At 72.6% G+C, this 113,409-nt stretch carries 97 protein-coding genes, 3 pseudogenes and 1 riboswitch (1 of these 101 only partly in view); of the genes and pseudogenes, 48 read left to right on the top strand and 52 right to left on the bottom strand.

Annotation, left to right across the window (positions count from 1 at the left end; all coding sequences use genetic code 11):
* The 5 genes from IE124_RS29790 to IE124_RS29770 form a co-directional block, all read right to left on the bottom strand.
* On the bottom strand, positions 1-442 hold the 5' end (the start) of the coding sequence (locus tag IE124_RS29790; RefSeq protein ID WP_229832992.1) for a carbon-nitrogen hydrolase family protein. It extends 707 nt beyond the left edge of the window; only the first 442 of its 1,149 coding nucleotides appear in the window; it begins with the start codon at positions 440-442; the stop codon falls past the left edge of the window.
* A gap of 13 nt (positions 443-455) precedes the next feature.
* Positions 456-2,849, bottom strand: a complete 2,394-nt coding sequence (locus tag IE124_RS29785) for a bifunctional salicylyl-CoA 5-hydroxylase/oxidoreductase (protein ID WP_189512270.1) — start codon at positions 2,847-2,849, stop codon at positions 456-458.
* 97 nt (positions 2,850-2,946) lie between these two features.
* Positions 2,947-3,441 (bottom strand): acyl-CoA thioesterase, encoded by a 495-nt coding sequence (locus IE124_RS29780; RefSeq protein ID WP_189512267.1) that lies wholly within the window; start codon positions 3,439-3,441, stop codon positions 2,947-2,949.
* 212 nt (positions 3,442-3,653) lie between these two features.
* Positions 3,654-5,282 carry a benzoate-CoA ligase family protein gene (locus tag IE124_RS29775; protein ID WP_189512265.1) on the bottom strand — a complete coding sequence of 543 codons (1,629 nt, stop codon included), beginning with the start codon at positions 5,280-5,282 and terminating at the stop codon, positions 3,654-3,656.
* A 104-nt stretch (positions 5,283-5,386) separates the two neighbouring features.
* Positions 5,387-5,914, bottom strand: a complete 528-nt coding sequence (locus IE124_RS29770) for an ATP-binding protein (RefSeq protein ID WP_189512262.1) — start codon at positions 5,912-5,914, stop codon at positions 5,387-5,389.
* 215 nt (positions 5,915-6,129) lie between these two features.
* Here IE124_RS29770 and IE124_RS29765 point away from each other — a divergent pair, with 215 nt between their 5' ends.
* Together IE124_RS29765 and IE124_RS29760 are read left to right on the top strand one after the other, a co-directional pair.
* The gene (locus IE124_RS29765) at positions 6,130-7,110 is read left to right on the top strand and encodes an alpha/beta hydrolase (RefSeq protein WP_229832990.1); all 981 of its coding nucleotides are present in this window, start codon (positions 6,130-6,132) and stop codon (positions 7,108-7,110) included.
* A 220-nt stretch (positions 7,111-7,330) separates the two neighbouring features.
* Positions 7,331-8,071 (top strand): phosphatase PAP2 family protein, encoded by a 741-nt coding sequence (locus IE124_RS29760; RefSeq protein WP_189512260.1) that lies wholly within the window; start codon positions 7,331-7,333, stop codon positions 8,069-8,071.
* A 71-nt stretch (positions 8,072-8,142) separates the two neighbouring features.
* Here IE124_RS29760 and IE124_RS29755 read toward each other — a convergent pair whose 3' ends face one another.
* From IE124_RS29755 to IE124_RS29745, 3 genes are all read right to left on the bottom strand, one after another.
* The gene (locus IE124_RS29755; protein ID WP_189512258.1) at positions 8,143-9,150 is read right to left on the bottom strand and encodes a LacI family DNA-binding transcriptional regulator; all 1,008 of its coding nucleotides are present in this window, start codon (positions 9,148-9,150) and stop codon (positions 8,143-8,145) included.
* 550 nt (positions 9,151-9,700) lie between these two features.
* The gene (locus tag IE124_RS29750) at positions 9,701-11,272 is read right to left on the bottom strand and encodes a carboxylesterase/lipase family protein (RefSeq protein WP_189512256.1); all 1,572 of its coding nucleotides are present in this window, start codon (positions 11,270-11,272) and stop codon (positions 9,701-9,703) included.
* A 291-nt stretch (positions 11,273-11,563) separates the two neighbouring features.
* Positions 11,564-12,172: a phosphatase PAP2 family protein gene (locus IE124_RS29745; RefSeq protein WP_189512254.1), complete on the bottom strand. Its 609-nt coding sequence runs from the start codon at positions 12,170-12,172 to the stop codon at positions 11,564-11,566.
* 619 nt (positions 12,173-12,791) lie between these two features.
* Between IE124_RS29745 and IE124_RS29740 the strand changes: the two genes are divergently transcribed.
* The 4 genes and pseudogenes from IE124_RS29740 to IE124_RS29725 all read left to right on the top strand — a co-directional run.
* Complete coding sequence (locus IE124_RS29740) at positions 12,792-14,039, top strand: MFS transporter (RefSeq protein ID WP_189512252.1); 1,248 nt, start codon at positions 12,792-12,794, stop codon at positions 14,037-14,039.
* 188 nt (positions 14,040-14,227) lie between these two features.
* Positions 14,228-15,133: a 5'/3'-nucleotidase SurE gene (surE, locus tag IE124_RS29735; RefSeq protein WP_189512250.1), complete on the top strand. Its 906-nt coding sequence runs from the start codon at positions 14,228-14,230 to the stop codon at positions 15,131-15,133.
* A gap of 217 nt (positions 15,134-15,350) precedes the next feature.
* Complete coding sequence (locus tag IE124_RS29730; protein ID WP_189512242.1) at positions 15,351-17,039, top strand: carboxylesterase/lipase family protein; 1,689 nt, start codon at positions 15,351-15,353, stop codon at positions 17,037-17,039.
* Positions 17,001-17,194: riboswitch (cobalamin riboswitch) on the top strand. It overlaps the preceding gene by 39 nt.
* A gap of 149 nt (positions 17,195-17,343) precedes the next feature.
* Positions 17,344-17,673, top strand: a pseudogene (locus tag IE124_RS29725) (acyl-CoA thioesterase); the annotation flags it as partial.
* An 87-nt stretch (positions 17,674-17,760) separates the two neighbouring features.
* On the opposite strand, the gene IE124_RS29720 reads toward IE124_RS29725, so the two are convergent.
* Positions 17,761-18,042: a hypothetical protein gene (locus tag IE124_RS29720; RefSeq protein ID WP_150264320.1), complete on the bottom strand. Its 282-nt coding sequence runs from the start codon at positions 18,040-18,042 to the stop codon at positions 17,761-17,763.
* Between the two features lie 250 nt (positions 18,043-18,292).
* Between IE124_RS29720 and IE124_RS29715 the strand changes: the two genes are divergently transcribed.
* The gene (locus tag IE124_RS29715; RefSeq protein ID WP_189512240.1) at positions 18,293-19,267 is read left to right on the top strand and encodes an acetylxylan esterase; all 975 of its coding nucleotides are present in this window, start codon (positions 18,293-18,295) and stop codon (positions 19,265-19,267) included.
* A 177-nt stretch (positions 19,268-19,444) separates the two neighbouring features.
* Here IE124_RS29715 and IE124_RS29710 read toward each other — a convergent pair whose 3' ends face one another.
* On the bottom strand, positions 19,445-20,635 hold the full coding sequence (locus IE124_RS29710) for a cytochrome P450 (protein ID WP_189512238.1): 1,191 nt from the start codon (positions 20,633-20,635) through the stop codon (positions 19,445-19,447).
* Between the two features lie 276 nt (positions 20,636-20,911).
* On the opposite strand from IE124_RS29710, the gene IE124_RS29705 reads away from it, so the two are divergent.
* Positions 20,912-22,099, top strand: a complete 1,188-nt coding sequence (locus IE124_RS29705) for a cytochrome P450 family protein (protein ID WP_229832988.1) — start codon at positions 20,912-20,914, stop codon at positions 22,097-22,099.
* A gap of 29 nt (positions 22,100-22,128) precedes the next feature.
* Here the strand turns inward: IE124_RS29705 and opcA are convergent, their stop codons facing one another.
* Together opcA and IE124_RS29695 are read right to left on the bottom strand one after the other, a co-directional pair.
* Entirely contained in the window at positions 22,129-23,064 is a 936-nt protein-coding gene (gene opcA / locus IE124_RS29700; RefSeq protein WP_189512234.1) for a glucose-6-phosphate dehydrogenase assembly protein OpcA, read from the bottom strand.
* Between the two features lie 32 nt (positions 23,065-23,096).
* Positions 23,097-23,651: a DoxX family membrane protein gene (locus tag IE124_RS29695; protein WP_189512232.1), complete on the bottom strand. Its 555-nt coding sequence runs from the start codon at positions 23,649-23,651 to the stop codon at positions 23,097-23,099.
* Between the two features lie 251 nt (positions 23,652-23,902).
* On the opposite strand from IE124_RS29695, the gene IE124_RS29690 reads away from it, so the two are divergent.
* The 3 genes from IE124_RS29690 to IE124_RS29680 all read left to right on the top strand — a co-directional run bounded on the left by IE124_RS29690 (position 23,903) and on the right by IE124_RS29680 (position 26,623).
* Positions 23,903-25,282 carry a dipeptidase gene (locus IE124_RS29690; RefSeq protein ID WP_189512230.1) on the top strand — a complete coding sequence of 460 codons (1,380 nt, stop codon included), beginning with the start codon at positions 23,903-23,905 and terminating at the stop codon, positions 25,280-25,282.
* A 57-nt stretch (positions 25,283-25,339) separates the two neighbouring features.
* On the top strand, positions 25,340-25,942 hold the full coding sequence (locus IE124_RS29685) for an HdeD family acid-resistance protein (protein WP_189512228.1): 603 nt from the start codon (positions 25,340-25,342) through the stop codon (positions 25,940-25,942).
* A gap of 258 nt (positions 25,943-26,200) precedes the next feature.
* Positions 26,201-26,623 carry a DUF350 domain-containing protein gene (locus IE124_RS29680; RefSeq protein ID WP_055640239.1) on the top strand — a complete coding sequence of 141 codons (423 nt, stop codon included), beginning with the start codon at positions 26,201-26,203 and terminating at the stop codon, positions 26,621-26,623.
* 85 nt (positions 26,624-26,708) lie between these two features.
* On the opposite strand, the gene IE124_RS29675 is transcribed toward IE124_RS29680, so the two are convergent.
* Positions 26,709-27,737: a S66 family peptidase gene (locus tag IE124_RS29675; RefSeq protein ID WP_189512226.1), complete on the bottom strand. Its 1,029-nt coding sequence runs from the start codon at positions 27,735-27,737 to the stop codon at positions 26,709-26,711.
* Between the two features lie 286 nt (positions 27,738-28,023).
* Here IE124_RS29675 and IE124_RS29670 point away from each other — a divergent pair, with 286 nt between their 5' ends.
* The gene (locus IE124_RS29670; RefSeq protein ID WP_189512224.1) at positions 28,024-28,524 is read left to right on the top strand and encodes an acyl-CoA thioester hydrolase/BAAT C-terminal domain-containing protein; all 501 of its coding nucleotides are present in this window, start codon (positions 28,024-28,026) and stop codon (positions 28,522-28,524) included.
* Here the strand turns inward: IE124_RS29670 and IE124_RS29665 are convergent.
* Positions 28,442-28,918, bottom strand: coding sequence for a hypothetical protein (locus tag IE124_RS29665; protein WP_189512222.1), 477 nt, complete (start codon positions 28,916-28,918; stop codon positions 28,442-28,444). The genes IE124_RS29670 and IE124_RS29665 overlap by 83 nt on opposite strands.
* Before the next feature lie 522 nt (positions 28,919-29,440).
* Between IE124_RS29665 and IE124_RS29660 the strand changes: the two are divergent.
* Both IE124_RS29660 and IE124_RS35580 read left to right on the top strand, forming a co-directional pair.
* Positions 29,441-30,334: pseudogene (locus tag IE124_RS29660) on the top strand (SPFH domain-containing protein); the annotation flags it as partial.
* An 8-nt stretch (positions 30,335-30,342) separates the two neighbouring features.
* The gene (locus IE124_RS35580) at positions 30,343-31,434 is read left to right on the top strand and encodes a M23 family metallopeptidase (RefSeq protein WP_306432441.1); all 1,092 of its coding nucleotides are present in this window, start codon (positions 30,343-30,345) and stop codon (positions 31,432-31,434) included.
* A gap of 25 nt (positions 31,435-31,459) precedes the next feature.
* Here IE124_RS35580 and IE124_RS29650 read toward each other — a convergent pair whose 3' ends face one another.
* The 3 genes from IE124_RS29650 to IE124_RS29640 all read right to left on the bottom strand — a co-directional run bounded on the left by IE124_RS29650 (position 31,460) and on the right by IE124_RS29640 (position 34,734).
* Entirely contained in the window at positions 31,460-32,332 is an 873-nt protein-coding gene (locus IE124_RS29650) for an alpha/beta fold hydrolase (protein WP_189512216.1), read from the bottom strand.
* A gap of 172 nt (positions 32,333-32,504) precedes the next feature.
* Positions 32,505-33,191 carry an ABC transporter ATP-binding protein gene (locus tag IE124_RS29645; RefSeq protein WP_189512214.1) on the bottom strand — a complete coding sequence of 229 codons (687 nt, stop codon included), beginning with the start codon at positions 33,189-33,191 and terminating at the stop codon, positions 32,505-32,507.
* A 40-nt stretch (positions 33,192-33,231) separates the two neighbouring features.
* Complete coding sequence (locus IE124_RS29640; protein ID WP_189512213.1) at positions 33,232-34,734, bottom strand: ABC transporter permease; 1,503 nt, start codon at positions 34,732-34,734, stop codon at positions 33,232-33,234.
* 319 nt (positions 34,735-35,053) lie between these two features.
* Between IE124_RS29640 and IE124_RS29635 the strand changes: the two genes are divergently transcribed.
* Positions 35,054-35,824, top strand: coding sequence for an MBL fold metallo-hydrolase (locus IE124_RS29635; RefSeq protein ID WP_370468840.1), 771 nt, complete (start codon positions 35,054-35,056; stop codon positions 35,822-35,824).
* 125 nt (positions 35,825-35,949) lie between these two features.
* On the opposite strand, the gene IE124_RS29630 is transcribed toward IE124_RS29635, so the two are convergent.
* Entirely contained in the window at positions 35,950-37,167 is a 1,218-nt protein-coding gene (locus tag IE124_RS29630; RefSeq protein WP_189512209.1) for an ROK family transcriptional regulator, read from the bottom strand.
* A 79-nt stretch (positions 37,168-37,246) separates the two neighbouring features.
* Between IE124_RS29630 and IE124_RS29625 the strand changes: the two genes are divergently transcribed.
* Positions 37,247-37,816, top strand: a complete 570-nt coding sequence (locus IE124_RS29625; RefSeq protein WP_189512207.1) for a winged helix-turn-helix transcriptional regulator — start codon at positions 37,247-37,249, stop codon at positions 37,814-37,816.
* On the top strand, positions 37,813-38,751 hold the full coding sequence (locus IE124_RS29620) for a ketopantoate reductase family protein (RefSeq protein WP_189512205.1): 939 nt from the start codon (positions 37,813-37,815) through the stop codon (positions 38,749-38,751). The genes IE124_RS29625 and IE124_RS29620 overlap by 4 nt, the downstream gene beginning before the upstream one ends.
* A 29-nt stretch (positions 38,752-38,780) precedes the next feature.
* Here IE124_RS29620 and IE124_RS29615 read toward each other — a convergent pair whose 3' ends face one another.
* Positions 38,781-40,055 carry a serine hydrolase domain-containing protein gene (locus tag IE124_RS29615; RefSeq protein WP_189512203.1) on the bottom strand — a complete coding sequence of 425 codons (1,275 nt, stop codon included), beginning with the start codon at positions 40,053-40,055 and terminating at the stop codon, positions 38,781-38,783.
* Positions 40,056-40,226: 171 nt separating this feature from the next.
* Between IE124_RS29615 and IE124_RS29610 the strand changes: the two genes are divergently transcribed.
* A complete protein-coding gene (locus IE124_RS29610) occupies positions 40,227-41,093 on the top strand; it encodes a GNAT family N-acetyltransferase (RefSeq protein ID WP_189512201.1) in 867 nt (288 codons plus the stop codon).
* Positions 41,094-41,133: 40 nt separating this feature from the next.
* Here the strand turns inward: IE124_RS29610 and IE124_RS36085 are convergent.
* The 5 genes and pseudogenes from IE124_RS36085 to xylB all read right to left on the bottom strand — a co-directional run.
* Positions 41,134-41,271: pseudogene (locus IE124_RS36085) on the bottom strand (DUF6193 family natural product biosynthesis protein); the annotation flags it as partial.
* 64 nt (positions 41,272-41,335) lie between these two features.
* The gene (locus tag IE124_RS29605) at positions 41,336-41,722 is read right to left on the bottom strand and encodes a VOC family protein (RefSeq protein ID WP_189512198.1); all 387 of its coding nucleotides are present in this window, start codon (positions 41,720-41,722) and stop codon (positions 41,336-41,338) included.
* Positions 41,723-41,831: 109 nt separating this feature from the next.
* Complete coding sequence (locus IE124_RS29600) at positions 41,832-42,215, bottom strand: VOC family protein (RefSeq protein WP_189512197.1); 384 nt, start codon at positions 42,213-42,215, stop codon at positions 41,832-41,834.
* Between the two features lie 32 nt (positions 42,216-42,247).
* Complete coding sequence (locus tag IE124_RS29595) at positions 42,248-42,820, bottom strand: hypothetical protein (protein WP_189512194.1); 573 nt, start codon at positions 42,818-42,820, stop codon at positions 42,248-42,250.
* Between the two features lie 113 nt (positions 42,821-42,933).
* Complete coding sequence (gene xylB, locus IE124_RS29590; protein ID WP_189512192.1) at positions 42,934-44,448, bottom strand: xylulokinase; 1,515 nt, start codon at positions 44,446-44,448, stop codon at positions 42,934-42,936.
* A 137-nt stretch (positions 44,449-44,585) separates the two neighbouring features.
* Here xylB and xylA point away from each other — a divergent pair, with 137 nt between their 5' ends.
* Positions 44,586-45,755: a xylose isomerase gene (gene xylA, locus IE124_RS29585; RefSeq protein ID WP_189512190.1), complete on the top strand. Its 1,170-nt coding sequence runs from the start codon at positions 44,586-44,588 to the stop codon at positions 45,753-45,755.
* A 352-nt stretch (positions 45,756-46,107) separates the two neighbouring features.
* Here the strand turns inward: xylA and IE124_RS29580 are convergent, their stop codons facing one another.
* Together IE124_RS29580 and IE124_RS29575 are read right to left on the bottom strand one after the other, a co-directional pair.
* Complete coding sequence (locus IE124_RS29580) at positions 46,108-47,145, bottom strand: LacI family DNA-binding transcriptional regulator (RefSeq protein WP_189512188.1); 1,038 nt, start codon at positions 47,143-47,145, stop codon at positions 46,108-46,110.
* A gap of 196 nt (positions 47,146-47,341) precedes the next feature.
* Entirely contained in the window at positions 47,342-47,662 is a 321-nt protein-coding gene (locus IE124_RS29575; RefSeq protein ID WP_189512303.1) for an L-rhamnose mutarotase, read from the bottom strand.
* 167 nt (positions 47,663-47,829) lie between these two features.
* Between IE124_RS29575 and rhaI the strand changes: the two genes are divergently transcribed.
* The 6 genes from rhaI (at position 47,830) to IE124_RS29545 (ending at position 55,483) form a co-directional block, all read left to right on the top strand.
* Positions 47,830-48,996, top strand: a complete 1,167-nt coding sequence (rhaI, locus tag IE124_RS29570) for an L-rhamnose isomerase (protein ID WP_189512186.1) — start codon at positions 47,830-47,832, stop codon at positions 48,994-48,996.
* 50 nt (positions 48,997-49,046) lie between these two features.
* On the top strand, positions 49,047-51,092 hold the full coding sequence (locus IE124_RS29565; protein WP_189512184.1) for a bifunctional aldolase/short-chain dehydrogenase: 2,046 nt from the start codon (positions 49,047-49,049) through the stop codon (positions 51,090-51,092).
* A 56-nt stretch (positions 51,093-51,148) separates the two neighbouring features.
* The gene (locus tag IE124_RS29560) at positions 51,149-52,651 is read left to right on the top strand and encodes a rhamnulokinase (protein WP_189512182.1); all 1,503 of its coding nucleotides are present in this window, start codon (positions 51,149-51,151) and stop codon (positions 52,649-52,651) included.
* Positions 52,651-53,367 (top strand): (Fe-S)-binding protein, encoded by a 717-nt coding sequence (locus IE124_RS29555; RefSeq protein WP_189512180.1) that lies wholly within the window; start codon positions 52,651-52,653, stop codon positions 53,365-53,367. Before IE124_RS29560 ends, IE124_RS29555 begins: the two co-directional genes overlap by 1 nt.
* A gap of 71 nt (positions 53,368-53,438) precedes the next feature.
* Entirely contained in the window at positions 53,439-54,842 is a 1,404-nt protein-coding gene (locus IE124_RS29550) for a LutB/LldF family L-lactate oxidation iron-sulfur protein (RefSeq protein ID WP_189512301.1), read from the top strand.
* Positions 54,839-55,483: a LutC/YkgG family protein gene (locus IE124_RS29545; protein WP_189512178.1), complete on the top strand. Its 645-nt coding sequence runs from the start codon at positions 54,839-54,841 to the stop codon at positions 55,481-55,483. The genes IE124_RS29550 and IE124_RS29545 overlap by 4 nt, the downstream gene beginning before the upstream one ends.
* 71 nt (positions 55,484-55,554) lie before the next feature.
* Here IE124_RS29545 and IE124_RS29540 read toward each other — a convergent pair whose 3' ends face one another.
* The 4 genes from IE124_RS29540 to IE124_RS29525 are packed head-to-tail and all read right to left on the bottom strand — an operon-like array spanning position 55,555 to position 59,827.
* Positions 55,555-56,580, bottom strand: a complete 1,026-nt coding sequence (locus IE124_RS29540; RefSeq protein WP_189512176.1) for a LacI family DNA-binding transcriptional regulator — start codon at positions 56,578-56,580, stop codon at positions 55,555-55,557.
* Between the two features lie 30 nt (positions 56,581-56,610).
* A complete protein-coding gene (locus IE124_RS29535; protein WP_189512174.1) occupies positions 56,611-57,537 on the bottom strand; it encodes a carbohydrate ABC transporter permease in 927 nt (308 codons plus the stop codon).
* Positions 57,534-58,517 carry a carbohydrate ABC transporter permease gene (locus IE124_RS29530; protein ID WP_370468837.1) on the bottom strand — a complete coding sequence of 328 codons (984 nt, stop codon included), beginning with the start codon at positions 58,515-58,517 and terminating at the stop codon, positions 57,534-57,536. Before IE124_RS29530 ends, IE124_RS29535 begins: the two co-directional genes overlap by 4 nt.
* Positions 58,514-59,827: an ABC transporter substrate-binding protein gene (locus tag IE124_RS29525; protein WP_189512172.1), complete on the bottom strand. Its 1,314-nt coding sequence runs from the start codon at positions 59,825-59,827 to the stop codon at positions 58,514-58,516. Before IE124_RS29525 ends, IE124_RS29530 begins: the two co-directional genes overlap by 4 nt.
* Positions 59,828-60,034: 207 nt before the next feature.
* Here IE124_RS29525 and IE124_RS29520 point away from each other — a divergent pair, with 207 nt between their 5' ends.
* From IE124_RS29520 to IE124_RS29505, 4 genes are all read left to right on the top strand, one after another.
* Positions 60,035-62,143, top strand: a complete 2,109-nt coding sequence (locus tag IE124_RS29520; RefSeq protein WP_189512161.1) for a beta-galactosidase — start codon at positions 60,035-60,037, stop codon at positions 62,141-62,143.
* Positions 62,144-62,384: 241 nt separating this feature from the next.
* Positions 62,385-63,974, top strand: a complete 1,590-nt coding sequence (locus IE124_RS29515; protein WP_189512159.1) for a glycoside hydrolase family 53 protein — start codon at positions 62,385-62,387, stop codon at positions 63,972-63,974.
* Positions 63,975-64,480: 506 nt separating this feature from the next.
* Positions 64,481-64,948, top strand: coding sequence for a hypothetical protein (locus IE124_RS29510; RefSeq protein WP_189512156.1), 468 nt, complete (start codon positions 64,481-64,483; stop codon positions 64,946-64,948).
* A 193-nt stretch (positions 64,949-65,141) separates the two neighbouring features.
* Positions 65,142-65,606 carry a hypothetical protein gene (locus IE124_RS29505; RefSeq protein ID WP_189512153.1) on the top strand — a complete coding sequence of 155 codons (465 nt, stop codon included), beginning with the start codon at positions 65,142-65,144 and terminating at the stop codon, positions 65,604-65,606.
* Between the two features lie 107 nt (positions 65,607-65,713).
* Here the strand turns inward: IE124_RS29505 and IE124_RS35450 are convergent, their stop codons facing one another.
* The 6 genes from IE124_RS35450 to IE124_RS29480 all read right to left on the bottom strand — a co-directional run bounded on the left by IE124_RS35450 (position 65,714) and on the right by IE124_RS29480 (position 70,559).
* Entirely contained in the window at positions 65,714-65,836 is a 123-nt protein-coding gene (locus IE124_RS35450; RefSeq protein WP_268246761.1) for a hypothetical protein, read from the bottom strand.
* Positions 65,837-65,936: 100 nt separating this feature from the next.
* Positions 65,937-67,082, bottom strand: a complete 1,146-nt coding sequence (gene dgoD, locus IE124_RS29500) for a galactonate dehydratase (RefSeq protein ID WP_189512151.1) — start codon at positions 67,080-67,082, stop codon at positions 65,937-65,939.
* A complete protein-coding gene (locus IE124_RS29495; RefSeq protein ID WP_189512148.1) occupies positions 67,079-67,831 on the bottom strand; it encodes an SDR family NAD(P)-dependent oxidoreductase in 753 nt (250 codons plus the stop codon). Before IE124_RS29495 ends, dgoD begins: the two co-directional genes overlap by 4 nt.
* A 55-nt stretch (positions 67,832-67,886) precedes the next feature.
* Positions 67,887-68,852 carry a sugar kinase gene (locus tag IE124_RS29490; RefSeq protein ID WP_189512146.1) on the bottom strand — a complete coding sequence of 322 codons (966 nt, stop codon included), beginning with the start codon at positions 68,850-68,852 and terminating at the stop codon, positions 67,887-67,889.
* Positions 68,849-69,529: a bifunctional 4-hydroxy-2-oxoglutarate aldolase/2-dehydro-3-deoxy-phosphogluconate aldolase gene (locus IE124_RS29485; protein WP_229832986.1), complete on the bottom strand. Its 681-nt coding sequence runs from the start codon at positions 69,527-69,529 to the stop codon at positions 68,849-68,851. Before IE124_RS29485 ends, IE124_RS29490 begins: the two co-directional genes overlap by 4 nt.
* A gap of 124 nt (positions 69,530-69,653) precedes the next feature.
* The gene (locus IE124_RS29480; protein WP_189512144.1) at positions 69,654-70,559 is read right to left on the bottom strand and encodes an SMP-30/gluconolactonase/LRE family protein; all 906 of its coding nucleotides are present in this window, start codon (positions 70,557-70,559) and stop codon (positions 69,654-69,656) included.
* Positions 70,560-70,687: 128 nt separating this feature from the next.
* Here IE124_RS29480 and IE124_RS29475 point away from each other — a divergent pair, with 128 nt between their 5' ends.
* Positions 70,688-71,965, top strand: coding sequence for an ROK family transcriptional regulator (locus IE124_RS29475; protein WP_189512142.1), 1,278 nt, complete (start codon positions 70,688-70,690; stop codon positions 71,963-71,965).
* 295 nt (positions 71,966-72,260) lie between these two features.
* Here the strand turns inward: IE124_RS29475 and IE124_RS29470 are convergent, their stop codons facing one another.
* Entirely contained in the window at positions 72,261-73,055 is a 795-nt protein-coding gene (locus IE124_RS29470) for an IclR family transcriptional regulator (RefSeq protein WP_189512140.1), read from the bottom strand.
* A gap of 234 nt (positions 73,056-73,289) precedes the next feature.
* On the opposite strand from IE124_RS29470, the gene IE124_RS29465 reads away from it, so the two are divergent.
* From IE124_RS29465 to IE124_RS29455, 3 genes are read left to right on the top strand one after another with little or no spacing between them, the layout of a single operon-like run.
* Positions 73,290-74,444 carry a mandelate racemase/muconate lactonizing enzyme family protein gene (locus tag IE124_RS29465; RefSeq protein WP_189512138.1) on the top strand — a complete coding sequence of 385 codons (1,155 nt, stop codon included), beginning with the start codon at positions 73,290-73,292 and terminating at the stop codon, positions 74,442-74,444.
* The gene (locus IE124_RS29460; protein WP_189512136.1) at positions 74,441-75,484 is read left to right on the top strand and encodes a zinc-dependent alcohol dehydrogenase; all 1,044 of its coding nucleotides are present in this window, start codon (positions 74,441-74,443) and stop codon (positions 75,482-75,484) included. Before IE124_RS29465 ends, IE124_RS29460 begins: the two co-directional genes overlap by 4 nt.
* A 57-nt stretch (positions 75,485-75,541) precedes the next feature.
* Positions 75,542-76,507, top strand: a complete 966-nt coding sequence (locus IE124_RS29455) for a hypothetical protein (RefSeq protein ID WP_189512134.1) — start codon at positions 75,542-75,544, stop codon at positions 76,505-76,507.
* A gap of 25 nt (positions 76,508-76,532) precedes the next feature.
* Here the strand turns inward: IE124_RS29455 and IE124_RS29450 are convergent, their stop codons facing one another.
* From IE124_RS29450 to IE124_RS29440, 3 genes are all read right to left on the bottom strand, one after another.
* A complete protein-coding gene (locus IE124_RS29450) occupies positions 76,533-77,468 on the bottom strand; it encodes an aminoglycoside phosphotransferase family protein (protein ID WP_229832984.1) in 936 nt (311 codons plus the stop codon).
* Between the two features lie 115 nt (positions 77,469-77,583).
* Positions 77,584-77,886, bottom strand: a complete 303-nt coding sequence (locus tag IE124_RS29445) for a hypothetical protein (RefSeq protein ID WP_189512132.1) — start codon at positions 77,884-77,886, stop codon at positions 77,584-77,586.
* A gap of 116 nt (positions 77,887-78,002) precedes the next feature.
* The gene (locus IE124_RS29440; RefSeq protein ID WP_229832982.1) at positions 78,003-78,314 is read right to left on the bottom strand and encodes an NIPSNAP family protein; all 312 of its coding nucleotides are present in this window, start codon (positions 78,312-78,314) and stop codon (positions 78,003-78,005) included.
* Between the two features lie 270 nt (positions 78,315-78,584).
* On the opposite strand from IE124_RS29440, the gene IE124_RS29435 reads away from it, so the two are divergent.
* Positions 78,585-79,706, top strand: a complete 1,122-nt coding sequence (locus IE124_RS29435) for a LacI family DNA-binding transcriptional regulator (RefSeq protein ID WP_189512129.1) — start codon at positions 78,585-78,587, stop codon at positions 79,704-79,706.
* Here the strand turns inward: IE124_RS29435 and IE124_RS29430 are convergent.
* From IE124_RS29430 to IE124_RS35445, 6 genes are read right to left on the bottom strand one after another with little or no spacing between them, the layout of a single operon-like run.
* Positions 79,696-81,897: a glycosyl hydrolase family 95 catalytic domain-containing protein gene (locus IE124_RS29430; protein ID WP_189512127.1), complete on the bottom strand. Its 2,202-nt coding sequence runs from the start codon at positions 81,895-81,897 to the stop codon at positions 79,696-79,698. The two genes, IE124_RS29435 and IE124_RS29430, sit on opposite strands and share 11 nt — an antisense overlap.
* A complete protein-coding gene (locus IE124_RS29425; RefSeq protein WP_189512125.1) occupies positions 81,894-83,909 on the bottom strand; it encodes a beta-galactosidase in 2,016 nt (671 codons plus the stop codon). Before IE124_RS29425 ends, IE124_RS29430 begins: the two co-directional genes overlap by 4 nt.
* Before the next feature lie 38 nt (positions 83,910-83,947).
* On the bottom strand, positions 83,948-84,865 hold the full coding sequence (locus IE124_RS29420; protein WP_189512123.1) for a carbohydrate ABC transporter permease: 918 nt from the start codon (positions 84,863-84,865) through the stop codon (positions 83,948-83,950).
* A complete protein-coding gene (locus tag IE124_RS29415) occupies positions 84,862-85,968 on the bottom strand; it encodes an ABC transporter permease (RefSeq protein WP_229832981.1) in 1,107 nt (368 codons plus the stop codon). Before IE124_RS29415 ends, IE124_RS29420 begins: the two co-directional genes overlap by 4 nt.
* Before the next feature lie 2 nt (positions 85,969-85,970).
* Positions 85,971-87,731 carry a type 2 periplasmic-binding domain-containing protein gene (locus IE124_RS29410; RefSeq protein WP_189512121.1) on the bottom strand — a complete coding sequence of 587 codons (1,761 nt, stop codon included), beginning with the start codon at positions 87,729-87,731 and terminating at the stop codon, positions 85,971-85,973.
* A 12-nt stretch (positions 87,732-87,743) separates the two neighbouring features.
* On the bottom strand, positions 87,744-87,866 hold the full coding sequence (locus tag IE124_RS35445; RefSeq protein WP_268246760.1) for a hypothetical protein: 123 nt from the start codon (positions 87,864-87,866) through the stop codon (positions 87,744-87,746).
* Positions 87,867-88,069: 203 nt separating this feature from the next.
* On the opposite strand from IE124_RS35445, the gene IE124_RS29405 reads away from it, so the two are divergent.
* Positions 88,070-90,955 (top strand): glycoside hydrolase family 3 C-terminal domain-containing protein, encoded by a 2,886-nt coding sequence (locus tag IE124_RS29405; RefSeq protein ID WP_189512119.1) that lies wholly within the window; start codon positions 88,070-88,072, stop codon positions 90,953-90,955.
* 228 nt (positions 90,956-91,183) lie between these two features.
* Here the strand turns inward: IE124_RS29405 and IE124_RS29400 are convergent, their stop codons facing one another.
* A complete protein-coding gene (locus IE124_RS29400; RefSeq protein ID WP_229832980.1) occupies positions 91,184-92,080 on the bottom strand; it encodes a helix-turn-helix domain-containing protein in 897 nt (298 codons plus the stop codon).
* Positions 92,081-92,128: 48 nt separating this feature from the next.
* Between IE124_RS29400 and IE124_RS29395 the strand changes: the two genes are divergently transcribed.
* The gene (locus IE124_RS29395; protein WP_189512313.1) at positions 92,129-92,560 is read left to right on the top strand and encodes a hypothetical protein; all 432 of its coding nucleotides are present in this window, start codon (positions 92,129-92,131) and stop codon (positions 92,558-92,560) included.
* A 13-nt stretch (positions 92,561-92,573) separates the two neighbouring features.
* Here IE124_RS29395 and IE124_RS29390 read toward each other — a convergent pair whose 3' ends face one another.
* Genes IE124_RS29390 through yicI form a run of 3 tightly spaced genes read right to left on the bottom strand, consistent with a single transcriptional unit; the run spans position 92,574 to position 95,630 of the window.
* The gene (locus tag IE124_RS29390; RefSeq protein WP_189512115.1) at positions 92,574-92,807 is read right to left on the bottom strand and encodes a hypothetical protein; all 234 of its coding nucleotides are present in this window, start codon (positions 92,805-92,807) and stop codon (positions 92,574-92,576) included.
* 14 nt (positions 92,808-92,821) lie between these two features.
* On the bottom strand, positions 92,822-93,355 hold the full coding sequence (locus IE124_RS29385) for a VOC family protein (protein ID WP_189512113.1): 534 nt from the start codon (positions 93,353-93,355) through the stop codon (positions 92,822-92,824).
* Between the two features lie 25 nt (positions 93,356-93,380).
* A complete protein-coding gene (yicI, locus tag IE124_RS29380) occupies positions 93,381-95,630 on the bottom strand; it encodes an alpha-xylosidase (RefSeq protein WP_189512112.1) in 2,250 nt (749 codons plus the stop codon).
* Between the two features lie 241 nt (positions 95,631-95,871).
* Between yicI and IE124_RS29375 the strand changes: the two genes are divergently transcribed.
* The 12 genes from IE124_RS29375 (at position 95,872) to IE124_RS29320 (ending at position 109,854) form a co-directional block, all read left to right on the top strand.
* Positions 95,872-96,522 carry a GntR family transcriptional regulator gene (locus IE124_RS29375; protein WP_141293686.1) on the top strand — a complete coding sequence of 217 codons (651 nt, stop codon included), beginning with the start codon at positions 95,872-95,874 and terminating at the stop codon, positions 96,520-96,522.
* 167 nt (positions 96,523-96,689) lie between these two features.
* Positions 96,690-97,592: a dihydrodipicolinate synthase family protein gene (locus IE124_RS29370; protein ID WP_189512290.1), complete on the top strand. Its 903-nt coding sequence runs from the start codon at positions 96,690-96,692 to the stop codon at positions 97,590-97,592.
* A complete protein-coding gene (gene araD, locus IE124_RS29365; protein ID WP_189512109.1) occupies positions 97,589-99,349 on the top strand; it encodes an L-arabinonate dehydratase in 1,761 nt (586 codons plus the stop codon). The genes IE124_RS29370 and araD overlap by 4 nt, the downstream gene beginning before the upstream one ends.
* A gap of 110 nt (positions 99,350-99,459) precedes the next feature.
* Positions 99,460-100,413: a carbohydrate ABC transporter permease gene (locus IE124_RS29360; protein WP_189512107.1), complete on the top strand. Its 954-nt coding sequence runs from the start codon at positions 99,460-99,462 to the stop codon at positions 100,411-100,413.
* Positions 100,414-100,427: 14 nt separating this feature from the next.
* A complete protein-coding gene (locus IE124_RS29355; protein ID WP_370468839.1) occupies positions 100,428-101,327 on the top strand; it encodes a carbohydrate ABC transporter permease in 900 nt (299 codons plus the stop codon).
* Positions 101,328-101,374: 47 nt separating this feature from the next.
* Entirely contained in the window at positions 101,375-102,538 is a 1,164-nt protein-coding gene (locus IE124_RS29350; RefSeq protein WP_189512288.1) for a Gfo/Idh/MocA family protein, read from the top strand.
* Entirely contained in the window at positions 102,535-103,386 is an 852-nt protein-coding gene (locus IE124_RS29345) for a DUF6807 domain-containing protein (protein WP_189512103.1), read from the top strand. Before IE124_RS29350 ends, IE124_RS29345 begins: the two co-directional genes overlap by 4 nt.
* Complete coding sequence (locus IE124_RS29340) at positions 103,383-104,933, top strand: glycoside hydrolase family 43 protein (RefSeq protein WP_229832978.1); 1,551 nt, start codon at positions 103,383-103,385, stop codon at positions 104,931-104,933. Before IE124_RS29345 ends, IE124_RS29340 begins: the two co-directional genes overlap by 4 nt.
* A gap of 198 nt (positions 104,934-105,131) precedes the next feature.
* On the top strand, positions 105,132-106,472 hold the full coding sequence (locus IE124_RS29335; RefSeq protein ID WP_189512101.1) for an ABC transporter substrate-binding protein: 1,341 nt from the start codon (positions 105,132-105,134) through the stop codon (positions 106,470-106,472).
* A complete protein-coding gene (locus IE124_RS29330) occupies positions 106,469-107,314 on the top strand; it encodes a rhamnogalacturonan acetylesterase (RefSeq protein WP_189512099.1) in 846 nt (281 codons plus the stop codon). The genes IE124_RS29335 and IE124_RS29330 overlap by 4 nt, the downstream gene beginning before the upstream one ends.
* Before the next feature lie 2 nt (positions 107,315-107,316).
* On the top strand, positions 107,317-108,612 hold the full coding sequence (locus IE124_RS29325) for a pectate lyase family protein (RefSeq protein ID WP_189512097.1): 1,296 nt from the start codon (positions 107,317-107,319) through the stop codon (positions 108,610-108,612).
* A gap of 105 nt (positions 108,613-108,717) precedes the next feature.
* Positions 108,718-109,854: a pectinesterase family protein gene (locus tag IE124_RS29320; protein ID WP_189512095.1), complete on the top strand. Its 1,137-nt coding sequence runs from the start codon at positions 108,718-108,720 to the stop codon at positions 109,852-109,854.
* 77 nt (positions 109,855-109,931) lie between these two features.
* Here IE124_RS29320 and IE124_RS29315 read toward each other — a convergent pair whose 3' ends face one another.
* Together IE124_RS29315 and IE124_RS29310 are read right to left on the bottom strand one after the other, a co-directional pair.
* Positions 109,932-111,446 (bottom strand): carboxylesterase/lipase family protein, encoded by a 1,515-nt coding sequence (locus IE124_RS29315; RefSeq protein WP_189512093.1) that lies wholly within the window; start codon positions 111,444-111,446, stop codon positions 109,932-109,934.
* A 92-nt stretch (positions 111,447-111,538) separates the two neighbouring features.
* On the bottom strand, positions 111,539-113,215 hold the full coding sequence (locus IE124_RS29310) for a rhamnogalacturonan lyase B N-terminal domain-containing protein (protein WP_189512091.1): 1,677 nt from the start codon (positions 113,213-113,215) through the stop codon (positions 111,539-111,541).
* Positions 113,216-113,409: the final 194 nt, after the last annotated feature.

The following is a 113,409-nucleotide window of genomic DNA, read 5'->3' as shown; positions in this document are numbered from 1 at the left end:
TCCAGGTCAGTTTCTCCGCCCAGGTGGGGACGAGCTTGCGGTGCACTCCGAGGAGTCCGCCGTCCGGCCCGAGGGTGAGCATGGTGTTGTAGAGGACGCCGAGGCTGTGGGGGCTTCGTTCGTTGACGCCGATGACCACGACGGCGCCGTGCCGTCGCGCCGCCGCGCGCAGCGCGTCCACGTGCGGGCCGGGGACGTCGACGGACGCCCGCCACAGGCGCTCGAACCACGGGGAGCCCTGGACGGGGTTCATCGTCCAGTTCCAGTACGGGTATCCGGGGACGAACACCTCGGGAAAGACGATCAGTTCGGCGCCCTGGGAGGCCGCCTCGGCGATGAGGGACACGGCCTTCTCGACCGTGGCCGCCGGATCCAGGTAGACCGGCGAGGACTGCACGGCCGCCGCCGTGAAGCGCGGCAGCCTCTCCGTCTGTTGCATCATCTGTTCCTCCCTGTCAGACCGCTGCCGTCGCGTGCTCGGGAAGCCACCGTTGGTGCACGGGTGCGGGTGCGTCCCGGAGCAGTTGGAGGCGGGGTGGCACGCGGTCGGTGCGGGCGCCCGGCGGTCTGCCGCTGCCCGCCTTCCAGTACGCCGGCCAGGGCGCGGCCGGTCCGGCGTACCGCTGGGCGGCGGCGGCGTGGAGCGTCCAGAGCGGGTCGTGGAGCTGAGCCCGGCCGAGGCCGCACAGGTCGGCCCGGCCCGCCAGGATGAGGGAGTTGACGTCGTCGTAGGTGGAGATGGCGCCCACCGTGATGACGGGTATGCCGACGGTGTTGCGGATCAGGTCGGCGTAGGGCGTCTGGTAGCTCCGGCCGTAGCGCGGCCGCTCGTGTGCGACGACTTCTCCGGTGGACACGTCGACGGCGTCCGCTCCCGCGTCCGCCAGTGCGCGGCAGAGGTCGACCACGTCGGATTCGCCGATGCCGCCTTCGGCCCAGTCGGTGGCCGAGATCCGGACGAGCAGGGCCTTCGTCGCGGGCCACACCTCGCGGACCGCGCGCAGGACCTCCAGCGGGAAGCGCATCCGGTCAGGAAGGGCACCGCCGTACTCGTCCGTGCGGGTGTTGGTCAGCGGCGACAGGAAGCCCGACATCAGGTGTCCGTGGCCGTACTGGAGTTCCAGCACGTCGAAGCCCGCCCGGTCGGCGCGGCGGGCGGTGGCGACGAAGTCCCGCGCGATGCCGTCCATGTCCTCGCGGGTGGCCTCGCGGGGTGTCGCGCTCGCCGCGTCCCAGGGCAGGGGGGACGCGGCGACCAGCGGCCACCCGTCCTCGCCGAGGGGGTGGCACCGGTCGTCGTCGCCCTGTGGTGTGCCGGTGGCGGCGCGCCGTCCGGCGTGGGTGAGCTGGATGCCGAGGCGGGTGTCCGACTGCCCGCCGACGAAGTCGGTGATGCGACGCCAGGCCGCCTCCTGCTCGTCGGTGTACAGGCCCGGGCAGCCGGGGGTGGCGCGTCCGTCGGCGCTGACGGCCGTCATGCCGGCGATGACGAGGCCCGAACCGCCCACCGCCTGCGTGCCGAGGTGGACGAGCTCGAAGTCACCCGGCACACCGTCCCGCGCGGAGTACAGCGCGGTCGGCGGCACCACGACACGGTTGCGCAGGCGCACCCCGCCCAGCCGGAACGGCCGGAACATCGGGGGGACCGGGTCGCTCCGCCGGCCGGTCTCCGCGGGGTCCCGGCCCGCCTGGTCTTCCGCGTGCCAACTGTCCACCGCCTCGGTGAACGCCTCGTCGCGCACGCGCAGGTTGTCGTAGGTCACCCGCCGGCTGCGGGTGAGCAGGTTGAAGGCGAACTGGAGCGGTTCCTGCCCCGTGTATCGGCCGACGTTCTCGAACCATTCGAGGCTGGCCTGGGCGGCCCGCTGCGTGGACTCGACGACCGGCTTGCGCTCGGCCTCGTACGCGGCCAGGGCGCCGGGCACGTCCGGGTGTTCGTGGAGGCAGGCGGCCAGGGCGAGGGCGTCCTCCATGGCGAGCTTGGTGCCGGATCCGATGGAGAAGTGCGCAGTGTGGGCGGCGTCCCCGAGCAGGACGATGTTCTCGTGGCGCCAGGTTCGGTTCCGTACCGTGGTGAAGCTGATCCACCGGGAGCCGTTGGGTATCAGGCGGTGGCCGTCGAGGTGTTCGGCGAGGATCTCCTCGCACAGCCGGATGCCGGCCTCGTCGTCGGCCCCGGGCGGGAGGTCGCGCGCCGCGAGGGCGTCGAATCCCGCGCGCCGCCAGGAGTCCTCGTCGATCTCTACGATGAAGGTGCTGCGGGTGTCGTCGAACGGGTACGCGTGGACCTGCACGGTCCCGAAGTCGTGTTCCGCGACGATGAAGGTGAAGGCTTCGAAGACCTTGTCGGTGGCGAGCCACATGTAGCGGCAGTGGCGTTCGTCAAGGTCCGGTCCGAAGGTGTCGGCGTACGTGCTCCGGGTCTGCGACCGTACGCCGTCGCTCGCCACCACGAGGTCGTAGCCAGCGGCGAGTTCGGCCGCCGACGGGGCGAGGGTGCGGTAGCGCACGTCGACTCCCAGCGCCGCGCACCGCTGCTGGAGGATCTGCAGCAGGCGCTTGCGGCCGAGGGCGGCGAAGCCGTGGCCGCCCGAGGTGAGCACCTGCCCCTGGTAGCGCACGTCGATGTCGCTCCAGCGGGCGAACTCCGCGGACATGGCCGCGGAGACGTGCGGATCGGCCTGGGCGATGCCGTCGAGCGTCTCGTCCGAGAAGACCACTCCGAAGCCGAAGGTGTCGTCGGCCGCGTTCCGCTCCCAGACGGTGATCTCCCAGTGCGGTGAGAGCTGTTTGGCCAGGGCTGCGAAGTACAGCCCGCCGGGCCCTCCGCCGATGACTGCTATGCGCACGGCGTCCTCCTAGTGGTTCGAGGAACAACGTATGCCGTAATTCCTGCGATCGTCAAGAAAGCTATATACATGTGCCTGACCTGCTTGAACCGGCGTCTCAGCCGTAGATTTCGGGGGCCTGCTCGCCCGCCCTGGTGAAGAGCTCGCGCACGTCCTCGGGCCACGGCGTGGCCCCCGACGCGTGTGCGGAGGAGTGCGCGATCACCATCCGGCCACTGGCCGCCACCTCGTCGCCCTGGGCGCGGACGGTGAAGGCGTAGTGCAGCGAGGTGGTGCCGACCTCGGTGACGCGCAGTTCGATGCGCACGAGGTCGCCGAACCACAGCCGCGCCAGGTAGTCGGCCTCGAAGTGCACGCGCGGCGTGCTGCCGAAGAGGTGGGCCAGACCCAGGCGGCGCAGCAGGGCGGCCTCCGCCGCCTCCACCCAGCGCACGACGGTGGAGTGGTGGTAGTGGCCTGCGGCATCGGTGTCGGGCCATTCGACACGACGCTCGATGAGGATGCCGGGCGGGTTCGCCCCGCCGGCTTCGGCGGCCCCCTCGGCACAGCTGCCGATCGACGGGGTCGCACGGGGGGTGAGGGGGGGTTCCATGAGGAGCCTTTCGTGGGACTTCGGGCTTCGAGGGTCGACGGCCTGCCGCCGGCTTTGGTATGTCGGCCGCCGACTGTCGGACGTCGGCGCCGGACGTCGGCGCCTGACGTCGGCATCGGACGTCGGCCGTTGGCCGTCGGCGCCGGACGTCGTCTGCCGACCATCGGCCGTTGGCCGTTGGCCATGGGGCGTCAGCCGTGGGCCGTCAGCTGTCAGCCACCGGCCGCGTTCGCGGCGCGTCGGCGCAGCACGTGCCGCTGCAGCTTTCCGTTGCTCGTGCGCGGCAGATCGGTCACGAACTCGACGGCGCGCGGGTACTTGTAGGGCGCGATGGTCTGCTTGACGTGGTCCTGGAGCTCCTTGACGGTGGCCTCGCCGGCGGCGACGCCGTCGACCAGGACCACGTACGCCTTGACGACCATGCCGCGCCGCTCGTCGGGCGCACCGACGACGGCGCACTCCGCCACGTGGGGGTGGTCGATGAGCGCCTTCTCGACCTCCGGGCCCCCGATGTTGTAGCCGGAGGAGACGATCATGTCGTCGCTGCGTGCCACGTACCAGAAGTAGCCGTCCACGTCCCGCCGGTAGGTGTCGCCGGTGATGTTCCAGCCGTTCCGGACGTACGCCGTCTGGCGCGGATCGTCGAGGTATCGGCAGCCCGTCGGGCCGGTGACGGCGAGCAGTCCGGGCTCCCCGTCGGCGACCGGCGCACCGGTCTCGTCGACGACCATCGCGCGGTAACCGGGCACGGGCTTCCCGGTCGCCCCGGGCCGGACGTCGTCGTCGGCGGCGGAGATGAACACATGGAGCATCTCGGTCGCGCCGATGCCGTCGATGATGCGCAGACCGGTCGCCGCGTGGAAGTCCTCCCACACCTGGGCCGGCAGGGCCTCACCTGCGGAAACGCATCTGCGCAGGCCGGTCAGGCGGTCCGCGGCGCCCTCGGCGATGATCGCCCGGTACGCGGTGGGGGCGGTGAAGAGGACCGTGACGCCGTGCTCGGCGACGAGGTCGGCCAGCTGCCGGGGCGCCGCCTGCTCGACGAGCAGCGTCGCCGCCCCGGCGTGGAGCGGGAAGACGACCAGGCCGCCGAGCCCGAACGTGAAGGCCAGCGGGGGCGTACCGGTGAAGACGTCGTCCGGCCGGGGCTTGAGGACGTACCGCGAGAACGTGTCGGCATTGGCGAGCACGTCCCGGTGGAAGTGCATCGTCGCCTTGGGCCTTCCGGTCGTGCCGGAGGTGAAGGCGATGAGGGCCACGTCGTCGGCCGCTGTCGGGACGTCCTCGAAGGTGCCGTCCTTGGCCGCGCACCGGCGCGTCAGGTCCCCCTCGCCCTCACCGCCGAAGGCGAGGACGGTCAGTCCCGGCGTACCGGCGGCTTCGAGTTCGTCGAGGTACCTGTGATCGCACAGGGCGACCAGGGGCCGACTGATCTCGGTCAGTTGTGCCAGCTCCGCGGCGCGCAGCATGGGCATGGTGGCGACCGCGACCCCGCCCGCCTTGAGAACGCCGAGCCAAGCAGCCACCAGCCAGGGGTTGTTGGGGCCGCGCAGCAGGACGCGGTTCCCGGGGACGAGCCCGAGGTCCTCGGTCAGGACCCGGGCCACCTGGTTGGCGCGGCGCAGCAGGTCACCGTACGTCCAGCGATCGGCGGGGGTGAGGAGGCAGGGCCGGTCGGGGCCCCAGCGCGCGACCGCGTCGTCCAGCAGTCGGGTGGCGCAGTTGAGACGGTCCGGATAGGCCAACTCCGGGAGATCGAAGTGCAGTTGGGGCCAGTGGCCGGAAGGGGGAAGCCGGTCACGACAGAAGGGGTCCACGTGGGCGGACGGGGAGAGCTCCATGGGGCGCACACCTCGGTTTCGGGGGCAGCGGAGGGAGTGCGGCAAGTATTTCGCCAAATTGACGAGCGTCAAGATTTCGCGACATTGATTTTTGTGACGCCCCGTCAGACGATCGGGACGCAGACCCTCACGACCTTGCCGACCGCCACCCGGAACGCCGCCAGCTCACCGCCGGCCTCGTCGACGAGGAAGCTCACGATCGCGAGCCCGCGACCACCCTCCGCATCCACGTCGACCCCCAGGTCGGCGCCCGGCCCGACACTCCTGGCGAAGTGCGGCATGCGGGGGTCCCCGTCGGCGACGTCGAGCCGCAGCCGGCCACCGGCGAGGGCGACCGTGACGCGCGGCCGTCCTCCCTCGGCACCCGCATGCCGGACAGCGTTGGACAGGAGCTCGGTGCCGACCAGCAGCAGCAACTCGACACACGGAAACGCGATGCCCCAGCCTTCGAGCGTCCGGCGCAGGCTCGCCCGCACCCGGGGAACCTCGAGCACCGCACCCCGCGCCACCCAGCAGGCGAGACGACGCCCGGGGCGCGGAGGGGGCGGCGTGGGTGTCGGGACGGAACGGATCGGCGACTCGCCGCGCGAGCGGGGCAGCGGGGCGGACCGGGACAGCACGGGACCGGGCATGGGAACTCCCTGACGAGGGGGCGACGCACACCGTGTCTTCTCGTGTAACCTCCGGGATCACACGTCAGCCGACCTGACCGGCAACCGAGACGTTTACTACGCCGCACATATCGTGTTACACGTGTAACAACGTACGGCGGACCCCATGGAGATCGCAAGGCATTTCGGACATCTCATGGGAAAACGCCGCCACACATCCTCGGAAAGAGGCGGACATGAGCCAGTCACCTCCCATCGCCCCGGCCGTACAGCCGCCGTCCGGACTCGAGTCCGGATGGCCGCCGCCGCCTTACCGCGCCCCCACGCCGCCGCTGGTCGACCAGGACGGCGTACGCCACTACGACGGCCTGACCTACGCGACCACGCTGGGGTACCGGCCGTGCCTGCTCGACGTCCACGTGCCGGCGTCCGGGCAGCCGGTACCCGCCGTCGTCTGGATCCACGGCGGCGGCTGGCTGGAGGGCGACCGCCGCTACCCGCCGCCGACCGTGCCGGTCGAGCTGCTGCACGGCACCGTCCTGGGCGCCGGCCTCGCCCTGGTCGCCATCGACTACCGGCACGGCCTCGAGGCCCCGTTCCCGGCGCAGCTGCACGACACGAAGGCGGCCATCCGCTACATCCGCCACTTCGCCGCCGAGCTCGGCATCGACAAGGACCGGATCGCGGTCATGGGCGAGTCGGCGGGCGGACACCTCGCCGCACTCGCCGGCCTCGTGCGGCCGGACGCCACCGAGGACACCGCGGCACTGGAGGGGAACGTCGGCGTCCAGGGCCAGGACGGCCAGGACAGCGCCGTGCGGGCCGTCGTCGCCTGGTACGCGGCCTCGGACGTCGTCACGTTGCTCTCGCACCCGCTGCCGATGCCGCCGGCGCCCGACGGCTCCGCGTACCCCGATCCCTTCAGCGCGCTGCTGGGCGGCACACCCGAGCAGCTGCCGGAGCTCGCCCGCGCCGCCAGCCCGGTCACTTACGCGGGCACCTCCACCCCGCCCCCGTTCCTCCTGATCCACGGGACGGCGGACCAACTGCTTCCGTACAGCCAGAGCGAGGCGCTCGCCGAGGCTCTCCGGGACGCCGGCGGGGACGTCACCCTCCTGCCGGTGGAGGGCGCCGACCACATCTTCCTCGGCGCACCCGACGTGACGCCGATCGTCACCGAGAGCGTCGACTTCCTCGCCCGTCGACTGGGGGCCTGAGCACCACCGCCGATCACCCAGCGCGGGGCGTCGTCACGACGGCGCCCCGCGCTCGGCATCCGGTACACACCCGCGCGCGTCCCCGCGACCACCGCACCCCCGTACGACCACTGCTCCCCGCCATACCGCCACTGCTGCACCCCCGGCAGCCCCTGCACCCCCTGCACCCCCTGCACCCCCTGCACCCCCTGCACCCCCTGCACCCCGCGAGAGGTACTCCATGACCGGTACTCCGGCCCAGACTCAGGTGACAACCGCCCCGTCGCCGGCCCCGGCGCCGTCACGGCGCGACCGCCCCTCCCCCGCCGCCCGGCGCTCCGGCCCACCCGCTCTCGGCGCCCTCTTCCTGCTGGTCACCGCCACACTCGCGGCCACGGTGCTCGTCCGCCCCGGGCGCCCCGTCCTCCAGCCCCTCGACGACACCTGGCTGCGGTGGATGGGAGGCCCGCATGACGGCGCGTACGCCGTGGTCGCCACCGTGCTCGACTGGTTCGGCGGGCCGCTCGGTGTGGTGGTTCCCGTAGGACTGCTGGTCTTCCTGGCGGTCCGGAAGCGCTGGCCGTCGCTGTTCTGCCTGCTGACCGCCTACCTGGTGGGGAACGTCCTCGTCGTCCAGGCCCTGAAGTACGGGGTGGACCGGCCGCGGCCCGCCGACCCCTTGGTCCGTGTGGACCACGGTTCGTTCCCGTCGGGACATACCGCGGGAACGGCCCTCCTCGTGGTGATCGCCATCGCCCTGCTCGTCCCCGCGGGCCGGCGGCGCGGCTGGTGGGCGGCCGGCGCGGTCCTCACGCTGGCGATGATGTGGAGCCGCACCTGGCTGCACGCGCACTGGCTGAGCGACACCCTGGCCGGCGCCACGACGGGAGCCGGAATGGCCCTCCTGGTGTGGTGGGCCTTCACTCCACTGCTGAACCGGGAAGAGCTCACCCGGGACGGCCGCAGTCCTCAGACGGCCTGACGGCTTACTGGGGCTGACGGCTCACTGAGACTGACGGCTCACGAGAACCGAGGGCTCAAAAGACTTGCGGGTCAGGAGGACTGACGGTGCACCAGGAAGGGCTCCATGCCCCGCACTTCCGGCCGTGCGCCGCGGTCCACCAGTTCGTGCAGGGCGTCGGCGACCTGCGCGGGCGTGGGCAGGTCCAGCCGTACGGACGTCAACGGCGGCTGCTGCAAGGCCGAGAGGACCAGGTCGTCGCAGCCGACCACGGCGACGTCCCCGGGGACGGACACGCCCTCGTTGCGCAGGGCGTGCAACAGCAGCGCGGCGTACTCGTCGTTGTAGGCGAACACCCCGTCCAGACCCAGCTCGCGCCAGCGCGCGGCGAGTTCGGCGGCGGATTCGTGGGTGTAGGACAGGTCCACCGGCGTCACCGTCGCCGTACTTCGGGCGGCGACCCCCTCGGCACCGGCCAGGCGCGGCCGGGCGAAGGTGCCGAGGCCGCGCTCCTGCGGCATGACCACACCGACCTTCCGGCAGCCCCGCGCCACCAGGTGCTCGACGGCGAGCGCGCCGATGCGTGACTGATCGAAGTCCACGGTGTGGGCGCCGGGCACCTCCCGGGACGCGAAGGCCAGCACGCCGCGCACCCCCGCCCGACTGAGGACCTCCACGGCCTGCCCGGACAGGCTGTCGCCGTCCAGGGCCACCACCGCCGCCGGACGGAGCTCCGCCCAGGCCCGGGCGGAGCTCACCGGGTCGGGGAACCGTCCGGCGTGCAGCACGAGGACGTATCCGTGGCGCTCCAGCTCGCTCTCCAGGTCGTCGACCCAGGCGCTGACCAGGCTTCCGGCAGCGGAGACCGATGCGGGGATGAGTACGAGATTGCTGCGGCCGGCCCTGAGCGACCGGGCTGCGGCGTGCGGCACGTAACCGAGCTGCTCGGCCGCCGCCAGCACGCGGGCACGCGTGGTCTCGCTGACCCGGTGCTCCTGTGTGTTGTTGAGGACGAAGGACACCGTCGCGCGTGACACCCCCGCCAGACGCGCCACATCGGCACTCGTGACGGCCGCCGCCGCGGTCGGCTTCTCGCCCATGTCGTCCCCTGCCTCGTCTCCCCGTTCGGCCCGATCGACCCCTACCAAGGTTACACGCGTTACCGCAGGTGCCGGAGGCACATCCGCCGTGAGGCCAGACAGACGCCGAGCGCCGTTGCGGTATCGCCACTCTCGCCCTGGTCGAAACCGAAGGCCATCTCTCGCACGCGCGCGATGCTCCGATCGGCATGGCCCTACAGGGCGTAATCCGGGAGGACTCCGCGGCGAAGGCTGCCGCGAAGGGGATCAGGTGGCGACGCGGATGCAGACAGCGGTCTCACCGGGCGCACGGCAGGGACAGTGCGGGCGGTGCGGGCCGCGCGGGCGGTGCGGGCCGCGCGGGCGGTGACAAGGCGCGCCCGAGCTGTCACGCCGCGAGAGCCGTCGGCTCCCGCCTCCCGTTCACACGGACGGGAAGCGGGGCCGATCCCGAGCCGTCAGGAGCTCGGGACCGGCCGGGGCCCCCACCCCCCTACGGCGGCCCCGACAGGGAGATTACACGTGTAACAGCTTTCCCGTGTGACTTCCCAGGAAGACGTGACGACGGCGGCTACTCCGATTCCGCCGCCCGTCGGCGGTGCAGGCGGCGCGCGTGCCCGGCGAGGTCACTGACGGGCAGGGTGACGCTGTCGAAACGCATCGTGGTGCGGTCGTCCGTCCGGTACGGCTCCCAGTACGGCAGTCCGTCATGGTTCGGGTCGCCTGTCCGGGCAAAGGCGATCCATGCCCGGTGCATGCTCTGCCCCAGCCCCCGCCCCACCGCCGGGTCGATCCCCTCGGCCAGCGGGGCGTGCGCCCAGTTGTCGAAGTTGTCGAAGACGAAGGGGAGTTCGAGACAGTGAGCGGCCGCGAGCCTCCCCTGATGGGCGGGCGCCGGCAGGTCGAACTGGTACGCCCACACCGGGCGCCCCGATGCCGCCCTGGCCTCGGCCAGCTCCAGACAGGGCACGCGGAACAGCTCGTCCGTGATGAGGTCCATGAGCACGTCGACCGGCCGGGCACCGGGGCGGGTCCGCGCGTACTCGTCGTACACGTCGGCCGCCAGGCCCGCGCCGAACGTCTCCGCGATGCGGTCGACGACCTGCTCGCGAGTGGCCTGCACATGGCCGGGGTCCAGGGCGAACCCGAAGTTGGCCTCTTCCCGGGTCCAGCCGACGAGGACGTCGATGTCCGCCGACGGCCCGTCGAGGAGGGTGTGCGCGGGATGGCGGAAGAGCGTGACGTCGTCGCGCACGGGGAGGAAGGGGGTGGGCCAGTACCCCCAGCGCATGGTCTGCGCGAAGAGCCCGCCCGCGGCCTCGATCAGCCGCGGCCACGGCAGGGCGCGGAGTTCCTCGGCGTCCTTCGCCCCGGCGAGCCGCAGGTAGGCGTCGACGCGCTCTTGGTACTCGGCGGGGGCGGGAATGCGCAGCCCGAAGGGCGGACTCTGCAGGATGACCCGTTGGAACAGTTTCCGCGCCTCGGGGTGTCCGGCCAGGGAGGCCGTCGACAGCGCACCGCCCGACTGGCCGGCGACCGTGACCCGGTCGGGGTCCCCGCCGAAGCGGTCGATGTTGTCGCGCACCCAGCGCAGCGCGGCCAGCTGGTCGGTGAGCCAGAGGTTGGCCGGCTGCGCGTCCCCTTCGGCCTCGTCGGCCTCGTCGGCCTCGTCGGCGAAGGAAAGGTAACCGAGGGGGCCGATACGGTAGTTGAGGGTGACGACCACAAGGTCGCCGTCGCGGGCGAAGGTCTCACCCGAGTAGATGGGCAGCGATCCGGAACCGGAGACGAAGCCGCCGCCATGGATCCAGACCAGCACCGGCCGCCGCGCGGCGTCGAGTGCCGGTGTCCACACGTTCAGCGTCAGGCAGTCGTCGTCGAACGGTGGACTTCCGTGGCCGCCGAGGACGGGGTCGCCACCCTCGATGAACATCTGCGGCGCGCTCGGGCCGTGCTCCGTCGCGTCGCGCGTGCCGCTCCAGCCGGGGTGCGGCCGGGCGGCGCGCCAGCGCAGCTCGCCCACCGGAGGTGCGGCGTACGGCACGCCCTTGAACACCGCGAGGCCGCCGTCGGTCCGGCCGCGCAGCCGGCCGGCCGGCAGCTCGACGACGAGCGGCGCCGCCTCCTCTTGCATGTCAGCCATGCTTGTCCTCCTTGGTCAATGGTTCGCCGGGCGCGTCAGCGCCGCCACCGCGGGCCGAGCGGAACCGGCGGGATCCGCGGAACCGGCGGAACCAGTGGAACCGGCGGAACCAGTGGAAGCAGCGGAACCAGTGGAGCCAGCGAGTTCAGTCCACCGACGGGATCGGTGGATAGAGGGGATCGCCCCACCAGCGAAAGAGGCCGGATCCGGATCAGCCGGAGCCGAGCCAGACAGTGAGGCTATGCAGCATGCATGACGGCCGTCAATCTTTCGATACACAGCGCGCCCCGTTCAGTCCCAGAGACGGCCTGCCGCCGCACGGACGGCCTCCTCTTCCAGCAGTCGGGCGAACGCGGACCAGAGCAGCAGGACGACACCCGCCCCCATGGCGGCGCCGGCCGCCGCGTCGCTCAGCCACTGGGCGTGCATCCAGGTGCGGCTCCACATGGTGGCGCCCACCAGGACGGCGGCGAACAACCACCACCAGCGCCGTGCGGCCGGCGGGAAGAGGACCACTCCGGCCGCCATGGCGAGGGTCGTCACGGTGAAGACCTGACCGGACGGGAACGAGCCGCCACCCACCAGGATCCACGGCTCCAGCGGGCGCGGGCGGTCGACGAACTGCTTGACCGGAAGGACCACGACGACGTTGGCCAGGACACACGCGACGAACACGAACACCCCGGATCTCCAGCGGCCGTAGACGGCGAGACACCCCGTCAACACCAGCGGCACGACCATGCCGAGGGGCCCTCCGAGGACATCGAGGGCGCGGGCGAGACCCGTCACCGTGTCGTCCGGCGAGCCGCGCATCGCACTCATCCAGAGATCGTCGACGCCTTGGAAGACCGGCGCCCCCTCGCCGAGGGTGGCGAGGCCGGCCGCCAGAGCAGCGGCCATCAGCAACGATCCGGCCGGCACGGCCCGCCGGGGCGGCGCGGCCGGGACCGGATGACGCGCCGGCTCTCCGGGAGGCGGCGAGGGGGCGGGAACGGCAGGCGAAAGGGACATGGCTGACCTCCGGAAACTGCGGGGAAACCGCGACGTCGACGAGACGGCGGTGACGGAGAGACGAGCGGGAGCGGGCGGCGACGCGGCCGCGGGAGCGGGGTCCGCACGCGGCGGCCCCACCGTGCGCGGCGACCGTCACGCACAGACCTCCAGGCCAGGTTGAACCTTCACGAGCCTCGACACAAGAGCGACCCACGAGTAGCTACACGTGTTAGCAACCGGCCTCGTCGCCCGCGGTCACGGTTGCCACTCACTTGCCTCTATCCCCTACCCATGGGGCTTCCCGAGTGCTACACAATGCTGCAAGCCGCGACTAACACGTGTAACTCACCCGCTGCTGCTCTCCGCTCTCCCTGCGCCCGTCGCAGGGCGGAAGACGCCCTCCCCGCGGCCATCCCCTCATCGCTCCAGCTCGTAGCTCCGCGCTCAGCTCCGTCCCGAGGAGTCGCCATGCACGCCCCGATCCCCCGCCGCGCGTTCCCCGCGCCCGCATCCCCCGGTGGTCACCGTGACAGCCGATGAACTGACCCAGCCGGACGCGTCACCGGAGGCGCCCGCACCCCCTCAGCGCGGCCTCATGCTGCTCCTCCTGCTCGCGAACGCCTCAATGCTCGCCGTGTACATGGGTGTCGGCTCGGTGCTGCTGCCGCTCCAGATCGCCGCCATCGATCCGACTGACAAGGTCGCCGTGCTCGGTGTCATCGGCGGGGTGAGCGCGATCTTCGCCACCGCGTTCAACCCGATCGCCGGCGCCCTGTCGGACCGCAACGGACGCCGGAACCCCTGGATCCTCGGCGGCGCGCTCGCCGCCCTCGCCGGCCTCGGGTTCATCGGCAGCGTCGACACGGTGCTGCTGGTCGGCATCGGATGGTGCCTGGTGCAGGCGACGATGAACGTCTACCAGGCCGCCGTCACCGCCATCGTGCCCGACCGTGTCCCGGTCGCCCGCCGGGGCACGGCCTCCGCCCTGGTCGGTCTGGCCCTGCCCGTCGGCGGCACCGTCGGCGTGATGATCGCCTCGCAGACGACCGGCCGGCTCACCACCGGCTATCTGGTGCTCGGCGCCCTGGCGGCCGGCGCGGCGCTGCTGCTCGCCACCTTCTGCCGCGACGTACCGCGGCCACGCGTGCCCGCCCCCGCCGTCCCGAAGCGCGAACGCCTCGGCGCCTTCCTGTCCGCCCTGGCCGACCACGACTTCCGATGGGCCTTCATCGGACGCGCCCTGCTGGTGCTCGGCTACTTCTCCGTCGTGGGCTACCAGCTGTACATCCTCGACGACCACATCACCCTGCCCGACGGGCTGGAACCGGCCGAGGCGATAGCCGTGCTCACTCCGGTGTCGATGGCCGCCATGGCCCTTTCCACCGTCGTGGGCGGTCTGCTGTCCGACCGCTGGAACCGGCGGAAGATCTTCGTCGGCGTGTCCGCGGCGCTCGCCGGGGCCGCGATGGCGATCCCCGCGATCAGCCCGACCTGGACCGGCATGCTCGTGTTCAGCGCCCTCAACGGTCTGGGCTTCGGCTGCTTCATGGCGGTGGATACCGCGGTGGTCACCCTGGTCCTGCCCCGGGCGGAGGACGCCGCACGGGACATGGGCGTCCTGAACGTCGCCAACGCGGGGCCGCAGATCATCGCCCCGTTCATCGCCTCCGCCATCGTGACCGCGCTCGGCGGCTACACCCCGCTGTTCGTCATCGGCGGCGTGCTCTCCCTGCTGGGCGCGCTGTCCGTCGTCCTCATCCGCGGGGTGCGCTGACCCTCCGTACCGCTGCGCGAAGACCCTCCGTACCGCTGCGCGAAGACCCTCCGTACCGCTGCGCGAAGACCCTCCGTACCGCCGCGCCAAGACTCGCCGGGCGCATGCCGAGGGGGCGTGCGTCCGGCGATCACCCACCTCCCCTCCCTCTCTCCCACCTTCTTCACCCTCATCGAAGGAGCAACCCCGTGAGACGCACGCGCGTTCTTCCCCTGGCCGCTCTGCTGCTGTGCACGCCCGCGCTGACCGGCACGGCGCCGGCGAGTGCCGCCGCGGAGGCCGGGCCGACCGGCCCGCTGCGCATCCTGCTGACCAATGACGACGGGTACAGCGCGCCCGGCATCCGCATGCTGTTCCAGCGGCTGACCGCCGCGGGGCACGACGTCACCATCGTCGCCCCGCTCACCAACCAGAGCGGCGCCGGGACGAAGCTGATGAGCGCCAGCACCGTCAGGGTCGAGCATCCCGAACCCGGGGTGTGGGCCGTGGACGGCACGCCCGGCGACTCGGTGTCCTTCGGTCTCGCCGCGGTGTTCAAGGACCGCGCCCCGGACCTCGTGGTCTCAGGTACGAACTTCGGGCCCAACGTGGCCGCGCTGGCGACCCACTCCGGAACGGTCGGCGGCGCGATCGCCGCCCTGGAGCGCGGCGTGCCGGCCATCGCGGTGAGCACCGGCGAGCTCGCGGTCCCGGTTCCCGAACAGATCTTCAACGCCATGGGGCCCACCAACGACTTCACCGTCAAGCTCATCGAGCGGCTGCGCGCGCAGGCCAGGAACGGCCGGCTGCTGCCCGCGGGCGTGGGTCTCAACGTGAACCATCCCGTGGTCGGAGCGGACGGCAAGGGAATCGCACGGGGCGCTTCCGTCACCACCCAGGATCCCCAGCCCGGGCTCGCGGCGGAGTACACCGACGTCGGCGACGGGACCTGGAAGGTCGGCGTCAGCCTGGTCCCGGCGCCGGACCAGCGGGGCGGTGACGTGGAAGCGGTCCGTGCGGACAGGGTGTCCGTCGCTCCGATCTCCCCGGACTGGAACACCGGCACCCCGGACTTCGCCAAGGTCGCGGCGCAGCTGCGCGGCCTGCGTCCGTAGCCGGACGCGGCATGCCCGGTCCATAGCCGGGCCCGGCAACGCCCGGTCCATCGCCGGGCCCGGCAACGCCCGGTCCATCGCCGGACCCGGCAACGCCCGCGCCCTGCCCCGGCGGCTCCGTGTCCGCCGGGGCGGGGGTGTCCCGCGTCCACCGGACGTGATCCGACACCCCTCGTCTGTCATGCGTTTGACACCCCGTGGAGGAGAGTTGACAAGGATGACGCGCTCGGCCGTTCCCTCGATGGTGCTCGCTCTGCTGCTCGCCGTCGCAGCACTGTTCACCCACCCGGCGGTCGCGGCCCCGGCCCGGCAGGGCGTCACCGCGGCACGCCCGGTCGTCGCCACCGACCAGGGCCGGCTCGCCGGCCGCGCCGACGGCCGGGCCGAGGAGTTCCTCGGCGTCCCGTACGCCGCACCGCCCGTGGCGGACCTGCGGTTCCGTCCGCCCCGACAGCCGGGACGGTGGGCCGGGACACGCGAGGCGACCCGGCCGGCGCCCGCATGCGTGCAGTTCCTGCCCGTCGGGCTGAGCGACCCGGAATACGTCAGCGAGGACTGCCTCTACCTGGACGTGTACCGGCCTCGCCACTCCCGTCCCGGTGACCGGCTGCCCGTACTGTTCTGGATCCACGGCGGCGCCTTCCTCATCGGCACCGGCACCCAGTTCGGCGGCCGCACCATGGCCGACCTCACCGGCAGCGTGGTCGTGAGCGTCAACTACCGCCTCGGTCAGCTCGGTTACCTCGCCGCGCCCGAACTCACCCGGCAGAACGCCCTCGGCTCCGGATCGTACGGACTCATGGACCAGATCGCGGCCCTCGAATGGACCCGCGACAACATCGCCGCCTTCGGTGGGAACCCCGAAAACATCACGCTCTGGGGACAGTCCGCCGGCAGCGCCTCGGTCTGTGCCGCGCTCAGCTCTCCGCGCGCCGCCGGCCTCTTCTCCCGCGCCGTCCTCCAGAGCGGACCGTGCAGCCTGATGCGCGCGCCCGGCTCCGCCCAGGCCGCCGAGGCGGCCGGGGACTTCGCGTCCGCGGCGGGCTGTGCCGAACCTGCCACCCGCGCCGCCTGTCTGCGTACGGTACCGGCGGCCGACCTGGTCGCCGCCGGCCGCAGCCGTCCCACCGCGGGGCCCGCCTTCGGTGACCGTCTGCTCCCCGCCCAGCCGTACGAGGCGATCGCCTCCGGCAGGTGGAACAAGGTCCCCGTCCTCATCGGCAGCACCAAGGCGGAGGCCAAGTTCTTCGTAGCCGGCAGCGATCCGTACCTCACGGCGCAGGAGTACACCGACCGGATCGACGCCCTGTACGGACCGGCGGCGCAGGAGGTGCTGGCGCGCTACCCCGTGGCCGGCCACCCCACTCCGTTCGACGCGCTGTCGGCGGTCCTCACCGACTCCACCTTCGCCTGCGCCACGCTCAGCACGGCGCGTGCCTTCGCGGAGCAGGTGCCCACCTATGTCTACGAGTTCGACGACCCTCGGTCCCCGGCCCTCCTCGGAGCCCAACCGCCGGGCGTGGACATGGCCAACGCACACAGCGCCGAGCTCGCCTACGTACACGACTTCGGCCTGACCGACCGACCGCTCACCGCCGCGCAGACCGCCTTCGCGGACGACATGAAGCGCCGCTGGGGAGCATTCGCCCGCACCGGCGACCCCCACCTCGCCGGTGCGCCCCGCTGGCCGCGGACCCTCGGCCGCTACACCGTCCTGACCCTCGCCCCGGAGGGCACCCGCACCTCCACGAACTTCGCGGCGGACCACCGGTGCGACTTCTGGTCACGGCACCAACCTGCGGGGACGGTCGTCGCGGGAGGCACGCCGACCGCCGGGCCGGCGAGCCCGCCGCGTAGGCTGGCGACGCAGCTGGTTCGCCCCGTCCGCCAGGCGGGAGCGTCGTAAGAGGGAACCTGGTGGGAATCCGGGACTGCCCCGCAGCGGTGAGCGGGAACGACCGCCGTCCTACGCACTGGGTCCGGAAGGGCCTGGGAAGCGACGGCCAGTAGGGGCCCTCCGTCAGGAGTGGCGTGCCCGCGAGTCCGAAGACCTGCCCGCTGCCCGCGCCCCCGATCCCTTGGGTGCGGAACAGCCCTGCCGCGACTCGCGAAGGAGAGTTGACGTGGCCGATCCCACCGTCACCAGCCCCGCCCCCGTGTCCCGCCCCGCCAAGACGCCGGGCGACTCCCGGGTCGTGCTCGCCCACATCATGAGCGAGCACGACACCAACCTCTACGGCACCATCCACGGCGGCGTGATGATGAAGCTCATCGACGACGCAGCCGCCGCGGCCGCCGGTCGGCACGCCGACGGGCCCGCCGTCACCGTCTCCGTCGACCGCATGAGCTTCCTCGCCCCCGTACGGGCCGGGGACCTGCTCAGCGTCGAGGCCGGGCTCGAACGCGCCGGGCGGACCTCCATGACCGTCGGCGTCCGCGTGACCGCCGAGCGCTGGAACCACTCCGGTCCCGCCACCGAGGTCGCCACGGCGTTCCTCACCTTCGTCGCCATCGACGCCGAGGGCAGCCCGCGCCCCGTAGCGGCGCTCGACGTGACGCTGCCCGGCCTGTCCTGAGGATCCACCGCTTCCGCTCTCGGCGAGGTCACCCGCACAAGTTTCGCCCCACTAAGGGGTGTTCGCCTCCAGGAGGCGGCTCGTGCGGGTGCTCGCGCCCGTCAGGGTGAGGGGGATGCCGAGGCTTCCGCACATGCGGTGGGCGCGGGCGAGGGCGCTGAGGGTGGCGGGGGTGGGGTCGGCTGCCGGGAGGGCGATGACCACGCGGGTCGGGCTGTGGGTCTGGACCAGGGCCTGGATCTGAAGGGCGGCCGCGGCCCTGTTGGTGACGTCCAGGTCGCGGTGGAGCGCCACGTGCAGGACGTGGTGGCGAACGGTGTGGCTGATGAGCATGGTGTTCCTCCGCGCAGGACGACGAAGGCCCGCAGCCGGACGCGGTGGGGCATCGTCCGAGGATGCCACGGGGAGTGCTCCGGGAGCGTTCTCGTGGCACTCTCCGTCTGATGTGTCGGTGCGGCGCCGTTCGCGGGCCGCCATCCGGGATTCACGTATATGAATCGGCGGCGGGGTCCGACTAGGGTGGGGAGGACCGGGGTGACCGGTCGAGATTTCGAACGCGACTCTCACTCACCAGGCGGTTCTCATGAGCCAGTTCGACCTGCCCATCGACCAACTCCGCACCTACCGCAGTACGTCCGTGGAGCCGGAGGACTTCGACGCCTTCTGGGCGAAGACCCTCGACGAGACGCGCGCCCACCCGCTCGGCGCGCGCTTCGAGCGCGTCGCCACGGGACTCACGACGGTGGAGACGTACGACGTGACCTTCGCCGGATTCGACGGCCAGCCGGTCAAGGGCTGGTTCGCGCTGCCGGCGGGCGCCTCCGAACCACTGCCCGTGGTCGTCGAGTTCCTCGGGTACGGAGGCGGGCGCGGCCTGCCGCACACGCACCTGCTCTGGGCCTCCGCCGGGTTCGGGCACTTCGTGATGGACACCCGGGGGCAGGGCAGCGGCTGGGCCACCGGCGACACCTCCGACCCGGTCGGCAGCGGGCCCGCCGCCTCCGGCTTCATGACCCGGGGCATCGAGAGCCCGGACACCTACTACTACCGGCGGCTCTTCACGGACGCGGTCCGCGCCGTGGAGGCGGCCCGCTCACACCCGCTCGTGGACGCGAGCCGTACGGCGGTGACCGGCGGGAGCCAGGGCGGCGGCATCACCCTCGCGGTGGCCGGGCTGGTGGGGGACCTGGTGGCCGTCGCCCCCGACGTGCCGTTCCTCTGCGACTTCCCGCGCGCGACGACCCTCACGGACCGCATGCCGTATCGCGAGATCGGCAACTACCTCAAGGCCCACCGGGGCCGCGTCCAGCTGGTGCGGGACACGCTGGCGTACTTCGACGGGGTCCACTTCGCCTCGCGCGCCACGGCTCCCGCACTGTTCTCGACGGCCCTCGAGGACCTGACGTGCCCGCCGTCCACGGTGTTCGCGGCCTTCAACGCGTACGCGGAGGAGGACAAGGAGATCGAGGTCTACGACTTCAACGACCACGAGGGCGGCGGCTCCTTCCAGCAGGAGGCCCAGCTCCGCTGGCTGCCGGCCAGGTTGCGCCGCGGCTGAGGCGGCGGGGTGCGGGCCGGGAACGACAACCTTCCGGCCCGTTCCGGCCCCGTCCGGACAGGGCTGAAGCCCGAGCCGTACAACAGGCTCGGGCTTCAGGTCGTGCACGGTCGTGCACGAGGCGTGGCGCGCGCCTCCCGGACGGGCGCCCCGCTCACTGGTTTCAGTGCCAGTACTTCATGGTCGTACCCCCTCCCCCGCTGTCGGGCGCAGAGTGACCTCGAAGCGGTCGAGACCGCGGAGGGTCAGATTGCGCCGGTGTTCCGGTTCCGCGACTCCCCGTGCGTCCGGGTAGTCCCTGGCCAGGGCCCCGAGGACCGATCCGGCGAGCCGGATCGCCATGGACGCGCCCAGACAGGCATGGGCCCCGCGTCCGAACCCGAGGTGCGGGTTCGGGGTGCGGTCGAGTCGCAGCTCTGTGGGGTGGTCGAAGCGGAGCGGGTCGTGGTTGGCCGCGCCGAGGAACAGCGTGACCGGATCACCCGCTCTCATCGTGACGCCACCCAGTTCGGTGTCGGTGACGCAGACCCGGGCGTCCGCCTGGACGGGTGCGTCGTACCGGATGAGTTCGTCCACGGCGGAGGCAGGGGTCGCCGGGAAGGCGGCCATCGCGCCGGGGGTGGTGAGGAGGGCCGCCGCGGCGTTGCCGAGGAGCCGTGAGGCGGATTCGTAGCCGGCGTGCAGGACCGCGCGCAGACTGTTCCGAAGAATCGTTTCCTCAACGCCGCTGTCCGCCGCGTGCTCAGCGACGTGGGCGATGAGCCCTTCCTTCGGTGGATCCGCGAGCCAGCCGCCGGCGTACTCGGCGAGCCTGGCCCGGGCGGCGACGGCGGGCTCGTGCTTCTCCGGCCACAGGCCGGCGTCCATGCCGTCGACGACGGTACGGGACATGGGCACGAACCAGTCGAGCTCGGGGGCCGGGACGCCGAGGAAGGCGGTGACGAAACGCAGCGCGACCGGTTCGGCCAGCTCGCCCACGAAGTCGAACGAGGGCCGCTCGGCCAGCTCCGCGAGCAGGTCGTCGATCTGGAGGTCCAGACCGTCGTGCAGCGCCCGCCGGTCCTGGGCCCGGAATCCGTCGAGAAGCAGGTGCCGAATGGCCGTGTGCTCCGGCGGGTCGAGGGTCTGCACGCTCAGCAGCGGCGCGGGGATGTCCTCCCCTGCGCGGCGCCAGTCGGAGGCGAATCGGTGACTGTCGGTGAGGACGGCAAGGCAGTCGGCGTGCCGGGTCAGCACCCAGGAGCCGAGCAGTTCGTGCCAGTAGACGGGGGCGGACTCCCTCATCCGGGCATACGCGGGGTACGGGTTCCGCAGGTTCGACGGACGGACCAGGTCCAGGATCGGGTCCACGCCTGCCGCTTGCTCCACGAAACATCTCCCCCTTCGCATAGGGCCTGGTTGAGGCCTTGCCTGCTGACGAGTCGAGCTGTGCGGGACGTTGATCCACCGGTGGGTGGAGCGTCTCGCTGGTGTGCCACCGGCGGTTCGCCGGTCCTTCCCCGTACATCATTCGAGCCGAGCGCCGGTGACGCTACCACGCAACTGAGGTGGCTGGTATGACTACTTGCCAGAGATCTTTCACAAAGCTGCGGGGAGTTACGGAAGATGACCGGCCAAGACCAGACGATAGTTCACGATGTCCCGGTGAACGTTGCCCAACAGCCCAACCCCTACCCCCTCTTCGAGCGGATCCGCGAGCATGGTGTCGTCCAGCGTGTCCGACTGAATCCCACCCTTGAAGTCTGGATGGTCACCGGCTACGACGAGGCGGTGGCGGCGCTCACCGACCCCCGGCTCAGCAGCAGTCCGGTCGGGGTCAACGGACTCGAGGAGGAGATGGCCCACCAGGAGCGCACCAACGTCCTGATGGGCAGCATGCTCGTCGCCAACGGCGAGGACCACACGCGGCTGCGCAACCTCGTCTCGAAGGCCTTCACCTTCCGGCGCGTGGAGCAGATGGCGCCCCGCGTCCAGGCGCACACCGACGCCTTCATCGACGCCTTCGCGGCACGCGGATCGGCCGATCTCGTCTCGGAGTTCGCCCTCCCGCTGCCCATGGCCGTGCTCAGCGAGCTCATCGGCATCCCGGCCGAGGGACAGCCCGACTTCGCCCGCCTCGCGGTCGGCCTCATCATGCCGCCCAACACCCCCGAGCGCCTCGCCAAGGGGGCCCAGGCGCGGGCCGAACTCACCGAGTTCTTCGAGCCGTTGATCGCTCAACGCAAGGCCGACCCGAAGGATGACCTGCTGAGCGCGCTGTGCGCCGCGCAGGCCGAGGCGCGGATCAGCGACCGCGAGCTGACGGCCATGACGATCCTGCTCACGCTGGCCGGTCACGAGACGACGGCGAGCCTCATCGCCAACGGCGTCCACGCGCTCCTGAGGCACCCGGAGCAGTTCGCGGCGCTCCGCGACGACCCCTCACTGCTCCCCGGCGCGATCGAGGAACTGCTGCGCTACGAGGGACCCGTGAGCCGGGGTGTCGCGCGCTTCACCGTCGACACGTACGAGATCGGCGGGGTGACCATCCCGGCGGGCGAGATGATCATCATCGGCCTCGCCGCGGCCAACCGCGACCCGGCTCGTTACGACCGTGCCGACATCCTCGACGTGGCACGCCGCGAGGTGCCGCAGCAGCTCGCTTTCGGCCATGGTGTGCATTTCTGCCTGGGTGCCCCGCTGGCCCGGGCCGAGGCCCGGATCGCCATCGGCACCCTGCTCCGCCGCTTCCCGGACCTGCGCCTCGCGGACCCGGACGCGGACCTGTCGCGGCGCGAGGGCATCCTCCGGGGCATGGCGACGCTGCCGGTGGCCTTCACTCCGGAGGGCTGAGCCCTCGGGTCGGCCCCAGGTGCGGCCGCTCAGGCCGGCCGCGCCGCCTGCCGTCGGGCGCTGCCGCGCAGGGCGGCCGCGTACGCCTCGTCGGGGTCGAGGCGGCGCAGTTCCTCGGCGATCAGCTCGGCGGTGGTCCGGACCTTGAGGGCGAGGACCCGGCTGGGCTGGCCGGGGATGGCGAGGCGGGCCACCGGGCCCTCCGGCCGGTCGATGCGGATCTCCCCGTCGGACGTTCCCATGCGGACGGCCGTGACGACCGGGCCGTCGCTGACGATCCGGTCGACGGGGACGCCGAGTCTGACCTCGAACCAGCGGGCGAGGAGCTCGGCGCTGGGGTTCTCCGCCTCGCTCTCCACGGCGGCCGAGGTCACGGTCGACGGGGCCTGGTCGAGCGCGGCGGCCAGCATCGAGCGCCACGGGGTGAGCCGGGTCCAGGCGAGGTCCGTGTCGCCGGGGGCGTACGAGACGGCCCGGGCCTCCAGCGCTGCGAGCGGGTCCTCGACCGCGTACATGTCGGTGATGCGCCGCTGCGCGAGGACGCCCAGCGGGTCCCGGGAGGGGACCTCCGGGGCGTCGACCGGCCACCAGACGACGACCGGCGCGTCCGGCAGGAGCAGCGGAAGGACCACGGAGTCGGCGCGGGCGGCGAGTTCGCCGTGGAAGCGGAGCAGGACCGTCTCGCCCGAGCCGGCGTCGGTCCCGAGCCGGACCTCGGCGTCGAGCCGGTTCTCGTGCCGCTCGCGGGGCGTGCGGGCATGGCGCTTGATGACGACGAGGGTCCGGGAGGGGTGCTCCCTGGAGGCTTCGTTGGCGGCCTTGACCGCGTCGTAGGCGTTCTCCTCGTCGGTGACGACGAGGAGGGTGAGCACGACACCGACGGCGGGTGTGCCGACGGCCCGCCGGCCCTCCAGGATCGCCTTGTTGATCTTGCTGGAGTTGGTGTCCGTCAGATCGATCTTCATGCGCGGCGCCCGTCCCTTCCTCTGTGGCGAGCCTAACGCTCCTCGCCCGGTGCGGTGTCGGCCGGTTCGTCGTCCGACCGAGACCCCTGGTCCTGGGCCCGGCGGCCGACGACGGCGGCCGCCGCGAGTGCGGTGCCGACGAAGGCGGTCGCCACCACCCACGGCCGGTCGAGGACGTGGCAGGTGGCGTGGTCCAGGGAGTACCGGCCGGCGCCGGCGATCCCGATCGCGGCGGCGGTGAAGCCGAGGAAGGCCGGGTACTCGTATCCGCCGGCCTGCGCGAAGAAGCCGGCCGGGGCGTGGACGGCGACGGCTCCCGTCATGGCGCCGGCCGCGGCGGCGCCGGCGGCCGGGGTGGCGAGGCCGAGCGCGAGGAGGACGCCGCCGCCCGCCTCGCCGAGACCGGCTGCGATCGCGCTCTCCCGGCCGGGCGAGAACCCCATCGCCTCCATGCCCTTGGCGGTGCCTTCGATGCCACCGCCGCCGAACCAGCCGAAGAGCTTCTGCGTGCCGTGGGCGGCGAGGACGGCACCGGTGCCGACCCGCAGCACGAGCAGCCCGAGGTCGCGTCGATTGAGGTCGGCCATGAGAGGGGTCTCCGTAACGTGCGGGGGCGATGCGGGGAAGTGGTCGCGTACGGACGCGCGGGGACCGGCATGGACCCCGTGCGGGACTCGTTCGGACTCAGGGACTCGTACGCCGTCCACTCTCGGCCTCCTTACCCGGACGTGCCGCCCGGGACCGCGGTCCTGTGCTCCATCGGAGTCATCTTTTGCGGCGTTTGTCCTCTATTGCTTAAGTGAGGGGGCTGTGGCCGTCCCGATGAGAGTGGGTACGCATGACCGCCGAGTCCCCCGAGACCGCAGCTCTGCGGAAGAAGGTCCGGACCCTGATGCCCCGGGCGAAGGAGGACCTGACCGAGCTGGTGGCGATGCGCTCCGTCGCTGATCCCCGGCAGTTCCCTCCCGAGGAGTGCGCGAAGACCGCCGACTTCCTCGTCCGGGCCTTCACCGAGGCCGGGCTCCGTGACATGCGGCGGGTGACGACCCCGGACGGCTCGGACGCCGTCGTCGGCCACGCGCCCGGCCCCGATGGGGCGCCCACGGTGCTGCTCTACTGCCACTACGACGTCCAGCCGCCGCTGGACGACGCGGCCTGGCGGACACCGCCCTTCGAGCTGAGCGAACGCGACGGCCGCTGGTACGGGCGGGGCTCCGCCGACTGCAAGGGCAACATCGCCATGCACCTGACGGCCCTGCGCGCGCTCGGCGGGCCGGAGGGCAGGGGCTTCCCCGTGAACATCAAGTTCGTGGCGGAGGGCTCGGAGGAGCAGGGCACGGGCGGCCTGGAGCAGCTGGTGCCGCTCCAGCCCGAGCTCTTCGACGCCGACGCCCTGCTGATCTGCGACACCGGCAACTTCTCGCTCGGGCTGCCCACCACGACCACCTCGCTGCGCGGGCTCGCCAATGTGGTCGTCACCGTCTCCACGCTCAAGGGCGAGATGCACTCGGGCATGTTCGGCGGGCCGGCGCCCGACGCGCTGGCGGCGCTCGTACGGATCCTCGACAGCCTGCGCGACGAGGACGGCAACACCGCCGTCAAGGGGCTCCCGGGCGACGGCTCCTGGGACGGCGTGGACTACCCGGCCGAGCAGTTCCGCACCGACGTGGGCGTCCTGGACGGCGTCTCCCTCGTCGGTACGGGCTCGGTCGCCGACGAGCTCTGGGCCCGGCCCGCCGTCACCGTCCTCGGCATCGACTGCCCGCCGGTCGTGGGCTCCTCGGCCGCGATCCAGTCGAAGGTACGGGCCAGGGTCAGCCTGCGGGTCCCGCCGGGCATCGACGCGGACAAGGCTCTCCGCGCGCTCACCGACCATCTCGTCGCGTCCACGCCCTGGGGCGCCCGCGTCGAGGTGGAGGCGGAGAGCGGCGGACAGCCCTTCCGGGCGCGGACCGACGGTCCGGCCTACCGGGCGCTGGCGTCGGCGCTGCACCAGGCGTACGGGAAGGAGATGGTCCAGTCGGGGCAGGGCGGGTCGATCCCGCTGTGCAACGTGCTCGCGGACCGCTTCCCGGAGGCGGAGATCGCGCTGATCGGCGTCGAGGAGCCCGGCTGCCTCATCCACGCGCCCAACGAGAGCGTGGACCCGTCGGAGATCGAGCACATGGCGCTGGCCGAGGCGCTGTTCCTGAGCGGCTACGCGTCGGCGGTCCGATGACCCCGGGGGCGGTGACGCGCCCCCGACGTCCCCGAACGGAAAGGGACCGAAGGTTCCATGACACAGACTCATGACACATCCGCGCGACACGACGTACCTCCCGGTCCGCTCGCCGCCCTGGCCGGCGCCGCCTGGCAGGTGCTGCTCGTGGCCGGGCTCGTCTCGGCGGTCCTGGGCATCATGGTGCTCGCCTGGCCGGACGCCTCCCTGGCCGTGGCCGGAGTGCTCTTCGGCCTCTACCTGCTCATCAGCGGCGTGATGCAACTGGTCGCGGCCTTCGGCACGCACGCGACAACGGCGCTGCGGGTCATGGCCTTCATCAGCGGCGCGCTCGCGATCCTGCTCGGCCTGTTCTGCTTCCGCGGCGCGATGCAGTCGGCCCTGCTGCTCGCGCTCTGGATCGGCATCGGCTGGCTCTTCCGGGGCATCACGCAGACGGTGGCCGCGGCCTCCGACCCCGCGATGCCGGCCCGCGGCTGGCAGATCTTCCTCGGCGTCGTGAGCGCGGTGGCCGGCGTGGTGCTCATCGTGTCGCCCCTGGAGTCGGTGACGGTCCTCACCGTCCTCGCCGGCATCTGGCTGATCATGGTCGGCCTGGTCGAGATCGTCACGGCCTTCATGATCCGCTCGCGCGCCAAGAACCTGCCGCCGGGGGCCTGACGGAGCGCGTTGTCCCCTGTCGCCGGGGGCCTGACGGAGCGCCCTGTCCCTGTCGCACCGGGTGGGCCGGCGGGGCTCTTCGCCCCCGTGCCTCCCGCCTCGCCACCCTCCCGCAGCACACCTTCCGCACACCCGCCACACACCCGCCGTCCGCCCGATTTCCGGGCGGGCGGCGGGCGCACTTGACCTGTGCGCTACATTTTGCCGGTCCTTGACCACCGATCCCCCGTGATCGCAACCCTTCGGAGCCGGCATCCCATGAGCGACATCGTCAACGGCCTGGGCCGCGCAGGTGCCTACGGCGCCCTCGGCGTGGTCCTGCTGATCCTCGGCATCGTGCTGGTGGATCTGCTGACGCCCGGGAAGCTCGGCCGGCAGATCTGGGAAGAGCGCAACCGCAACGCCGCGATCCTGCTGAGCTCCGCGCTTCTCGGCATAGGCGGGATCGTCTTCACGTCGATCTGGACGACGTACGACAACTTCGGCAAGGGCCTCGTCTCCACGGCGGCGTTCGGCCTCCTGGGCCTCGTGATGATGGCGGTCGCCTTCCTCGTCCTGGACCTGGTGACGCCGGGCAAGCTCGGCGCGACGCTCGTCGACCCGGAGCCGCACCCGGCGGTGTGGGTGACGGCCTCCTGCAATCTCGCGGTCTCGGCGATCGTCTCCGCCTCGATCGCCTGACGCCCGACGTCGTACGCACACAGAGGACGCGGCCCGAGACGGGTCGCGTCCTCTGTGCGTGAGGCCGGTGCCTACGGCCGGGGTCTCAGTCCAGCGACTGGGTCAGTTCGCTGCGCGCCGCCGTGTGGACGACCCGGCCGCGCGCCCCGTTGACGATCGGCATGTAGGGCACCACGTGCCCGCACTCGACGTCGGCGATGATCGGCACGTTGAGCGGGGCGAGCGCTTCGAGCACGGCCTCGTGCTGGCTGAGAGAGTCGCGCCCGGGGGCCGGGGTCCGGCCGACGAGGACGGCGTTCGCCTCGTCGAAGAAGCCCGCCATCCGCATGCCGTGCAGGTACCGGCAGATGGCGAACGCGTCCTCGCCGCACGCCTCGACGTAGACGAGGAGTCCTTCGGGGGCCGAGGCCCGGGCGAAACCCGAGGTGTCCAGGTAGGGCGTTCCGGTGAGGTTGCACAGCGTCTCGATGCAGCCCCCGATGAGGCGCCCCTCGGCCTCCACGTCCCCGTCGCCGTCCAGCCGGGTCCACCCGCCGGGTGTGTCGAGAGTGAACTCCCGTACCTCGGGGTGCGCGACGTAGTCGTCCCATCCGGCGGCCCGGTGGCGGTTCGGCGGAACCTGTGTGAACCGGTGGCCCTGGGGAGCGCCGACGATGTCGAGCCAGGACAGGAGCCCCTCCGGCGCGCGGTAGGGCGTGTCCATAAGGTTGTTGCCGTGCACGGTGGCCGTACCCGTGAGGAGCGTCAGTGGCGTCATGACGGTCGACATGTCGGAGAACCCGACGAGCCAGGTCGGCTCGGCCTCCCGCAGCCGGTCCCAGTCGAGATGCGGCAGCAGGTCGATCGCGGTCTCGCCGCCCCACGGCGGCACCACGGCCCTGATGCCCGGGTCCGTCAGCATCGCCATCAGCTCGGCCGCGCGGTCGGCGACGGGCGCGCTGACGTGACCGTCCCCGTCCATGCAGTCGCCCACCACCACTTCGTACCCCCGTGCCTCCACGTCGCGGACCGCGACATCGAGGCGCGCCCGCATCTCCTTCCGCACACCGCTGGAAGGGGAGGTGACACCTATGCGGTCGCCGGGGCGCAGGGGGGCTGGGTAACGAATCGACATGCGGTGGATTCTGGCATGCCGTCTCCGGTCCTCCTTCAAGGTCTTCGCCGGCGCGGGGACAACTGCCGGGGCAGCACAGGGGACGAAGGGGCTCGGGGAGTGCGCGTGGAACCGACAGAGCGTGAGCTGACGGATCCGTGGGAAGGCCTCCTGGTCGCTCCCGCCGCCGGTACGGACGTCGGCGTGCTGGTCCTGGCGGGCTCCAGCGCCGCCGGGCCACGACGGCGAAGGGCAGCCGTATCCGTCGTCCTGGACCTGGTGGGAAGAGCCGCTCCCCTTCGTGCCGATGGACGACTCCTGGACGGCCGCACCACCGTCGGACGGTCCGGTCGCCCTCCGCGGATGGTACGAGCTCAGCGAGAGGACGTTCGCCCGTCCGGCCGCCCCCGCGGAGATACCCGTGGAGAAGGCCAGGGCTGAACTCCTGCTCGTCGCGGGCGGCGACGACGCGATGTGGCCGTCCCTGCCTTTCGCCGAACGGTTGGCGGAGCGCAGGCGCTCGGCCGGTGCCGCGGTGCGACTGATCACCCATCACTGCGCCGGCCATCGGCCACGCCTTCCGGGGAAGGGCCCGGCCACGCCCTCCCCGCGCTTCCGGTACGGAGGCACGCCCGAGGCCGACGCTCTCCTGGGAGCGGCGGCCTGGTGCCCCACATCCTTGAGGCGCTCGGCTGCAGCACGGGCAGGTAGCGCATCCGCTCCCGTCAGGGAGTCATGGGCTCCACCTCCAGGAAGCGGCGCCCTCGGGGCCCCCGGTACAGCAGCGCGTCCCAGCCCAGGCGGGTGAGCGCTGCCATGCAGGAGGCCAGCGCCTCCGGTTCCTCCTGGGCGGCGCCCGAGCCCGGTGGGCCCAGCCACTCCACCACGGCCCTGGCCGGCCGGTCCCCCGCCCTGACCCGGTAGCCGGTGGCGACGCGCGCGCCCGAGGCGTCGACGGACGAGGGGGCGAGCCCGCCGGCCTCCAGGGCCAGGGCCACCGCGCGGACCGGTCTGCCACGCTCCCACTCGGCGGGCACCGCCTTCGGGTCGCCCGCCTGACCGTTCGTCAGTCGCCGGATCTGGAGCAGCCCGTCCCGGGCCGCCCGGACCTCCCGCGAGCGCTGCTCGGCCTCGGCCGCGGGCAGCGGCGGACCGTCACCCGTCGCCACCTCGAACGTTCCCCCACCGCTCGTCGTCGTCATACGAAAACGGTAGGCGCCGCCACTGACAACCGCCCACCGTGAACCCTTGGCCAAGGGACCAAAGACCCCGGCATTCGGGACTTTCGTCGCGGCATTTCGGACATTCACCCCTGTGGCGATGGTCTCCGAAGATCATCCGACGTGCCGTCATCTCCGGACGACGGCCGGAAGGGCCTCATGACCGAGCCACAGAAGCGGCCCCTGCCCGTCCGAGTGCGTCGTCACCCCGACGCCATACCCATGGACGACCTCTTCCGGTCGGATTCCGCGCGACCGACCGGCACCCTGCTCAGGCCCGACCACCGGCCGGAGGCGGCAGAACTGACAGAACCAGCAGCATGGGTACAGCCGGCAGAGTCCGCAGAGCTCCCGGAGCCCGGGCTACGAGCCGACGGGATCACGTCCGTACGGCGGCCCGGGCACGCCAGGCAGTCCTCGCTGTCCCCCCGGTCGCCGGAGCCCCCGCTGTCTCCCCTGTCGCCGCAGTCGCCGCAGTCCGTCCCACCGGTCGCCGTCTCCCGACGGCCGCCGCCCTCCGATCCCGACCCCGGCCTCGTCGAGCGCCGCGGGCCCGCCGTCCCCGGCTGGCTCGCCGTGCTCGCCGGCCTCACCGCGCTCGCCGGGGCCGTGGCGACGCTGTGGCGGAGCCGCCCCCTGACCGGCGCGCAGCTGCTGCCCTGGCAGTGGGCCGCGCTCGCCGGCTGCGCCGTCGTCACCGTCGTCGCCTTCGGCGGCCTGACGCGCGGACGCACGGGCTCCGCCTGGGTGCTGTCGCTCTTCGGCCGCTACCGCGGCACCGTGCAGCGCACCGGCCTCGCCTGGGTCAGCCCGTTCGTCCTGCGCCGCCGGATCGACGTCAGGCTGCGGCACTGGCGCAGCGAACCGATCTCCGTCGTCGACTCCGAGGGTTCGGCGCTGCGCGTGGTGGTCCTGGTGGTCTGGACGGTACGGGACACCGCCCGGGCGCTCTACGCCGTCGACGACCATCTCGGCTATCTGCGGGAGCAGGTGGAGGCGGCAGCCGCGCGGGTCCTCTCCCAACTGCCCGCCGACGCCTTCCGGGGTGACGTGCCGACCCTGCGGAACGCCGAGGCCGTCGGCGACGCCCTCACCCGCATGCTCGCGGCCGAGTGCCGGCCGGTCGGCATCGCGGTCTTCTCCGCCCAGCCGACGCGCATCGAGTACGCACCCGAGGTGGCCGCCGCGATGCAGCGGCGGCAGATCGCGGCGCTGGACGCCAAGCACCGGGACACCGTCCTGACCGGCGTCATCGACGCCGTGGACGACACGGTCACCCGGCTGACCACCCGCGGACTCGTCGCACTCGACGACTTCGAACGCCAGGCCCTGGTGAAGGACTTGACCGTGGCCTTCTACACCCGGCGTGGCGGGCCGGCCCCCAAGGATCAGGAGTGACAAGGACCGTGAACACCCCCGGAGTCACCGCACCCAAGCTCACCACCCCCGAGCTCACCTCCTCCGAGCTCACCTCCTCCGCGCTCACCACCCCCGAGCTCACCTCCTCCCCGCTCACCGCCCCCGGGCTCACCTCCTCCGAGCGCTCGGCCTCCGAGCTCGCCGCGCCCGGTTTCACCGACGAGATACCGCTCGGCTGCGCCTGCGCGGGCTGCGCCCAGGCCGCCCGGAGCCTGGGCACGGACGGCGTGCGCTCCGGTGCGGCGGCCCTGCAAGGGGTACGCCGTGCCGTCGTCGCGACCGTCGGCGCGGTCGCCCTGGTGGGGGCGGGAAGTGGCACGGCGCTCGCCGAGCCGGCCCCTGCCCACGCCGGCTGGGACGGCTCGAAGTACTGGTTCCGGAACGCGGCGGGCGAGTGGCGCTGGACCAGCCACCACTCCACGTACGTCCAGCGCACGGGCCGCAGCGGTTCCGGAGGCGGCGGGAAGCAGACCGCCGCCGGCGGCGGGGGCCGTACCGGCGGGCCCGTCTTCCGGGGGCGGCAGGGCTGGGACGCCCAGGACCGCGTCTACTGGTACAAGTCCCGCGGCCACTGGTACTGGACCAGCCACAGGTCCACGTACGAGCAGCGGACCGGCACCTCGGGGAACACCTCGAAGCCGACCGGACCCACCGCCCCGGCCACTCCGTCCTCGCGGAGCTGGACGGTGCCGGTCTCCTCGTACGTCTTCACGGGGTACTACGGGCAGCCGGGTGCCTGGTCGAGGGGCTACCACACGGGCCAGGACTTCGCGGTCCCGACGGGGACGACGGTCCGCTCGGTCGGTCCGGGGCGCGTGGTGACGGCACAGTACAGCCGCTCGTACGGCTACGAGGTGGTGATCCGGCACCCCGACGGCCGCTACACCCAGTACGCCCATCTCTCGCGGATCGACGTGTCCCCCGGGCAGAGCGTGTCCACCGGCCGACGGATCGCGCGGTCCGGGAGGACGGGGCGGGTGACGGGTCCGCACCTCCACTTCGAGGTGCGGACCACGCCGTACTTCGGCTCGGACGTCGACCCGCTGGCCTATCTTCGCGGCCACGGCGTGCGCGTATAGACGGCTGTACGCGGAGGGAGAGGGGTCAGCCCGCCACGCGTTCGATCCAGGCGGTGAGGTCGGCGACGACCTCGTCCCGGTTGGTCTCGTTGAGGACCTCGTGACGGGCGCCCTCGTAGCTGCGGTACGTGAGATCGGTGAGCCCGGCCTCGCGGTAGCGGGCGACCAGCAGGTCGGAGAGGGCGAGGCGGGCGTTGAGCGGGTCGTGGTCGCCGACGAGGACGTAGACGGGCAGGCCCGCCGGGATGCCCTCGGGCGCGGCGAGCCGGCCCGCCGCGGCCCCCATGTCGGCCATCCCCCGGTCGTCGGCGGCGAAGCCGCACAGCGGGTCGGCGAGGTACGCGTCGACCTGCTTCTCGTCGCGGCTGAGCCAGTCCGCGTCCGTGCGGTTGGGCGCGAAGGCGGCGTTGAAGGCGTCGAAGACATCGCCTCCCTCGACGCCCGCCTCCGCGGCCTGCCGGGCCGCCTCCGCGAGTCCCGTGAGGAGCCCGTCCACGGCCGTCGTACCGGAGAGGGCGACGCCGTCGACGAGGGAGGAGTGGTCGAGGAGGTACTGCTGGGCGGCGAAGGAGCCCATGCTGTGCCCCAGCAGGATCACCGGCACCCCGGGGTGCCGGTCCCGGGCGATCCGGGTGAGGGCGGCGATGTCCTCGACGAGGAGGTTCCAGCCGTTCTCGCCGAAATGGCCCGCGCCCGCGTGCATCGAGAGTCCGTGGCCCCGGTGGTCGCCCGCGTAGACGACGAAGCCGAGGCCGGTGAGGTGCTCGGCGAGCGGGGCGTACCGGGCGGCGTGCTCGCCCATGCCGTGCGCGATCTGCACGACGCCCCGCGCGTTCCCCTCGGGGAGCCACGTGTGGACGTGGATGGCGATCCCGTCCCGGGAGGTGAAGGTGAACATCGCGGCTCCTGACTCATGATGCGGAACTCGAGACTCGTACCGCATGGCTTGGGGATTGGTGAGGCGCACTCCGGACTGCCGGCGCCCGGACACCGTAAGGGTGTTCGGCAATGCCGAACACCATGACGGTGGGGTGATCCCCGTCTCAGCCCCTCACCCACCGATCAACCGCTCAACCGACCGGGCGGTTCTCCTTCACCGTGATCCGGCCCTTGCGGATCGTGGCCAGGCGGGGCGCGCGGCGGGCGACGGCGCTGTCGTGGGTGACCATGACGAAGGTCAGCCCGTGCTCCTCGCAGAGCCCTTCGAGGAGGTCGACGATCTCGTCGCGCATCGACTCGTCGAGATTGCCCGTCGGTTCGTCGGCGAGCAGCACCTTCGGCCGCTTCACCAGGGCGCGGGCGATGGCCACGCGCTGCTGCTGGCCGCCGGAGAGCTCGGACGGCAGATGCCCGAGGCGCTCGACGAGCCCGACCGAGTCCAGGGCCTCGGCCGCCCTGTCGCGGCGGTCGGCGGTCTTGACGCCGAGCGGGACCAGGGCGGTCTCCACGTTCTCCAGGGCGGTGAGGGTGGGGATGAGGTTGAAGCTCTGGAAGACGAATCCGATGTTCTGGCCGCGTACGGCCGTCAGGCGGCGCTCCGAGAGCTTCGCCAGGTCGGTGCCGTCGAGGAGGACGCTGCCGGAGGTGGGGCGGTCGAGGCCGCCGAGCATCTGGAGCAGGGTGGACTTTCCGCCGCCCGTGGGGCCCTGGATGACCAGGCGGTCTCCCTGCCCGATGGCGAGGTCGACGCCGGCGAGTGCGTCCACTCTGGTCCGGCCGCGCCGGTACTGCTTGGTGACGCCGATGAGTTCGTACATGGTGTGGCTCCTGTGTCGGGTGGTGCGTGCGGGGGGGTGGCTACTCGACGCGGCGCAGGGCGTCGGCGGGGCGCAGGCGCGAGGCACGCCACGCGCCGAAGCCGCCCGCGACGAGACCGCCGCCGAGGGCCAGGAGCACGGCGAGGCCGACGGTGGCGAGGCCGACGGGGGCCGTAAGGGCGATGTCGATGGTCTTGCCCACGGCCGTACGGGCTCCGCCGGGGCCGACCGCGGCGCCGCCGAAGACCATCCCGCCGCCGCCCCGCCCGCCGAAGCCGCCGACGCTCGCGCCGAGTTCGGCGGTGAGGTTCGGGCTGACGGCCGTCACCGCGTAGGCTCCGGCGAGGCCGGCCGCGATGCCGAGGGCGCCGCCGACGACGCCGTTGACGAGGGCCTCGCCGACTACCTGGCGGGTGACCCTGCCGCTCGTCCAGCCGAGCGCCTTGAGCGTGCCGAACTCGCGGACGCGGCGGCCGACCGCCGAGGAGGTGAGCAGGCCGGCGACGAGGACCGCGGCGAGGAGCACCGCGTACGAGAGCCACTTACCCATGGTGGAGGCGAGGTTCGCGGCGGTGTCCAGGGAGCCGGAGACCGTCTGGGCGAGGTCGGCCGAGGTGGTGACGGTCGTGCCGGTGACGTTCTTCTGGATGGCCGTCTTGACCGCCTCGATCTTGGTCGAGTCGGTGGCCTTCACATAGATCGTGGTGATCTTGCCGGTGGAGGCGGAGAGCGTCTGCGCCTGCTTCAGGGGCAGGTAGACCTGGGCCGCGGACTGTCCGCTGTCGGCGGTCACGATCCCGATGATCTCGAACGACACGCCCTTGACCGTCAGCTTCCCGCCGACCGTGAGCCCCTCCTGCCGGGCGTAGGCGCTGTCGAGGACGACGACCTTCGCGTCGGTCTCGGTGGTCTCGAAGGTGCGGCCCGTGGAGACGGTGGAGGTGGTGAGGGGGCCGAGGTCGGGGGCCGTGACGTCGGTGCCGTAGAGCGTGAAGGAGTTGACGTCGAAGGCCGCGCCGCCGCCGGTGACCGTGTCACCGGGCCCGCCCGGGCCTCCGCCGGTGGCCTCGCCCGGCTGCGCGGGCTGCCCCGGCTGGCCGGGCTGCTGCTCACCGCGCTGGATCCGGCCGCGCGTGAACTCGCCGTCGATCTTGAGGTTGACGAGGCTCAGGCCGCCCACCGCCCGGTCGACGCCCTGCTGCTTCGCGACGGTGGCGACGGTGGAGTCCGCGAGGGTCTCGAAACCCTGGACCATCAGGCGGTCGCTGCTCTGCTTCTCCTCCCCCTCCTCCTGGCCCTCGAACGCGAACCGGGGCCGCTGCGGCCGGGCACCCTCCTGGAGTTGGTCCCGGGCCTTGGTCACCGTCAGGTCCGTACCGAGTCCGTACAGGGACTCCAGCACCTTGCCCTGGGCGACCTTCATGCCGGAGGAGACGGAGTTGACGACGATGACCAGCGCGATCCCGAGCGCGAGCCCGGAGGCGACGACGAGCGCCGCCTTTCTGCGGCGGCGCAGCTCGCGCCGGAGGTAGGTGAAGAACATGGCGCGAAGGTAGGAGCGGCGTGTGATGGTGGGATAAGGCCCGCGTGAGAGCCGGATGAGAGCGCGTCAGCCGCGTGGACCGGAACGGGGAATCGGCCGTTTCCCTGGGCAGGCAGCGCCTCCCGGTGGCAGAGTCGGCGCCATGTCCGACAACGGGGGAACGGTCAGGCCGGGAACGGCGCAGCAGGGTCCGGTGCGGCCGGGAGCGGAACGGCGGGGGGCTGATCGGCAGGGGCCGGATCAGCAAGGACGGGAGCGGTCGGAGCAGCTCGGCGCGGTGCGGCAGGGCCCGGTGACCGCGCTGCTCGACGCCACCGGGATGTTCTTCAAGTCGGCGCGGGACGCGTTCCCCGGGGCGGGCCCAGCCGACTGGGCGGCCGCCGCCGCTCTGGACCCGGGCTCGGTCGGGCCCGACGGAGCCTGGCGGCTGGACTTCCGGTGCTTCGCCGTCGCCGACCCGGGCGGTACGGGCTGGACCCTGGTCGACGCCGGCGTGGGCCCCGCCGAGGGCCCCGGAGCACCCTGGTGCCCCGTCCCGGGCCGGCTGCCGGACCTGCTCACGGAAGCGGGGATCGACCGGCGGGACATCCACACCGTGGTCCTGACACACCTGCACGAGGACCACACGGGCTGGGCCGCGGACGCGGCGGGGCGGCCCTTCTTCCCGGACGCCCGGTACGTCGTCCAGAGCGCGGAAACCGCCGCGCTCGACCGGAGCGACCCGGTGTGGTCCTGGGTCGTGGAACCGCTGCGGGCCGCGGGGCAGCTGCACGAGGTCGACGGCACGCACCGGCTCCGCCCGGGCGTCACCCTGCTGCCCACGCCGGGGCACACGCCCGGCCACCAGTCGGTCCTCGTCGAGCACGCCGACGGCCGGGACGTCCTGGTCACCGGCGACCTCCTCGTCCATGCCGTCCAGCTCGCCGCACCGGGCGTCGCGTACGCCCACGAACGCGATCCGGCGACGGCGCGGGCCTCCCGCGAGAAGCTGCTCGCCCGGGCCGTCGAACGCGGCGCGGTCCTGGCGACGGCCCACCTGACCCGCCCGTTCGTCGAACCGTCCGGGTCCGCCTCCCGGCCCGAGTCCTGATCTCCGGCCGATCCGGAAGCCCGGCCGATCCGGAAGCCCGGCCGATCCGGAAGCCCGGCCGGTCCGCATGCCCAGCCGGTCCGCATGCCCGGCCGGTCCGGATCCCCGGTTGGTGAGGAGGACCGTCAGGCGACCGTCGTGGCGTAGGCCAGTGGGTCCGTGAGGACGTCGTGGAGCACCAGGGCCGCCGCGCCCCGGGCCGCGTCGGACGTCGGGGAGGCGGCGCGGAGGCGGGTCGAGTCCGGGGGCCAGAGACCGGAGACGACGCGGGCGGAGAGCTCCTCGGCTACGGCCGGGGCGAGCCAGGGCATGAGCAGCGGGTAGATGCCGCCGAGGACGACGGCCTCGGGGTCGAGGAGGTTCACGGCGCCCGACAGGGCGCGGCCGAGCATGCGGCCCGCCTCGGTGAGCGCGCCGAGCGCGCGCGGGTCCTCGGTCTCGGCACGGTGTACGAGCTCCGCGACGTCGGGCGCTTCCGCCGCCCGGAGGAGCGCGGCCTGGCCCGCGTACTGCTCCAGGCAGCCGCGCGATCCGCAGCGGCAGCGGGGGCCCTCGGCGTCGACGACCAGGTGGCCGATCTCGCCGGCGAAGCCGTGTGCGCCGCGCAGGAGTTCACCGTGGACGACGATCGCGCCGCCGACGCCGATCTCGCCGGTCAGGTGCAGGAAGGTCCGGAGGTCGCCGAGCGCGCCGAACCAGAGCTCGGCGAGGGCCGCCATGTTGGCCTCGTTGTCGGAGGTCAGGGCGAGGCCCGCGGGGCCGCCGGTGCCGGGGCGCCGCGCGGCGAGGGCCTCGCCGAAGAGGCGCTCGGCGGCGACCTCGTTCCAGCCGAGGTTGGGCGCCTGCCGGACGGTCCCCGCGGTGACGAGCCCGGGCAGGGCGAGCCCGGCTCCGGCCGGGACCAGCCCCAGTGCGGCAGCCTCGTCGAGGGCCTCCGCCGCGATGCGGGCGGCCCGGTCCAGGACCTTGGCCGCGCCGGCCGCGCGGTTGTCGAGGCGTTCGCTGCGCCGGACGCGGTCGGTGCCGGTCAGGTCGGCGACGCAGACCGTCACGTAGTCGATGTTGACCTCGACGCCGAGTCCCGCGGGACCGGTGTCCGCCGGCTTCAGCACGGTGCCCGGCCGACCCGCCTGCCCGCTGAACGTCTTGCCCGACTCGACGAGGAAGCCGAGGTCGAGGAGCTGCTCGACGAGCGAGGAGACGGCGGGCCTGGTGAGTCCGACGCGGGCCGCGACGGCCGCCCTGGTCGTCTCGCCCGCCTCGTGGACGGTCCGCAGGACGAGGCTCAGGTTGTGCCGGCGCACTCCCGACTTGTCGGCCTTGGGTTCCGTGGGCTGGTTCATGGTGAGCGAGAGCCTAGTCGCCCCTTTCGCTCACCCGAAAACAGTTCGGTGACCGAACTGATTCGGCTAGGGTCTCCCCATGACGCTGCCACGCGACTACCGCCGTCAGACGTGCGCCCTCTCCCGCTCCATGGAGATCGTCGGCGAGCGCTGGACGCTGCTCGTCCTGCGTGACGCCTTCTACGGGGTCCGCAGGTTCGGGGAGTTCGCGGCGCACCTCGCGGTCCCCCGGGCCGTCCTCACGGACCGCCTGGCCACGCTCGTCGAGGCCGGGGTCCTGGCCCGGCGGCCCGAGACGGGCACCGGCCGCCGCGAGGTCTACGTCCTGGCGCCCAAGGGGATCGCCCTCTGGCCGGCCGTCCGCGCGCTCACCGCATGGGGCGAGGAGTTCTACGCGGCGGAGGGCGGTCCGCGCCGCGTCTTCCGGCACGTCGGCGACGAGGCCCCGATCGACCCCGAGGGGCAGTGCACCGGCTGCGGCACGGCCGTACCGGTCGGAGACGTCCTGGTCACCCCTGGTCCGGGGCTCCCGCCCCCGGCCGAGGGCGACGACCCTGTGACGGCGGCGCTCGCCCGCCCGCACCGGCTGCTCACCCCCCTGCTCACCACCGCGCCCCAGGGGCGCACCACGAGAGGTTCGCACGCATGAAGATCCTGGTCGTCGGCGCCGGTGCCACCGGTGGCTACTTCGGTGCCCTGCTCGCCCGCTCCGGGCAGGACGTCACCTTCCTGGTCCGCAAGGCCCGCGCCGCCGCGCTGCGCGAGCGCGGTCTGCGGGTCGTCGGCAGGGACGAGGAGTGGATCGTCGCTCCGCGGCTCGTCACGGCCGACAAGCTGACGGGCCCGTACGACCTCGTCCTGCTCTCGGTGAAGTCCACCGGGCTCGAACGGGCCGTCGAGGACGTCGCGCCCGCCGTCGGCCCCGGCACCGCCGTCATCCCGCTGCTCAACGGCCTCGCCCACATCGACGTCCTCAACGCCCGCTTCGGCGCGTCCGCCGTCCTCGGCGGGGTGGCCAAGGTCGTCACGACGCTCGACGCGTCCGGTGACATCCGGCGGCTGGCCCCGCTCGCCCATCTGGCCTTCGGCGAGCAGGACGGCACCGTCTCCCCGCGCGTGGAGAGGATCAGGTCCATCCTCGAAGGGGCGGGGATCGACGCGCCGGTGCCGGATCGGGTCATGACCGCGATGTGGCACAAGTGGGTCTTCATCACGACCTTCGGTGCCGTGACGAGCCTGATGCGCGGCACGGTCGGCGACGTGTACGACACCCCGGGCGGGCCCGCGCTCGGGCCCGCGGTCCTGGACGAGGCCGCCGCGGTCGCCGCCGCGGCGGGTCATCCCGTACCGGAGGAGGAGCGGGCGGCGACGCTCGCCGTGGTGTCCGCGCCGGGCTCGCCGATGGTGCCGTCCCTGTACCGCGATCTGACGGCGGGTCACCCCACCGAGGTGGAGCACCTCTTCGGCGATCTGACGGGCCGGGCGCGTGGCTTCGGTGTGGCGACCCCGCTGCTCGACCTGGCGACCCTGCACCTGCGGGTCCACCAGCGCCGGGTCGGCGCGTCGGCGGCGGCCGGGGTCTGACGGGCGTTCGCCCACCGGCCGCCGCGCCGTCAGGCGAGGTCGTCCAGCGGCGTACCCGGCGCGAGCTCCGCCGCGATGAGCTCGGCGACCTCCTGGGCCATGTTCCCGTCGGGGGTGGTCGGTGTCTTCGTGGCGGAGACCGCGATGGCGAGACGTTCGGACGGGAGGTACGCCTGGATCGCCGCGTACCCCGAGAAGGACGGGTTCTGGAGCACCCAGCCGTTGATCACGATGACGCCGAAGCCGAAGTGCTTGGCCTCGGTCTGCTTCAGGCAGATCGTGGCGGGGCACTTCGCGGTCGCGCCGCCGAGGCCGACCGTGCCGGGGTCGAGCAGGGTGCGGTAGGAGCGGGGCGAAAGGAGCTCACCGCTGCCGATGGCCTGGGCCGAGCGCGCGAGGTCGCAGATGTGGGTGGTGATGACGGCGCCGGGCGCGGTGGTCCACGAGGGGTTCCAGAAGGTGGACTCCTCGTAGAGGCCGCGGTCCGAGGTGAAGGCGTGCAGGGCGGGGCGCGGGATGTCGGGGGTGAAGTTGTTCTGCGTGTTCCGCAGTCCGAGGGGGCCGGTGACCTTCTCCCGCAGGAGTCTGTCGATCCGTACGCCGGTGATCTTCTCCAACGCGGCGATCAGAAGGACGTAGTTGGCGTGGGAGTAGCTCCAACTGGCGCCGGGCTCATACCAGAAGGAGTGGCGAAGGGGGTAACTCACCAGCTCCTTCGGGGTCCACGCACGGAAGGGGTGGGCCTCCAGCTCGGCGAGGAAGGCCGGGTCGGAGACGTAGTCGTGGAGGCCGGTGGTGTTGGTTGCCAGCATCCGCAGGGTGATCCTGTCGGCCTTGGGCAGGTCGGGCAGCCACCGCTCCACGGTGTCGTCGAGGCGGACCCTCCTCTCCTCGACCAGCCGGAGGAGTGCCGTGCCGATGTGCGCGAAGGCGACGGATCCGGCGCGGAAGTGCATGTCCGGCCGGGCCGGGACACCCGTCATGGACTCGCCCAGGGCGTCGGTGACGACCTCGCGCCCGTCGACGGTGACGCGCAGCTGCACGGCCTTCAGGCGGAGGTCCTTCTTGGCCTTGCGCGCGATGTCCAGGACCCGGCGGGCCCGGTCGTCGCGGGGGCCGTCGGTCGGCACGCAGTCCTGCCCGCCGAGTCCGGCCCGGCCACCGGGCTGCTCGGCGGACACGGGCGCGGCGGCGGTCGTCTGGACGGTGACGGCGAGGAGGGCGGCGCAGAGCAGGGCCCTGCGGGCGCCCGCCCGGGGACGCGTACGTGGCCGCGTCCGGTTACGGAACAGAGTGCGTGTCATGGGCCGCACTATGTCCGGGACGGGGGCCGCGCCCGGCGGAACACTCCGCACACGACGCCGGACGCGCCCGTGCGGGGCAGCCGCCTGACGCCGTTCGGATGCAGCGGCGCGCGGAGCGGCCCGGCGGAAATCGGGGTGCGGACCACCGGTGCCGTGCGGTGTGATCGGGGCATGGCAATCGTGTTGGGCACGCCGGACGTCGACGGGCTGGGTCGCGCTGTGGGCGCGCTGCGGGAGTGGCAGGACGACGGTGCGCCGTTTCAGCTGCATCCGGGGGACGTGGGATGGTTCTGGCGGTCGGGTGGGGAAGCGACCGCCGCCGCGGTCAGGACGTGGAGCCGGGACGGACGGATTCTCGCCGTCGGCCTGCTGGACGGTCCCGGGCTGCTCCGCCTGACGATCGCTCCGGACGCCCGGCGGGACGAGGAGCTGGCGCGGCGCCTGGTCGGCGACGTGACCGGGCCGGAGCGCGGGGTGCTGCCCGAGGGGCCGGCGAACGTCGACGCTCCGACGGGTGCCCTGATCCATGACCTGCTGCCCGGAAACGGCTGGAACACCGACGAGCCGTGGACGCCCCTGCGCCGCGACCTCTCCGAAGAAGTGCCCGACCCGGGCCTACGGATCGAGGTGGCCCGGCCCGAGCGGGCCCACGTGTACGCCGCCGTCCACCGGGCGGCGTTCGACGGGTCGCCGTTCACGGAGGACCGCTGGCACGCGATGGCGACCGGACTGCCGTTCGCCGACGCCCGGTGCCTCGTCGCGTACGACGACGAGGACCACGCGGTTGCGGCGGTGACGGTGTGGTCGGCCGGTCCGGGCCGGCCCGGACTGCTCGAACCGATGGGCGTGCACCGGGCGCACCGGCGCCGCGGCCACGGCAGGGCGATCACCCTCGCCGCGGCGGCCGCGCTCCAGGAGCTGGGCGCGTCGACCGCACTCGTCTGCACGCCGAGCTCGAACACCGGCGCCGTAGCCGCCTACGAGTCGGCCGGCTTCCGCCCGTCCCCCGAGGTCCGCGACTGGCACCGGTCCGCGTAGCGCGCGGCCTCGGCTCCTGCCCCCGTCCCGCGTCCGTTCGTTACGTGGCCGGCTCGCGCGCGGTACCGACGAACGCCCGGCCGCATCCCGGCGGCAGGCGCTCGACGACCATCGCCACCGCGACTCGCGCGCTGTCCGTCGCGGCGATCCGCGGGCTGCCGCGGTCATCCCGCCGTCGCCGCCGCCCGCCCCGCCGGTCCCCCGGCGAGGCGGCGGCAGCCGGCTTCCGCTTCGCCGGGTCGTCAGGCCTCGGTGTCCTGCGGGTACCACCGCAGCTCGACCGTGTTGCCGTCCGGGTCCTTCACGTAGACCGACTGCGCCGAGCCGCGCGCGCCCCAGCGCGGGACCGGGCCCTCCAGGACGTCGAACGTCCCGGAGTCGATGACCTCCTGCCAGTCCAGGGGGTCCACCACCAGGCAGATGTGGTCGACGTTGGACTCGCCCCGCGGACGCGAGAAGAGGTCTATGACCGTGCTCTCGTCGATGCGCACGGACGGGAAGGAGACCTTGCCGGCCCGCCACTCCTCGACCCGCTCGGGCGCGAGGCCCAGCGCGCCGGTGTAGAACTCGAGGGCCTTGTCGACGTCGGTCACGTTGAGTACGAGGTGGTCGAAGGCTTTGACTCGCATGTGCGGGATCCCCGTTCTGGAAGGTGCGTCGCGTCCGGCCGCGCCGGAGCCAGACGATCATGCGGGTCAGGGAGCCGACGATCAAGTGTTTTGCGCGGCTCCGGTGTGCTCAGACGGACGGGATCCGGGCACGCAGAAGGCAGAACTCGTTGCCTTCCGGGTCGGCCAGGACGTGCCAGTTCTCGGTGCCGTCCTGGCCCACGTCGGCGGGTCTGGCACCGAGCGCGAGCAGGCGCGCCAGCTCGGCGTCCTGGTCCCGGTCGGTGGGGCTGACGTCGATGTGCAGGCGGAGCTTCCCGGTCCGCGGGTCGCTGCTCGGGCTGAGGACCATGGTGGGCTGCGGGCCGCCGAAGCCGGTGCCGGGCGGCCCGATCTCGATGCTTCCGTCGTCCTCCCGGCCGAGTTCGACGTAGCCGAGGACCTCGCTCCAGAACACGGCGAGCCGGTCGGGGTCCACGCAGTCGACGACCAGTTCACTGATGCGGCATGCCATGCCGTCAGTCTAGGGAGCGACGTCGCCGGGCATCAGCGGTAGTCGTCGGGATGGCCCTGCATCCACGTGTTGATCCGGTCGCGCGTGCCGATCAACAGGCTCTGGTGCTTCTTCAGGTTCTCGAAGGAACGGTCGCCGTCCAGCTCCCCGTCGAGCTTCTCGATCAGCTCGATCGGCTCGGGGAAGTGCCCGGGCCCCTTCGGGTCGGCCTTCATGGCCCGGTCCATGCGGTGGAGTTCGTCGTAGACCCGCCCGAGGAAGTACTCGCAGTTGCCGGGCGTGTCGCACGAGTCGTTCAAGGTCGCCTGGAGTCCGGCGAAGGCGTCGCGGACCAGCTCGGGGGGTGTGTCCCCCGGTGTCGACGACGTGTCCGGGGTGGCGGACGGGGCGCCGGTCCCCGCCCCGACCCCGGACTCGCCCGTGGTCGGGGCGCCGGGCTCCCCGTCCGCCGGAGCCGTCGTGTCGGCCGGTGCGGCCGAAGCCGTGGTCCCGGCCGACGCGGCCGTCTCGCGCGTGTCGCCTGCGTCGTCCGCACCGCAGCCCACACCGAGTACGGCCAGGGCCACTGCCACCACCACCGCGCCCGGCGCCGAGAACTTGGACATACGTCTCCCCGTCGATCCCTTGATCCGTTGATCCGTGAATCAGTCGATTCTTTGATCGACCGACTGTCGAACCGTCGAAGCGTCGACCCTACAGAGCTCCCGTTCCCAGCAGGTCAGCGCAGGAGGACCGGGCTCGCCGCCGTGAGGACTCCGGCGATCCGGTCCCACGTCTCCGTGGAGCGCGGGAGCGGCGGCAGGAGTTCGCCCGCGCCCGTGCCCCAGCCTCGGGCCAGGGCCACGGGGTCCTCGCCGGTGACGGCGCCCCCTGCCAGGGCGGCGGCTCCGAGGGCGACGAGTTCCGCGGCGGCGGGGACGATCAGGGGCCGCCCGGAGAGCCTGCGTACGGTGTCGGTCCAGGTCTTGCCGCGCGCGCCGCCTCCGATCAGGCGCAGCGGACGATCGCGTACGGCGGAGTCCGTCAGGTCGAGGCCGCAGGCGGCGAGGAGTCCGTCGAGGGCGCGCAGGACGGTGAAGGCGGCGCCCTCGTAGGCGGCGCCCAGAATCGCGCGCGGGTCGGTCGTGTGGCGCAGGCCGGTGACGAGTCCGGCGGCGTGCGGCAGGTCGGGGGTGCGTTCGCCGTCCAGGTACGGCAGCACCACGACCCCCGCGTCACCACCCGGCACCGTGTCCTCGCGGTCGAGGCCGAGGAGGGCGGCGAACCGGTCCACGGCGAGCGTGCAGTTGAGGGTGCAGCCGAGCGGGAGGTACGTGCCGTCGGTGGCGGCGAACCCGGCGAGCCCGGGGTCGGCCGGCCGGGTGCGGGTGGCGGCGAAGACCGTGCCCGATGTGCCGAGGCTGACGACCGGGTGGTCGAGCAGGCCCGCGCCGCCGAGGCCGAGACCGACGGCCGCGGCCATGTTGTCGCCGGTGCCGGCCGCGACGGCGACCGTGCGGGGCAGTCCGAGGGCCTCCGCGGCGGCCGCGGTGAGGGTGCCGACGCGGGTGGCGCCGGAGGGGGCGACGGCGGGCAGGAGGGCCGGGTCGATAGCGAGGAGGTCCAGGATCTCGGGGTCGTAGGCGTCGCCGCTTCCCGAGCCTCCTCCCTTTCCGTACCAGCCCGTCCCCGACGCGTCCCCGGGGTCCGTGACCGCGTGGCCCGTGAGCCGTTCGGTGAGGTAGTCGTGCGGGAGGCGGACCCCGGCGACCGCGGCGGCGAGCGCCGGTTCGTGCTCGCGCAGCCACTGCCACTTTGCGGAAGTCATGGAGGCGACGGGCACCGAACCGGTGCGCTCCAGCCAGGACTTGGGCCCATGGAGACCGCCGAGCCCGGCCGCGAGGGCGGCGGCCTGCGGCGCGGAGCGCGTGTCGTTCCAGAGCAGCGCCGGGCGCAGGGGGCGGCCGTCGGCGCCGAGTGTGACGAGGCCGTGCTGCTGCCCTGCGACCGCGAGGCCCGTGACGGCGGCGGCCGGGACGCCGGCGTCCCGCACGGCCGCGCGGACGGCCGTCGTGAGGGCGGTCCACCACTCCTCGGGGTCGCTCTCCCGCGCACCGCCCTCCCCGGTGACGGTGTGCGGGGCGCGGCCGACGGCGAGGAGCTCGCCGGTGGCGGTGTCGACGGCCACGGCCTTCGTGGACTGCGTCGAGCTGTCCACGCCGATCACGACGGAACGGCTGGTGCGCGTGCGCACTGCCTCACCTCATCCCTCTGGGTCGTCTTCTCGTGTCTCTCACTGATTGCCCCGGATGCGGGGCTGGCGTCGCGGCACCCTCATCCCGTATTAGTTATCTCAGATAACAAATCACGAAGGCAAGGGAAGGACACACCGTGCCGGAGCTCTTCTCCCCCACCCCCGAGGACCGCTTCACCTTCGGCCTCTGGACCGTCGGCTGGCAGGGCCGCGACCCCTTCGGCGAGGCCACCCGCCCCGCCCTCGACCCGGTCGAGGCCGTCGAACGGCTCGCCGCCCTCGGCGCGTACGGCATCACGTTCCACGACGACGACCTCATCCCCTTCGGCGCCTCGGAGGACGAGCGCGACTCCGCCGTCAAGCGCTTCCGCGCGGCACTGGAGCGGACCGGGCTCGCGGTCCCGATGGCGACGACCAACCTCTTCACCCACCCCGTCTTCAAGGACGGCGCCTTCACCGCCAACGACCGGGACGTGCGCCGCTTCGCCCTGCGCAAGACCCTCCGCAACATCGACCTGGCCGTCGAGCTCGGCGCGAGCGTGTACGTGGCCTGGGGCGGCCGGGAGGGCGCCGAGTCCGGTGCCGCCAAGGACGTGCGGGTCGCACTCGACCGCATGAAGGAGGCCTTCGACCTCCTCGGGGAGTACGTCACCGAGCAGGGCTACGACCTGCGCTTCGCGATCGAGCCCAAGCCGAACGAGCCGCGCGGCGACATCCTGCTGCCCACCATCGGGCACGCCCTCGCCTTCATCGAGCGCCTGGAGCGCCCCGAGCTCGTCGGGGTGAACCCCGAGACGGGCCACGAGCAGATGGCCGGGCTCAACTTCCCGCACGGCATCGCGCAGGCGCTGTGGGCGGGCAAGCTCTTCCACATCGACCTCAACGGCCAGTCGGGCATCAAGTACGACCAGGACTTCCGCTTCGGGGCCGGCGACCTGCGCCAGGCCTTCTGGCTGGTGGACCTCCTGGAGACGGCCGGATACGCGGGGCCGCGCCACTTCGACTTCAAGCCCGTCCGGACGGACGGCTTCGACGGGGTGTGGGAGTCCGCGAAGAACTGCATGCGCAACTACCTGGTCCTGAAGGAGCGCGCGGCGGCCTTCCGCGCCGACCCCGACGTCCAGGAGGCGCTGGCCGCCTCGCGGCTGCCCGAGCTCGCCGTGCCCACGGCCGCCGACGGCCTCGCCGCGCTGCTCGCCGACCCCACGGCGTACGAGACCTTCGACGCGGACGCGGCGGCAGCCCGCTCGATGGCCTTCGAGCACCTCGACCAGCTGGCCCTGGAGCACCTCCTGGGCGTCCGCTGAGTCTCCGAGGAGCGCGGGGGCGCCAGCGCGCGGCAGGCGTCGGTGCGCACCAGGTGTCGGTGCGCGGCAGGCGTCAGAGCGCGGTGAGCGTCAGAGCTCGGTGAGCGTCAGAGCGTGGGCGGCGCCGGCGCTCGATGAGCATCAGCGCGTGGGCGGCGCCGGCCCTCGGCAGGCGTGAGCGTGGCGGCGCCTGCGCGCGTGAGCGTCGGAGCGTGGCGGGCCTCAGAGCGTGGGCGGCGCCGGCCCTCGGCAGGCGTGAGCGTGGCGGCGCCGGCGCGCGTGAGCGTCGGAGCATGGCGGGCCTCAGAGCGTCGTGAGCCTCAGCGCCTGGCGGCCTCAGAGCTTGGCGGCGTCAGCGCGTGGCGAGCGTCGAGCGTCGGACGACCAGCTCCGGCTGGAGCACCACGTGTTCGTGCCGGTGCTCGCCCGCCCGCTCGCCGGTCTCCTCCAGGAGCAGTTCGGCGGCCTTCGCCCCGAGGGTGACCGCCGGCTGCCGTACGGAGGTCAGGGGCACGGTCGCGGCCGCCGCGAACTCAATGTCGTCGTAGCCGACGATGGCCATGTCCTCCGGGACCCGGACCCCGGCCGCGTACAGCGACTGGAGGACGCCGAGGGCCAGCAGGTCGTTGGCGCAGAAGACGGCGGTCGGCCGCTCGGGGAGGCCGAGGAGGCGCGCGCCTGCGTCGCGCCCGGAGGCCACGTCGAGGCGCTCGGCCGGGAGCTCCCGGAGGGCCGAGGCGGGCAGTCCGGCCTCGGCGAGCGCGAGCAGGGCGCCCTCGCGGCGGTCGCGGATCTGCTGGAGGTGGGACGGGCCGCTGACGTAGGCGAAGGAGCGGTGGCCCCCCGCCGCGAGGTGGCGGATCGCGAGGGTGCCGCCGACGACGTCGTCGACGGAGACCGAGCAGCCGGCGCCGTCACCCGCGACGCGGTCGACAAGCACGGAGGGGATGCCGTGGCGGCGGAACTCCCGGAGGTTCGCGCCGCTGGGGTCGGCGGGTGTGACGAGTACGCCACGGACGCGCTGCTCGGCGAAGAGGGAGAGGTAGTCGGCCTCGTCGCCCGGGTTCTGGTCGCTGTTGCAGACCATGACGCCGAGGCCGGCGGCCCTGGCGGCGCGCTCGGCGCCCCGGGCGATGTCGACGAAGAAGGGGTTGCCCATGTCGAGGACGAGCAGGGCCATGATCCTGCTGCGGCCGGCGCGCAACTGGCGGGCGGACTCGCTGCGGACGTAGCCGAGGCGGGCGATGACCCGCCGCACGTGCTGGAGTGTCGCGGGCGAGACCCGGTCCGGCTGGTTGATCACGTTGGAGACGGTGCCGACGGAGACGCCCGCCTCGCGTGCCACGTCCTTGATGCCGACGGTCCCGACCGTCCGCGCGGTGTCCGTCATCCGTCCCACCTGGTCCGTCCTGCCCCTGCCGCCACCCGGTCCGGGTGGGCTTCCGCCCCGCGTTTCATCCTATGCGGCCCCACCTGCCCGCCCTTCCCCCTCGCCCCCCTCGCGCACCCCCTCCTCGCGCCCCTCGCCCTCACGCCCCCTCGCCCTCACGCCCCCTCGCCCTCGCGCCACCCTCGCGTCCTCGCCCTCACGCGAGGTGGAAAACCTCGGTCAGCGGACGCATGGCCGCGTCGGGTGCCCGCCCGTCCAGCTCCTCGAAGAACTCCGCCATCTCGGCCTGCCAGCGGGCGTTGACCTCGGCCGCCTCCATCGCGGCACGCGCCCGGTCGAAGTCGGGCGTCTCCAGGTAGCCGACGAGCAGCCCGTCCTCGCGCAGGAAGAGGGAGTAGTTGTGCCAGCCGGCGGCGGAGAGCGCCGAGAGCATGTCGGCCCAGACGTGCTCGTGGCGCGCGCGGTACTCGTCCACCCGCTCGGCCCGGACCTTCAGCAGGAAGCAGACCCTCTGCATGTTCACCCGCCCCCTCCTCGCGACTGAAATGTTTCATTTCCCTGGATCGCGACGCTAGGACGTGCACGCCCTCTCGGTCAAGAGTCTTGACGACACCCCGGGCGATGGCTAGCTTCCCCACGTAATGAATCGATTCATTTCGTGGCTCCGAGCACTCTGAGGTGGACATGCCCGACATCGCTGCCGTGAAGGCCGCACTAGCCGCCCAGCGGATCGAAACCCCCTCCTGGGGCTACGGCAACTCCGGGACCCGGTTCAAGGTCTTCGCGCAGCCGGGCGTGCCCCGGACCCCCTACGAGAAGCTCGACGACGCGGCCCAGGTCCACGCGTTCACGGGCGTCGCCCCGAAGGTGTCGCTGCACATCCCGTGGGACCGGGTCGACGACTACGCGGCCCTCGCCTCGTACGCGAAGGAGCGCGGGCTCGAACTGGGCGCGATCAACTCCAACACCTTCCAGGACGACACGTACAGGCTCGGCAGCGTCTGCCACCCCGACGCCGCCGTGCGCCGCCGGGCCGTGGACCATCTCCTCGACTGCGTCGACATCATGGACGCGACCGGCTCGGCCGATCTGAAGCTGTGGTTCGCGGACGGCACGAACTACCCAGGGCAGGACGACGTCACCGCCCGCCAGGAACGGCTCGCGGAGTGCCTCTCGGAGGTGTACGAGCGGCTCGGCGAGGGGCAGCGGATGCTCCTGGAGTACAAGTTCTTCGAGCCGGCCTTCTACACGACCGACGTGCCGGACTGGGGAACGGCCTACGCACACTGCCTCAAGCTGGGCCCGAGGGCGCAGGTGGTCGTGGACACCGGCCACCACGCGCCGGGCACCAACATCGAGTTCATCGTCGCCCTGCTGCTGCGGGAGGGGAAGCTCGGCGGCTTCGACTTCAACTCGCGCTTCTACGCGGACGACGACCTGATGGCCGGCGCGGCCGACCCCTTCCAGCTCTTCCGGATCATGCACGAGGTCGTCCGCAACGGCGGTCTCGCCCCGGCGGCGGGCGTCGCCTTCATGCTCGACCAGTGCCACAACATCGAGGCGAAGGTGCCCGCGGTGATCCGCTCCGTCGCCAACGTCCAGGAGGCCACGGCCAAGGCGCTGCTCGTCGATGGCGACGCCCTGGCCGCCGCCCAGCGGTCCGGGGACGTGCTCGCCGCCAACGCCGTCCTGATGGACGCCTACGACACCGACGTACGGCCCCTGCTGCGCGCGCTGCGCGAGGAGCGGGGTCTCGACCCGGATCCGGTCGCCGCCTACCTCCGCTCCGGACGGCAGGAGCGGATCGCCGCCGAGCGCGTCGGCGGGGACCAGGCCGGCTGGGGCGCGTAGCCCCCTCCTTCTCCGTACACCTCCCGCCCGAAGGCCCGAAGGAAGACCACATGACCCCGGCCACACCCCGCGTCGTCACCTCTCTCCTGGCACGTGCGCACCGGCACGGTGCCGACCCCCGCACCACCAACTACGCCGGAGGCAACGCCTCCGCGAAGGGCTCCGTCACCGATCCCGTGACCGGCGGCCCGACCGAGCTCATGTGGGTCAAGGGCTCCGGCGGCGACCTGGGCACGCTCACAGAGAGCGGGCTCGCGGTGCTGCGGCTCGACCGGCTGCGCGCGCTCGTCGACGTCTACCCGGGCGTCGAGCGCGAGGACGAGATGGTCGCCGCCTTCGACCACTGCCTCTACGGGAAGGGGGGCGCGGCCCCGTCCATCGACACCGCCATGCATGGCCTGGTGCCCGCGGCCCACGTCGACCACCTCCACCCGGACGCGGGGATCGCGCTCGCCTGCGCCGCCGACGGGGAGAAGCTGACCGCCGAGTGCTTCGGCGACTCGGTGGTGTGGGTGCCGTGGCGGCGCCCCGGCTTCCAGCTGGGCCTGGACATCGCCGCGGTGAAGGCGGCCCACCCGGCGGCGGTCGGTGTCGTCCTCGGCGGCCACGGCATCACCGCGTGGGGCGAGACCTCCGAGGAGTGCGAGCGCAACGCGCTGCACATCATCCGCACCGCCGAGGCCTTCCTCGTCGAGCGGGGCCGCCCGGCACCCTTCGGGCCGGTCGTCGAGGGGTACGCGCCGCTGCCCGAGGCCCTGCGGCGGGAGCGGGCCGCCGAGCTCGCCCCGTACGTCCGGGGGCTCGCCTCCCAGGACCATCCGCAGGTCGGGCACTTCACGGACTCCGACACGGTCCTCGACTTCCTGGCCCGTGCCGAGCACCCGCGGCTCGCCGCCCTCGGCACGTCCTGCCCCGACCACTTCCTGCGGACGAAGGTCCGGCCCCTCGTCCTCGACCTGCCGGCCGACGCGCCCCTCGACCGGGCGGTCGAGCGGCTGCGTGAGCTGCACACCGCCTACCGCGAGGAGTACGCGGCGTACTACGCGCGGCACGCCACCCCGGACTCCCCCGCGATGCGGGGAGCCGATCCGGCGGTCGTCCTCGTCCCCGGCGTGGGCATGTTCTCCTTCGGGCGCGACAAGCAGACGGCGCGGGTGGCGGGCGAGTTCTACGTCAACGCGATCAACGTGATGCGCGGGGCCGAGGCGGTCTCCGCATACGCGCCGATCGAGGAGTCGGAGAAGTTCCGTATCGAGTACTGGGAGTTGGAGGAGGCCAAGCTGCGGCGGATGCCCCGTCCGAAGCCGCTCGCGACCCGGGTGGCGCTCGTGACGGGCGCGGGCAGCGGCATCGGCCGGGCGATCGCGCACCGGCTGGTCGCGGAGGGCGCGTGTGTGGTGATCGCCGACCTCGACGCCGCCAACGCGGCCGCCGTGGCCGAGGAGTTGGGCGGGCCGGACAGGGCGGTGGCGGTCGCCGTGGACGTCACGTCGGAGGAGCGGATAGACGCGGCCTTCCGGTCGGCACTGCTGGCCTTCGGCGGGGTGGACCTGGTAGTGAACAACGCCGGCATCTCCCTCTCCAAGCCGCTCCTGGAGACGACGGCGAGGGACTGGGACGTCCAGCACGCGGTCATGGCGCGGGGTTCGTTCCTCGTCTCCCGGGAGGCGGCGCGGGTGATGACGGCCCAGGGGCTGGGCGGCGACATCGTCTACATCGCCTCCAAGAACGCGGTCTTCGCCGGCCCGAACAACATCGCCTACTCCGCCACGAAGGCCGACCAGGCTCATCAAGTGCGACTGCTCGCCGCCGAGTTGGGTGAGCACGGCATCCGGGTCAACGGCGTCAACCCGGACGGCGTGGTGCGCGGCTCGGGCATCTTCGCCGGCGGCTGGGGCGCTCAGCGGGCCGCCACGTACGGCATCGCGGAGGAGGATCTGGGCGCCTTCTACGCCCAGCGGACCCTCCTGAAGCGAGAGGTGCTTCCCGAGCACGTCGCCAACGCGGTGTTCGCGCTAACCGGCGGCGACCTCAGCCACACGACCGGCCTCCATGTCCCGGTGGACGCGGGCGTGGCCGCCGCCTTCCTCCGATGAGTCCGAGGACGAGTCCGGAGACGGGGTCGACGACGGGGCTGACGACGGGGTTGACGATGCGGTCGACGGCAAGGCCCCGGGACGTGTTCGCGGCGGTGGATCTCGGGGCCACCAGCGGGCGGGTGATGCTCGGCCGCGTCGGTCCCGGGGTCCTCGACCTCACCGAGGCGCACCGCTTCCCCAACACCCCCGTCCGGCTGCCCGACGGGCTGCGCTGGGACGTCCTCGGTCTCCACCGGGGCGTCCTGGAAGGACTGCGCGTGGCAGCCCGCGCCGGCGGGGTCGCCTCCGTCGGCGTCGACACCTGGGGCGTGGACTACGGCCTCCTCGATGCCGACGGCGCTCTCCTCGGCGCTCCGTACCACTACCGCGATCCGCGGACCGAGGGCGCCGCCGAGGCCGTGTGGGCGCGGGTCGGCCGGGCGGAGCTGTACCGGGTCACCGGCCTCCAGCACCTGCCGTTCAACACCGTCTTCCAGCTCACCGCAGCCGCCGGGAGTGCCCAACTGGCTGCGGCCCGGACGCTGTTGCTGATGCCGGACCTGATGGTCCACTGGCTGACGGGGACGGTCGGGGCCGAGGAGACCAACGCCTCCACGACGGGGCTCTTCGACGCCCGCGCGGGCACCTGGTCGAAGGAGCTGCTCGGCCGGCTCGGGGTGGATGCCGGGCTGCTGCCGCCGCTCCGCGCCCCCGGCGACCCGGCCGGCGAACTCCTCCCCCACGTGGCGGAGTTCACCGGGCTCGACGCCCGGACCCGGGTGACGACGGTCGCCTCCCACGACACGGCGTCGGCGGTGGTCGCCATCCCGGCCACCGGCCCGGACTTCGCCTTCCTGTCCTGCGGCACCTGGTCGCTCGCGGGCCTGGAGCTGGATGCCCCTGTGCTCACCGAGCAGTCCCGGGCCGCCGACTTCACCAACGAGCGGGGGGTCGACGGCACCATCCGCTTCCTCCGGAACATCATGGGCCTGTGGCTCCTGGAGGAGTGCCGCCGGACGTGGGAGTCGCGTGGGCAGGAGCCGACCGCCCTGCCGGAGCTGCTCGCGCTGGCGGCCCGCGCGGAGCCGTTCGCGGCGCTCGTCGACCCGGACGCACCGGAGTTCCTGGCCCCGGGCGACATGCCGGAGCGGATACGTGCCTCCTGCCGCAGGTCCGGGCAGCGGGCGCCCGAGAGCCCGGGGGCGGTGGTCCGCTGCGTCCTGGAGAGCCTGGCACTGGCCCATCGCCGGGCGCTGCGGCAGGCCGCCGAGCTGGCCGGCCGGGAGATCACGCGGGTCCACCTCGTGGGCGGCGGGGCGCGCAACGAGCTGCTGTGCCAGTGGACGGCGGACGCCACCGGACTGCCGGTGGTCGCCGGACCGGTCGAGGCCACGGCCCTCGGCAACGTCCTCGTGCAGGCGCGGGCCGCCGGGCTCGTCGGCGACCTGCCCTCGACGCGTCGGCTCGTCTCGGCGACGCAGCCCCTGCGACACTACGAACCGCGGAAGGACCCCGCCGGCCGCGCCGCCTGGGACGCGGCCGCCGCCCGAACCGAACCGTCCCCGAGGAACCCGTGATGCGCGTCGCCCTCTTCGTCACCTGCGTCAACGACGCCGTCTTCCCCTCGACGGGCGTGGCGACGGTCAGACTCCTCGAACGGCTCGGCGTGGAGGTGGACTTCCCCGCCGCGCAGACCTGCTGCGGGCAGCCGCAGTTCAACACCGGCTACCGCGAGGAGACCGGGCCACTGGTGCGGCGCACGGTGCGGGCCTTCGAGGGGTACGAGCACGTCGTCGTCCCGTCCGGTTCCTGCGCGGCGATGGTGCGGCACCACTACCCGTCGTTCGGTGCGGAGGCGGCGGCCCTCGGTCCGCGCGTGCACGAGCTGACGGAGTTCCTGGTGGACGTGCTCGGCGTGACGGACGTCGGCGCGTACTTCCCGCACAAGGTGACGTACCACCCGTCGTGCCACGGGCTCCGGATGCTCGGGCTCGGGGAGCGGCCCCGGCGGCTCCTGGAGGCGGTGAAGGGCCTGGAGCTCGTGGAGCTGCCGGGGGCGGAGGAGTGCTGCGGCTTCGGCGGGACCTTCGCGGTGAAGAACCCGGACGTGTCGGCCGCCATGGGCGCCGACAAGATCACGAACGCGCTGTCCACCGGCGCGGGGGTGCTGTGCGGGGCGGACAACTCCTGTCTGCTGCATCTCGGAGGCATGCTGAGACGGCGTCAAGATCCGCTGCGCACTCTGCACTTGGCGGAGATCCTGGCGAGCACGGAAGAGGAGCCCTGGCGGTGAGCGACAAGAAGGTGCGCGCATCAGCGCTCGATGAGGGGCGGCGGTCGGGCGACGGGAGGGCATTCGTCGGCATGCCGTCCTTTCCGGAAGCGGCGCACGAGGCGGTCGGTGACACGACCCTGAGGGCCAACCTCCGGCACGCGACGCACACGATCCGGGACAAGCGGGCGCGAGCGGTGGCCGAGCTCGACGACTGGGCCGCGCTGCGGGAGGCCGGGAAGCGGATCAAGGACGAGACGCTCCGTCATCTGGACACGCACCTCCTGCGGTTGGAGGCGGGTGTGACGGACGCGGGCGGCACCGTCCACTGGGCCGCGGACGCGGCGGAGGCCAACCGGATCGTCGCCGATCTGGTCAGGGCGACGGGCGAGACGGAGGTCGTCAAGGTCAAGTCGATGGCCACCCAGGAGATCGGGCTCAACGAACACCTGGAGGCCGAGGGCATCGCCGCCTACGAAACGGACCTCGCGGAGCTCATCGTGCAGCTCGGCGAGGACCGCCCCTCGCACATCCTGGTCCCGGCCATCCACCGCAACCGAGGCGAGATCCGCGACATCTTCGCGGAGAAGATGGGGAGTTGGGGACGGGCGGCACCGGAGGGCCTGAGCGACACCCCGGCCGAGCTCGCGGAGGCGGCCCGGCTGCACCTGCGGGAGAAGTTCCTGCGCGCCAAGGTGGGGATCTCCGGGGCGAACTTCATGGTCGCCGAGACCGGCACCCTGGTCGTCGTCGAGTCCGAGGGCAACGGCCGCATGTGCCTGACCCTGCCCGAGACCCTCATCTCCGTCGTCGGGATCGAGAAGGTCGTGCCGACCTGGCGGGACCTGGAGGTGTTCCTCCAGACGCTGCCCCGCTCGTCGACGGCCGAGCGCATGAACCCGTACACCAGCATGTGGACCGGCACGGCCGACGAGGACGGGCCGCGCGCCTTCCATCTGGTGCTCCTCGACAACGGCCGCACGGACGCCCTGGCCGACGAGGTGGGGCGCCAGGCGCTGCGCTGCATCCGCTGCTCGGCGTGTCTCAACGTCTGCCCGGTGTACGAGCGGGCCGGCGGTCACGCGTACGGCTCGGTCTACCCCGGGCCGATCGGCGCCATCCTCACCCCCCAGCTCCGGGGCACCACCAGCGAGATCGACGCCTCGCTGCCGTACGCCTCCTCGCTGTGCGGCGCCTGCTACGAGGTGTGCCCGGTCGCCATCGACATCCCCGAGGTCCTGGTGCACCTGCGCGAGCGGGTCGCCGAGGAGGGCGGGAAGGGCCACAGGCTGGAGAAGGCCGCGATCAAGGCCGCATCCTGGGTCCTCGACCACCCGAACGTGCTGGCCGCCGGGGAGAGGGTGGCGTCCGCGACCCGCAAGGTCCACCCGAAGCGCCTGCCGGGCCCCGGCGCCCGGCAGTGGTCCGACCACCGGGACCTGCCCGAACTGCCCGCCGAACCGTTCCGCGACTGGTGGAGGAAGAACCGCACATGACCGACGCCGTCTCCGCACGCGAGCGGATCCTCGCCCGGGTCCGCGCCGCCGTCGCCGGCGCGCCCGAGGCGCCCGCGGTCGACCGCGACTACCGGACCAGCCACACCGCGGACGACCCTGCGGCCGTCCTCGGCCTGCTCCACGAGAACCTCGCCGACTACCGCGCCCACGTCCACCGCACCGCGCCCGGCGGCCTCGCCGCCCTGGTCGCCGAGCGGCTCGCGGAGCGCGGTGCCCGGAGCGTCGCCGTCCCGCCCGGGCTGCCCGACGCGTGGCTCGCCGCCACGGACGCCGTCCGGCGGCCCGACGAGCCCCGGCTCACCCCGTACGAACTCGACGGCATCGACGCCGTGGTGACGGGCTGCGCGCTGGCGATCGCCGAGACCGGCACCCTCGTCCTCGACGGCGGCCCGGGGCAGGGGCGCCGCGCCCTCACCCTCGTCCCCGACCTGCACGTCTGTGTGGTCCTGGCACCGGAGCAGGTGGTGGCCTCGGTGCCGCTGGCGCTCCCCCTGCTCGACCCGGGGCGGCCGCTCACCTGGATCTCCGGGCCGTCCGCGACGAGCGACATCGAGCTTGACCGGGTCGAGGGCGTGCACGGCCCCCGGACCCTGGAAGTGATCCTGGTGGTTTCCAGGTGACCGGCTGCCCGACATGACGGAGGAGCGGCCGGGCCCCCGTCAGGGACCGACCGCTCCTCGAAAGCGTCCCGCTACGCCGATTCCCGGCGGACGAGCTCCGTGGGGAGGATGACCGCCGCCGGTTCCTCGCCCGCTATCCGGGCCAGGAGCGTCCGCACCATCTCGGTGCTGATGCGGTCCCACGGCTGGCGGATCGTCGTGAGCGAGGGGCGGCTGGAGAGGGCCGCCGGGGAGTCGTCGAAACCGCCCACCGCGATGTCCTCGGGGACCCGCCGGCCCGCGCGGGCCAGGGTGTCGAGGACGCCCTGCGCCATCAGGTCGGAGGCGACGAAGACGGCGTCGATGTCGGGGGCGCGCTCCAGGAGGGCGCGGGCCGCGTCCTCGCCGCTCGCCCGGCTGTAGTCGCCGCCGGCGATCAGGGTCTCGTCGACGGGGAGGCCGACCTCGGCGAGCGTCTCGCGGTAGCCGGCGAGGCGCTCGACGCCGCCCGGGGTGTCGAGCGGGCCGGTGACGGTGGCGATCCGCCGCCGCCCCGAGGCGTGGAGGTGGCGCACCATGTCGCGGGCGCCGTCGCGGTCGTCGGCGGCGACGTAGCCGATCTTGGCGGTCTGGCCGAGCGGCTTTCCGCAGGCGACGACGGGCACGCCGGCCTCGTGCAGCCTGGCCACGACGGGGTCGCCGGAGTGGCTGGAGACGAGGAGGACGCCGTCGACGTGGCCGGCCTCGATGTAGCGGAGGTTGCGGCGGCGTTCGTCCTCGGTGCCCGCGATCATCAGGAGGAGCGGGATGTCCTGCGCGGCGAGGGCCTGGGTACAGGCGCGCAGCAGGACGTTGAAGTTGGGGTCCTCGAAGAACCGCTCCTGCGGCTCGGTCAGGAGGAAGGCGACCGAGTCGGACTTGCCGGTGATCAGCGAGCGGGCGTGCCGGTTGACGACGTATCCCGTCCTGCGGATCGCCGCGTCGACGGCGGCCTTCGCCGACGGGCTGACGTAGTGGCCGCCGTTGAGGACACGAGAGACGGTGCCGCGCGAGACCCCGGCCTCGCGGGCCACGTCGTGGATGGTCGCCGGGCGGCGCCTTGCCGCTGCTGTGCTCATGCTGTGTGTTTCCCCTCGATCCCCTGTGGTTCAGGACTTTACGGCGCCGGAGAGCAGATCGAGGCTCCAGAAGCGCTGGATGAGAAGGAACAGGGCGATGAGCGGGACGATCGCGAGGAGCGCTCCGGTGATGACCAGGGTGTAGAGGGCGGGCTGGCTGGCGCCCTGCTTGAGGAGGGTGAACAGGCCTACGGTCATGGGGAACTTCTCGTCGTCGCCGAGCATGATGAACGGCAGGAGGAAGTTGTTCCAGATGGCGACGAACTGGAAGAGGAAGATCGTCACGAGGCCCGGGGCCATCATGGGGACCGCGATCCTGAGGAAGATCCGCCACTCGCCGGCGCCGTCCATGCGGCCGGCCTCGACGAGCTCCATGGGGACGGCGGCCTCGGCGTAGATGCGGCCGAGGTAGACGCCGTACGGGGAGAGGACGAGCGGCAGCAGTACGGAGGCGTACGTGTCCGTGAGGTCGGCCTCGGCCATCAGCAGGTACTGCGGGACGGCGAGGATGACGGGGGGCATGAGGACGCCCGCGAGCATGATGTTGAAGAACGCCTCGCGGCCTCGGAAGCGGTAGACGGCGAGGGCGTAGCCGGCGAACGCGGAGACCACGGTGGACAGGGCGCCGCCGAGACCCGCGTACAGCACGGAGTTGGCCATCCAGCGCCAGTAGATGCCGTCGCGGTACCCGGTGAGCTCGCCGATGTTGTCGGTGAGGCCGGTGCCGGGCAGGAAGGTGAAGGTGGAGAAGAGTTCGTCGTCGGCCTTGGTGGCGGCGACGAGGACCCAGGCGACGGGCAGCAGGCAGTAGAGCGCGCCGAGGACGAGGGCGGTCGTGGGCAGCAGGGCGGTGCGGCGGGGGCGCGGCGGCCCCTGGGAGACGCCGGGGGCGGTGGCGGGGGTGCGGCCGGTCGCGGGGGCCGCTTCGCGGAGCTTGGGGGAGGCGAGCCCGGTCATCGGCCTGCTCCTTGTGTGGTGCGGCGGTTGGAGATCCTGAGGAGCGTGAAAGACAGCGCGAAGGTGGCGAGGGCGAGCACGACGGCGGTGGCCGAGGCCGCGTGGATGTTCCCGCCGGTGAAGGCGTCGCTGTAGACCTTCATGAGGGGACTCCAGGTGGAGGGGATGCCGTTGGTGAGCGGCTTGAGCGTCATGGGCTCGTTGAAGACCTGGAGGGTCGCGATGATCGAGAAGAAGAAGGTGAGCACCAGCGAGGGCACCACCATCGGGATCTTGACGCGGAGCGCGATCTGGAGTTCGGAGCAGCCGTCGAGCTTGGCGGCCTCGTACACCTCGGTGGGCAGGGCGCGCAGCGCGGTGTAGATGACGATCATGTTGAAGCCGGTGCCGCCCCAGACGGCGATGTTGGACATCGCCAGGTAGAGGGGTCCGCCGTCCATGAGGTCGGGCTGCGGGAGGCCGGCCTTGTCGAGGAGGTAGTGGAAGGGGCTGACGTCGGGGAGGTAGAGGAAGCCCCAGAGGACGGCCGCGATGACGCCGGGGACGGCGTACGGGAGGAAGATCGCGAGCCGGGCGAAGGAGCGGCCCCGGACGCGCTCGGAGTCGAGGAGGAGCGCGAAGAAGAGGGCGAGGCCGAGCATGACGGGGACGACGATGGCGCCGTAGCCGAGGACGCGCAGGGCGCTCGCGAGGAGTTCGGAGTCGGCGAGGGCGGAGGTGTAGTTCTCCAGGCCGGCCCAGACCTCGGTCTTGGCCCCCTTGCCGAGGCCGAGGCCCTTGATCCGGACCTTGTGGAAGCTGAGCCAGACCGCGTAGCCGATGGGCAGCGCGAAGAAGAGGGCGAAGAGGACGGCGGCGGGCAGGATGAAGAAGTAGGGGGCGCTCCGCGCTCGTTTGAGGGTGGTGCTGGACGAGGGCGGGGCGTACGGGGCCGCCTCGACCCCGTACGACCGGCGCACGCCCTTGGGGGGCTGCGTCACTTGGCGACCTCGAAGCCCTGCTTGTCCAGGTCCGCGACGGTGGCGTTCTGCATGGCGGTGAGGGCCGCGGGGAAGCCGCTCTTGGCCTTGGCGGCCTTGCCGAACTGGTCCTTGAAGGACGTGTAGGCGACGTTCACGTTCGGGCCCCAGGCCGCGGGGGCGGTGGTCTTCGCTATCTGGGCGGCGCGGGTGTAGAAGTCGGGCTGGTTGGCGAAGTAGTCGGGGGCCTTGGCGAGGGCGCCGCTGGTCTGGGCGGCGGTGGCCGCGGGGTAGATGCCGCTCTCCTTGACGAGGGCGGCGAGGGCCTCCGGGTCGGTGTTCAGCCAGGTGGCGAACTCGGCGGCGGCGGCCTTGTGCTTCGAGTCGGTGGTGACGGCGGTGGAGGAGCCGCCCCAGCTGCCGGTGGCGTTCTCGCCCTTGTTCCACTGCGGGAGGGGGGCCATGGCCCACTTGCCCTTGGTGTCGGGTGCGGCGGTGGTGAGGGTGCCGGGGGCCCAGACGGCGCTGACCCAGGCGAGCTGCTCGCCGGTGTTCAGGGCCTTGTTCCAGGCGGGGGTGTACATCGGCTGGTTGTCGACGGCGCCCTCGGCGACCAGGCCGCCCCAGAAGTCGGAGACCTTCCTGGTGGCGGCGTCGTCGATGCCGACCTTCCAGGTGTCGCCCTCGAAGGTCCACCACTTGGCGCCGGCCTGCTGGGAGAGACCGGCGAAGAGGCCGGAGTCGTTGGCGGAGAAGGTGGTCAGGGACTTCTTGGGGGCCTTCTTCTTGACGGCGCGTGCGGTCTCGGCGAACTCGTCCCAGGTGGTGGGGACGGTCAGGCCGTACTGCTTGAAGAGGTCCTCGCGGTAGAAGAACATCAGCGGGCCCGAGTCCTGAGGCAGGGCGTAGACGGCCTCGCCGCCGAAGGTGGTCTGCTGCCAGATGCCGGGCGCGAACCTGTCCTTGACGCCGTGGACCTCCTCGGCGATGTCGGCGAGGGCGTCGTTGCTGACGAGCGTCGGCAGGGCCTGGTACTCGGCCTGGACCAGGTCGGGGGCCTTGTGCGCCTTCGCCGCGGTGATGATCTTGGTGACGAGGTCGTCGCCGGACGCCTGCTTCTGCACGGTGACCTTGATGTCGGGGTGCTTGGCGTTCCAGAGGGCCGCGACCTTGTCCATGCCGGGCGCCCAGGCCCAGTAAGTGAGCGAGACCGGGCCGGACTCGGCGCCCGCCTTGTCGCCGGAGTCGGAGGATCCACAGGCGGTGAGCGCGGTGGCGCCGAGGAGGACGGCGGTGGCGGCGGCGAGGCTGCGGCGCGTGATGTGTGGCATGGGGTACTTCTCCCTGACCGAAAGGGGCCTCTCTCTCAGATGGAGAGGCCGACCATGCATCTGTGAGCGTTCACAGTAGAGAAACGTTCCGGACACTTGTCAATGGTTGTTCGTGTGCGGTTATGTTGCGTTGCCACATCGAGATCGAGTGTGTGCACGTTCCCAAGCAACCAAAGCTTCCATCTTCCGAACTCCCAGGAGAGACTCATGCCGCAGACCACTCCCAAAGGCCTGCAGCGCCTCGCGTTCGGGGGCGACTACAACCCCGAGCAATGGCCGGAAAGCGTCTGGCAGGAGGATGTTCGGCTGATGCGAGAGGCCGGCGTCACCATGGTGAGCGTCGGGATCTTCTCCTGGGCCCTCCTCGAACCCGAGAGCGGCCGCCACGACTTCGGCTGGCTCGACCGGCTCCTCGACCTGCTCCACGCCCACGGCATCCGGGTGGACCTGGGCACGCCCACCGTGGCGCCGCCCGCCTGGTTCTACCGCGCCCACCCCGAGGCGCTGCCCGTCACCGCCGAGGGCATGCGCTACTCGTACGGCTCACGCGGGACGATCTGCCACAGTTCGTCCGCGTACCGCACGGCCGCCGCCGGCATCACCACCGCGCTCGCCCGCCGCTACGGCAGCCACCCGGCACTCGCCCTCTGGCACGTCCACAACGAGTACGGCGTGCCCGTCAGCGCCTGCTACTGCGACGGCTGCGCCGCCCACTTCCGGAACTGGCTCCACGAGACCTACGGCTCCGTGGAGGCCGTGAACGAGGCCTGGGGCACCGCCTTCTGGGGCCAGGCCTACGGCTCGTACGAGGAGATCCTCCCGCCCCGCGTCACCCCCACCGTCGGCAACCCGGCCCAGCAGCTCGACTACCGGCGCTTCGCCGACGCCACCATCCGGGAGAACTTCCGGATGGAACGGGACATCCTGCACGAACTGGCCCCCGGCATCCCCGTCACCACCAACTTCATGACCGCGCTCAGCCAGTGCGACTCGATCGACTACTGGGCCTGGGGCCGCGAGGTCGACCTCGTCACCAACGACCACTACCTCATGACCGACGGCCGCCGCACCCACATCAACCTCGCGATGGCCGCCGACCTCACCCGCTCCGTCGCCGGCGGCGCGCCCTGGCTGCTCCTGGAGCACTCCACGTCCGGCGTGAACTGGCAGGCCCGCAACCCCGCCAAGCGCCCCGGCGAGATGGCCCGCAACTCCCTCGCCCACGTGGCCCGCGGCTCCGAGGGCGCCATGTTCTTCCAGTGGCGCCAGTCCCGGCGCGGCGCCGAGAAGTTCCACTCCGCGATGGTCCCGCACGGCGGCACCGACACCCGCGTCTGGCGCGAGGTCGTCGCCCTCGGGGCCGGCCTGGAGGCCCTGGAGGAGGTGCGCGGCACCCGGACCGTCCCCGACGTCGCCGTGCTCTGGGACTGGCACTCCTGGTGGGCGCAGAGCCTGGAGTGGCGGCCGAACGAGGCCCACGACGCCCGCGAGCGCGCCGACAGCTTCTACGAGGCGCTGTACGACCGGCACCTCACGGTCGACTTCGCGCACCCCGAGAGCGACCTCTCGGCCTATCCTCTGGTCGTCGTGCCCGCGCTCTACCTCATGACCGAGGCCGCCGGGCAGAACCTCCGCGAGTACGTCGAGGACGGCGGCACGCTCGTCGTCTCGTACTTCTCCGGGATCGTCGACGAGCACGACGCCGTGCACCCCGGCGCCTACCCGGGCGCCCTGCGGGACGTCCTCGGTCTGACCGTGGAGGAGTGGTCGCCGCTCCTCGACGAGCAGCGCGTACGGATCGAGGGGCCGGGCGGTGCCTCGCTCACCGGTGACGTGTGGACGGAGTTCGTCCGGCCGCGCGGCGCGGAGACCGTGTGGTCGTACGCCGACGGACCGGCCGCCGGCGGGCCCGCCGTCACCCGGCGCCGGCTCGGCCGCGGCACCGCCTGGTACGTCTCCACCCGGCTCGACGCGGCCTCGCTGGACGCGATCGTGGCCGCCGCCTGCGAGGACGCCGGGGTCGCGGAGCGTGCCGCGCTTCCGCGTGACGTGGAGGTCGTGCGCCGCGCCGGGGACGACGGGCAGCGGTACCTCTTCGCGCTCAACCACACCGCCGAGGACGCCGAGGTGCCGCTGGACGGCTCCGGGACGGAGCTCCTCGCGGGTGCTGTGGTCGGTACGGCTGCTGGTACTCCGGTCGGTACGGCTGCCGGTACGCCGGTCGGTGCGACTGCCGGTACGCCGGTCGGGACGCCGGTCGACGGGAAGCTCACCGTCCCGGCCGGTGCCGTCAGGGTCGTACGCCTCGACGGCTGACACCGCCCGGCCTCCCCCCTCCCTCTCCCCCCCGTTCATCACCCCTCCCCCGGCCTGCCACCGGGGCCCCGATCTCCCCGGGGGCGGCCGCGCCCCGCTGCACCGCCCCCGGGTGAGCCGCACCACCCGCACCACCCGCACCACCCGCACCACCGAACGGACTCGCACCACCGAACGAAATCGCACCACCCGTTAGGAACGCACCACTTCTCACATCCGCCACCGTCGAAGGGACTCGACGATGCACCTCACCCCCACCAGAAGCCGCATCCGCCTGCGGGCCGCGGCCCTCGCCGCCGCGCTGGGCGCCCTGCTCCTGGCTCCGCTGCCCGCAGCCCCGCGGGCCGAGGCGGCCTCCACCCTCACCAACGCCGGGTTCGAGAGCGACTCCGCCGGGACCGCCACCCCGGCCGGCTGGTCCACCTACTCGGCCGCCGGCCAGAACGCCGCCTCGTTCACCGAGGCCGGGGGCCACGGTGGCAGCTACCGCCTCAGCCACTGGTCGGCCTCCGCGTACAAGGTGGAGACGTACCAGTACCTCTCCGGGCTCGCCAACGGCACGTACACGCTCAGCGCCTGGGTCCGCTCCGGCGGCGGGCAGAACTCCGCCTACCTCGCCCTGCGCAACTGCGGCTCGGCCGAGCAGCGCACCGACCTGCCGGTGACGTCCAACGGTGCCTGGATACGGCTCGTCACGTCGGTCAACGTCACCTCGGGCGCCTGCACGATCAGCATCAACTCCGATGCGAAGGCGGGCAACTGGCTGAACGTCGACGACCTCACCTTCACCTCCGGTTCGACCGGGCTCGCGGTCAAGGGCGTCGACCTCTCCGCGCTGAAGAAGAGCGAGGACCTGGGCGGGACGTACAAGACGAGCGCCGGTGCCACCGGTGACCCGGTCGCGATCCTGAAGGGCGCGGGTGCGAACTACGGCCGGCTCAAGGTGTGGGTGAACCCGGCCGACGGATACAACGACAAGGCGCGCGTCCTCGCCACGGCCCAGCGCATCAAGTCCCAGGGCATGAAGCTGCTCGTCGACTTCCACTACTCCGACATATGGGCCGACCCGGGCGCCCAGAGCAAGCCCGCGGCCTGGACGGGCCACTCGTACTCCCAGCTCACCACGGACGTCTACAACCACACCTACGACGTCCTGAACGCCCTGAAGGCGCAGGGCACCACGGCCGACATGGTGCAGATCGGCAACGAGATCAACACCGGCATGCTCTGGCCCGAGGGCTCGACGTCCAACTGGTCACAGCTCGGCGGCCTGCTCAAGTCCGGCATCTCGGCGGCCAAGGCGGTGTCGTCCAGCACCCAGATCGCGCTGCACCTCGCCAACGGCGGCGACAACGCCCTCTACCGCAACTGGTTCGACAACGCGGCCGCGCAGGGCGTGAGTTACGACGTGATCGCACTGTCCTTCTACGGTTACTGGCACGGCGCGCTCTCCGCGCTGCAGACCAACCTCGACGACATCTCGGCTCGTTACGGCAAGAAGGTCATGGTCGCGGAGACCGCCTACCCGTTCCGCCTCGACAGCGAGGACAGCCACGAGAACATCATCGACCTGTCGAGCGAGCTCGTCGCCGGCTACCCGGCGAGCAGCGCCGGCCAGTCGGCCTGGCTGCGGGACATCATGAACGTCGTCGAGGCCGTGCCGAACGGCCGCGGGCTCGGCGTCGTCTACTGGGAGCCGGCGTGGACCGCCGTCACCGGAAACGGCTGGGACCCCACGGACTCCTCCTCCGGCAACGGCTGGGAGAACCAGGCCCTGTTCGACTACGACAGCAAGCTGCTCCCGGCCGCGAGCTGGTTCTCACACCGCTAAAGCCTGCCCGGCCGATCACGTGCTGGTCCACGCGCCGGCCGATGTACGAGCACGGTGCGGGGTGATCTGACAGTGACCGGTGGGAACGGCTGCGGCCGTTCCCACCGGTACCAGCAACGGCCGTTGCGGCAGGTGTGGGCCTTCGGCATCACACAGGACCCTCGTCCGCATATGCCTGTGGCCGATTCGTCGGCGCCTCTGGCGTCCGCGAGCGGCCCGGTGGCAGCGTGAACGGCATGCGGCGCCCGCCTCCCTGCGGAGGGCGCCCGGTAGCGGGGCCGCGCCTTGTGGCCGATGGTGAAGATGTGGCGCATCGAGCGACCTCCCCGAGGGTCAGGACCCGCCGGCTGCACTCCCCGCAAAGACGTCCACGCGTCGGCGTAACACCGGGGTCACCCAGGCGTGCCCGTCGCATCGGTGACGCCCTGGCGCCCTGGGCAACAGCGCTGACGGCCATCGTCGCGGCGATCGGTCTGTTCTTCAGCGCCCTGGTGGCATCGTCGAGCGTGGACGCAACGCGCCGGCAGCTCGATCAGGACCGGCGGCAGCAGGCGGGGCGGGTCGCCTACTGGACGGAGCCGGCAGGCGAGCTCTCCGAAACGGTCGTCATCGTGAACCGCTCGCCGGATCCAGTGAGCAATGTCGAGATGATGTTCTACGCACCGGACGCGGGCGTCGATCCGGCAGAGCACGAGTGGCTCGCCCTCCAGCTGGATTCCTGGACGATGCCGCCCTGCACCCGGTTGGTCCTCTCCCCGGGACCCATCGATGCCTTTCTGCTGGGCTACGGAATCGAGCAGGGCGGGGCGCCGATCCGGGCCATCCGGTTCGTCGACAGCGACGGGCAGTCGTGGGAGCGCAGCGAGAGCGGGCTTGTCGCGGCCGAGTACAGCGAGTCGGATTCGGCTTCCGGCAGCGGCATCCTCTCCAGGGGAACGGCCAGACGCGAGCCGGCTGAGCACTGCGACGAATGATCCGCTTCCCGCGGCAGCACAGGGCGTCTGAGTCGACGGTCGCAGCAGAACGGCACCGCAGCGCCCCTCGGCGGATGCGTTCCGCTCCGTTTGGATGAGGAATTTCCCTCCTGCCGGGGAAGATGGCCGTCGCCAGGGGTGAACCCGCCTCGGTGGCAGTGTCGCCCGGTTCGGGAGGTGGGTTGTCGAGGGCATGAGTACCGCTGCCAGCAGTCCGATACTGACCACCCCCACGTCGGCCACCGTCGAAGGGATGGGCGCGGAAGCCGCGCCCGGAGCCATACTCAGGCTCGTCTGGTTTCCTCCGGAGACGCGAACGCCGCACAACGGCCGCAGCGGTGGGGCTGATCGCCGTACCGGGGACGTTCCAGGCCTTCTGCTGTCGGTCGGTCCCGTCCACGGCTGCCGCGGTCTGATCTTCTACCGCCGCGCTTTCGGCACCTGGCGCCGGGCCAGGGACCACTACCGCACGATGGTCTTCTCCCGTAGGCCTCATGTGGCCCCCGGGAGCCCCGCCGAGACTGGCGACAGCCACTTCACCGACTACATCCGGCTCCAGTGTCGCGCCGCGTTCGACCACTTTCTGCGCGGGCTCGCCTACGGCTCGGGCCTCAGCCTCGCCGGAGTCGTCATCTACGGAGTGCGCCACATGTGGTGACGCCCCGCGGGCGGGGCCGTTGCCCCGCCCGCACCGGGCCGACGGCTTGAGTGGGAATCCGCCTACGGCTCCGGCTCCGGCTCCGGCTCCGGCTCCGGCTCCGGCCACTACCTGACCGGTTTCCACACTCCGCAGCCCTCGGAACGGAACTTGCCGTCGGTGGCGAGGATCGTCACGGTGACGTCCGTGCTGTGCGTCAGGAAACGGTGGTCGATGAGATGCACCGTCATCCCCGGGGGAGCAAGAAGCCGCCGTGCTGGTGTGAACCTCCGAACGCCCGGGGGCCGGCTCGTCATCGAGCTCGTTCCATCGGGCTGTCGTCTTCCGCCCCTACCATTCCGCCAGCGAGCCGTCGTCCCTGCGCCAGGCCGGGTTTCGCCAGCGGTGGCCGACCTCGGCGGCCCGCTCGACCGCCTTCTCGTCGACCTCGATGCCGAGGCCCGGCTCGGTCGGGAGGGCGACGTGACCGTCCTCGTACCGGAAGACCGCCGGGTCCACGAGGTAGTCGAGCAGGTCGGAGCCGGTGTTGTAGTGGATGCCGAGGCTCTGCTCCTGGATCAGCAGGTTCGGCGCGGCGAAGCCGACCTGGAGGCAGGAGGCGAGGGCGATCGGGCCCAGCGGGCAGTGCGGGGCGAGGGAGACGTCGTACGCCTCCGCCATCGAGGCGATCCTGCGCACCTCCGAGATGCCGCCCGCGTGCGAGAGGTCGGGCTGGGCGACGGCGATGCCCTGGTCGAGGACCTTCTTGAAGTCCCAGCGGGAGTAGAGGCGTTCTCCCGTCGCGATGGGGATGGATGTGGAGCGCACGATGTCGCCGATGTGGTCGCTCATCTCCGGGACGACCGGCTCCTCGACGAAGAAGGGCAGGTACGGCTCCAGGAGCGGCAGGACCCGGCGGGCCATGGGTGCGGTGAGGCGGCCGTGGAAGTCGATCGCGATGTCGAACTCGTCGCCGACGGCCTCACGGATGGAGGCGACCCGGTCCACGATCGCCTGCGTGGCGGCGGGGGTGTCGATGAGGCGCAGCTGCGCGGAGGCGTTCATCTTGATGGCCGTGAACCCCTCGTCCTTCCGCGCCAGGGCCTCGCTCGCGACCTCGTCCGGCCGGTCTCCGCCGATCCAGCTGTAGACGCGGGCGCGATCGCGGACGTTGCCGCCGAGGAGCTGCCAGACGGGGACGCCGAGGGCCTTGCCCGTGATGTCCCAGAGGGCCTGGTCGATGCCGGCGACGGCGCTGGAGAGGACCGGGCCGCCGCGGTAGAAGCCGCCCTTGGTGAGGACCTGCCAGTGGTCCTCGATCTTCATCGGGTCCTGGCCGATCAGGTGGTCGGAGAGCTCTTCGACGGCCGCGGCGACGGTGTGGGCGCGGCCCTCGACGACGGGTTCGCCCCAGCCCGTGAGGCCCTCGTCGGTGTCGATGCGCAGGAAGCACCAGCGCGGGGCCACGAGGTAGGTGCGCAGGGAGGTGATCTTCACTTGGAGTCCTTCTTCACGGTCCAGCCGCCGTCGACGACCAGGTTCGTTCCGGTGATGTAGGTGGCGTCGGCGGAGGCGAGGAAGGCGACGGCGGACGCCACCTCCTCGGGGCGGCCGAGGCGGGCGAGGGCGGTGGCGTCGGCGGAGATCCGCCGTCCCTCCTCGTCGACGTCGTTCCACACGTCGGTGAGGATCGGTCCCGGCAGGACGGAGTTGAAGCGGACATCCGGCCCGTACTCGACGGCGAACTGCCTTACCAGGGCGCACATTCCGCCCTTCGCCGCGGCGTACGCGGGGTAGCCGGGCAGGCCGAAGTCGGCGTGGACGCTGGAGGTGGCGACGAGGCTGCCGCCCTCGGCGCGCAGGTCGTCGAGGAAGGTGCGGGTGGCGAGGTAGAGGGCCCGCAGGTTGACGGCCATCTCCCGGTCCCAGGTGGCGACGGGGAGTTCGTGGGCGGCGCCGGCGGTGTGGGTGAAGGCGTTGCTGTGGAGGACGCTCACGGGGCCGAAGCGGGCGTGGGCCTCCTCGCGCAGGGCGGTCCAGTCCTCCTCGGAGGAGACGTCGCAGTGGACGTAGGCGGCGCGGCCGCCGTCGGCGCGGATCGCGGCGGCGACGGCCTCGCCGGCCTCGTCGGCGATGTCGGAGACGAGGACCGAGGCGCCCTCGGCGGCGAGGCGGGCGGCGCTGGCGGCGCCGATGCCCGAGGCCGCGCCGGTGACGACGGCGGTCCGTCCGGAGAAACGGTTCATGATCGTGGGTTCCCGGGTGCTGGTGCGGAGGGGTGTGGGGCCGGGCTCGTGGAGCTCAGCGGCTGATGTCCTGGGCGGCGAGCAGGCCGAGTTCGGCGCGGCGCGGGAGGCCCTCCCAGTCGCCGGGTACGGAGACGGCGAACGCGCCGCAGAGCGCGGCGAGCCGGAGGCGCTCCGGGACCGGGGAGCCGTCGAGGGCAGCGGCGAGGTAGCCGGAGACGAAGGCGTCGCCCGCGCCGACGGGGTCGACCGCGGTGACGGGCACGGCCCGCCGGACGTGGAGCGCGCCGTCGGCGACCGCGAGGGCTCCGTCGGCGCCGAGCTTGAGGACGGCCTGTGCCGGGCCGAGACGGATGAGGGCGCGGGCCATCCCCTCCGGCTCGCCCTCGGGCACGAAGAGGGAGGCCTCCTCGGGACCCGCGAAGACGATGTCGGCGTACGGGAGGAGGCGGCCGAGCGCGTCGGCGGCCTCGGCGCGGCTCCAGAGGCGTTCGCGGTGGTTGACGTCGAAGGAGACGGTGACCCCGGCGGCCCGGGCGACCGTGACGGCGCGCTCGACGGCGGCGCGGGCTGTGGGGCTCAACGCCGGGGTGATGCCGGTGACATGGAGGATCCTGGCGCCCTCGATACGTGCGTCGTCCAGGTCCTCGGGGGCGAGCCGGGAGCCGGCGAGTCCGGCCCGGTGGTAGGTGACGCGGAACCGGTCGGCGGTGCGTCGTTCGCGGAGCATCAGGCCGGTGGGAGCCGTCGGGTCCGCACGGGCGCCGGAGACGTCGACTCCCTCGGCGCGGAGTCCGGCGAGGACCATCGCACCCGTCGCGTCCTCCCCCACTCGGCCGGTCCAGGCCGAGGTGTGGCCGAGCCGGCTCACGCCGACGGCGACGGTCGCCTCGGCGCCCGCCCAGCCGAGGCGCAGGGGCGCTCCCGTGGCGAAGGGTCCGGGCGAAGTGGCGGCGACGACGGCCATGACCTCGCCGAGCGTGACGAGTTCGGGGTGGCCATGGGGTGTCGGGCGGCTCATCGCCGTATCCCGTCGAGGAAGGCGGCCGCGCGCTCGGCGAGGGCCGCGAGAGAGCCGCCCTCGCAGGCGTCCCCGACGAGGGGGCCGCCGACGCCGAGGGCGGCGGCGCCCGCGGCGAGGTAGGCGGGGGCGTCGGCGGCGCCGATGCCCCCGGTCGGCACGAGGGGGACGTCGGGCAGCGGGGCGCGCACGGCGCGGAGGTACTCCGGTCCTCCGGTCGCGGCGGGGAAGAGCTTGACCATGGTGGCACCGGCCCGCCAGGCGGTGAGGATCTCGGTGGGGGTGTACGCGCCGGGGAGCACCGGGACGTCCAGGCGCACGGCTTCGGCGATGACCTCGGTGGCGGTGGTCGGGGTGATGAGGTAGGTGGCTCCGGCCTCGACGGCGGCAAGGGCCTCGGCGGGCGTGGTCACCGTGCCGGCGCCGAGCGCGAGCCCGGGCGGGGCGTCGGCGGCGTACTCGCGGAGCGCGTCGAGGACTCCGGGGGTGGTGAGGGTGAACTCGGTGGCCCGGACGCCGGACGCCCGGAGCGTGTCGGTGACTTCGGCGAAGTGGGCGGCGGAGGTGGAGCGGAGGATCGCGATGACGGGTGCGGCGGCCAGCGCGGCGAACAGCCCTTCGTGGGCGGTGCCGGGTGCGGGCGGGGCGGCGGTCTCGTGCGGGGTGTTCACGGTCATGGTGCGGTGCTTCCTTGCGAGTCGGATCGCGTGCCGCCGGGGGCGGGGGCGCAGGGGGTCGGCGGCCGGTGAAATGGAGCCGGTCGGTGTGCGGGATCGGTGATCGGCGATCGTTCTGCGGGCGTCAGCGGTCCGCGTACAGCGGGGTGGGCAGGCCCGTGGCGCCCGGGCGGCAGACGAAGAGGCGGCCGGCGTCGGGCTCGGTGCGGCGCTGTTCCTCGTCGAGGCCCTCGGTCGCCGTGGTGATGACGAGGACGTCGCGCGCGGGGCCCGCGAAGGCGCAGCTCGTCACGTGCGAGGCGGGTATCTCCACGCGCGCGTGGAGGGTGCCGTCGGTCTCGAAGGCGAGGACTTCGCCGCCTCCCCAGACCGCGACCCAGACGCGTCCCGAGCTGTCGACGGTGAGTCCGTCGGGGGCGCCCCGGTCGAGCACGGCGAAGGGCCGCCGGTCGCCGAGGGTGCCGCTCTTCGTGTCGTAGGCGAAGACGTCGACGCGGCGGGTCAGGCTGTCGGCGTAGTAGAGGAGGCCGCCGTCGAGGCTCCAGCCGAGGCCGTTCGAGATGCCGACGCCGTCGATGAGGGTGACGAGCCGGTCGCCGTCGAGGCGGTAGAGGGCGCCCGCGCCGGGGCTCTCGTCGTACGCCATGGTTCCGGCGAGGAGCCGGCCCGCGGGGTCGACGGCCGCGTCGTTCATCCGGCGCGGCAGTCCGTCGTCGGGGAGGTCGGGCGCGGCGAGCTCGACGGCCTCGGCGACCGGGCGGCCCTCGTCCAGGCGCAGGACGGAGGTGCCCGCGGCGGCGAGGACGGCGCCCGAGGCGCAGAGGGCGACGGCGCCGACGGGGCGGTCGAGACGGAGGGTCGCGACGGGCGCGAGGTCCGGTCCCCCGTCTCCGTCGGTCAGGGCGGCCCGGTGGACCAGTCCTTCGGGGATGTCCACCCAGAGGACCTCCTGACGCCGGTCGTCCCAGAGGGGGCCTTCCGTCAGGCGTCCGGGCAGGGGGGAGCAGGGCACGGCCCTGAGGTGCAGCATCTGTCCTCCTCGGTTGGCACCTCAAAAAGTAGGGGTTCGTCTAACGGTTGTAAATACCCTGCCTCCTCTTCTTCCAACCCTTCGAATAACATCCTCGGGACAGCGTGGTCGACCGGAGGACAGCACAGATGATCAAGCGGACGTCGCAGGACATCCGACGCCTGAACCGCTTCGAGGTCCTGAGGCGCGTCTACGCGGGCCCGGGCGCGATGAGCCGTCAGGACATCGCGGCGGCGACCGGGCTCTCCTTCGCCACCGTCGCCAACCTCACCGCCGAGCTCCTGGAGGCCGGGGTCCTCGCCGAGGCCGGCCACGAGGAATCCGGCGGCGGCCGGCCGCGTGCGCGCCTCGCCGTGAACGCCGACCGGGGCGCGCTGATCGGCGTCGACATCGCCGAGACCTCGGTGCACGCCGAACTCTTCGACCTGGCCCTGGCGGTCCGGCACTCCGTCGAGCGGCCCCTCCCGGCGGGCGACGTCCGCCCCTCCGACGTCGTCGACGTCCTCGCCGGCTGCGTCGAGGAGCTGCTGAGCGCCTCCGGGACGCCCCGCGAGCGGGTGCTCGGCGCCGGGGTCAGCGTGCCGGGCATGGTGGAGCGCGAGGGCGGCGTCTCGTCCTTCTCGCCGTACTGGTCCTGGCACGAGGTGCCGCTGCGCGCCCTGCTCGACGAGCGCCTCGGGCTGCCCCTGTGGCTCGACAACCCACTGCGGGCCAGCACGGTCGCCGAACTGTGGTTCGGCGCCGGGCGCGCGGCCGACGACCTGGTGGTGCTCACGCTGCGGGCCGGCGTCGGCGCCGGGATCGCCATCGGCGGGCAGGTGTACCGGGGCTTCACCAACAGCGCGGGCGAGTGGGGCCACACCTGTCTCGCCCTCGACGGGCGCCTGTGCACCTGCGGCAACCGGGGCTGCGTGGAGGCGTACGTGAGCACGCGGGGGATCGCGCAGACCTGGCGCGAGCTGGCGCCGGGCGACGAGCGGACGACGGGCCCGGACGACGCCACGACGGTCGCGGCCCTGGCACGCGCGGCGGCGGAGGGGGACACGACGGCCGCCGCCGTCATCGACGCGACCGGACGCTACCTGGGCGCGGCGGTGGCCAACCTCGTCAATCTGTTCAACCCCCGGGTGCTCGTCCTCGGGAACGAAGTCGTGGACCTGCTCGGCGAGCGCCTGCTGACGGCCACGTACGAGGCCGTGACTCAGCACGCCCTGCCGCTGCCGCACCGGGCCGCGACCCTGCGGCGCAGCGCGGTCCCGCACAACGCGGTCACCCGGGGAGCCGCCACCTTCGCGCTTGAGGGGTTCCTCAACGACCGGGAGGTCTTCGGGCCGGTCAGCCGGATGCGTCAGCCCCGGGAGCGCCGGGACGGGCGCCGCGCCGGGTCCGCCGATGCGGAGGCCTGACGGACACCCGGCACCTGGGCACCGGACCGCGCCCCGCCCGGGCCGGGCGCCCGGCCCGACGGTCCACCCGAGCCCGGAGCCCGACGCGACGGTCCACCCGAGCCCGGAGCCCGACCCGACGGCCCACCCGAGCCCGGAGCCCGACCCGACGGCCCACCCGAGCCCGGCACCCGCGCCGCTGGATCCGAGCCCGGCGCCCGGCCCGGCGGCCCGCCCGCAGCCGGCGCCCCGCCCCCAGCCGGCGAGCGCCCTGCTGGACCCGCACCCGGCACCCGCGCTGCCGCCCGGCCCGCGTTCAGCGCCCGCCCTGCTGCCCGCCGCGGTGCCCCAGCCTGGCCGAGAGCTCGTCGGCACCCTTCGTGGCGAGGGCGGTGAGTTCGTTCTCGCGGTCCTCGCTCCAGCGGTGGACCGGCACCGAGACGGACAGTGCCGCGACGACCCGGCCGGACCGGTCCCGCACGGGCGCGGCGACGCAGCTCACGTCCGGGTTGGACTCCTGGAGTTCGACCGCGACGCCGAGGATCCGGATCTCGGCGAGCGCGGCCCGCAACACGTCGGGGCCACTCAGACTGTTGGCGGTCATGGCTTCCAACGGCCCTGCCTCCAGGCGCTCTTCGATCCGTGCTTCGAGCTCGGCGGCGGGGAGGGAGGCGAGGAGCATCTTGCCCACGGCGGTGCAGTGGGCGGGCAGCCGGCGGCCGGTCGCGGAGACCATCCGTACCGCGTGCGTCGAGTCGACCTTGGCGATGTAGATGACGTCCATGTCCTCCAGGAGGGCCACGTGGACGGTCTCGCCGCAGGTATCGGCCACCTCGCGAGCGACCTGGTGGCCCTCGGCCGCGAGGTCGAGCTGTTCCGCGTACCGGCTGCCGAGCTGGTAGGTGCGGACGCCGAGCCGGTAGCGGCCTGGCTGCTCCGGCACCGCCACGAGGTAGTTGCGGGCCGTCAGGGTCGCGACCAGCTCGTGCGTGGTCGTGCGCGGCAGCTGGAGCCTGCGGGTGATCTCGGGCGCGGACAGCGTCCCGTCGCCCTGGAGGAAGAGCTCCAATATGTCGAATGCCCTGGTCACCGCCGGAACGAGTCGTCCCACGGGGCCCACCCCACCCTCTGCTCGTTCGATATCCCGTACGGCGACCGAAATCGCGGACAGAGACTAGCGGTGGGTCGGCGGACGGGCAATGCCGGCCCGCGGCCCGGCGGCGGCCGGCGACGTGGCCACGCTCCCGTTGACAGGCCGGCGGGCCGCTGCCTACGGTCTCGCCGGTCCACCGAACAACATTCGATATCTCGAACACCATACAAGCGCCTCCGGGGAGCAACCACCGTGCGCATCACGGGAATCACCACGCATGTCGTCGGAACGCCGTGGCGCGATCTGACCTACGTCCTGGTCCACACCGACGAGGGGCTGACCGGTGTCGGCGAGACCCGGATGCTCGGGCACACCGACGCCCTGATCGGCTATCTCCGTGAGGCGGAGGCGAACCACATCGCCGGCTCCGACCCGTTCGCCGTCGAGGATCTCGTCCGCCGCATGAAGTACGGCGACTTCGGGCGGGCCGGCGAGATCGTGATGTCGGGCATCGCGGTCGTGGAGACGGCCTGTTGGGACATCAAGGGCAAGGCCCTCGGCGTGCCCGTGTGGCAGTTGCTCGGCGGGCAGGTGACCGAGCTCGTGCCGGCGTACGCGAACGGCTGGTACACCACCGAGCGCACCCCGGAGGCCTACCACGCGGCGGCCCGCGAGGTCGTGGCGCGCGGCTACCGGGCGCTGAAGATCGACCCGTTCGGCAACGGCCGGTTCGAGCTGGACGCCGAGCGTTCGCGGTACGCGGTCTCGCTCATCGAGGCCGTGCGGGACGCGATCGGCCCGGACACCGAGCTGATGGTGGAGATGCACGGACGCTTCTCCCCCGCGACGGCGGTCCGCCTCGCCCACGACCTGGCGCCGTACCGTCCCGCATGGCTGGAGGAGCCGGTGCCGCCGGAGAACCTCAAAGCCCTGCGGAAGGTGGCGGAGAAGGTCGACCTGCCGATCGCCACGGGGGAGCGGATCCACGACCGGATGGAGTTCCGCGAGCTGTTCGAGTCGCAGGCCGCCGACATCATCCAGCCCGACGTCGGCCACATCGGCGGCATCCTGGAGGCCAGGAAGCTCGCCGCCACCGCCGAGACCCATTACGTGCTCGTCGCCCCACACAACGTAGGCGGCTCGGTCCTCACCGCCGCCTCCCTCCAACTCGCCGCCTGCACTCCGAACTTCAAGGTTCTGGAGCACTTCAACGACTTCGCGGACGCCGAGATCAAGAAGGTGGTGCGCGGGGCTCCGGAGGTGGATCCGGAGACGGGCTGCTTCACGGTCTCGCACGCTCCGGGTCTGGGCGTCGAGCTGGACGTGGACGCGGCGGCCGAATTCCCGCAACAGCGAGCCCGGTTCGATCTGTGGGCCGAGGGCTGGGAGAAGAGGCGTCCCCGATGAGCGGCCGCCCGGCGCGCGGAAGCCGCGCGATCGTCGTCGACGCGCCCGGCGAACACCGGCTCGTCGAACGCGAGTTGCCGGATCCGGGGCCGGGGGAGGTACGGGTACGGGTCGCGGCCGCCGGGATCTGCATGAGCGACCGTGAGCTGTACGACGGTCACCGCGCCCCGGGTTACGTCCGCTACCCCGTGGTCCCCGGGCACGAGTGGTCCGGCACCGTGGAGGCCGTCGGCGCCGGCGCCGACCCCGGGCTCGTCGGCCGGCCGTGCGTCGCCGAGGGCTTCCGGTCCTGCGGCACGTGCGAGCGGTGCCGGTACGGGGAGACCAGTCTCTGCACGGCCGGGTACGCGGAGACCGGCTTCACCGAGCCGGGCGCCTTCGCCGACCACCTGGTGGTCCCCGCGCGTCTGCTGCACCCGCTCCCCGACGGCGTGGACCTGCGGGCGGCGGCGCTCCTCGAACCGGCCGCCGTCGTCGCCGCGGCGGTACGGGCCGGGCGGCCGCGCCCGGGTGAGCGGGTCGCCGTCGTCGGCGCCGGGACGCTCGGTCTGCTCGCCGTCCAGTGGCTCGCGGCTTCCTCGCCGTCCGAGCTGACCGTCGTCGACCCGCGTACGGAACGGGCCGCGCGGGCGCTGGAGTTCGGCGCGGACCGGGTGCTGTCACCGGCGGAGGCGGACGGCGCGTCAGGCCGCTCCTTCGGGCGCTACGACCTGGTCGTGGAGACCGCCGGGGCGCCGACGACGGCCGCCTCCTCGTGCCTGCTCGCGCGGCGGGGCGGCCGGGTGGTGCTGACCGGCATGTTCGCGGCGGGGGCCACCGGGATCGACCCGTTCCACCTGTCGGTGAGCCAGCTGGAGCTCCGCTCCGTCTTCGGCGCGTCTTCCGCCGCCTGGGCGGACGCCGTACGCGCCTTCACCGCCGGACTGCTCGACCCGGCCCCGCTCGTCACCCACACGTTCCCGCTGGAGCGGTTCGGCGAGGCTCTCACCCTGGTGGGCGGCGGCGCCCCGGGGACGGGCAAGGTCCTCCTGCACCCCTGATCGACGCCGTACGGCCGCCCCTCCCCCTCCGACCTCCCGAACAGAGGATCGATCCCGATGACCACGCGCCCGGCACCACGACGTCCCGGCGGCGACGCGCTCCGCCGCATCGGCCACCCCGTCCCGGCGGACGACCTCGCCGACACCTCCCCGCACGCCTTCCCCGACGGCGGGCTCTGGCGGACCGAACTGCCTTCCGTCGAGGGCCCCGAGGCGCTCGGCGTCGTCCTCGCCGAGAGCGAGCGGCTCGACGTCCCCGTGCACCGGGTCAGCCAGGGCAGCGGCGTCTGGATGCTCACCGACGCCGAGATCACCGAGATGGTCGACGCCTGCGCCGCGCGCTCCGTGGAGCTCTGCCTGTTCACCGGCCCGCGCGGCACCTGGGACACCGGCGCCGCGACACGCACCGACTCCGGCGGGGCCGGGCTGCGCGCCCGCGGTCACGACGCACTCGCCGGTTGCGTCGAAGACGCCCTGCGCGCGGTCGAGTTGGGCGTACGGTGCCTGCTCGTCGCCGACGAGGGCGTCCTGTGGACCCTGCACCGACTGCGTACCGAAGGAGTCCTCCCCGGCGACACGACCTTCAAGGTGTCCGCACTGATCGGCCCGGTCAACCCGGCGGCCTTCGCCGTCCACGAACGGCTGGGCGCCGACTCGCTCAACGTGCCCTCCGACCTGACGCTCGCGCACCTCACGGAGATCCGCCGGGTCAGCCGGGCCCCCATGGACCTGTACGTCGAGGCCCCCGACGACCTGGGCGGCTACGTCCGGATGTACGAGGCGGCCGAGCTGATCCGCCGGGGCGCGCCGCTGTACCTGAAGTTCGGCCTGAGCCGGGCGGCCGGGATCTACCCCTACGGCGCCCACCTACGGGACCAGGCCCTCGCCACGGCCCGCGAACGCGTCCGGCGCGGCCGCCTCGTCCTCGACCTGCTGGCCCGCCACGGCGCCGACGGAGGCATGTCCCCCCTGGGCTCCAGGGCCCCGGGCCCCCTCACCCGCTTCCCGGCCGACACCGCCTGACGACCACTCATGCCCACCGCCCGGATCAGCCGCCGCCCAGGGCCATGAGGAACCGGGTCTGCGCGTCGTCCCGCCCTGCACACATGCGTGGGACCGCGATGAGGGCGGCCGAGGCCCGGCACCAATCCAGTGCACGACGTGGAGAGAGGCCAGGAACCAGCGCGGCCAGCTCCTCGGTCCTCTGCTCCAGCACGGCTGGATCTGCAACTCCTTCAAGTAGCCAGTCCACAGCGTCGTAGTCCGGGTCGCCCCACGTCGGCCTGGGATCGATCGCCACCATGCGGGCGCCCGGACCGGACAGCACGTTGGCCGGATGAAGATCACCATGCACGAGTCCCACAGACCCGCTGGCCGCAAGCTCCAGGGCAGCCGCCCGCGCCCGGCTGAGCACCGTCGGGGCCACCACGCCGCTCGCGCCCGCCGCCGCCAGCCTGCGATCAGCCAGATCGAACAGGAAGTCGATCCGATGCGAGAGCGGCCGTAGTGCCGAGTGCACCCCTGGCACGGGAGGCGAGGCCCGCAGGTCTCGCAGCAGGGCCGCGGCCTCGGGCAGGCTCCAAGCCAGCTGCCGCACCGGCACTCCCGGTTGCACATCGTCCAGCAGCAGGGCTCCCGCTGCGAGGTCTACTGCCAGCAGATCGACGACCGACGGCGCATCCGCCCAGAGCCGCAGAGCTTCGGCCTCCTCGCGGGCGATCAAGGGCTCCGGCGTGAGCTTCAGCCACACCGTGGCACCCGTGTCATTCCGAAGGCATCGGAACACCCGCGAGGTGCCTCCGCCACCCGCCGCGACAACATCCAGATGCCAACGAGTAGCGAATTCCTGGACAAGAGCCGGCAACTCCTCACACCAGCCGAGCACATCGGCACCGAACCGAACGACGAACCGTTCCCGGACCTCGGGTGCCACGCAGGCCAGCTCTCTCAACACGCCCTCCCAGGTGGTCGATGCAGTTCCCACGCATCCTAGGAGACCGTCAGCGCGCAACCGCAGGGAGCTCGGCAGCCACGGCGGCCGGCCTCCGTTTGACGACCCGGTCGAATACGCAGGGCCGTGACCAGCACATGACCATGCCTCAAACCCACACCGCTTTGACCACGGCGTGGCCTGCCGAAGCCGCCCGCCCGTAGAACCCTTGGAGTTCTCGGTGATGATCGAGGAGTTCCTGGCCGGTCCAGCCGCGAGCGTTGAACCTGGCACCGACGACGTTCCAGAGCTCGTTGACGGCGTCCCAGCCCTTGTTCATCGACCAGGTGACGCCCGCTGCGTACTCGGCTACGTGGTCCTCCCAAGCCTCGGACATGAACGCGGCGAGCCAGGTGTGGTCGTCCTGGAGCTCGCCCTCAGCCACGGCGCGAAGGTGCAGGTAGATGCTCACTCAACGAATCCCCCAGCTCGACGACCCACCTGTCGGGCCGGACCGACAGAATGTATTCGAGAGCACTGACAACCGCGCGCCGTCGATATCGACCCAGGCCATCCGGGCCCCGTCCCTCAGCCGACGACCTCCGGTTCCGGCTCCGCGAGGAGGTCGTCGACGATGGTGAGGCGGGTTTCGGGGAAGTACTCGAGGATCGCCTCGCGCATCATCGCCTCACCCTCCGGGTCGGGGGTTCCGCACGTCGCGCGGGTCTCGCGGTCGGGCCAGCGGGCGTACGCCACCCAGGTCCCGTCGTCCGCCTTGTGGAGCCGGGAGCCGTAGCTGCCGCACTCCTGGTGGATCGCCATGGTCACCCGGTGCCAGCCGTCGATGAGCAGCTGCTCCTTGCCCGGCCTCACCCGCCACCGGTACACCATCGCGAACATCGCTCCGCCTCCCTCGTCACGGCGACGGCGCCCGCGCCGCCCCTGCGGGCACTGAACTATACCGATCAGTTCACTGTCAAGACTGAACGGTTCAATCGCTCGGCGACCGGTTCCGGCGTCGAAGCGCTTCGATATCCCGGGTGTTCTCCATCTGGACACGTCAACTCCCCAGCGTTACGGTCGGTCCGGGTCGCCGAAGCGATCACTCGACGGGCCGCGTCGAAGCGATTCACTCTGGACGCACCACCGTCCTGGCCGCGGGGAGAACGGATGGTCACGCTTGTCGAAGTCGCCCGCCACGCCGGTGTGTCGGCGAGCACGGTCAGCTATGTGCTCAGCGGCAAGCGCCCCATCTCCGACCTGACCCGGCGGCGGGTTCGGGACAGCATCGAGCAGCTCGGTTACCAGCCGCACGCGGGCGCAAGGGCGTTGGCCAGCAGCCGGTCGCGGATCATCGCGCTGATGGTGCCGCTGCGGACCGACATGTACGTGCCGGTGATGCTGGAGATCGCGGTCGCCGTCGCCACCGCCGCCCGGGCGCACGGCTACGACGTCCTGCTGCTGACCGGCGAGGAGGGCCCCGCGGCGCTGCGCCGGGTCACCGGCAGCGGGCTCGCCGAGGCGGTGATCCTCATGGACGTCCAACTCGACGACGAGCGGCTGCCGGTGCTGCGTGCGGCGGGCCCGCCCGCCGTTCTCGTAGGGCTGCCGGGCGATCCCTCCGGACTCAGCTGCGTCGACCTGGATTTCGCCGCGGCGGGCGCGCTGTGCGTGGAGCACCTGGCCGGCCTCGGGCATCGGGAGATCGCCGTGATCGGGGAGGCCCCCGGCGTGTACGCCCGGCACACCGGCTTCGCCGAGCGGACGCTGCGCGGCCTGCGCGACCGGGCGGCCGAGCTCGGCGCCGGGCTTCTGCACCGGCCCTGCGAGGGCGGACACGACGCGGTCGCGGGGGTCCTGGCCCGGGTCTTCGACGAGCGGCCAGGAGTCAGCGCCTTCGTCGTGCAGAACGAGACGGCCGTCGAGCCGCTGCTCGCGCTCCTGCGGCGGACGGGCCGGGCCGTGCCCGAGGACGTGTCGGTCGTCGCCGTCTGCCCGGAGCCGGTCGCCGCGCAGGCCTCGGTGCCGCTCACCTCGGTGGCGATCCCCGCCCAGGAGCTGGGTCGCCGGGCCGTCGAGCGGTTGATCACGGAGCTGTCCGCCCGGCCCGGGGACGGCGGGCCGGAGGTCGGCGGGCCGAGGGCCGGCGGGCCGAGGGGCGGCCGGCCAGGGGACGACGGGGCAGGGGCCGGCGCCTCGCCGGCGCCGGGCGTCGAGCTCCTCACTCCAGTCCTGACGGTCCGGGACAGCTCCGGTCCGGCGCCTGCGAGTCGCGGTGGGGTCAGGAACTGACGACCCGTTCCTCGCCCGCGCGCAGGACGAGCCGGGTCGCCCCCGCGGGGCTCCGGAGCTCGACCGTCGCGTCCCGGTCCGGCCGCAGGACCGCACGGTACTCCCCCGGCGACCATGCCAGGTCGACGCGCGCGCCGAACCGGGTCCGGACACCCGTGAGCCGGCCGCGCGGGCAGGCGGCGGGCGGTGCGGGCAGGAGCACGAGCCGGGCGGGCGTCGACTGCACGAGGGCCTCGATCAGGAGGGCCGGCAGGGTGTGCGACGCGTCCGCGTTGTAGACGTCGCGGCCCGGATAGTGCGCGCTCATGAGCGAGTCGTGGAAGTAGTCCCCGGCGAGCACCCGGGCGAGGGCGTCCCCGGTGCGGTCGGCGTCCCCGAGCCGCGCGGCGACCAGGCCGTGGTGGAGGTGTCCGTGCGCCGAGTCGTTCTCGCTGCCACGGAGTTCGAGGGCACGGTGGGCGGCCCGGGCGAGGTCCGGGGTGTCGTACGGGTTGATCTCGTCCAGCGGCCAGACCGGGTACAGGTGGCTCAGGTGCCGGTGGTCGTAGCGGTCGCCGAGGCCGGGGCGGGCCCATTCGGCGAGCGCCCCCTCGTCGTTGACCCGGTAGGGCGGCAGCCGGTCGGCGAGCACCCGGAGCCGGTCGGCGTCCGGGGCCGGGGCGCGGTCGGCGGCGGAGCGCAGGGCGTGCCGGGCGGCGGCGATGTCCATGGTGGCGTCGACCGCGCCCCAGCTGCCGCCGCGGGGACGGTTCTCCGGGGAGTAGGAGGGGACGATCACGATGCGGCCGTCGGGTCCGGTGCGGGTGAGGAAGTCCTCGTAGAACCGGGCGAGTTCGGTGAGGATCGCGCTGACGCGCGGGTCGTGCCGGCCGTTCGCCTCCTCGTGGGCGAGGAGCGGGACGAGCAGCCAGTCGGCGCCGGCGGTCCACAGGTGGAGGGGGTACTCGCGGCTGAAGTGGTACGAGTGCCCCGAGGCGCCGTCCGTGTGGGCGGGGGCGACGATGCCCCGGGCGCCGAAGACCTCCCGGGCGTTGTCCCGCCAGTCCGCCAACTGCCCTGCGACGAGGGCCCTGTGGGCCTCCGTCACCTCGGGTAGGTCGGCGGCGACGGCGGAGGAGGTCTGGAGGTTGAGGTTGGCGTCGGTGGTGAACGCCCCCGACCAGGCGGTGTTCCAGTCGCCCGTCCACAGGCCGGTGAGTCGGGGTGGCAGGAGGCCCGAGGAGGAGAGCAGGTGGTAGCGGCCGGCGGCGAAGAGGCGCTCCAGGAGGGCGGCGCTGTCGGGGCGGCCGAGCAGGGCGGAGCCGGGCAGGGCCCGCTCGGTCGCGTCCCCTCCGAGGTCGAGGGCGACGCGCCCGTAGGCGAGGCCGTGCAGCGCGGTGTGCCGGGCGAGGAGGGCGGCGTACCCGGCAGCGAGCGACGCCGGGCTGCCGGCCAGCGCGCGCAGGGCCTCCGCCTCCCGTTCGACGACGGTCGTGCCTCCGTCCTCGTCCCGCCGGACCCGGGTGAGGAGCAGCAGGTGTCGGGCGCCCTCGATCCGTACGCCCGAGGCGGTGACCGCGGTGCGTCCGGCGTCGGCGAGGACGAGCGTGAGGCCCGTGTAGCCGTGCGGGTTGTCCGGGTAGCGGGCCCGCAGGGTGAGGACGGTCTCGCGGCCGGCGGTGGCGATGCCGCGCCCGGTGCCGAGGTCTGCGGGGACGCCGGGCAGTCGGTGGTCCAGGTCGATCTCGACGACCGAGCCGGGTTCGGAGACGTACTGGACGAGGACGTCGTCCGCGCGCGAGGCGAAGACCTCGCCGCGGCGCTTCCCGCACCTGCCGGAGACCACCCCGGTGGTGTAGTCGACGGAGCGGTGGACCGCCTGGCCGGGGTCAGGGGTCGGCCGCCGGACGCGGGTCTGGAACGCGGGGTGGAAGGGGCGGACCCAGCGCAGCGGACGGCCGTCCGTGAAGCGTTCGGCCGCGGTCGAGTCCCCGGCGAGCAGGGCGTCCTGGAGGGCGGGAAGGGCCGCGGCCAGGCGGGGCGGTGCGGTGTCGGCGGGGGTGTTGTTCGGCCGTACGAGGGTGTGGTGGGTGACGATCACCCGGTCGTCGTCGGGGTCGCCGTACACGAGGCCGCCGTGCCGGCCGTTCCCGGTGGGGAAGGCGTCCTCCCAGCGGGCGGCGGGCGCGGGCTCCCAGGTGCCGTGGATCACGGGCGCTCCTCCCCCGGCGCGCGCGGGTGTTCCTCCAGGACGGCGGCGCCGAACCGGTCCAGCTTCACGGCCCCCTCCGTCACGGTCCCGGTGAGGAGGTCGCGGTGGCGGCCGGGCAGTGGCACCGTGACGGGGGCATTCCCGTGGTGGAGGAGGAAGAGCAGCTCGCCGCGGCGGACGGCCTCGACGCCCTCGGGCAGGCCGTCGAGGACCGGTCGCACGCCGGCCGCGCGCGCGACGGAGGCGAGCAGCCCGCTGAGGGCGGCGGGCTCGGGGAGCGTGGAGACGTACCAGGCGCGGCCGCTGCGGAGGATCGCGGGCCGTCCGTCGAGTTCGCCGCCCCGGTAGGCGGCGACGGTCTCGGCGCCCGCTGCCGGGGTGAGCTCCTCGGACCAGAGGGTGCCGTGGAAGGTGCCGCAGTCGGCGCGCTCGCCCTCGTCGAGAGGCCACCACTCCTGGAGCAGGTCGATGCCGAGGAGCTCCCTGAGCCGGGCGTCCATGCCGCCGGGGCGGACCCGGCCGTCCCGGTCGGCGATGCCGGTGAGGAAGCCGCAGACGAGGGTGCCGCCGCCGCGCACGTACGCGAGGAGGTTCTCGATCGCCGGGTCGTCGAGGAGGTGGAGGTGAGGGACGAGGACGAGCCGGTGGCCGCTCAGGTCGTGGTGCGGATGGGCGAAGGAGGCGGGGAGGTGGGCGTCCCAGAGGGCGCGGTGCCAGGCGCGGACGAGTTCGGCGTGGTCGACGCGGCGGGAGAGCGCCCCGTCCCCCGGCTCGGCCCACCAGGAGTTCCAGTCGTGGAGGAGGGCGATCCGGGTGGACACGCGGCTTCCCGCGACGCGGGGGCCGAGGGTGGCGAGGTCCTCGCCGATGCGGACGGTCTCGCGGAAGACCCGGCCGCGTTCGCCGGCGTGGCCGAGCATGCCGGAGTGGAAGGCCTCCGCTCCCTGGCGGGACTGGCGCCACTGGAAGTAGCAGACGGCGTCGGCGCCGTGGGCGACGGACTGGAGTGCCCAGAGACGGTTGAGGCCCTCCGGCTTGGGGTGGTTCACGGTCCGCCAGTTGACCGCTCCGGCGGCCTGCTCCATGACCGCCCACGGCCGGCCGCCGGCCTCGGAGCGCGTCAGGTCGCCGATCATCGCGTTGTACTGGCCGGCGCACGGGTCCCGGGGGTCGGGGTAGACGTCGACGGAGACGACGTCCTCCTCGGCGGCCCACGCCCAGCCGTCCTGACCGGACCAGAAGGGCATGAAGTTGGTGGTCACAGGGAGGTGCGGGGTGTGGCGGCGGACGATGTCGCGTTCCGCGCGGTAGCACTCCAGGAGCAGGTCGGAGGTGTAGCGCCGGAAGTCGAGCAGGTGCGCCGGATTCTTCAGGTAGTGGGCGCGGCGGGGTGGCAGGACCTCCTCCCACTCGCCGTACCGCTGGCCCCAGAAGTCTGTGCCCCAGGCGGTGTTGAGGGCTTCGAGGGTGCCGTACCGGTCGGTCAGCCAGCGCCGGAAGGTGCGGGCGGCCTCGTCGCCCCAGTCGTGGGTGCAGTACTCGTTGTTGATGTGCCACATGGTCAGGGCGGGGTGGTCGGCGTAGCGGGCGGCGAGGTCCTCGGTGATCGCGGCCGCGTGGCGCCGGTAGGCCTCGCTGGAGTGGGAGAAGTGCTGGCGGGAGCCCCACCACTCGGTCCTGCCGTCCTCGTCGCGGGGCAGCGACTCGGGGTGGAGGCGCCCCAGCCACGGCGGGGGTGAGGAGGTGGGGGTGGCGAGGACGACGCCGATGCCGTGGGCGTGCATCAGGTCCATGACCCGGTCGAGCCAGCCGAACTCGCGTGCTCCCGGGGTGGGTTCGATGCGGGCCCAGGAGAAGACGCCGAGAGTGACGGAGGTGACTCCGGCCTCCCGCATGAGCCGGGCGTCCTCGGCCCAGGTCTCCTCGGGCCACTGCTCGGGGTTGTAGTCGCCGCCGTACAGCAGCCGGGGCGGGCGTCCGGGCGGGCGGGTGAGGTCGTCGAGCCTTGCCATCGGGCGGTCTCTCCGTAAGAGGGTGGGGGGCGGGCGGGTCAGCCCTTGACGGCGCCGGTCAGCATGCCCTTCCTGAAGTGCTTCTGGACGAAGGGCGAGAGGACGGCGACGGGCAGGAGCGCGAGGACCATGACGGCCATCTGGACGGCGAGCCCGGAGAGGTTCCCGGCCCTGACCGCCTGGCCGAGGCCGACCGGGATCTCCTGCTTCTGGACGAGCTGGATGAGGACGTTCTGCAGCGGCATCATGTTCTGGTCGCTGAGGTAGATGGAGGCGTTGAACCAGGCGCTCCAGTAACCGACCGCGTAGAAGAGGGTGATGACGGCGATCACCGCCCGGGAGAGCGGCATCACGATCGTCCAGAGGATCCGCAGGTCACCCGCGCCGTCGATCCGTGCGCTGTCGACGAGTTCGGGCGAGATGCCCATGAAGAAGCCACGCAGGACGAGGATGTTGAAGACGCTGACGGCGCTCGGCAGGATCAGCGCGAGATAGGTGTCGGTGAGGCCGAGAGTCTGGACGAGCAGGTACGTGGGGATGAGGCCGGCGCCGAAGAACATCGTGGCCATCAGCGCGAGCAGGATGAAGCGGTGCCCCAGGGAGCCGGGCCGGGACAGCCCGTACGCGCAGAGGATCGACACGGTCATCGAGAAGAGGGTGCCGGTCAGGGTGACGAGGACGCTGACGACGGCCGCCCGGGTGACCTGGCCGCCGCCCAGGAGCTCCTGGTAGGCGATGAGGGTGAGGTCCCTCGGGACGACCACCAGCCCACCGGCCTCCGTGATCGCCTTCTTCGTCGAGAGGCTGGTGACGACCACGATCCACAGCGGTACGAGGACCGCGAGGCAGGAGGCGGCCAGGAGCAGGCCCTTCGCCGCGAGGCCGGCCCGGCCGGGCGGCTCCTCCCAGACGGGGCGGGCGGGCGCCGCCCACCGGGCGGTGAGGCGCTGGGTCATTTCCGGTACACCCCCTGCTCGCCCATGAGATGGGCGGCCTTGTTCGCGGAGAGCACCAGCACCAGGCCGACGACTCCCTTGATGAGCCCGGCGGCGGCCGCGTAGCTGAAGTCCTGGCTGCGCAGGCCGGTCCACCACACGAAGGTGTCGAGGACCTCGGCCGCCCCGGGTCCGACGGCGTCGCGCTGGAGCAGCAGCTGTTCGAAGCCGACGGTGAGCGCGTCGCCGACGCGCAGGACGAGCAGCAGCGCGATCACGGGCCGGAGCGCGGGCAGGGTGACGTGCCACATCCGGCGCCACCGGCCGGCGCCGTCCATGGCGGCGGCCTCGTACAGGTCCTGGTTGACGGCGGCGAGCGCGGCGAGGAAGACGATGACGCCCCAGCCCGCGTCCTTCCAGATGCCCTCGGCGGTGACGAGGAACTTGAAGACCGCCGGGTCGGTCATGAGGTCGAAGCCCTCGTAGCCGTGCTGCCGGAGGGTCTGGGCGATGATGCCGGCGCCGCCGAGGATCTGCTGGAAGACCGTGATGACGAGCACCCAGGAGAAGAAGTGCGGCAGGTACAGGACGGCCTGGACGACCGCGCGGACCCGGGGCCGCAGCACGCTGTTGACGAGCAGGGCGAGCCCGATGGGCACCGGGAAGAACAGCACCAGCTGGAGCAGGAAGAGGACGAAGGTGTTCTCGACGGCGTGCCAGAACGACGGGTCGGCGAAGACCCGCTCGAACTGGGCGAGGCCGACCCAGGGGCTCTCCAGCATCGCGGTGACGCCGTTGGTGGAGACGTACGGGTCGTAGTCCTGGAAGGCGACGACGTTCCCCAGGATCGGGACGTAGTGGAAGACCACGACGAGGACGAGCGCGGGCACGGTCATGAGCAGGAGGGTCCGGTCGCGCCGGAACCGCCGGCCGAGCGGGACGCGCCCGTCGGTCCGGCTCCGGTGCCGGTCGGTCCGCCGGGCCCGTCGCCGGTCGGTCCGCCGTCCGGTCTGCCGGTCGGCCTTCCGGTCGCTCGGTCGGTGCCGGCGGCCCGTGCGGCGCCGCGAGCGCTCGTCGGGTGCCCCCGTGGCCGGTTCCGGCGCCTCGGTGTCGAGCGTGCTCACCGTCAGCTCGCCGCGGAACCGTTGGCGTCGAGGAGCTTCTTGTACCAGTCGCGCAGGTCGTCGCCGCCCTTGGTCTTCCACTCGGAGACGGCCTGCTGCATGTCGGACACCTTCTTGCGGCCCCGGACGATGTCCTTCTCCAGCTGCTCGAAGTCGTTCATGAGGCCGGTCCACTGGGACGGTTCGCTGATCGTCATCCCGTAGAAGGAGGACTTCGACGTCACGGCCCCCATGCGCTGCTGCCACTCGATCATGGCCCGGGTGACGTCGGGGGTGTCGGGGTGTGCCACGTAGGGCGCGGGGCCGGCGAGGAACAGCCAGGAGCTGCTGACCTCCTGGTTGCCCTTGTCGGTCTTGACCGGCAGGCCGTCCTTGACGGTGTGGTGGACGCCCTCGACGCCGTAGTCGGTGAGCATCCGCTCCTTGGTGCCGTAGGGAGCGGCGGTGAAGTCGGCGATGGCCAGGGCGTCTTCGACGACCGCCTTGGAGCTGCCCTTGCGCACGAAGGCCCAGATGTTGGCGGGGTTGGTGGCCCACAGCTTCGGACTGCCGCCCGCGTGGCCGGGGATGTCCATGGCGGCCATGGCGAACGACGGGTTCTGCGCGGCCTGTTCGGAGGTCTTGGCGTACCAGTGGGAGAGGTCGTTGTTGTAGACGAGGCACTGGCCGGCGGTGAAGCGGAGACTGGTGTCGCCCTGGTTCTGGGTCTTCTCGTCGGGGTGGACGACTCCGGCGTCGTAGAGCTTGCGGGTCCACGCCAGGGCTTCGAGGTACTCGGGGGTCTCGATGCGGTTGACGAGCTTGCCGTCGAGGAGGTGCCAGCCGAGCGCCTTGTCGCTCCCGGAGAGCACGCCGAACATGTTGTAGGCGGTCCAGGTCATGTCGCCGCAGGCCCACACCTTCGCCTTGGCGCTGGTGATCTCCTTGGCGAGGGCAAGGAACTCGTCGGCGCTCGCGGGGAGTTGCCAGCCCTTCGCGTCGAAGAGGTCCTTGCGGTAGAAGGGCGCGATGTTCGTGACGTACGAGGCGGGCATGGGCAGGCCGCGGAGCTTCCCGCCGAAGATGGAGCGCTGCCAGGCGTCGGTGGGGACGGCCGCGAGGTTGGGGTAGGCCTTGACCTTGTCGCCGGAGAGGTACGGGCCGAGGTCCTCGAACTTGGCGTTGATCGCGCTCGGGATCTTGCCGCCGAGGTTCCAGCCGGGGACGACGACCACGTCGGGTATCTCGCTGGAGGCGAGGACCGCGCCGAGCTTCTGGTCGTAGACGTTGCCGTCCTGGTTCTGCCAGGTCGCCCGGACGCCGATGGCCTCGTTCATGGCCTCGTAGTACGGGTTGTCGGAGGCCGGCGGGGGTCCCCAGAAGGGGGCCATGATCGTGAGCGCGCCGCCCTTGCCCTTCTTCGCGGCGACCGAGGCCTTGAGTTCGGCGGCCGGGATCGCGCGGGTGAAGCCGGCGGCGGAGCCGTTCTTCGGCGCGATGTCGGGGGCGACGACGACGCTCGCCGCGAACGCCGGGAGGATCTTCGCCGCGTCCTTCCCGGTGGTGGTGCCGTCCTTCTTCCCGGCGCCCGTGTCACCGCCGCCGCAGGCAGCGAGCAGCGGCGTCCCGCCGGCCACCGCGGCGGCGGCGACGGCGGTGGAGGCGAGGAAGCCCCTGCGGGTCTGCCCGGACTCTCCCCGGGTCGGTGTGGAGTCGCCCCGGTTCGCGGTGGAGTCGCTCGGGGTGGATCTCCGGGAGCCCGTGGAGACGGCGTTCGGCGTCATTGCGTCAACCCTTCATGGCACGCGCCAGGACATACGGCGGCCGAGAGGCCGCCGGGCGGCTGCGGTGGTGGAGGTGGAGCGGGCGGGGCGGAGCCCCGGGGCGCCGTCGACCATCAAGTCGAAGCGCTTCGACATTGCTGCGAGGTTAAGTGAACGTCACAGGCGCGGCAAGAGTCGTCCCCGAGTTTCTCGGGCTTCCCATCCAGGCACCTGCGCCTCAAATGACCCTGGGGGTAAGGGAAGTGGGCCATCATGACTCCTTGACACCCACTCGCCGCCCACGGAGCATCGAAGCGCTTCGAAACTCTCCCCGCCCTCCTCTGCCAAGGGACTCCCACGTGACCGCACACCGGCCGCCCTTCCGTGACCCGGCCCTGCCCGTCGCCCGGCGCGTCGACGACCTGCTCGACCGGCTCACCGCCGACGAACGCCTCGCCCTGCTCCACCAGTTCACGCCCGGCGTCGAGCGCCTGGGCCTCGCCGCCTTCCGCACCGGGCAGGAGGCCCTGCACGGCGTCGCCTGGTCGGGCCCCGCGACCGTCTTCCCGCAGGCCGTGGGGCTCGGCGCGAGCTGGCACACGGAGCTGGTCCGTCGGGTCGGCGAGGCGGTGTCCCGCGAGACCCGGGCGATGCGCGCCAAGGACGGGCGGGTCGGCCTCAACGTCTGGTCGCCGACGGTCAATCTGCTGCGCAACCCGCTGTGGGGCCGGGGCGAGGAGGGATACGCGGAGGACCCCGCGCTCACCTCCGCGATAGCGACCGCGTTCACCCGCGGGCTGCGCGGCGACCATCCGGTGTACTGGCGCACCGCCCCGGTCCTCAAGCACTGGCTCGCCCACAACAACGAGGCGGCGCGCGACACCTCCTCCGCGTCCGTACGCCCCCGCGTCCTGCGCGAGTACGACCTGCGGGCCTTCCGGGGCGCCGTCGAGGCGGGCGCGGTGGCCGGGGTGATGCCCGCGTACAACCTGGTCAACGGCCGGCCCAACCACCTCTCCCCGTATCTGGAGGAGGAGCTGCGGAACTGGACGGACCAGGAGCTGCTCGTCTGCTCCGACGCCGGCGCCCCGTCCAACCTGGCCGACTCCCAGGGTTACTTCGCCACGCACGAGGAGGCCCTGGCGGCCGCGCTGCGCGCCGGCGTCGACTCCTTCACCGACCACGGGACGGACGCCTCGGTGGTCCTGGGCCGGCTGCGCGGGGCGCTGGATCGCGGGCTGATCGACGGGGCGGACGTGGACCGGGCGGTACGGCGGCAGTTGACCGTGCGGTGCCTCCTCGGCGAGTTCGACCCGGAGCTCGACCCGTACGCGGACGAGAGCCGGTTCGACACCCCCGAGCACCGGGAGCTGGCCCGGGAGGCGGCGGAGGCGGCGGTCGTGCTGCTCAGGAACGAGCCGCTGGGCGAGGAGCCTCCGCTCCTGCCGGTCCCGGCGACGGAGGGGATCCGGATCGCCGTCGTCGGCCTGCTCGCGGACGCCGCCAAGCTGGACTGGTACAGCGGTTCGCTCCTCCACCGCTCCACCCCGCTCGACGGACTGCGGGACCGCTTCGGGCCGGAGCGGGTGACCTTCGCCGAGGGCGTGGACCGGATACGGCTGCGCACGGCGTCCGGCACCCGGCTGCGGGTGGCGGAGAGCGGGTCCCCCGGCTCGGACGGCAGCCAGGGCACGGTCCCTGACGTCGACGGCTCGCTCGACCCGGCCCTGATCGCCGGCCGCACCGACCTGCCGCCGCTCACCGCCGACGCGGAGGGCTCCGAGCTGGACCTGATCGACTGGGGCGACGGCGTGCTGACCCTGCGCGCCCCCGACGGCCGGTACCTGTCGGTGGCCGAGGACGGTTTCGTCCGCGCCTCGGCGGACGAGCCCGGTGGCTGGGTCGTCCAGGAGACCTTCCGGCTCGAAAGCCAAGAGGACGGGCACGGTCACCTCCTTCTGCACCTCGGGACGGGTGGCTACGTCTCTGTCGCCGCCGACGGCGTGAAGGTTGCCGCCGACCGCGGATCCGCCGAGGTGTTCTCGGTCGAGACCGTCGAGCGGGGCGAGGAGGCGGTCGCCCGGGCGGCGGCCGGCGCGGACGTGGTGATCGTCGTCGCGGGCAACGACCCGCACGTCAACGGGCGGGAGACCGAGGACCGCACGACGCTCGCGCTCCCCGCCCAGCAGGACCGGCTGTGGCGGGCCGCGCACGCCGCGAACCCCCGGACGGCGCTCGTCCTGGTCTCCTCCTACCCGTACGCGGTGCCGGACGCGGCCGCGACGCTCCCGGCCCTGCTGTGGACGGCGCACGGCGGCCAGGCGGCGGGCACGGCGCTCGCCCGGATCCTCGCCGGCGACGTCTCCCCGGCGGGCCGGCTCCCACAGACCTGGTACGCGGCCGACGCCGATCTGCCCGGGATGCTCGACTACGACGTGATCGGCGGGCGCCAGACGTACCTGTACTTCGACGGCGCGCCGCTCTACCCGTTCGGCCACGGCCTGTCGTACACGACCTTCGCGTACGAGGAGCTGACGGCCGCCGTCGACGGGGAGACGGTACGGATCTCCTGCACGGTGGCGAACACGGGCGCCGTCGCCTCCGACGAGGTCGTCCAGGTGTACGCGCGGGCCGTGGCCCCTTCCGTGCCGCGCCCGCACCGCGAGCTCCTCGCGCACGAGCGCGTCCACCTCGCCCCCGGTGCGTCCATCACTCTCGACTTCGCGGTGCCGCTGGAGTCGCTCGGGTTCTGGGACGTGGCGCGCGGCCGATGGACGGTCGAGACCGGCGCGTACGAGATCCAGGCGGGCGCGTCCAGCGCGGACCTGCGCCGCACGGTCCGCGTCGAGGTCTCGGGTACGGCTCCGGGCCCGCGCCCGGTCCTCGTGGACGGCCTCGCGGCGGCGGACTACGACGAGCAGTCGGGCACGGTGATCGTGGACCGTACGAAGGTCCGGGGCGACGCGGTGAGCCCGTCGTCACCCGACGGGCCCGGCACCCTCGTCTACCGCTGCTGCGACTTCGCGGACGGGGTGACGGAGGTGGCCGTCGCGGTGGCGGGAGAGGGCACGCTCGACCTGACACTCCCGGACGGCACCCTCCTGGCCCGCGTCGAGGTCCCGGACACGGGCGGCCCGTACGCCTACCGGACCGTCGGCGCCCCGTTCTTCACCCAGGACGTCGTGGACCTCCACGCCACCCTGCACGGCCCCCTGCGCCTGGCCCACCTGACGTTCACCGGCTGACCGGCCACCGAAGAGCGGCCCGGCACCGGACCCTAAGGTGCCGGGCCGCCCCCGTCACGAGCACCGCGCGGTGAGACTCAGGCTCCGCGCCTTCGCTTCTCGACGGCCTGGCGGACGTCGTCCCCCACCCGAGGTCGTCGACGACCCCCAGCCGACGAGTCCGCCGACGGCCACCGCCCGCCACCGGATCGATCCGCTGCCGGGCCCTGCTCACGCGCGGGCCAACCGTCACAGCAGGCCCTGCCGGAGATCTTTGATCATGGCCAATGAGGCCGCAGGGGAGAGGGCCTCCGCCGCAAGTCGATGGTAGGTCGCATTCAGGTAGGACAACGTGGCGCCCTCACGTTCCAGGTGACCTCTGGCCTGCGATTCGGTGTAGGCGAGCATGGACCGATCGGCCAAGGTCAGAAGGGTCAACGGCATGTGGGACGGACGCCTCTCTCCCATGCTGAACGGTGCCACCTGGACGAACGTGAACGGGCGCGCTGCCAATTCGACGAGGTGGTCGAGCTGCGCGGCCATGACTTCGGGGCCACCGACCATCTGACGGAGGCAACTCTCGTCCAACACGACGAAGTGCAGGGGCGGTCGCCGGCGGTCCAGAAGCTGCTGTCGCTCACACAGAAGGTCCACCCTCTGCACCGCCTGCTCGGCCGTGACGGATCCCCGCTCGACGTTGAACGCCGCCAGCACCTCCGCATACTCGACGGTCTGGCAAAGCCCCGGAACGACCCCGATGTCGAACATGCGAATCTCGACGGCCTGGCGCTCGTAGTGGACGTACTCGGGGAAGCCTTCCAGAAACACCCCGTCCCGCATCTTCCGCCACTCGCGCTCGAACGACGGGGCCGTTCCCGTCACACCGAGGGCGGAGTCGATCTCACGCGACAATTTGAGAGTTGGAGACCTGCGAGCGGTTTCGACAGCAGAGATGTGCTTTCCCGAGTACGAGGTTCGCGCCGCAAGGTCCTCCTGTTTCCAGCCTCGCTCCTCTCGCAGCCTGCGCAAACGTGCGCCGTATGCCGCCACGACCCCACTGTCCGGGTCCAGCTCCTTCCGATTGACCACAACTCTCCTTCTGGAGACATCGGTTGAAGATTTGAAGACCTCCCGAATATAGGTCACGCTGGGTGCTCCTGGTAGTGAGTCCACTACGGAGAGGAGCACCCACCCATGCCCGAAAGCGACCGCCCCGGCCCGACCCCCGACCTCGGCACGTTCATGGCAGCAGACACACCCGAGGGGAACCCCCGCCTCGGGAAGGTGACCGCCTGGGACGGCGAGGTCGTCCATCTGCAACGGCCCGGCGGGGGAACCGCGTGGACGGCGGCGCCGTCGCAGTTGCGCCCTCCGACCGGGGACGAGCACGCGCTGATCCGCGTGCTCAGCACCCCGGTCCCGGCGGCGACCCGCGTACACCAGGTCCGTCAGGAGCCCCCTGTGGTGCTGTCGGCGGACCCCCTGCCACCGGCCGTGCCGGTTCCGGGCTGCGCCACGTGCGCGGTCGCGGCCGAGCGGGAGCGGCACTGCCTCCGGGCGCACGACCATTCCGCGGCGGCGGACTTCCGGATCGAGATCCGCAACCACCCCCACGAGGGGCCGTGACGGTCGCGCCGGTCTACCGCTTGGTCAGGCACGGCGGACCGGAGTCCGAGCTCACCATGACCGCGCTCTGCATGGACGGCGGGTGCGCCTGGGAGTCGATGCCCACGCCACAGCCCGGGACCGGCGCGGCCGGCTGCGAGGGGCACACCGCGGCCACGGGGCACGCCACGTTCGCCGTCCGGCTGGAGTTCATCGCACTGGTGACCACCGACAGGACGGGCGAGGAAGGCAGTGGCCGGCACGCCACCGACGCCACCTCGCCTACGCGTCGGGGTCGCCGTCCTCCTGGCCCGGGGAGTACAGCGCGTTCTGCGCGTACTCCATGGCCTTCGTGAAGACGGGGTCGGTGAGGCGGCGGGTCATCTCCTGCTCGTCGACGTCCTCGATGTGGGTCTGGATCCACCAGAGGTTGCCGAAGGGGTCGCGGACGCGGCCGACGAGGTCGCCGAAGAAGAGGTGGGTGACCTCGGTGACGGAGGTGCCGCCCGCCTCGACCGCGCGCCGGTGGACGGCCCGCGCGTCGTCCACGTACAGCCGGACGAACGCGGGTGTCGGCGCCCAGCCGGGCGGGCTGTCGAAGGCCATGATCCGGCCGTCGCCGATCCGTAGTTCGGCGTGGCCGATCGTGCCGTCCTCCATCACGAACCGGCCCAGGTCCTCGGCGCCGAAGGCCCGCTCCAGGTAGTCGATCAGGCCGGCGGTGTCGGCCCCGATGATCCAGGGCGTGACGGTGGTGTAGCCCTCGGGGACGGCCCGGACGGGGGTGGCGGGTGTGGCGTGTGCGTCGTCGCTCATGTGGCCACGCTAGGACGCATCTAGGTCAGTGCTCGTCCTCCATGCCCGCAGGGCCAAGGATCCGTACGCCGTACGGGAGGCCCGTGCCCGTCACCGTCGTCCTCGGGCCCTCCGGTGTCCGTGTCACCCGGTAGACCGCCGCCGGGGCGCCCCCGTGGTCGGGGACCGAGACCGTGGTCGTCGTGCCGGGGGCCGCGCCCGGGGCCACGAGCAGCGTCAGGCCGTCGAGCCAGTCGCCGTCCGGGCGGGAGTCGTCCGCGCCCAGGGGCAGGACCGCGCCAGGGCGGACGTACAGCGGGAGGCTGTCGAGTGCGTGGGTCTCGTGGCGCCAGCAAGGGCCGGTGACCGTCTCGCCCGTGAGGAGGTGGGTCCATTCCCCCTCGGGGACGTACACCTCCACCTCGCCGCCGGCCGTGAGCACCGGGGCGACGAGCAGGTCGGGGCCGAGCATGTACTGCCGGTCCAGCGTCCGGCAGGCCGGGTCGTCCGGGAATTCGAGCAGCATGGGGCGCATGACGGGGACGCCCGTGGCGTGGGCCTCGGCGGCCACCCCGTACAGATACGGCATGAGCCGGTGCTTGATCCGGGTGAAGCGGCGCGCGACCTCGACGGCCGTCTCTCCGAACTCCCACGGCACCCGGTAGGAGTCGCTGCCGTGCAGCCTGCTGTGCGAGGAGAGCAGGCCGAAGGAGAGCCAGCGTGTGAAGACCTCGGGCTCCGGTGTGCCCTCGAAGCCGCCGATGTCGTGGCTCCAGAAGCCGAAGCCGCTGAGGGAGAGCGAGAGTCCGCCGCGCAGCGACTCCGCCATCGCCTCGAAGGACGCCCAGCAGTCGCCGCCCCAGTGGACGGGGAACTGCTGGCCGCCGGCGGTCGCCGAGCGCGCGAACAGCACGGCCTCGCCCGTGCCGCGCTCCTTCTCCAGGAGCTCGAAGACGGTCCGGTTGTAGAGCTGGGCGTAGTAGTTGTGCATCCGCTCGGGGTCCGAGCCGTCGTGCCAGACGACGTCGGTGGGGATCCGTTCGCCGAAGTCGGTCTTGAAGCAGTCGACGCCCTGCGCGAGCAGGGGCCGCAGCCTGTCCTGGAACCAGGTCCTGGCATCGGGGTTCGTGAAGTCGACGAGGGCCATGCCTGGCTGCCACAGGTCCCACTGCCAGACGTCGCCGTTCGGCCGCTTCACCAGATGGCCGCGCTCTCTGCCCTCCTCGAAGAGGGCGGACTTCTGCGCGATGTACGGGTTGATCCACATGCCGACGCGCAGGCCCCGCGCCTTCAGCCGGGCCAGCATGCCGGCCGGGTCGGGGAAGGTCTCGGGGTCCCAGCGGAAGTCCGACCACTGGTACTCGCGCATCCAGAAGCAGTCGAAGTGGAAGACGGAGAGCGGGATGCCGCGCTCCTCCATGCCGTCGACGAAGGAGGTGACGGTCTCCTCGTCGTAGCGGGTGGTGAAGGAGGTCGTGAGCCAGAGGCCGAAGGACCAGGGCGGGGGCAGGGCGGGGCGGCCGGTGAGCGCGGTGTAGCGCGCGAGGACGTCCTTGGGCGTCGGGCCGGCCACGACGACGTACTCGACGCTCTGGTCCTCGACGCTGAACTGGACCTGGCCGACGGCCTCCGAGCCGACCTCGAAGGAGACCCGGCCGGGGTGGTTGACGAAGACGCCGTAGCCGCGCGAGGAGAGGTAGAACGGGATGTTCTTGTAGGCCTGTTCGCTGCTGGTGCCGCCGTCGGCCTGCCAGATGTCGACGCTCTGGCCGTTCCGCACGAAGGGCGTGAAGCGCTCGCCGAGTCCGTAGACCTGCTCGCCGACGCCGAGCGCGAGCTGGACGGCCATGTGGTGGGCGCCGTCGGCCGTGGTGACGAACGCGGTGCCCTTGCGGCCCGCCTCGGTGAGCTTCCGGCCGCCGGCCTCGTGGAACTCCAGGGCCCAGGGCGCCGATCGGTCGAGGCGCAGCCGCAGCGGTCCGGAGGCGAGTTCGACGACCGGCCCTTCGACCACGACGGCACCGGAAGCGGAATCGCCGTCGGCCAGGACGAAGTCCGGCCCCCGGTGGGCCCTCCCCGCGTGGTGGGTGACGCGGACCGCGATCACGCCCTCGGCGGGCGACCGGCACTCCACGGTCAGGAGCGCCGAGTTCAGGGTGTCGCCGCGGGTCGCGACCCGTTTGACGGAGGCGTAGGCGGTGAAGCGGTCGGCTTCGACGCGCAGGTCGCGGACTTCGGTGGCGTACGAGGCGTGGACGCCCTCGCGCATCAGCCAGAAGCCGTCGGTGAACTTCATGCTGGTCCTTGGGGATGGGGGCGGAGGGGCTCCGCGGAGCCCTCAATAGTTATCCCAGAAAACAAAACGGCGAACCAGCCCCTGAGGGTCCCCGGACCCCCACCGGACCCCTTCGTATAGAAAACGCTTTCACGAACCCTGCGCGAAGCATTGACGAAACACGAACGCCCCCCTAGCTTCATGCCCGTTGCACTTCGTACGTCATATATGAGACGCGATACACGAGATCTGAGAGTGCTCCATGGCCTTCGCCCCCAGCCCCATCCCGTCCCGCACCCAGTACGTCCTGGAGGCGATCAAGCACGACATCCTCACCGGAGGGCTCAGACCCGGCCAGGCGCTCGTGGAGACCGAACTCGCCGCGCGCTTCGGGGTGTCGAAGACGCCGGTGCGCGAGGCGCTCAAGACCCTCGCGGGCAGCGGGCTCGTGGTGATGAGCCAGTACAAGGGCGTCACGGTCCGGATGGTCGACGCGGACATGGCCCGCGCGGTCTACGACGTACGCCTGCTCCTGGAGCCCGAGGCGGTCCGCCGCGCCGTCGCCTCCGCCGCCCCGCTGGACGCGGCGCACGAGGCACTGCGCCGGGCCGCCGGGGCCGAGGACCCGGCCGAACGGTCGCTCGCCAACCGCGACTTCCACCGTGCGCTCTACCTGCCCTGCGGCAATCCGCTGCTCGGCCGGATGCTCGACGAGGTCCGCGACCAGGCGGCCCTGGTCTCCACGGTCGCCTGGGCGGCCGTGCCCTCCTGGGAGCGCGAGGCCTCGGAGCACGAGGAGATCCTGCGGCTCGCCGCCGCGGGCGATGTCGAGGGAGCCGGCCGGGCCGTGCACGACCACATCGCCTCGTTCGTCGAGCGCGCCTTCCCCCAGTCCGCCCTGAACGACGAGTGAGCGAACGACCAGTGAGCAAGGATCCCGTGACCGAACAGACCGCGACCGCACAGCCTGTGACCGAACAGACCGTAACCGCACAGCCGGTGGCCGAACAGACCGTAACCGCACAGCCCGTGGCCGAACAGACCGTAACCGCACAGCCCGTCACCGCGCAGCCCGCGACCATCGACTTCGCAACCCTGAGAGCCGCCCTCGCCGACGTGGTGGCCATCCCCGTCACCCCGTTCGCCGAGGACGGCTCGGTCGACACCGTCGCCCACCGGGCGCTGCTGCGCCGGCTGCTCGACGGCGGCGTCCGCACCCTCACGCCGAACGGCAACACCGGCGAGTTCTACGCCCTCACCCCCGAGGAGCGCCGCTCCCTCACCGAGGCGACCGTCGAGGAGGCCGGGGACCGCGCGGTGATCCTGGTCGGTGTCGGCCACGACGTACCGACGGCCGTCGAGGCCGCCCGGCACGCCCGCGCCGCCGGGGCCCACATGCTGATGGTGCACCAGCCCGTGCACCCGTACGTCTCCGAGAGCGGCTGGGTCGACTACCACCGGGCCATCGCCGAGGCCGTGCCGGAGCTCGGCGTCGTCCCGTACATCCGCAACCCGCTCCTGACCGGCGCCCGGCTCGCCGAGCTCGGCGCCGCCTGCCCCAACGTCGTCGGCGTGAAGTACGCCGTCCCGGACGCGTCCCGGTTCGCCGGCTTCGCCCGGGACGCGGGCCTCGACCGCTTCGTGTGGGTCGCGGGGCTCGCCGAGCCGTACGCCCCCTCGTACTTCGCGAGCGGCGCGACCGGCTTCACCTCCGGCCTCGTCAACGTCTCCCCCGCGCTCTCCCTGGAGATGCTGCACGCCCTGCGGGCGGGCGACTACCCGACCGCGATGAAGGTGTGGGAGCGGATCCGCCGCTTCGAGGAGCTGCGCGCCGCGAACGGCAGCGCCGACAACGTGACCGTCGTCAAGGAGGCCCTCGCCTCCCTCGGCCTGTGCCGCCGCGACATCCGCCCGCCGAGCCGGGAACTCCCGGAGAGCGAGCGGGCCGAGGTCGCCGCGATAGCCGCCGGCTGGCCGGCATGAGCGAGCCGACCGCCCCGCGGCGCCCCGAGCCCGGTGCCCCCCGGCGCCCCGAGGAGCTGCGCAGCCACCAGTGGTACGGCACCGACGGGCTCCGCTCGTTCAGCCACCGCGCCCGCACCCGCCAGCTCGGCTACCTGCCCGAGGAGCACCTCGGCAAGCCGGTGATCGCGGTCCTCAACACCTGGTCCGACATCAATCCCTGCCACGTCCACCTCCGCGACCGCGCGCAGGCCGTGAAGCGGGGTGTGTGGCAGGCGGGCGGCTTCCCGCTCGAATTCCCGGTCTCCACGCTCTCGGAGACCTTCCAGAAGCCCACCCCGATGCTCTACCGGAACCTCCTCGCGATGGAGACGGAGGAGCTGCTCCGCTCGTACCCGGTGGACGGGGCGGTCCTGATGGGCGGTTGCGACAAGACGACACCGGCGCTGCTCATGGGCGCCGCCTCCGTCGACCTGCCGACCGTCTTCGTGCCGGCCGGCCCGATGCTGCCCGGCCACTGGCGCGGCGAGACCCTCGGTTCCGGTACGGACATGTGGAAGTACTGGGACGAGAAGCGGGCGGGGCGGATCGGCGACTGCGAGATGGCCGAGCTGGAGAACGGCCTGGCCCGCTCCCCCGGCCACTGCATGACGATGGGGACGGCCTCCACGCTCACCGCCGCCGCGGAGACCCTGGGCGTGACCGTGCCGGGCGCCTCCTCGGTGCCGGCGGTGGACTCGGGCCACGACCGGATGGCCGCGGCCTCGGGGCTGCGGATCGTGGAGCTCGTACGGCAGGACCTGCGGCTGTCGCGGCTGCTGACCCGGGAGGCGTACGAGGACGCGGTCGCCGCCGTCCTGGCGCTCGGCGGTTCGACGAACGCGGTGATCCATCTCATCGCGATGGCGGGGCGCTCCGGGGTGAAGCTCACGCTCGACGACTTCGACCGGATCGCGCGGACCGTCCCGGTCCTGGCGAACCTCCGGCCCGGCGGCCGGTACCTCATGGAGGACTTCCACTTCGCGGGCGGGATGCCGGGCTTCCTGTCGCGGCTCACGGATGTGCTGCACCTGGACCGGCCGACGGTCTCGCACGCCACCCTGCGCGAGCAGCTCGCCGGGGCGCTCGTCCACGACGAGGACGTGATCCGGGACCGGGACAGGCCCTTGGCCGCCGAGGGCGGGGTGGCCGTGCTGCGCGGCAACCTCTGTCCGGACGGCGCGGTGATCAAGCACATCGCCGCCGAGCCGCGGCTGCTGAAGCACACGGGTCCCGCGGTCGTCTTCGACGACTACCGGACCATGCAGCGGACCATCGACGACCCGGCTCTCGGCATCACCGCCGAGCATGTGCTCGTGCTGCGCGGTGCGGGCCCCAAGGGCGGTCCGGGCATGCCGGAGTACGGGATGCTGCCGATCCCCGCGTATCTCCTGGAGCAGGGGGTGAAGGACATGGTCCGGATCTCGGACGCCCGGATGAGCGGGACGAGCTACGGGGCGTGCGTGCTGCACGTGGCGCCCGAGTCGCATGTCGGCGGACCCCTTGCCCTCGTCCGTACGGGCGATACGATCACCCTCGACGTCGTGGCCCGATCCCTCCATCTGCACGTCGCGGAAGAGGAGATGGACCGCCGCAGGGCCGCGTGGACGCCTCCTCCGGCCCGGTACGAGCGCGGCTACGGCGCGCTCTACATCGAGCAGATCTCCCAGGCCGACACCGGCTGCGACTTCGCGTTCCTGGCCAGGCCGGGGACCACCCCCGATCCGTACGCGGGCTGAGCCCGCCGCTCGGAGCACCCCCCGACCCGTCCGCACCTCCCCCTCGCCCCCCCTGTCCGAAATCTCGAACGTCGTTCGCGAAGCGCTTCACCGAGAACGGAGCCGCCGTCATGGCCTCAGCTGTGACCTCACCGCCCCAGGCCGGAAAGCCCCAGGCCGATCCGGCACGGAGGCGCCGCCGCACGGGAGCGGCCCCCCGCCGACTGCCGTATCTCCTGATCGCCCCCGCCGGACTGCTGATGCTGGGCTTCATCGCCTACCCGGTGCTCAGCGTCTTCTACTACAGCCTCCAGCACTACAACCCCACCAAACCCTGGCGGAACGGCTTCGCCGGCCTCGACAACTTCACCCGGATCTTCACCGACGACCCGCACTTCTGGGGGACGCTGTCCTTCAGCCTGAAGTGGGTCGTGGTCGAGGTGACGCTCCAGCTGCTCTTCGGCCTCGCCCTCGCCCTGATCGTGAACCAGACCTTCGTGGGCCGCGCCCTGGGCCGGGCCCTCGTCTTCTCGCCGTGGGCCGTCTCGGGCGTGCTCACCTCCGCGATCTGGGTGCTGCTCTACAACTCCCAGACCGGCATCACGCGTTACCTGGCGGACCTGGGCATCGGCGAGTACGGCACGTCCCTGCTCTCCGACACCGCGACCGTCTTCCCCGCGGCGATCGTCGCCGACCTCTGGCGCGGGGTGCCCTTCTTCGCCATCCTCATCCTGGCCGACCTCCAGTCCGTACCGAAGGACCTGTACGAGGCGGCCGAGGTCGACGGAGCGGGCCGGATCCGCCAGTTCCTGCACATCACGCTGCCCCACATCCGGGACGCGATCGTGCTGTCCACGCTGCTGCGCGCGGTGTGGGAGTTCAACAACGTCGACCTGCTCTACACACTGACCGGCGGCGGCCCCGCGGGCGAGACGACCACCCTCCCGCTGTACATCGCCCACACCAGCGTCGACGCCCACAACTTCGGATACGCCTCCGCCCTCACCACGGTGGCGTTCGTGATCCTTCTCTTCTGCTCGATGGTCTATCTGCGCCTGAGCAAGTTCGGAGGCGACGGCAAGTGACAGCCGAGTCCACCCTGACCGCCGCCCCCGCCCCCGGGGCCGCGCAGGCACCCCCGCCCCTCGACCGGACCCCGCCGACCGCAGGTCGCAAGCGCCGCCCGGCCTGGGACGAGGTCCCCCGCTGGCAGATCTACCTGCCGCTCGGGATCTACCTCGTCTTCACGCTGGTCCCCTTCTACTGGATCCTGCTGTTCGCGGTGCGCCCGGCCGGTTCCACCTCGCTCCTGCCCTGGCCGATGACCACCGACCACTTCGAGAAGGTGTGGACGGAGCGCAGCTTCGGCGTCTTCTTCCAGAACAGCCTGCTCATCGGCGTCGCGGTGCTCGTGATGACCACGGTCGTCGCCCTGGCCGGGGGTTACGCCCTCGCGCGCTTCGACTTCCGGATCAAGAAGGGCTTCATGCTGGCCCTGCTCTGCTCGCAGTTCGTGCCGGGCGCCCTGCTGCTCGTCCCGCTCTTCCAGATCTTCGCCGAGCTGCGGATGATCAACTCCCTCGGCTCGGTCATCATCGCCGAGACGGTCTTCCAGCTCCCGCTGTCGATGATCCTCATCAGCGGCTTCATCCGGAACGTGCCGTACTCCCTGGAGGAGGCCGCCTGGGTCGACGGCTGCAACCGCTTCTCCGCGTTCCGGATCGTCGTCCTGCCGCTCCTGCGGCCCGGGCTCGTCGCCGTCGGCTCCTTCGCCTTCGTCCACGCCTGGAACCACTTCCTCTTCGCCCTGATGTTCCTGAGCAGCCAGTCCAAGCAGACGATCCCGGTCGGCCTCAACACCCTGATGGGAGCCGACAGCGTCGACCTCGGCGCGCTCGCCGCGGGCGGGGTCATCGCCGCCGTCCCCGTCGTCATCGTCTTCGCCTTCATCCAGAAGTGGCTGGTCACCGGCTTCAGCGCCGGGGCGGTGAAGGGATGACCAGCACAGAGGTGAGCAGCACCCGGACGACCCTCGACAAGGAAGCCATGAACACCGCACGCACCCCGCTGCCCGTCGTCCTCGCCGGCGCCCGCGGCCACGGCCGCAGCCACCTTCTCAACATCCGCCGTCTCGAAGAGCGCGGCCTCGTCCGCCTCGCCGGGGTCTGCGAGCTGCGCCCGCTGGACGCGGCCGAGCTGGAGGGCATCGGGGACCCGGAGCAGTCCCACGACTTCGAGGCTCTCCTCGCCTCGACCGGTGCCCGGATAGCCGTGCTCAGCACGCCCATCCAGACCCACACCGACATGACGCTCGCCGCCGCCCGGCACGGCGCGCACATCCTCCTGGAGAAGCCGCCCGCCCCCTCGCTCGCGGAGTTCCGCAGGATGGCCGACGGGGTCGCCGACGCCGGGGTCGCTTGTCAGATCGGCTTCCAGTCGCTCGGCTCGCACGCGGTGCCCGCGATCCGCCGGATGGTCGAGGAGGGCGCGATCGGCGAGCTCCTCGGGGTCGGCGCCGCCGGCGCCTGGGTCCGCGACGAGGCCTACTTCCGGCGCGCTCCCTGGGCGGGGCACCGGCGCCTCGGCGGGGTCGACGTCGTCGACGGGGCGCTCACCAACCCCCTCGCGCACGCCGTCGCCACCGCGCTCGCGCTCTCCGGCTCCACCCGGGCCGAGGACGTCGAGCACATCGAGACCGAACTGCACCACGCCAACGCCATCGAGTCCGACGACACCTCGTGCGTGCGGGTCGTGACGGCGGCCGGCACGCAGGTGACGGTGGCGGCGACGCTCTGCGCCGAGAAGTCCTCGGAGCCGTACGTCGTCGTCCACGGCAGCCAGGGCCGCATCACCTTCTGGTACCGGCAGGACCGGGTCCTCGTGCAGCGGGCGGGGCACGGCCCGGTGGAGACCGAGTACGGGCGGACCGACCTCCTGGAGAACCTCGTCGCCCATGTCACGGACGGCGAGCCGCTGTGGGTGCCACCGGCGGAGACCGGTGCGTTCATGCGGGTCGTCGAGGCGGTCCGCACCGCTCCGGATCCGCTGGAGGTGCCGGCCGGGCACTGGCACGGCGAGCCCGGCGAGAGCGCGCCGCGCCGGGTCGTCGACGGGATCGACGCCCTGGTCGACGCGAGCGCCGACGAGCTGCGGCTCTTCTCCGAACTCGGCGCCGCCTGGGCGCCGTCGACCCGGGCGGGGGTCCGATGACCACCGAGCGGCCGACCCTCCTGCGGTGCGCGGGCCGCACCGTCGCCCGCTACACCACCCGGCCCCCGCTGGCCCTCGACCACTCCCCCCGGCCGTACCTGCACCCGGTGACGACCCTCGGCGGGCGGGTCGTGACCGAGACCGTGCCCGAGGACCACCCGCACCACCTGGGGGCGGGGGTCGCCGTCCCCGACGTCGCGGGCCACAACTTCTGGGGCGGGCGCACCTTCGTCCGGGGCCGCGGCTCGGTCGAGCTCGACAACCACGGCGTGCAGCGCCACGACGGGTTCAAGCTGTGCGACCCGGACGGCTTCGTCGAGGAGCTGACCTGGTGGGCGGCGGGCGAACGGCTCCTGCGCGAGCACCGGACCGTGGCGGCCACCGCCCTCACGGACACCGCCTGGGCGCTCGACCTCACCTTCTCCCTCGCCAACGTGTCGGGGCGGGACCTGTCGGTCGGCAGCCCCGCGACGAACGGCCGGCCGGGGGCCGCGTACGGCGGCTTCTTCTGGCGCGCGCCCAAGGAGGCGGCGGTGCCCGTGGTCTTCGGCGCGGAATCCGGCGCGGACGACGAGGAGTCGGTCCACGGCGCCCGCTCCGACTGGGTGGCGCTCGCGGGCGAGGGCTGGACCCTGGTCTTCGCCGGGGCGACGGAGACGACCCGCCGCGACCCGTGGTTCGTGCGGGCCGCCGAGTACCCGGGCGTGGGCTCGTCCCTCGCCCACGACGGCCGGCTGCCGGTGCCCGCCGGGGAGACGTTCGTACGGCGGGTGGTGACCGTCGTCGCCGACGGCCGGCTCGACCGGTCCGGCGCCGCCGCCCTGGTCCGCAAGGCGGTGGCCTCGTGACCCGCCCGGCCGGCCGGGCCGACACCGGCGACCTGGGCGACGGCACGTACCGCAATCCCGTGCTCGCGGCCGACTGGTCGGACCCGGACGTGGTCCGGGCCGGCGAGGACTACTACCTGACGGCGTCCAGCTTCGGCCGCGCCCCCGGCCTCCCGCTGCTGCACTCCCGGGACCTGGTCAACTGGACGATCGTGGGCCATGCCCTGGAGCGGCTCGAACCGGCGGCCGCGTTCACCGCGCCCCGGCACGACCGCGGGGTGTGGGCCCCCTCGCTCAGGCACCACGACGGCCGGTTCTGGATCTTCTGGGGCGATCCCGACCACGGGATCTACCAGGTCAACGCCGCCTCGGTGCGAGGGCCGTGGACCGCCCCGCACCTGGTGAAGTCGGGGCTCGGGCTGATCGACGCCTGCCCCCTGTGGGACGAGGAGTCCGGCGAGGCGTACCTCGTCCACGGGTGGGCGAAGTCCCGGGCCGGGTTCAACAACCGGCTCACCGGGCACCGGATGAGCCCCGACGGCACGAAGGTCCTCGACGAGGGCCGGGTCCTCGTCGACGCCGACCGGATCCCGGGCTGGTTCACCCTGGAGGGCCCAAAGCTCTACCGGCACGACGGCTGGTTCTGGATCCTCGCCCCGGCCGGGGGCGTGGCCACGGGCTGGCAGGGCGCCTTCCGGTCACGGTCGTTCCACGGCCCGTACGAGGAGCGGACCGTCCTCGCGCAGGGCGACACCGACGTCAACGGCCCCCACCAGGGCGGCTGGGTGCGCACCCAGCACGGCGAGGACTGGTTCCTGCACTTCCAGCAGTCGGGCGCGCACGGCCGGCTCGTCCACCTCCAGCCGATGCGCTGGGGTGCGGACGGCTGGCCGGTGCTCGGCGACGGCGGCGCGCCCGTCCGGGTCCACCGCAAGCCGGACCTGCCGGAGCAGCCGCCGTCGCGGCCGGCGGTCGACGACACCTTCCCCGGCGGGCGGTTCGGCCGCCAGTGGCAGTGGACCGCCAATCCGGACGAGGGCTGGGCGACCCAGCACGCGGGCGACGGCCTGCGCCTCGGCTGTGTGCGTACGGACCGGCTCGACGACCTGCGGAGCGTTCCGCACGTGCTCACGCAGCGGCTGCCGGCCCGGGCGTGCGCGGTCGAGGTCGGGCTGCGGCTGGACGGCGAGGCCGCCGGGGCCCGCGCGGGCCTCGTGGTCCTGGGCGACGCGTACGCCTGGATCGGCCTGGAGCGCGCCCGGGACGGCACGGTCCGGCTGGCGCACCGGTTCGCCCCGGCCAACGCCCACACCGAGCGGGACGCGGCCCGCTCGCGGCCGGTGGCCGGGGGCCGGGTCCTGCTGCGGATCGAGGTCACGGCGGACGCGCGCTGCCGATTCTCGTACTCCTCCGACGGCACCGATGACGGTCCGGTCCCGCTGGGCCCGGAGTTCGCCGCCACCCCCTGGCGCTGGGTCGGCGCGCTGCTCGGCCTGTTCGCGGGGGCACCGGAGGGCTCGGGACACGCCGGGACGGCCGTGTTCTCGGACTTCCGCGTCACTCCCTGAGCGGCCCCACGGCGCACGCTCACATACCCCCTGAGCCGCCCCACGGCTCACGTCACCCCCGAGCCGCCCCACGGCTCACGTCACCCACGCGCCGACCCACGGCTCGTGTCACTCCCCGTACTCCCCCACATCCCCACCCCATCCCCATCCCCATCCCCATCCCCATCCCCGCAAGACCCCGAGAGAAGAGAGCCGACGATGACCATCTTCCCCGGCGGACGGCGCAGAGCCGCCGTCGCCCTCGCCCTGTCCGGTGTCCTCGCCCTGACCGCCACCGCCTGCGGTGACGACGGCAGCGGCGCGGGCGGCGACAAGGGTACGGAGGGATCGGGCAAGGGCAAGATCACCTTCTGGGACAACAACGGCGGCGTCCGCACCGATGTCTGGAAGGAGATCATCGCGGACTTCGAGAAGGCGAACCCGGACATCGACGTCGAGTACGTCGGCGTGGCCTCCAAGGAGGTGCAGTCCAAGTACGACACCGCCATCCAGGGCGGCGCCCTGCCGGACGTCGGCGGCGTCGGCGCGGCCATGCTCGCCGGGATCGCCGCCCAGGACGCCCTGGAGCCGCTGGACGCGCGGGTCGAGGACAGCGCGCTCAAGGGCAAGCTGAACACCGGCATGGTCGACAGCGTCAAGGCCGCCGGCGGCCAGGACAAGCTGTTCACCGTCCCGACCTCCGCCAGCAACGGCGTCCTCTACTACCGCACCGACCTGTTCAAGGCGGCCGGCCTGGCCGAGCCCACCACCTGGTCGGCGTTCTACGCGGCGGCGGAGAAGCTCACCGCCAGGGACAAGAACCGTTTCGGCTACACGATCCGCGGTGGCGCCGGCTCCATCGCGCAGGCCCTGGACGCGATGTACGGCCAGAGCGGCATCACCGACTTCTGGAACGGCGACAAGACCACCGTCAACGACCCGAAGAACGTCGCGGCCCTGGAGAAGTACGCCGGCCTGTTCAAGAGGACGACGCCGGCCGCCGACGTCAACAACGACTTCACCAAGATGGTCGCGCAGTGGGACAGCGGCGAGATCGGCATGCTGAACCACAACCTCGGCTCGTACCAGGACCACGTGAAGGCGCTCGGCACGGAGAAGTTCCGGGGCATCCCGAACCCGACCCTGGACGACGGCACCCGCGTGCAGGTCTCCAACCCGGTCGACGGCCTCGGCCTCTTCTCGACGAGCAAGAACAAGGCCGCCGCCTGGAAGTTCATCGAGTTCGCCGCCTCCCACGAGTCCAACAGCAAGTGGAACAAGTCCGCCGGCGCGATCCCCGCCAACACCGAGGCCGCGAAGGACGCGTGGCTCCAGGAGGCCGAGCCGACCAAGCTCGCCGCCGACGTCCTCTTCAGCGGCAAGGCCGCGATCGTGCAGCTGCCGTACTACCTGCCCGACTGGAACACCATCTCCAAGGCCGACAACGAGGCCGGCTTCCAGAAGGTCCTGCTCGGGAAGGCCACCGCCAAGGAGTTCCTCGACGCTCTCGCCGAGCAGCTGAACGCGGCCCAGGCCGAGTGGAAGCAGCAGAAGAAGTGAGCGTCGGCCGCCGCGCGGTGGTCACGGCCGGGGCGGGCCTCGCGCTCGCCCTGGCCGGGGCGCCCACCGCCCGTTCCCACGGACTCCCTTCCCCGGGACCCTCTCCCCAGGGACTCCCTCCCCGAGGACGCCCCCGCATGCGCACCGTTCACGTCGCGGGCGACTCCACGGCCGCCCAGAAGTACGCCGACGCCGCGCCCGAGACCGGGTGGGGCATGGCACTGCCCTTCTTCCTCCACAAGGGGCTGACCGTCGCCAACCACGCGGTCAACGGACGCAGCACCAAGAGCTTCCTCGACGAGGGCCGGCTCGACGCGATCCTGACGACGATCCGCCCCGGCGACCTGCTCCTCGTCCAGTTCGGCCACAACGACGCCAAGACCGCCGACCCCACCCGCTACACCGAGCCGTGGACCACCTACCAGGACAACCTGCGGGTATTCGTCGAGGGCGCGCGGGCCAGGGGCGCCCTCCCGGTGCTCGCCACCTCCGTCGAGCGGCGGAAGTTCGCCGCCGACGGCACGGCGCTGCGCACGCACGGCGCCTATCCGGCGGCGATGCGGGAGACCGCCCTGGAGTCGGACGTCCCGCTGCTCGACATCGAGGCGCTGTCGCTCGCCCTGTGGCAGGAGCTCGGCCCCGAGGCCACGAAGACGTACTTCAACTGGACCGCGACCGAGCAGGACAACACCCACTTCAACCCGCCCGGCGCGATCGAGGTGGCCCGCCTCGTCACCGCCGAGCTGCTCCGCACGCACGTCCTCGCACCGCGCGAGACGTGCCGCCTGGACGACGAGATACCCACCGACCGGATCACCTGGACCGTTTCCGAGGAGAGCTGACCGTGAACCGAAGCAAGCAGCTGGGAGTGGTGGCCGCGACCGCCCTCGCCCTGACGGTCACCGCGCCCGCCGCCGGCGCCCACACCGGCCACCGCCCAGCCGTGGACCCGGCGAGGGCGACCCTGCCGGCCGGCGACGGCTGGGCGGCCGAGGGCACGGGCACCACCGGCGGGTCCGCCGCCGACGCCTCCCGGGTCTTCACCGTCACCACCTGGGCCGAGTTCCGCGCCGCGCTCGAAGCGCCCGGCACCGAGCCCCGGATCGTGAAGGTGCGGGGCACGCTGGACGCGACCGCCGAGGGCTGCGCCGCCTTCGAGGCCCCCGGTTACGACTTCGCCCGCTACCTCGCCGACTACGACCCGGCGGTCTGGGGGTACGAGAACGAGGTCACCGGCCCCCAGGAGGACCTGCGCGCCGCCTCCGCCACCGACCAGGGCGAGGCCATCAAGGTGAAGGTGCCGGCGAACACCACGATCGTGGGTGTCGGGAGGCACGCGGGGATCACCGGCGGCAGCCTCCAGGTGCAGGGCGTGGACAATGTCATCGTCCGCAACCTCACCCTGGAGAGCCCCCTCGACTGCTTCCCGCAGTGGGACCCGACGGACGGCGCGACCGGGGCGTGGAACTCCGAGTACGACAGCCTCGTCGTGTACGGCTCCACGCACGTCTGGATCGACCACAACACCTTCACCGACGGGGCCCACCCGGACAGTTCGCTGCCCTCGTACTACGGGGAGGTCTACCAGCAGCACGACGGCGAGCTGGACGTCGTGCGCGGCGCGGACTACGTCACGGCCTCGTGGAACGTCTTCACCGACCACGACAAGACCCTGATGATCGGCAACAGCGACAGCGCCGGCGCCACCGACCGGGGCAGGCTCCGCGTCACCCTCCACCACAACCTCTTCGACAAGGTCGTGGAGCGGGCGCCCCGGGTGCGCTTCGGCCAGGTCGACGCGTACAACAACCACTTCGTGGTGGCGGGTCCGTCCTACGTCTACAGCCTCGGCATCGGCCAGGAGTCGCAGCTCGTCGCGGAGAAGAACGCCTTCACTCTCGCCTCCGACGTGCCCGCCGGGCAGATCCTGAAGAAGTGGAAGGACGCGCCGGTCACGACCTCCGGCAACTACGTCAACGGCCGCCCGGTCGACCTGCTCGCCGTCCACAACGAGCAGTTCCCCGCGGAGATCCTGCGCGGGGACGCGGGCTGGACGCCGGTGCTGCGCACCCGTGTCGACCACCCGAGGGCCGTCCCCGCCCTCGTCGACCACCGCGCGGGCGCGGGCCGCCTGCGCTGACCCCCGAGCGAAAGGAGGCCGGGGCCGACGCGCCTCCCCGGCCTCCTTTCTCCCTTCTCTCTCCTCGCCACTCCTCTCCCCCTCGTCCAGCGAAGGAGCACCCGCATGCCCTCGCACCACCCCGGAAGCGCCGCCCCCGGCCGCCGCGCCCTGCTCACCGCCGGTCTCGGCGCGGCCGTCGCCCTGGCCCTGCCCGCCCCGGCGGCGGGCGCCTCCCCGCTGTCGGGCAGGCCCTTCGGCCGTTTCGGTTCGCCCGCCGCCCGCCTCACCGGGCGGACGCTGTACGTGCACCCCGGCGGCCGCGGCGACCACACCACCGTCCAGGCCGCGGTCTCCGCCGCGAGCGGCGCCGGCTGGACGCTGGTGCTGGCCCCCGGGACGTACCGGGAGACGGTCGTCGTGAGCGCCGCCCGCACCGGCATGACCTGGATCGGCGCGAGTGGCGACCCCCGGGACGTCGTCGTGGTGTACGACAACGCCGCCGGGACTCCCCGCCCCGAGGGCGGCACCTACGGCACGAGCGGCTCCGCGACGACCACCGTGCAGGCGGACGGCTTCACCGCCCAGGGGGTGACCTTCGCCAACGACTTCCTCCGCACCGACCTCCCCGGGAACCCCGGCACGCAGGCCGTCGCGCTGAAGGCGCAGGGTGACCGCTCGGCGTTCTTCCACTGCCGGTTCCTCGGCCACCAGGACACGCTCTACGCGGACTCGACGTCCCTGGCGTCCTTCGCCCGGCAGTACTTCGCGCACTGCTACGTCGAGGGTGACGTCGACTTCGTCTTCGGCCGGGCCCGGGCGGTCTTCGAGCACTGCCACTTCCGTACGCTGGTCCGCACCGACCTGGCGGGCGCCCCGTACGGCTTCGTCTTCGCCCCGTCGACGGCGGGCCCCAACCCGTACGGCTTCCTGGCCTCGCGCTGCCGGATCACCAGCGAGGCGCCCGACGGCTACTACAAGCTGGCCAGGCCCTGGGTACCGAGCTCGGACACGACCGCCCGGCCGTCGCTCGTGGTCCGGGACAGCGTCCTCGGCCCCGGGATCGACGCCGTCGCCCCGTACGCGAACATGCGCGACGCCCACCCCTGGCAGGCTCAGCGCTTCGCGGAGTACCGCAACAGCGGCCGGGGCGCGACGGTCACCGTCCCGGAGAACCGCCCCCAGCTCGGCGCCGCCGAGGCGGCGACGGCGACCCGTGGGACGTACCTCGGGGACTGGGAGCCCCGGAGGGCCTTCGCCTGACGGGGAGCGCGAGGCACCTGGCCCCGACAGGGACGCGCGAGGCACCCGGCCCCGACGGGGTCCGGGTGCCTCGCCGTTCACGCCCGCAGGAGGGGGAAGTCCGCCTGTGCCCAGAGCGCACGGAGGTGGGCGGGCCCATCGCCGTCATCGGTGTCGTCGGTCCGCCACACCTCGGCCCGTCCGGTGGCGGCGTCGAACGGCGGCCAGCCCGGCTCTCCGGTCGCGGCGAAACCGGCCCAGGCGCCCACCATCCGGGCCGCGAGGTCGTGGTCGGCGGGGGTGGGGGCGCCGCCGATGAGGAAGGCCGCGCACTCCTTGTCGATGGTGCCGAAGGCGAAGGGGACGTCCGCGCAGTGCCAGGCCCGGACCGCTCCGTCGGGTCCGGTGCGCCGCCGGTCGAAGCGCGCCAGGAACGTCCTGCCGCCGGCCCACGCGTGCTGTTCGGCGAGCCGGCAGGCGTACTCGCCGAACAGGAGGTCGCCGAAGACCGCCAGGTAGACGTCGAGCACCGGTGCGTCGGGCAGCGCGGCGCGATAGCCGGCGACGAGCCCTTCAGGTGTGCCGAAGTCCTCGGCGAAGCGCTCCAGTTGCTCTCCGGTGGTGACCTTCGCGCAGCTGCCGACGGCGTCGAGCAGCCAGTACTCCTCGGTGGTGTGGCAGACGAGGAGGTCCACGTCCCGGCCCGCGCCCTCCGCGAGGCCCGTGAGGGGGTCGGTGGGCAGGACGTCCCCGTCGAGGACGGGGGCGTACAGCGAGGGATCGTAGTGGCGGGAGCCGGAGGCGGGATCGCGCCGGTAGTCGTCGACCACCTGGTCGGAGGCGGTGACGAGGTCCAGCGGCGTCGCCGCCGCAAGGCCCTCGGGGGTGGCGGGGCGGCCCGCCGCGGCGGCGACCTCGCGCGTGGTCGCGGCGGCGATGCCGGGCGTGTAGCAGGGGCTGGCCGGGCTGTGGAGGACGGCCCGGTGGAACAGTCCGCGTGCCCGGTCCATCACCATGAGGCAGGCGATCGAGGCCGCCCCCGAGGACTGGCCGGCCACCGTCACGTTGCCGGGATCGCCGCCGAACGCGGCGATGTTCTCCCGCACCCACCGCAGGGCGGCGACCTGGTCGAGCAGGCCGCGGTTGTCGGGGTGGGCGGTGCCGTCGGCGGCGGGTCCGGTGGCGGGGATGTGCCCGAACCCCTCGAAGCCGAGGCGGTAGTTGAGGGTGACCACGACCAGTCCGGCGCGGGCGAGGGCGTGGCCGTCGAAGTCGGGCTGGGCCGAGGAGCCGAAGGTGTAGGCGCCCCCGTGGATCCAGACGAGGACGGGCAGGGAGCCGCCGTCCGGGGCCGGGGTCCAGACGTTGACGGTGAGGACGTCCTCGTCGCCCGGCGACCAGCCGGGCGCGCCGGGCAGTTCCGCCGACTGCGGGGCGACGGGGCCGAAGGCCGTACCGTCCCGTACGTCGGCCCACGGGGCCGCCGGGGCGGGCTCCCGGAACCGGTGGACGCCGAACGGCGGTGCGGCGTAAGGGATTCCGAGCACGGCGACGACCTCGTCGGAGGCCCGGAAGCCCCGTACCGCACCGTGCGTCGTCTTGAAGATGTCCATGGGTCAAGCGTGTCATCCGGCCCTTCGCCCGCACCAACACCAAGATCATGACGATTCACGCACCACCGATGTCAATCGCGGGCGCCCGCCCCTCAGGGCAGCAGGTCGACGCAGTCGAACGCGGTGCCCGCGCTCAGGAAGCCGGTGCCGGTGGAGCCGCTGACGACGTTCAGCTTCAGGACGTTGTACTGGCTCGGGTCGGTCTTCCAGGCGCTCGCCGGGACGACGTAGGTGAAGGTGTGGTTGTTGCCCCGGTAGGAGCCGTTGGTCAGCGAGCGGGTCGAGGGCTGGGCCGGGGGCGAGGGGATCGCGGAGACCCAGTCGTTGACGGTGACCTGGGGCCGGCCGTTGAGGAAGGCGGTGGTGACGCCGATCCGGAGGGTGTGCGCGGCGGCGGCCTGGGCGGCGGTGAGCCTGAAGTACACGAGGACGCCGTCGTTGACGTCCTTCCACAGGTAGCAGGGGAAGGAGGCGGCGACGTCACCGGCTCCCAGCACGACGTTCCCGGTCCAGGACGCGGCCCGGACGTCGGCGGGGTGGGCGTAGGTCATGAGGGTGGCGTTCTTGAACCCGCCGGGCGTGCCGTCCCAGTCGCCGATGCGCCAGATCGCGGGGGCGGCGCTCGGGTCGTTGGTGAGGGTGAGGGTGTGCAGGGCGGTGGCGGCGCCGGCGGTGACGGTCACCGTGCCGGTGTGGACGGCGAGTTCGCCCTTGTAGACGGTGAGGGTGTACGTGCCGGGGAGCATCCCCCGGCAGGAGAAGGCGCCGGTGCCGGCGGTGGCGCGGGTCCAGTACTGGGCGGCGGCGTTGGCGAAGCCGACGGTGTACGGGTGGTCCGCGTCCATGCCGGCGAGGCCGACGCCCGCGACCCGGCCGCGGCCCGCGGCGCCGACCCAGCCGGGGATGCCGAGGCCGTCGACCCAGGAGGTGTCGTGGTTGGCGGCGAAGAGGGCCGGGGAGGGCGTCCCGCCGTCGGTGAAGGCGAGCAGGTAGGGGCCCTGGAGGCCGAAGCGCATCGCCTCCGTCTGGGACTGGTTGTAGTGGAGGATCTCGTACAGGCCGACGCCGAGTTCGTTGGAGTGGCGGAGGAGCGAGCGGTAGAACGGGCCGCCCGAGGCCTTCTCGTGGTTGGAGCGGACCATCCAGAGGCCGGCCGAGCCGGTGGTGTAGCCGATGGTGTCGTAGTCCATGACGCGGACGCCGGAGTAGTGCTTGGAGCGGGTGTGGCCGTCGGCGCGCTGCCAGACGTCCCCGGCCTCGATGACGGTGTCGGCGCCCTCGACCCAGGAGTCGGGGCCCGCGTTCGGGAAGATCCCCGGCTTGAGGCGGGCGATGAAGCGGGTCGCGGTGAAGGACGTGTCGGCCTTGTGGGTCCACAGATAGACGTTGTTCAGGCCGGAGCGGGCCGCGATGTAGTGGCGGAGCGTGCCGTGGACGACGGTGACGAGGACGGTGGAGCCGGTCTGCACGAGGGTGACGGTGGAGGCGCCGAGTCCGGACTCGACGTGCGAGTGCTTGCCGCCGTACCCCTCGTACTCCGTGCCCTTGTAGACGAGGGACGTGAGGTCCCCGGTCGACTTCGAGACCTTGAACACGAGTCCGGCGCCGGTGTCGACGACGTACTGCGCGCCGTCGTCGCTCCAGCCGAAGCCGGCCGCCGAGGCGGTGCCGGGCGCGAGGCCCGCGGTGGCGGCGAGGGCCACGCTCGCACCGAGGAGGGTGCGGCGGCGGAGGGGGTGCTGGGAGGTGCTGTCGTCGTACGAGCGCATCGGCGTGCGGCTCCTTCGGTACGAGGGGTACGGGGCGGCTCCCGGTTGCCCCTAGGGGGTGTCGTCACATTCCCGTCGTCGCCCCTAGGGCGGCCCCGCGGCGTCTGGTGCGTGCTCTCGGCGTGCCGGGTGGAAGCCCACGTACTGGACGTACGTGGGCTTCCACCCGGTGCGGCGAGAGTGCGTGCCTGGGG

It is taken from the genome of Streptomyces narbonensis (assembly GCF_014649015.1).
In the GTDB taxonomy this organism is placed as follows: domain Bacteria; phylum Actinomycetota; class Actinomycetes; order Streptomycetales; family Streptomycetaceae; genus Streptomyces; species Streptomyces narbonensis.
Note: the sequence above shows the minus strand (reverse complement) of the source record. Positions and strands in the feature narration are given on the sequence as shown.

Coding starts and splice junctions, on each gene's coding strand:
- IE124_RS29780 (WP_189512267.1), bottom strand. CDS start 3,441: ATGGAACCCCCCCTCACCCCCCGTGCGACCCCGTCGATCGGCAGCTGT.
- IE124_RS29775 (WP_189512265.1), bottom strand. CDS start 5,282: ATGGAGCTCTCCCCGTCCGCCCACGTGGACCCCTTCTGTCGTGACCGG.
- IE124_RS29770 (WP_189512262.1), bottom strand. CDS start 5,914: ATGCCCGGTCCCGTGCTGTCCCGGTCCGCCCCGCTGCCCCGCTCGCGC.
- IE124_RS29765 (WP_229832990.1), top strand. CDS start 6,130: ATGAGCCAGTCACCTCCCATCGCCCCGGCCGTACAGCCGCCGTCCGGA.
- IE124_RS29760 (WP_189512260.1), top strand. CDS start 7,331: ATGACCGGTACTCCGGCCCAGACTCAGGTGACAACCGCCCCGTCGCCG.
- IE124_RS29755 (WP_189512258.1), bottom strand. CDS start 9,150: ATGGGCGAGAAGCCGACCGCGGCGGCGGCCGTCACGAGTGCCGATGTG.
- IE124_RS29750 (WP_189512256.1), bottom strand. CDS start 11,272: ATGGCTGACATGCAAGAGGAGGCGGCGCCGCTCGTCGTCGAGCTGCCG.
- IE124_RS29745 (WP_189512254.1), bottom strand. CDS start 12,172: ATGGCCGCTGCTCTGGCGGCCGGCCTCGCCACCCTCGGCGAGGGGGCG.
- IE124_RS29730 (WP_189512242.1), top strand. CDS start 15,351: ATGACGCGCTCGGCCGTTCCCTCGATGGTGCTCGCTCTGCTGCTCGCC.
- IE124_RS29720 (WP_150264320.1), bottom strand. CDS start 18,042: ATGCTCATCAGCCACACCGTTCGCCACCACGTCCTGCACGTGGCGCTC.
- IE124_RS29715 (WP_189512240.1), top strand. CDS start 18,293: ATGAGCCAGTTCGACCTGCCCATCGACCAACTCCGCACCTACCGCAGT.
- opcA (WP_189512234.1), bottom strand. CDS start 23,064: ATGAAGATCGATCTGACGGACACCAACTCCAGCAAGATCAACAAGGCG.
- IE124_RS29695 (WP_189512232.1), bottom strand. CDS start 23,651: ATGGCCGACCTCAATCGACGCGACCTCGGGCTGCTCGTGCTGCGGGTC.
- IE124_RS29690 (WP_189512230.1), top strand. CDS start 23,903: ATGACCGCCGAGTCCCCCGAGACCGCAGCTCTGCGGAAGAAGGTCCGG.
- IE124_RS29685 (WP_189512228.1), top strand. CDS start 25,340: ATGACACAGACTCATGACACATCCGCGCGACACGACGTACCTCCCGGT.
- IE124_RS29680 (WP_055640239.1), top strand. CDS start 26,201: ATGAGCGACATCGTCAACGGCCTGGGCCGCGCAGGTGCCTACGGCGCC.
- IE124_RS29675 (WP_189512226.1), bottom strand. CDS start 27,737: ATGTCGATTCGTTACCCAGCCCCCCTGCGCCCCGGCGACCGCATAGGT.
- IE124_RS29670 (WP_189512224.1), top strand. CDS start 28,024: ATGGACGACTCCTGGACGGCCGCACCACCGTCGGACGGTCCGGTCGCC.
- IE124_RS29665 (WP_189512222.1), bottom strand. CDS start 28,918: ATGACGACGACGAGCGGTGGGGGAACGTTCGAGGTGGCGACGGGTGAC.
- IE124_RS29650 (WP_189512216.1), bottom strand. CDS start 32,332: ATGTTCACCTTCACCTCCCGGGACGGGATCGCCATCCACGTCCACACG.
- IE124_RS29645 (WP_189512214.1), bottom strand. CDS start 33,191: ATGTACGAACTCATCGGCGTCACCAAGCAGTACCGGCGCGGCCGGACC.
- IE124_RS29640 (WP_189512213.1), bottom strand. CDS start 34,734: ATGTTCTTCACCTACCTCCGGCGCGAGCTGCGCCGCCGCAGAAAGGCG.
- IE124_RS29635 (WP_370468840.1), top strand. CDS start 35,054: ATGTTCTTCAAGTCGGCGCGGGACGCGTTCCCCGGGGCGGGCCCAGCC.
- IE124_RS29630 (WP_189512209.1), bottom strand. CDS start 37,167: ATGAACCAGCCCACGGAACCCAAGGCCGACAAGTCGGGAGTGCGCCGG.
- IE124_RS29625 (WP_189512207.1), top strand. CDS start 37,247: ATGACGCTGCCACGCGACTACCGCCGTCAGACGTGCGCCCTCTCCCGC.
- IE124_RS29620 (WP_189512205.1), top strand. CDS start 37,813: ATGAAGATCCTGGTCGTCGGCGCCGGTGCCACCGGTGGCTACTTCGGT.
- IE124_RS29615 (WP_189512203.1), bottom strand. CDS start 40,055: ATGACACGCACTCTGTTCCGTAACCGGACGCGGCCACGTACGCGTCCC.
- IE124_RS29610 (WP_189512201.1), top strand. CDS start 40,227: ATGGCAATCGTGTTGGGCACGCCGGACGTCGACGGGCTGGGTCGCGCT.
- IE124_RS29605 (WP_189512198.1), bottom strand. CDS start 41,722: ATGCGAGTCAAAGCCTTCGACCACCTCGTACTCAACGTGACCGACGTC.
- IE124_RS29600 (WP_189512197.1), bottom strand. CDS start 42,215: ATGGCATGCCGCATCAGTGAACTGGTCGTCGACTGCGTGGACCCCGAC.
- IE124_RS29595 (WP_189512194.1), bottom strand. CDS start 42,820: ATGTCCAAGTTCTCGGCGCCGGGCGCGGTGGTGGTGGCAGTGGCCCTG.
- IE124_RS29580 (WP_189512188.1), bottom strand. CDS start 47,145: ATGACGGACACCGCGCGGACGGTCGGGACCGTCGGCATCAAGGACGTG.
- IE124_RS29575 (WP_189512303.1), bottom strand. CDS start 47,662: ATGCAGAGGGTCTGCTTCCTGCTGAAGGTCCGGGCCGAGCGGGTGGAC.
- rhaI (WP_189512186.1), top strand. CDS start 47,830: ATGCCCGACATCGCTGCCGTGAAGGCCGCACTAGCCGCCCAGCGGATC.
- IE124_RS29565 (WP_189512184.1), top strand. CDS start 49,047: ATGACCCCGGCCACACCCCGCGTCGTCACCTCTCTCCTGGCACGTGCG.
- IE124_RS29560 (WP_189512182.1), top strand. CDS start 51,149: ATGCGGTCGACGGCAAGGCCCCGGGACGTGTTCGCGGCGGTGGATCTC.
- IE124_RS29555 (WP_189512180.1), top strand. CDS start 52,651: ATGCGCGTCGCCCTCTTCGTCACCTGCGTCAACGACGCCGTCTTCCCC.
- IE124_RS29550 (WP_189512301.1), top strand. CDS start 53,439: ATGCCGTCCTTTCCGGAAGCGGCGCACGAGGCGGTCGGTGACACGACC.
- IE124_RS29545 (WP_189512178.1), top strand. CDS start 54,839: ATGACCGACGCCGTCTCCGCACGCGAGCGGATCCTCGCCCGGGTCCGC.
- IE124_RS29540 (WP_189512176.1), bottom strand. CDS start 56,580: ATGAGCACAGCAGCGGCAAGGCGCCGCCCGGCGACCATCCACGACGTG.
- IE124_RS29535 (WP_189512174.1), bottom strand. CDS start 57,537: ATGACCGGGCTCGCCTCCCCCAAGCTCCGCGAAGCGGCCCCCGCGACC.
- IE124_RS29525 (WP_189512172.1), bottom strand. CDS start 59,827: ATGCCACACATCACGCGCCGCAGCCTCGCCGCCGCCACCGCCGTCCTC.
- IE124_RS29520 (WP_189512161.1), top strand. CDS start 60,035: ATGCCGCAGACCACTCCCAAAGGCCTGCAGCGCCTCGCGTTCGGGGGC.
- IE124_RS29515 (WP_189512159.1), top strand. CDS start 62,385: ATGCACCTCACCCCCACCAGAAGCCGCATCCGCCTGCGGGCCGCGGCC.
- IE124_RS29505 (WP_189512153.1), top strand. CDS start 65,142: ATGAGTACCGCTGCCAGCAGTCCGATACTGACCACCCCCACGTCGGCC.
- IE124_RS35450 (WP_268246761.1), bottom strand. CDS start 65,836: ATGACGGTGCATCTCATCGACCACCGTTTCCTGACGCACAGCACGGAC.
- IE124_RS29495 (WP_189512148.1), bottom strand. CDS start 67,831: ATGAACCGTTTCTCCGGACGGACCGCCGTCGTCACCGGCGCGGCCTCG.
- IE124_RS29490 (WP_189512146.1), bottom strand. CDS start 68,852: ATGAGCCGCCCGACACCCCATGGCCACCCCGAACTCGTCACGCTCGGC.
- IE124_RS29485 (WP_229832986.1), bottom strand. CDS start 69,529: ATGACCGTGAACACCCCGCACGAGACCGCCGCCCCGCCCGCACCCGGC.
- IE124_RS29480 (WP_189512144.1), bottom strand. CDS start 70,559: ATGCTGCACCTCAGGGCCGTGCCCTGCTCCCCCCTGCCCGGACGCCTG.
- IE124_RS29475 (WP_189512142.1), top strand. CDS start 70,688: ATGATCAAGCGGACGTCGCAGGACATCCGACGCCTGAACCGCTTCGAG.
- IE124_RS29460 (WP_189512136.1), top strand. CDS start 74,441: ATGAGCGGCCGCCCGGCGCGCGGAAGCCGCGCGATCGTCGTCGACGCG.
- IE124_RS29455 (WP_189512134.1), top strand. CDS start 75,542: ATGACCACGCGCCCGGCACCACGACGTCCCGGCGGCGACGCGCTCCGC.
- IE124_RS29440 (WP_229832982.1), bottom strand. CDS start 78,314: ATGTTCGCGATGGTGTACCGGTGGCGGGTGAGGCCGGGCAAGGAGCAG.
- IE124_RS29435 (WP_189512129.1), top strand. CDS start 78,585: ATGGTCACGCTTGTCGAAGTCGCCCGCCACGCCGGTGTGTCGGCGAGC.
- IE124_RS29425 (WP_189512125.1), bottom strand. CDS start 83,909: ATGGCAAGGCTCGACGACCTCACCCGCCCGCCCGGACGCCCGCCCCGG.
- IE124_RS29420 (WP_189512123.1), bottom strand. CDS start 84,865: ATGACCCAGCGCCTCACCGCCCGGTGGGCGGCGCCCGCCCGCCCCGTC.
- IE124_RS29410 (WP_189512121.1), bottom strand. CDS start 87,731: ATGACGCCGAACGCCGTCTCCACGGGCTCCCGGAGATCCACCCCGAGC.
- IE124_RS35445 (WP_268246760.1), bottom strand. CDS start 87,866: ATGTCGAAGCGCTTCGACTTGATGGTCGACGGCGCCCCGGGGCTCCGC.
- IE124_RS29395 (WP_189512313.1), top strand. CDS start 92,129: ATGCCCGAAAGCGACCGCCCCGGCCCGACCCCCGACCTCGGCACGTTC.
- IE124_RS29385 (WP_189512113.1), bottom strand. CDS start 93,355: ATGAGCGACGACGCACACGCCACACCCGCCACCCCCGTCCGGGCCGTC.
- yicI (WP_189512112.1), bottom strand. CDS start 95,630: ATGAAGTTCACCGACGGCTTCTGGCTGATGCGCGAGGGCGTCCACGCC.
- IE124_RS29375 (WP_141293686.1), top strand. CDS start 95,872: ATGGCCTTCGCCCCCAGCCCCATCCCGTCCCGCACCCAGTACGTCCTG.
- araD (WP_189512109.1), top strand. CDS start 97,589: ATGAGCGAGCCGACCGCCCCGCGGCGCCCCGAGCCCGGTGCCCCCCGG.
- IE124_RS29360 (WP_189512107.1), top strand. CDS start 99,460: ATGGCCTCAGCTGTGACCTCACCGCCCCAGGCCGGAAAGCCCCAGGCC.
- IE124_RS29350 (WP_189512288.1), top strand. CDS start 101,375: ATGAACACCGCACGCACCCCGCTGCCCGTCGTCCTCGCCGGCGCCCGC.
- IE124_RS29345 (WP_189512103.1), top strand. CDS start 102,535: ATGACCACCGAGCGGCCGACCCTCCTGCGGTGCGCGGGCCGCACCGTC.
- IE124_RS29335 (WP_189512101.1), top strand. CDS start 105,132: ATGACCATCTTCCCCGGCGGACGGCGCAGAGCCGCCGTCGCCCTCGCC.
- IE124_RS29320 (WP_189512095.1), top strand. CDS start 108,718: ATGCCCTCGCACCACCCCGGAAGCGCCGCCCCCGGCCGCCGCGCCCTG.
- IE124_RS29315 (WP_189512093.1), bottom strand. CDS start 111,446: ATGGACATCTTCAAGACGACGCACGGTGCGGTACGGGGCTTCCGGGCC.
- IE124_RS29310 (WP_189512091.1), bottom strand. CDS start 113,215: ATGCGCTCGTACGACGACAGCACCTCCCAGCACCCCCTCCGCCGCCGC.